Origin of the sequence: Carboxylicivirga litoralis (assembly GCF_025499605.1) — a bacterium.
Classification (GTDB): domain Bacteria; phylum Bacteroidota; class Bacteroidia; order Bacteroidales; family Marinilabiliaceae; genus Carboxylicivirga; species Carboxylicivirga litoralis.
In genome coordinates, this window is sequence record NZ_JAFMVC010000003.1 from 1 (window position 1) to 115,343 (window position 115,343).

The following is a 115,343-nucleotide window of genomic DNA, read 5'->3' on the forward strand; positions in this document are numbered from 1 at the left end:
AAATCTAACCGTTACAGTGCGTTGGATTATTTTTGAATTCTTGTTTCTGGAAGCCAACAAAAAGCTTACCGCTGAAAAAATATAGGGCACAACGGATTGGGCATATGAACCGTGCGGGGATTAAAATAGTACTTCCCTCTTTTCAACGCACTAAGCCCAATGGTTTTATAGGGACTAAATTTAACAATTAATAGTTTCTTTAAAAGCATTGGGCGGACTTAGTGAAATCACCGCAACTTCGCAAATCACAGCGCCCCGCATGGTTTATGATGCCGTGTTGGCAACTGCCCTTTATGCTCCGTCATCAATTAAATGCACAATCGGAATACATTTCTCTCCAAAAATCTGCATATGATTTTGAATATCTCCGAAAATTTCCTCAAATCTATCAAATGTTGATTCATAACCATAGCTTCCATCTCTTTTGTATGATTCTTTTAGTTTTACAACTCCAACTTTCTCAAATTTTTCTTTAAATCCATAAAATGCCTTGTGTGTAACCAAATGATATGATAATCCTAGAAATCGATTTGATGAGTTTGGTATTTTTTCCCATAGTTTATCAATATCAGTTTGCATTTCTATTATTTCATTTCTATAAAATCCACTACTTATCCATCTACCACAAACTGCATAATCTTCAATTACTTTTGAGTCTGGTTTAAATTCACCTTTATATGTTGTTCCCACTAAATCATATGTGCATAGCCCTCTTTGTTGAGTAATCTTTGTGCAAATTACGGCTCTATATTGTCCATCGTTTAATTTAAAAGTTAATAAGTCATCAGGCTGAAAATGAAAATTGGTAACCTTCCTTTTCTTTTTCGGTTTCCGAATCTTTACATTTTCAACACTAATCTTTTTAATTAAACGATTCAATGCTAGCTCACGCTGTCTTCCAGTTTTTTTATCGCACTCTTCAGTCCAAACTTTTACTCCAACACCTTTAGCAATTGTATTACTTACCTTTTTTAAAAGTGAATCATTCATTAATCCAATTTCCCAAAAAGCTAATGCTAATGAGGTTAAATAATTTTCATAATCAAAGTCATCATAATCTACATCGAAAGGAAATTCTTCTTTAATTTTTTCTAAGTCAACTTCATTATCGTACAAGTCCATAATTCCCCAATAGGTATCATGAGCAGTATCACCATCAATTATTTTTGGTCCATCAGTTGCCATTTTGCACTTCGTTTTTTGTAAGGGTTGTTGCCAACTAGTCGATATAATGCACCAATGCTCTATAATATGCTTATATGGTACAATATAAAGCACTAAAATAGCTTTTTAGTATAATTAATCCGCTTTATTGTTAATAGAAAAGTTGTTTACTATTCACATATTTTAATCCCGTTGTGCTTGGTAGTGCTCCCGTCGCATATGTTGGCCTTCCCGTCGTTAAAGTGTGGGTTCCCGTCGGTGATACCATGCCTTCCGTCGCTGTTATACCCTCTCCCGTCGCCAAAGTAAGGCTTCCCGTCGGTATTGTACCCCTTCCCGTCGCTCAAATGATAATAAAAAAGGGTGCCGAAGCACCCTTAATCATTTAGTGTCAAATTTAAATTTATTGTTCTTTTAACGAACGGCGATAAGCTCGGGACTGATCACGCTGATACTTGCTTGAATAGCCCTTAACATGCTCAGGGTTGTTGCGGAAAGCAAACTTACCATAATCACGTATCTCATCCACTACTTCTTTCAGCAATGTATAAGCTTTGTCGCGTATTAGCTTACGTTCGTCGTCGCGGTACATGTAACCATTGGCTGCCGACAGCATGCCACTCATCTCACTGGCCATTGTATTGGCCAGGTCAAATTTGGCCGCTTCGTAGTTAATGGCTTGCACTAATTCTAGATTTTGCGTTCCTAATACAGCCAGTCGAGCCAAGTCTTCAATGGCATCGGCATGCGAATCACCATCTTCAATATCGGCCAACTGCTCCATCAGGCGCTCATCTTTGCGAAAGGCAAAGCCCAGGTGCTCCATCAATTCGTTTCGTAAAGTATATAGCTCGGGCGATTTTTCTTTCCACAAGTCAAGCGCTTTTTGGCGGTCGCTTTTCTGTTCCTGCCAGTTTACTTCGGCAGTAAACAAGGCAGCCCGCAATTTGTCAAGGCGCTGTTGCAGTTCAGCCGGCATACCTAGTGCAAGAAGCTTGTCAATATCAAGGTTCACGCGTTCGTTTAAATTACCAGCCTCTTGAACTGCTACACTAATTGGGATATTACACGGTTTAATATCCTCCTTTTTTACATTATGAATTTCAGGAAGCATTTCCTGAAGTGCATTTTCTTCAGCCATATTATTAGCTTTTAAATATGAAACAATTACGCATCTGTTTTATGCGTGCATCTGTCCTTACTGAAGTTGTTTTTCCTGTGTGTGACACTAAATTGCTAATGAAGATAATAAATATAATTAAAAACAAAAATCACTCGTTATTGGCAGAAAGAAATTGATACTAAACTCCTAGGCTGCCGAAGGAGTCTTCTCCTGTGCTTTGTTGGTTAAAATTTCGCGCGAATGGATTTGTGTGATAGCGGGGGCTAATTTGCCAATGCGTTGCTTATGTCTGTATAGTGATACAAAACCCTTTATGATTTAGAGAAACACTAAGCGGTTTGAAGACTTTCTAAAAAAAATGCAGAGTCTTTTATGGTTTAAAAGCTCTGCATTTTGATGTTGTATGTTATCCTAGTAATTCAACGAAGCGCCTGTTATGGCCATAAAAATATCTAAATCGCGCAACTCGTCTTTTATATCAAGTAGTTGAGATAGTTTGATAAAGCCAATTTTATAGTTGTACTCAGGGCCTTTGTATTCTTCGGTAATGGATTCAAACTTAAATTTATCAAGCACCGCTTCGTCAGAATAACGCAAGTAGAGTTCTACCTGGTGCTCTTTCGAGTAGTTGAAATCATCGGCGTATTTCATTTTTTTATACTCGTAGGCATAGTTATGTGCCAGTGCCGTTATGTCCGACAATACCGCCGAACCGGTTGGGTGTGCCCCTGCCCCTTTTCCAAACATAAACTGTTTGTCGTAGGCTTTTCCTTTAATGACTACGCCGTTAAACTCATCCTCAACACTATAGATGTATTTATCTTTGCGCACAAAACGAGGTAGAACAAACAATGTGATGTTGTTACCCTCCAGTCGTTCAACCTGCCCTACCAGCTTTATTTTATAGCGTTTTTCGCGTGCATACTGTATATCAAAATCCGAGATATTGGAGATACCGTAGGTCAATACATCATCGGGGTTGATAACGGAGCCAAAGCTGTGTAAGGTTAAAATAATCAGTTTGTAAAGCGAGTCGAACCCTTCTACATCAAAGGTGGGATCGCTTTCGGCAAAACCTAAATCTTGTGCATCTTTCAATGCTGTTTCGTAGGATTGGTCGTGGTCGAAAATTTTAGACAAGATATAGTTAGATGATCCGTTTAGAATACCGGTCACCGATAGTAACAGGTCGTTATCGTAATACTCTTCAAGGTTACGAATAACCGGTATACTACCGCAGGCAGATGCTTCGTATAAGAGTGACACGTTGTTTTCTTTTTGCAGCTGAATCATCTCCGCCATATTTTCGGCCAGCATCTTTTTATTGGCCGAAACCACATGTTTACCCTTTTGTAAGGCTTTTTTAACGATGTGATAAGCTTCATCGGCATTATCAATTAGTTCAACTACCGTGTTGATATTTGGATCGTCTAAAATATCATCAGCATTGTAGCAAAAAAACTGTTCGGGAAGTGAACGTTCTTTTTTGTTCTTCACACAAATCTTCGAAATTTCAGAATCAAAGGCAGGACTGGTCTTTAATACATCGTATAAGCCCTGACCAACTACGCCGAAGCCAAAAAGACCGATGTTTAGTTTTTGTTTCATGGTTGTCTGTTTCTACAAACTTATTTAAGCTTGTTAGTGGTAATTTTGTTTTGCTCTACAAAAGTAAACGAAAATACTAACCATCCAATGAGTTAGCCTGGGGTTATTGCATTTAACTAGTTTAACCACCTCCCCACTTCATGGTACTCCTCCTTCAAAAGGAGGAGAATGGCGCAATCCCGTCCCCTCCTGAATTTTAGGAGGGGTGCCGACAGGCGGGGTGGTATATTTATCTTTAAAAGCAATTGCCCTGTGAGTGAGCTCATCAGATGGTTTTAAGTTGTATTAAAGTTTAGCAAATGCTCCTTCTAAATCGTTTTTAATGTCATCGATATGCTCAATACCTACCGATAAGCGAAGTAAGCCCGGCTCTACACCTGATGCTTTTTGCTCTTCTAAACTGAGTTGTTCGTGCGTGGTTGAGCTTGGGTGAATAATCAATGACTTGGCATCGCCAATATTGGCCAGGTGGCTAATGAGCGACAGATTATTAATGAATTGATCGGCCGCCTGTGCATCGCCTTTGATCTTAAAGCTCATCACCCCTCCAAAACCTCGTTTAAGATACTTTTTAGCCAACGAATGATACGGACTTGATGCTAAGCCCGGATACTTCACGTAGTCCACTTTAGGGTGGTTTTCGAGCCATTCTGCAATTTTTAAAGCATTCTCCACATGGCGATCAACGCGTAGTGATAAGGTTTCGAGTCCCTGAATCAGCAAAAAGGCATTAAACGGACTTAGGGCCGAACCGTAATCGCGCAATCCTTCCACGCGTGCACGAATGATAAAAGCAATATTACCAAACTGGCTGTCAGCTCCAAATACGTCCCAGTATTTCAAGCCGTGATAACCTTCCGAAGGTTCGGTAAATGACGGAAACTTACCATTTCCCCAGTTGAAATTACCGCCATCAACAATAACACCGCCAATGGATGTACCATGACCCCCAATCCATTTGGTGGCCGATTCAACCACAATATTGGCTCCATGCTCTATTGGGCGAAACAGGTAACCGCCAGCACCAAATGTATTATCAACTACTAAAGGAATGTCGTGTTTTTGAGCGATAGCTGCGATGGCTTCAAAATCAGGAATGTTAAACTGAGGATTACCAATGGTTTCGATGTAGATAGCTTTGGTATTTTCATCAATAGCTGTCTCAAAATCCTGCGGGTTGTCTCCTTCAACGAATTTAACATTAATGCCCAGGCGCTTAAACTGAACTTTAAACTGGTTATACGTTCCGCCGTACAAATACGATGTTGAAACAAAGTTATCGCCTGCCTCCAGGAAGTTTGTCAAGGCAATAAACTGGGCTGCCTGCCCCGATGAAACGGCTAAGGCCCCTACTCCACCTTCCAGCGCGGCTATGCGTTTTTCAAATACATCGGTGGTTGGGTTTTGAATGCGCGTATAAATATTTCCAAATTCCTTTAAGCCAAATAGGTTAGCGGCATGTTCAGAGTCTTTGAAAAGGTAAGAGCTGGTTTGGTAAATGGGTACTGCTCTCGAAAGTGTTGTTTCGTCTACATCGTGGCCTGCGTGTAATTGCAGTGTTTCAAAATGAAAATCAGACATAATTATTTAGTTTTTATGGTTAATGTTTCTTGTTTTAACCTCTACCCGTGCTCAACGCACCGGTCTGTACTAACTATTATTTGATTTTCAGATACGATGCGTTGTGACACTTAGCGTGTCATCATCATACACATCATCATATGAGAAGTGAAATTAATTGCCTTAGCAGCGATTAATTTGGTAGAAGTGATATGAAATAATTGCTTTTTCATTGCTTACAAATAAAGAGATTTTACTCTTAAATTCAAATGTTTTTTTAGTTAATTTTTTATTTTACCTATATAATAAATAGAAAATCAACGCGTTAATGGTAATAAGAAATATTGTATGAAATTTTTTTCTTGACTTACGCAACCTTATTTAATATGTTACGTCTAGAAAGAGGAATCGGGAGTTGTAATAGTAGTTAATAACCAATTTAGTTAATCCCAATTTACTATGATGACTCGAAAATTATTAACCGTTAAAGAATGGGTCAGAGGAATTGATATTCCTGTAAGGTTCCTGATTTTACAGATTTTTATATTATCTGTTATCGCCTTAAGCCTTGCCTTGTAAGGTTAAAAAAGCTGATTGAAGTATGGCAAAACATACTCCAATCAGTTTTTTGTTTTTTATGGATTTGATGGCGGAAAGGCCTCTTTTTCAGTCCATAATTCTAAATTCTCGGCATTCGTCATTTCAAACTCTAAGTGTCCTCCTTGCATAATCTCGTGGTGATAAATGTATGAGCGATTTAAAAGCTTACCGTTAAGTTTGACGCTTGCAATGTGTTTATTTGATTCCGATGCGTTATGCGCTGTTATTTCAAACAATTTTCCATCGTCAACTTTAATACTTGCCTTGTTCCAAAGTGGTGTTCCAATAACATAAATACCATCTGCCGGGTTAACCGGATAAAATCCCATTGAGCTGAAAATATACCACGATGACATCTGGCCGCAATCTTCATTGCCGCAATGACCGTTAGGTATTGGAGCGTATTGTGTTTCTAAAATTTCTCGTACTCGTTCTTGTGTTTTCCAGGGCTTACCAAGGTAGTTATATAAATAGGCGACATGGTGACTCGGTTCATTACCATGTGCATATTGGCCAATCATTCCGGTACTGAATATTGGTAATTCATCATCATCTTTTGGATGATAAGTGAACATGCTATCCAATTTCTCCTCAAAACGTTGATAGCCCCCTGTTTTATTAATTAAGCCTTCGATATTATGAGGAACAAACCAGAAATAGTGCCAGGCATTACTCTCGCAAAAATGGTCGGTATAATCCTTGGCAACAAAACCTTCTAAAAATTGTCCATCAGCTTTTTTAGGGCGTAAAAATGAGGACTCTGTATCGTAATGATTTTGCCAGTTATTGGCACGTTTCATAAAATAATTGTATTCATCTGTCTTATTTAAAGCTTTGGCCAATTGTGCAATACACCAATCGTCGTAGGCATATTCAACTGTTTTAGACACCGACCAGTTTTCGTGGTCGAATGAAACAGGTACATACCCTAATTCGCGGTATTCTTTAATGCCATGGGAATCATCCATAGCATTCGATTTACATGCTTCGTAAAGCAATTCAGCATCAAAATCGTTTAATAAACCTTTAAAATAGGCATCCACAATAACCGGTACCGCATGGTAGCCAATCATCATATCGGTTTCGTTACCTTGCATCGACCATACCGGTGATAAGCCAGTTTGCTCGTAATGACTAATCATACTGCTTACAAAGTCTTTTGCCCGCTCAGGATGCATGATTGTGTAAAGAGGATGAGCAGCTCTAAACGTATCCCACAACGAAAAAGTATCGTATTTGTCGTACCCTTTGGCTTGGTGATAGTCACCATCAGCACCTTTGTAATTGCTATCTGTATCGCTCAGTAAAGTTGGTGCCAGCATGGATTGATAAAGCGTTGTATAAAAGGTTTTTTTATGCGTGATATTATCTGTTTCAATCGTAATTTTTGATAATTCGTTTTCCCAGACATCAGAAGCATCTTGTCGGTATTTATTAAAGTCATTGTGCTTGGCTTCTGCCATTAAGCTGTTTTTCGAACTGTTATTAGAAGCTGACGAAAAACCAACTTTTACCAATACCTTTTCTTTATCCTTGGTAGAAAATTTAACAATGACCTTGGTGTTTTTATCCTTTACCGATGGCGCATTTACAGCTTCGTTATTAGCAAATAACTCAGTTGATTCAAATGGTTTTGAGAACTTGGCTGTAAAAAATACACGCTGGTCTTTGGCCCAGCCTGTTGAGAACCGATAGCCTTCGATGGTGGTGTTGTCAACTATTTTTAAATAAGTATCTACCGGAGCATCCCAGTTTAAAGCATATCCTAAATCAATTATAATTCCAGAGTTTTGATCTTCGGTAAATGTATACTGATGAATACCAGTTCGTTTTGTTGTGGTTAACTCCGCATTAATACCATAATCCTGTAAATATACCTGGTAATAGCCTGGTTCGGCTTGTTCATTATCGTGTGAAAATGTGCTGTATGGGCGGTTGCCGTTTTCTTTTAGGGTTTTGGTTGCCTTCGAATTAATAGGGCTTATGAGTATATCGTATAAATCGCCTGCTCCCGTTCCGGTCAGGTGCATATGACTAAAACCTGTAATGATGGTATCGGGATAAAAATAGCCGGCTATTCTGTCCCATCCGCCAATGCCATGATCGGGGCTCAGTTGTATCATACCAAAAGGCACAGTGGCGCCAGGATAAGTATTACCCGGACCATCGGTGCCCATAAATGGATTTACGAACGCCGTTAGTCTTTCTTTCGTTGGTTTTGTTTCATGCTTACATGAAAGCAAAAGGCTGACCAATATTGCCGTTAAAAGAATATTAATGTTTTTCATTTGAAGCGTATTTTCTGTTGTAATGCATTAATTTACAAAGAAAATACGCATAGTGCTTGAGTATGGTGGTCAGAGGTTCAAATTGGTATATTATTCCTTTTTTAGTGATTTATCACATGTTGAATATCGTCATGTTACTTAGACCGGTTCTAAAAAGCATCCTTTAAGGTTAAAAAAAGCTTAAATGAACATTAAATCAACATTAAGAGATGGAAAAAAATGACATCTTTGGGCTTTGATTAGAGATATTTGAATCGATTTATGTTTGGGAGGGTGTGAGCCTCTACTTTGGAATTAATTATGAATTATTCACTTTTTGATTTTCTGACCCTGATTGGTTCATTAGGGTTGTTTCTCTTCGGGATGAAGATGATGAGCGAAGCCTTACAAAAGGTTGCAGGTGGTCGCATGCGTAAGATTCTGTCGGCCATGACATCGAATCGTTTTTTAGGTGTATTAACCGGGTTTTTAGTAACAACCATTATTCAATCTTCATCGGCTACCACGGTAATGGTGGTAAGTTTTGTAAATGCCGGTTTAATGTCGTTGGTTGAGTCCATTGGTGTTATTATGGGAGCCAATATTGGTACAACCGTAACTGGTTGGATGATTACCTTACTTGGTTTTAAAGTAAAAATTAGTGCTTACGCGCTACCGATGATAGGTTTAGGCTTACCGCTTATTTTTTCAAAAAATTCATCGCGCCGCTCATGGGGTGAGTTTTTAGTGGGATTTGCTTTACTATTTCTCGGTCTTGAATACTTAAAAGGGTCAGTGCCAAATATTAAAGAAAGCCCTGAAGTGTTAAGCTTCTTGCAGCATTATACGAATCTTGGATTTGGCTCTACTCTAATTTTCTTATTTATAGGAGCTATATTAACGGTTGTTATTCAATCATCGAGTGCTACAATGGCACTTACTTTTGTTATGTGTAACCAGGGCTGGATTCCATTCCACCTGGCAGCCGCCATGGTTATGGGTGAAAACATAGGTACGACTATTACAGCAAACATTGCGGCCGCTGTTGGTAATGTTTCGGCGAAGCGAGCTGCTCGTGTTCACCTATTATTCAACCTGATGGGTGTTACCTGGATGTTAATGGTTTTCCCATGGTTTGTTGATGCCATAGATCATTTTGTATCGAAAAGCAATGGGGTTTCTCCAAGTGAATCTGTTGCTGCAATACCTACAGCTTTATCTATCTTCCATACTTCATTTAACGTTCTGAATGTTTTAATTTTCATTTGGTTTGTGCCGATATTCAAAAAGGTGGTGGTTAAAATGGTGCCTTCATCAGAGTTGGAGGAAGAAGAATTCCGATTGAAGTTTATTACAACCGGTATGTTATCCACATCTGAGCTGTCTATTTTACAGGCTCGTAAAGAAGTCCATTGGTTTGGCAAACACAGTCATAAGATGTTTGGTTTTATCCGCAAGTTGATGAACCAAAATAAGGATAGTAAGTTTAGCAAGCAGTTTGCCCGAATTGAAAAGTACGAAGGTATTTGTGATAACATAGAAGTTGAAATTGCCAATTACCTGGCACAGGTTAACCAGGGTAAACTTAGTGATGTTGGCCGACGACGCGTTCGTTCTATGCTTAAATTAGTGGATGATTTGGAAAGTATTGGTGACTGTAATTATAACCTGGCCAAAACCATTAATAGAATGCGCAATGCCAGCATTAAGTTCGATGAAACCATTCTAAAGAAATTGGAATTAATGTTTAACCTCGTGGATGAATCATTAGAAGTAATGATTACCAACCTGGATGATTCGAATGAAGATATTCATATTACTAAGGCTAAGCAATTAGAAGATGAAATCAATAATTACAGAAATCAGCTTAAAGTTGAGCACCTCGATAATCTGAAGAACGGTGTTTACACCTATGAAGCTGGTATTATCTTCAACGATTTATTCTCTGAATGTGAGAAATTAGCCGATTATGCCATTAATGTATCTGAGGCATTAGCCGAAGTGCATGCACAATAAATGAGCTGAAAATATATAAAAAAAAAAGACCGTGAAAACGGTCTTTTTTTTGTCTTATTTAAACCAAACATTATCTGGTGTGATGTTTAATTCTGGAGAATAGGCTTTTGCAATGTCAGCCCAATCGACCAACTTAAAATTTTGTGCTTTAGGCACACCGTTTTCTTCATTAAAGCCATCCTGAACGACCAATAATCCTTTTGGGAATTGATGGCCTAAGGCAATATTAGTCACTGCTAATCCATCAGTCTCCTCTGCCCCATCGATGGTTTCTGAAGCTTTGACAGTGAAATTACCCAAATATTTATTGTTACTTTCTTTCTCAAATACGGCATAGGAAAAATTACCTTGAACAGAGGCTAACAGATAACCTTTGCCATCACCGGCATAATAAATGTCTAAGCCTTCCAAATCGTAGGCAATGTTATGATTTAGGCTATCACTATCAGTTATCTTAAGCATTTCATTATCTGCATCTTCTTCTGCATTAAGTTTCCAAATGGCATTACCTTCTTCGGCGATATATAATGTGCCCGTTTCATCGTCGGCCACCATACCTTCGCACTGCGATGCTAATGAGATAGTTCTTACATGTTTAAGGCTGATTTTTTTGCCTTTCGTAATAAGTTTCCATTGTTGAACATGACCATTTTTGCCTCCAACAAATGTATAATACGCTTGTTTTTTGCGACTATAGTACATGCAGCATCCATAAGCATCATCAATAATGTTACTATCCAATAAAGTTGGTTGAGTGTGGATGCTTCGTAAACTGTCGGCATTGACTTCAAATAGTATGATGGCATTCTGATTGCGCTCTGATGCTGCTGCAACTGCAATACGCTTATTATTCAAAGGATAATTATAGCGCACATCGACGTTATTGACTCTTCCTGCAGAGGCAAAGTTGATTAATTGACCTTGCAGGTTATAAAGTGCCAATCCGGCCTGTTTATCGGTGCCAATTATGCGCGATTCCGATGGATTAAGCTCATTATACCAGATTGCAGGATCGTCCGCAGCATCGATTGAATGGTGCTGATCCACAGGTTTTGTTTGTGCTTTTGGTGTAACAACACGATTAAACTGCGATTGAAGCTGGAGAGCATTGGCTTTCTTGAGTGAATCTTCGATAGCTTCTGTACTCCCGTCTAGTTTGGTTATTGCTTTATCAGTCATTTGGTGAGTGCTAGTGTTGACCTTATGCCAACACCCCGTCATTACAACAACAAATAAAGCAAGTACTATTAGTATAGATTTCATAAGCATTAAAAGTTAAAACGAATACCTCCCTGCATGCGAATGCCACAGTATTCTTCTTGCATTGTGAATTTTGTATCGCCTTGATAGTAGCGTAATGGTTGATCGAATAAGTTATTAACTTCTGCGAAGAATTTCAGGTTTTTAGTGATATCGTACGACCCACTTAGATCAACATGTGTGGCTTTATCGTAGTAACGATCTTCATAAGCTTCTTCACCATATTCATCCACAAAATCGCCTGCATAATTCAATGAAGCGCGAAGCGTCAATTTCTTACTTTCATAGAACAAAGAAGCATTAACTGTGTGTTCTGGTGTACCTGTTAATTTAAGATCCTCCTCTTCTCTTCCTTCTAACTGGATATTTTTTACTTCGTTGTAGTTGTAACTATAGTTGGCATAAAAACCAATGTTTTTAAGAAACCCTGGTAGAAAATTAAACTGTCGTTGAAATGAGGCTTCAAAACCAAATAAATCGGCATCGCCGGCATTGATTGGCTGATAGACTTCCCACTCTGTACCATCCTTCATTATCGACGTATTTTGAGTGGCAATATAATCGCTTATGCTTTTGTAATAGACACCAGCAGAAATTAAACCAATTGATTTGAAATAGTGCTCCAGCATCAGGTCAAAGTTCATTGAGGTGGTAGCATCTAATTCAGGATTACCCAACTCCATCTCTTCGTCTTCCTGGTTAATGATTTGATAAGGAACCAAATCAAAGTACTTCGGACGTGCCATAGTATTTGTCCATGCAGCTTTCAATTTTGTGTCTTTCGATAAATCGTATTTAATCAATAGACTTGGCAAGACATTGCCATAATCGCTCGATTGTTTACCTGTTGGTTCGTAAATGTCATTGTCAGGATCAAATACATAACCTGAATACTCCAAATCAGTCATTTCGTAGCGAATACCAGCCACAGCTTTTAAACGAGCACCAAAATTTTGATCCCACCGGATAAAACCTGCTGTCACTGTTTCTTGAGCTTCAAAGTTGCCGGCTGTTTCTTCAGGATTTGGAATTGCATAACCAAAATCGCCACCGCCGCGCAGGTCAAGGTCACCAACATATTCTGGTTTTACGAAATGACCTGCTGTGTAATCACCAGCGCGGAAATTATCTTTTGTTTTGTCAGTTATGTTGGCTGCACTTGTTGCCGCAGCAACAAAGGCATCTTCATCAACCGGCTCATATTCGTAGAAATGATTGTCGCGTTCTTTTTCTTTCGCCTTGTATTTTAAACCAAATTTTAAGGTTGAATTCGCATTGATTGGAAGGTCAAAATTTACTTTGAAAGCTTTATCAATATCGTCGGTATATTGGAATTCTTCTGTAAGTTCTTTAAACCCCCAATTGCTGTTAAGATCAAGTGCATCCGCATCGTTAACAATCACATTTGGTGATTCTGTATTTAAATTATCAGGGGTGATGTTTGCATCCTTGTAGCGCATGTTTAAATAACGCTCATTGGGACGTTCTTCTTTAGCTTTTGAGTAAGAAGCCTTCCAGTCGGCTGTTAATTTGCCAAAATGGTGCTCACCACCCAGTGAAAAATTCATAGTTGCCTGATCTTCCAGTCGGGCATGCTTATTATCGCTGGTACTGGCTTTTGTTTCTCGACGAATTTCAGCAACCATATTGCCTTCATCATCTTCTTCGATGTCTTTATAACGTAAACGAAAACGATTTTCCCAGTCTTTACGGCGGTTATAGATACCTTTTAAATCAAAGGTGTGGTTCTCATTAATTTTGAAATCGAAGGAGGCGGAATAACTCTGTCGTTCGCGCTGTAGTTCATAAGTACGTACCTGAAAATCTTTCATAGTGGCGTCATCATCCCATTCGGCTTCAATATTATCAGAGCCTAAGTGGTGGTTGTAATAAGAACCTGAAACAACCATACCAATTTTGTTATTTAAAAAACGATCGGCATAGACAACTGAGCCTATCGCCATAGGTTTTTCAGCTAAAAAGTTATAACCACTTCCAATGGTTCCGGATATACGACGACCAGTAGGTTTTGAGCGTGTTACAAGGTTAACAGAACCGCCTATAGCATCGCCTTCCATATCGGCAGTTACTACTTTGTTAACTTCAATGGTTTGAACCATATCAGCAGGAATAAGGTCTAACTGAACCGAACGGGTTTCAGCCTCGGCCGAAGGGATACGTTCGCCGTTAATGGTGACCGAATTAAGATCGGGCGCGGTACCACGAATATTACCAAAGCGCGCTTCGCCCTGGTCATATTGTACATTGATGCCAGGAATACGCTTTAATGCATCGCCGATGTTTGAATCAGGGAAGCGTTCTACCTGGTCGGCAGCGATAATGTTGGTAACATTAATGCTATTTTTCTGCTGATTTAAAGCTTTGGTTTGACCCTGTAACTGACCATTGATTTTTATTTCTTGTAATTCGATACCTTCTTTTAGTGTGAAGTTGGCTTCTATTCCATTGTGATTTATTTCTACCGTTTGAGTAGCATCTTCGAAACCAATATAGTTGACTTCAATTGTATAACTGCCATCTGCAATGTTTTTAAGACGGTAAAAACCGTTAACATCCGTAATTGTTCCGGTTTCTATTAGCCCTTGTATATAGACCGCTGCACCTGGTAAAGGATAGTTTTCTGAATCGGTTACACGTCCGTGTATAAAGCCGCTTTGGGCAAAGCTTGTAAAACTCACTAATAGTAGAATCAGTGAGGTTATCAGCCAAGATGTTTTCATGATTAATTAAGTTTGTTAGAAAAATAAGTTTGATGCAAATGTAGAGGAGGCGTAATTGGCCCTTTTTAATTCAAACTTAATTTTACTTTATCATGAAATATCTTAAATGTTAAGATGTTAAATTAATGATATGAAATGGATTATAAAGCTATTGCTTACTTAATTATTGCTTTTGTATATAATTAACTATTACGATGATATTCAGTAGAAGAAGGTGGCAGTATAATAGTTACTTTAATGATTGTAAGATTATACTTAGCTCATAGTTTTTTGGAATACTTATATACGCAAAAAGGTCCGGCTTAACCGAACCTTTTTTCATCTGGATTTTATCTGATTTAAGGGAAAGGGCTTAACTTTCACGTGTTAAATATATATAAAAATGCAGTTGATCCTTCGTTTGCCTTCAAAAAAATATAGATGTAATTAACTCATTGCTAATAAATTGAACTTTTGCAATGTGTATTTTTATAAACAACCCCCTAATAATTAGATGTAAAAAATTGTTAAAATGAGTTTTTATAAAATCACCCCTATAAAATTAGGGATGTCATTAAAGAAAAGTTATAATTTTTATCAAGACCCCCTATTTAGTATTAAAAATAGTATTTGTTTTTTAGGTTGCTATTTATAGTCATTCAAAATAAGACTATTCAGCATAGGGGAATTTAATATCTTTAACCATGACTTGTAACGAGGTGATGCCATTATACACGTTTTCCTCCACCGTATAGCAGATATCGAATGGATCATTGGATTTGATGTTATCAATTATATGTCCCATCGAAAAAGCAATGCCTTGTTTAATGGCAGCTGAATGTTCTTCGATTATTTCCAGCTTAAGGTGGTCACGATCTTTACCAACACACTTACTTGTTCCATAGTCAAAAACGCGCTCCGATGAGAAAACAGGTTTCATATTACCTGGTCCAAATGGGCGAAATTGCTTTAATATGCGGTAGAACTTTGGGTTGATATCCTTCAGGTGAAGCTTCGAATCTATTTCTATTTGCGGAATCAGCTGATCGGGTGTGATATTATCTTCCACATATTGCTCAAAACGCCTTTGGAATTCCGGAATATGCTCAATTTTCAAAGTTAACCCGGCTGCATACATATGGCCACCAAAGTTTTCGAGCAGATCGCTGCACGATTCAATGGCTTTGTACAAATCAAAACCTTCAACCGAACGCGCGCTACCAGTTGCCAGCCCTTTTGATTCGGTTAAAATTACTGTAGGACGGTAAAATGACTCTGTCAGGCGCGATGCTACAATGCCAATCACCCCCTTATGCCAGTCTTTGTTATAAAGAACGGTTGACTTTTTATTGAGTAGTTCAGGGTTTGTTGCAATCAAATCATGCGCCTCAATGGTGATGCTTCTGTCTAAATCTTTACGGGTTTCGTTACACTCATCGATGTCTTTACTCATGATGCCTGCATTGCCTGAATCGCGGCTTACCAACAAATCCACCGCATCGCTACCGGCGTCAATTCGACCAGCTGCATTAATGCGAGGCCCAATTTTAAACACAATATCACTAATGGTGATTTCGCGACCTTCCATTCCGGCAATTTTAATAATGGAGCTTAGACCTATACCCGGATTAGAATTAAGTTTTTCTAAGCCATAATAAGCCATTATACGGTTTTCACCAACAATTGGAACGATATCGGAGGCAATACTTACAGCCACTAAATCAATTAAATCGTATAGCTGTGATTCTTTGTAATCTTTAAAGCGGCAGAATCCTTGCATTAGCTTAAAACCAACGCCACAACCCGATAAGTTTTTATCGGGATAATTACAATCGTGCCGTTTAGGATCAAGACAAGCTGCTGCATTGGGCAGTACATCGCCAGGAGTATGGTGATCGCAGATGATAAATTCGATGCCTTTTTCACGGGCGTAATCCATTTTTTCTACAGCCTTTATACCACAATCTAAAGCAATAACTAATGTTATGTCGTTATCGGCTGCGTAATCAATGCCTTTGTACGATATACCGTAGCCTTCTTCATATCGATTGGGTATGTAATAATCTATTTGATTATAATGCAGGCTGAGAAATGAGTAGACTAAGGCCACACTGGTGGTTCCATCAACGTCATAATCGCCGTAAATTAGAATCTTTTCGTTGTTGTCAAAAGCCTTAACAATGCGGTGAACGGCCTCTTCCATATCCTTCATCAGGAAAGGATTATGTAGATCGGTGAGCTTCGGGCGAAAGAATGCTTTTGCCTCATCGTAATTAGTAACTCCTCGTTGCACGAGCAAATTAGCCAATACACGATTGATATTTAAAACCTCGGATAAGTGAGCGATTATGTCTTCGTCACTTTCGGGTCGTATACTCCACCTTTTTTCCATCTCCTTACTTGCCCGTTTAAGAGCATAAATTTTTCGAAAAATTATCTTAAATCAAAAGCCGAAAGTGCAATTGTTAATAAAAATTAATTACTAATAAAGGATAAATAACGCTATATTGTTTATGCTCACTTGTTTAATTGCAATTCGAAGATGGCAGATAATTTTTGAAGTAAAACATCTTTCACTTCCTGCATATCAAGTTTTATACCAAGTTCCTTTTCCATCGAGGTTACGCCCTTATCCACAAATCCGCATGGATTGATATGGTTAAAATAATTGAGATTAGTATTAACATTCAATGCAAAACCATGCATAGATACATAACGGCTGGCTTTCACTCCTATTGCGCAAACCTTGCGGGATTTTCCGGGAACGGTGGTATCCAGCCATACACCGGTGGCTCCATCCAGTCGTTCGCTCTTAATATTGTATTCTGCTAAAGTCTGAATGATAGCTTCTTCCAACTTATGAATGTAGGTCTTAACGGTTAAGCCCAACTCTTCTAAATCCAGAATTGGATAACCAACAATCTGACCGGGGCCGTGATAAGTGATGTCTCCACCCCGGTTGATTTTATAGAATGTCGCATTTATCTGTTTCAGAAACTGCTCGTTGATTAACAAATTATTCTGAACACCACTTTTACCTAAGGTATAAACGTGTGGATGTTCCACAAACAGCAAGTGATTGATAATGGGCTTTAAATCATCTTTGTTATCACGGTTGTGCAATTTTACATCAACCACTTCAGCAAACAGTTGTTCCTGGTAATCCCAAACCTCTTTATAATCGCTACTACCAAGGTCTTCAAATACGGTGTATGTATTGCTCATTATTGGTTATTTAGTGCGTTAATGTGTTGATCAGCGTGGTACGATGATCGCACCATCGGTCCGCTTTCAACGTATTTAAAACCCTTTTCGAGGCCAACTTGTTTATATTTTTCAAATTGTTCGGGCGTCACATACTCCGAAACAGGCAAATGGTTTTTAGAGGGTTGAAGGTACTGGCCTATGGTCATAACTGTGACGCCAGCTGCCAATAAATCATCCATGGTTTCAAACACTTCTTCTTCCTTTTCGCCTAAACCAAGCATAATGCCCGACTTGGCTACCATGCCTCCATCTGCTATATACTTTAACACCTTCAGGCTTAAATCGTATTTAGCTTTCGTTCTGATTTGTGGTGTTAAACGACGAACCGTCTCCAGGTTATGCGAGATAACTTCAGGTTTGGCATCCATCACTTCCTGAATCAGGTGATGCAAGCCATTAAAATCTGGAATCAACACTTCCATGGTGGTATTCGGATTTAATTCCTTTGTTTTACGAATGGTGGCCGCCCAAATACCAGCACCGCCATCTTCCAGGTCATCGCGATCAACTGAGGTAATAACGGCATGTTTCAACTTCATTATCTCGATGGAGCGTGCAATTCGCAAGGGTTCTTTAATATCCACTGCGTCGGGTTTACCCGTTTTAACATTACAAAACTTACACGCCCTGGTACAGATATCTCCTAAAATCATAAAAGTAGCTGTGCCCGCTGCCCAGCACTCGGCTGCATTGGGGCATTTACCACTTGTACAAATGGTGTGTAGTTTATTATCGCGGATGGTGTTATGCATCCATTTATAATCACTCGTATTGGGGAGTTGTATTTTAAGCCAGTCAGGTTTTTGTCTTAGTCTTTTTTCTCTAATCTTCACCATCAAATCACTATTTAAGCCTTTATAATTCGGCAATATTACTTAAAAATGTTGGTCTAAAAAATGAGCAATATTGGTATTTAACTCAGCTGAATATCAACTTACCGTAACTAAACAGCCGATTTATGGCATTGTTCATGGCTAAATGAGTTAAACATTCTGCTATACGACATGTTTTGAAACTGTAATATGTCATGCTATCAATCAGTCATTTTTGCATATATTGCACCACTTTCAATGCGCAACCTATATTCAATTATATAATTAAAGAACAGATGAGACAATTTCTATTGCTTTCGTTGGCAATGGTATTCGCCTTTTCGGCTTGCCAGTCGCCACAAAAAAATGAACAAAGCGGTGATAACCCGTTTTTTAGTCAATACGACACACCTTTTAACGTGCCACCATTTGATAAGATAAAGGCTGAACATTACATGCCTGCCCTTGATAAAGCTATGGCAGAGCATAAGCAGGAGGTCGAAGCGATTATCAACAACAAAGAAGCAGCTACTTTTGAGAATACCATAGTGGCGTTAGACGATGCCGGAAAAATGTTATCTGAAGTAACATCGGTTTATTACGGTTTAAAATCGGCTCACGGAACCGAAGGTATTATGGCTATTGCACCTGAAGTAGGTAAAAAGATGAGTGCTCATGGTGATGATATTAGTTTAAATCCAGCCTTATTTGAGCGCGTAAAAGTTGTATATGAGCAAAAGGATGAGCTAGGCTTAAATGGCGAGCAAATGATGTTGTTGGACGATACCTACAAGGGTTTTGTGCGAAGTGGAGTTAATTTGCCAGAAGATAAAAAGGCTGAATTACGTCAGATTAACTCACGCCTTTCGGAGTTGTATAACGCCTTTTCGACCAATGTATTGAAAGAAACCAATGGTTTTAAATTGGTGATTGATAATGAAGCTGACTTAACCGGCTTACCACAATCAGCTATTTTAGGCGCTGCCGAAACAGCAAAAGAAATGGGCATGGAAGGTAAATGGGTGTTCACCACTCAAAAGCCAAGTATGTTGCCATTCTTATCGTATGCCGATAAACGCGAGTTGCGTGAGAAGCTTTATAAAGGTTACTACATGCGCGGTAATAATAACAATGAGTTAGACAACAAAAAGAATATCGAAGAGATTGTTAACCTGCGTATTAAGCGAGCTAATTTATTGGGTTACGAAACATACGCTGATTATGTGTTGGAAGAGCGCATGTCAAAGACATCTGATAAGGTATATGAGTTATTAGAGCAGCTTTGGGACCGTGCATTGCCGGTAGCGAAGAAAGAACGTGCGGCCATGCAGGCTATTATCGACCGTGAAAAAGGTGGATTTAAACTAGCTTCGTGGGACTGGTGGTATTATGCTGAGAAAGTACGTCAGGAGAAATACAACCTGGATGAAAGCGAAGTACGCCCTTATTTTGAGTTAAACAATGTGCGCGATGGTGCATTTGCTGTGGCTACAAAGCTTTGGGGTTTGCAGTTTGAAGAAATCACCACTGAATTCCCAAAACCACATGCCGATGCACAAGTATTTAAAGTAACCGAAGCTGACGGTTCACACAAAGGTATTTTATACATGGATTTCCACCCACGTGCTACTAAAAAACAAGGAGCCTGGTGTGGGGCTTTCCGTAAGCAAAGCCGCCGTGGTGGTGAAGAAATTCCTCCTGTGGTTACCATCGTTTGTAACTTCTCAAAGCCTGTTGGCGATATGCCTGCTTTATTAAGCTTTGATGAGGCTTCTACCCTATTTCACGAGTTTGGTCACGGCTTGCACCAGTTATTTAGTGACTGTACTTATCAGAGTTTATCTGGTACATCTGTACCACGCGACTTTGTTGAATTACCGTCGCAGGTAATGGAAAACTGGGCAGGCGATCCTGCTGTTATGAAGGAGTATGCACGTCATTACGAAACAGGTGAAGTGATTCCTGACGAGTTGGTTACTAAATTGAAGAACAGTGGTCAGTTCAACCAGGGATTTGCAACAACCGAATACCTGGCAGCTGCTTTATTAGATATGAACTATCACACGCAGAAAGAAGTGAAAGCCATTGATGTTAACCAGTTTGAAGAAGATTATTTAAAGAGCATTGGTTTGATTCCAGAGATTATTTCTCGTTACAAATCAACCTATTTCATGCACATTTTTGCCAGTAGCGGTTACACAGCTGGTTACTACAGCTACATCTGGTCGGGTGTGTTAGATGCCGATGCCTTTGAAGCCTTCAAAGAAACAAGCCTATACGATCAGGCGACAGCTCAATCGTTCCGCAAAAACATTCTTGAAAGAGGTGGAACGGTTGATGCAATGGAGATGTATAAGAATTTCCGTGGGCGCGAGCCAAAGATTGAAGCATTGCTTCGTCAGCGCGGATTAGAGTAATAACTCTCATATCCAATCAACAACAACTAAAAGCGGTTATCTTGTAATAAGGTAGCCGCTTTTTTAGTATGGAAAAGTACTGTTATGGATTGAATCATTAGTTACATATTACAAGTAAAAATGCAATCTTTTAATCTTTCAAAGATTACTTTACCTAATTCAATATCTTTGCACAATAGATTATACTTAGAAACATACTGATGAACGACCTTAAAACCACTAACACACTATTATTAATCATAGTCATTCCTTTTATTTTTTACTTGCTCAAAGTATTGTCTTTTATTTTTGTGCCCTTGGTTTTGGCTATGTTTATCTCGCTGTTATTCTTGCCTGTTATGCGCTGGCTCACAAAGAAAAAAGTGCCAAAGGCAGTGAGTATACTATTGGTCATCGTAATGATAACTGGTGTTTTTAAGGTAGGAGGTGAGCTAATTAAACTGTCGAGCCAGGAAATTCTCTCAGCTGATAGTCAGTTTTTTCAAATGGCAGAGAAAAAGTTGGTGGGTGTAGTTGTTTCTATTGAAGACTTCTTTGGCATCACCCGCCTGCAGGGCGAAACGGTTTTCAGTCATTACTTTAAAAGTAATAACATGCTGAATAATATTGGCATGACCATTGATTTTATTGGCAATGCTTTGTCATTAACTTTGACCACAGCGTTTTTTGTTGTGTTGCTGCTAACAGGTTCAATGAATTTTGAAAAGCTATTGAATTCAACTTTATTCAAAGTCAGGTATTCATCCGTTAAAGCCTTTCGTCAGGTCGAAAAGGACATCATTAAATTTGTGCAGGTTAAGTTTATTATCAGCTTATTAACTGGCGTAGGTTTTAGTCTGGCTTGCGTTTTCTTCGATGTTAGTTTTCCTATATTCTGGGGTTTATTTGCCTTTGCTATCAACTTTGTTCAGATGATAGGTTCCATCATTTCGGTAGTATTATTATCCTTATTTGCCTTAGTGGAATTAGACCCAAGTGGCACCTTATTGTTTTTTATATTAAGCATAACTGCAGTGCAGGCTGTTATGGGTGGTGTATTAGAGCCTGTTTTTATGGGCAAAACCTTCTCCGTTAATGTAATTATCATCTTAGTGATGTTAATGCTATGGGGGTATATATGGGGGATACCGGGATTGATTCTGTCCATTCCTTTAACCGTCTTTGCCAAAATATGCTTCGACCAGTTTCCGCGTTATAAAGCGGTTTCGAATATTATCAGCGGAAATAATTCATAAATTATTACAATTGAGTAAAGCGGTATACTAAGCTCAAGCAAACGTGTTTCATGATTTTGTGAATCTACCTTTGATAGATCGATATTCTGTTAAAAAGATGTAATAACGCAACTTTATAGCTTAATCCTCGTCTAATGATGTTTAATCATCAAATTGTGTTGATTAATCACATGAAAATCAATGTTCGTCACAAAAGCATATACGATACAAATATGAAAAATACAATTACTCTTTTTTGTTTATTAGCATTAGGATTGTGTTTAAAGGCGCAAACTAATGCCGAAACACTTCAATCATTTTTATGCGATGTTATTTCATTTGACGAAGTAACGCTTGATGCCAACCGCCCAATGACAAAGATTCGACAGCTGGCATCGGTACAAGCCGATACGCTTTATGTTTTAACTCCAGCCAACGCCGATGACGTATTCAAAAAGGCCGTTAATTACAAACATTGCATTGTTTTTGCGGGTAGTCATACCGTTGCAAGAGTAAGTGATTTTGATAAGCGTATTGCTTCGGGTGCCTGGCAAACGAATATGCCGTATGGAGAAGGTTATATTCAGCGCGGAGAGATGACAAAGAAAAGCGATTATATCAACAATATTATTGGCGTATCGAGTAACCAAAAAAGGGTTGTATTTCTTTTCAAATAAAGATATTCATAAATTTATTTCCATAAATGAGCCCAGATAGATTATTCTATTTGGGCTTTTTATTTCCATTAGTTTCTTTCTCATCAATCAAGTGAGCAACTATTTCCACATTATTTATTATAAATTCGTTGTTTAACTTGCAGTTTATCAGTGTGTATCAACTTTCTTTCAAAAAAGGTTATTTTTTGGGTAGGGTAAAATGTGATTGGTGCGGTAATCAGATGTAAGAGCACTTAAAACAAGGTTCAATGGAACTTTGAGAGCTCCAAAAACATGAAATTAACTAATTACATAAAAGATAGAATTATGAAAAAGGTATTATTATCATTAGCTGTTGTTGCTGCACTAGCATCGTGCGATAAGAATGACAACATTATTGACGACCTGCCAATGGCAGATGTTGATTTAAAATCGACGACAGAATCAGTGGTTACAACCGAGGCTTCATTAGACGATGTGGCCGAAGCAGCCGAATATGAAGTGGACCTTTTTACCGGAACCGATGATACAGTGGAGCAAATGGCTACTTTACAGGTAGGAACAAGTCTTAAGTCGGGTGGAGAAGGCGACCAAACCCAGAATCGTTATCGCAATCGTTACAAGTTGGGAAAATGCCCCGATATTCATATTGTGAAAGAAGAAGGCGGATGGCCACGTACGATTACTTTAAATTATGGTGAAGGAACAGAGTTGATGAATGGCCGAGTTATTGCTGGTATCATTGAGATTTATCAAACAGCCCCACGACGAGAGAACGGTATTCGCACCGTTACTTTTATCGATTTTAGTGTTGATGGTGTTGGCATAGCAGGCACAAGTGTTAAAACCTTTGATGCAACAGCATTAACCATCTCGGTTGTGCGCGATTTAACCTTCACTTTGGAAGATGGAACAACCATTGACCGCGATGCAGAACGTCTTATTACATGGGTTGAAGGAATGGACACTCCATTTGATCACACCGACGATGTTTTTGAAATTACAGGTTTTGTTAACTGTGTTGATTCTGACGATAATGTATACCGACGCGATATTACGGTGCCATTAATTAAAAAAGGTGACTGTCGCTGGATTGTTGCTGGTGAAATTTCACTAACGAAAAATGGTGTTGAGTTTGCAACCATCAATTATGGCGAAGGTGAATGCGATAACATTGCAGTGATGACAACAGCCGATGGCAGCGAAGAGTTTGAAATTGGCAAACGAGTAAGAGAAAAAAGAGAAGAGCGTAATGGTGAACAGAACCATAATCATAACGGACAATAACAACTTCCCGTTCACTTAAAACTAAGAGTTCCCGAAGAGGTAAACGTACTTCTTCGGGATTCACCGAAAATAATAATAGCAACAACAAAACATACAGGTTTACTTTTAAGGTAGTAACTTAGCTAACGGAAAGACAATCAATTATTACTATTTTGAAGCGGGAAGATTTTAAAAAATTGTTTGATGAGCATTTTGATCCACTGCGTAATTATATTTATTACCGCTGTGGAGATGCCGATCTGGCCACGGACATTGCGCAAGATGTGTTTATGAAACTGTGGGAAAAGCAACCCGATAAGCCACCCAATGAGTTAGTAGGATTGCTCTACAAAATGGCTAAAGATGCTTTTATCAGTAAATACCGACGAAGCAAAACAGAGCAGGAATTTATATCAAGGCCGCCCAACAATGGCGAAAGTCAGTCGCCCGATGAGGCACTCCACTATAAAGAACTCAAAAGTAAATATGAACGAGCGCTGAAGGAGATGCCAGACATTCAACGGGAAGTGTTCCTGATGAGTCGCAACGAAGAGCTCAAATACAGTGAAATAGCCGAACGACTGGAACTAAGCATCAAGGCAGTAGAAAAGCGAATGACAAACGCATTGCAATTTTTAAGACAAGCATTGGCAGTAACATGAAAAACGAAGAATTACATAACGAACAATGGACCAACGATGATGATTTGATGAAGTCATTACCGAAGGTGGAGCTGCCATACTCGCGTTCAAAAGAGGATGTTTGGGAGGAGATGGAGGCCTTATTGGCCGATGAAAGTCAGGAAAAGAAGTCATTTGAAGAGCCAAAAGAAGTTAAAGTCAGAATGCTGCGTCCACTATTGCTGTCAGTCGCTGCTCTTTTGATAGTGTTATTGGGTACAACAGCTTTTTTCCGCTTATATATTAAAACAGTCAACGCGCTGGCAGGTCAGCACCTCACTGCATTATTGCCCGATGGTTCGAGCATTGAATTAAATGCCGGATCGGTGATTAAATACAATCCTTTCTGGTGGCGTTTCAACCGCCAGGTGCAGTTCGAAGGCGAAGGCTTTTTCAAGGTTCAGAAGGGGAAATCGTTTGAAGTGGTTTCATCCATGGGCCGAACCATCGTGTTAGGAACCAGCTTTAACATTTATGCTCGAAAAACCGATTACAAAGTGACGTGTTACACAGGTAAGGTTCGCGTGGTGAGTGTGGTAAGTGGTGAGTCAACCGATATTACACCGAATATGCAGGCCACCATCAAAAACAATGGTCGTGTGTTGAGTACCGAAGAAATAAATATGTCGGAAACCATTTCGTGGGTCAATGAAATGTTTTACTTTACCGGTACACCAATCGAAGATGTGTTTGATGAGGTGGAGCGCCAGTATGGTATTACCATAAAATCGAGCGAGCACTTTGGTTATGTTTATACTGGTAATTTCTCCCGCGAACGATCAGTCGATGATGTGATGCACATGATTTGTCGCTCAATGGGACTAAATTTTGAGAAAACAAGTTATGGTTATAAAGTAAGCAAGTAATAAGATGTTGGGATGTGCGATTGATGATGTATGATATTTGTGATTTCAGGTTTCAATTCGACAGTTGCACAATTCGACACTCTGTAACCTCTAACCATTGCTTTTAATATACTTCGGACTCTGAGCAACGGACTCCGGACTTAATAAATTTAGGTGAAACGATTAATCGCACTTTTCATAGGTATATGGAGTTTATCCATCTCATCCGTTTATTCGCAAATGATTGAGGTGGATTACAAGTCTAAACCCCTCAACGTAATACTGATTGAGTGGCGCGACAAGTACGATCTGCAATTTTCGTTTAACGATGCGCAGCTGGCCGCTTATAACATCACCATCAAACAACGCTTTAAAACACCTGACGAAGCGCTCAAAACCCTCTTAAAAGGCTTGCCACTTGATTATGAGCAAAGCGATGAGGTTTACATCATCTTTCCGATTAAAAAAGAGAAGAAACCAAAGCATTATACTTTAGTTGGAAAAATCATTGAAAGGGGAACGGGCGAACCATTGCCCTTTTCGCATATAAAGGCCAATAGTCAGCAGTCGGTTACGGATGTAAAAGGCATGTTCAGCTTCAATTTTGTTGATGATAGCGTCTATCAAATTACAGCGTCACACTTGGGTTGTTTTATTTTGGATACAACTCTGGTAGCGGGTAATGACCATATTTTGGTTCTAAACCCATCTGCGGTTGGGATTAAAGAAGTAGTGGTCACCAATAATATTGTTGAGAAAGCCACACAGATTGGTGAAGAGCCGGGTTTAACCAGTTTGAACCATCACATTGCTTATTACCTGCCCGGTAATGGTGATAATTCGGTCTTTAACTTATTGCGGCTGCAACCCGGTATTCTGGCAGCTGGCGAACAACCCAATGATTTAATTATCTGGGGAAGTCCTGAAGGAACCAGTCGGGTGACTTTTGATGGTTACACCATTTGGGGCTTGAAGAATTTTAATGATAACATCAGTGCCGTTAACCCTTACCTGGCCAAAAACATTGAAATTAAAAAAGGTGGTTACGATGCCACCAATGAAGATGTGGTGGGTGGTATTGTTGACATCGCCGGAAAAAACGGAAGTACACAACAGCCCGGTCTTAATCTTTTTATCAATAATCAAACGGTGAATGGTATGGTCGAATTGCCGCTTAATCAAAAATCAGCGGTGATGATCGCATTCAGGCAAACGTATTACAATCTGTTTGGTAAGGAAGATCTAGAAAATATTGAGACGCTGAATGAAAACCTTGAAAACAAAATCAATGCTGTTCCCGATTATCAGTTTCGAGATTTTAACCTGAAATATTCTCTTCAGGGCGATAATGGCGACCTGTTTTACATTAGCCTGTTGCACGGAACCGATAATTATCAAATTGAGGCCAACCAGGAATTCACAAGGAGACGTTTAGAGTTTAAAACAGAGGAAGATAATACGCAAATGGGTGGCACCGTCTTCTATGGTAAAACATGGGCGAATGGGGCTTCATCACATATGAAGGTAAGTTATTCGGGTCTTGAATCAACGTATAAAAGTAAACAGGATCGGGTTTTTACTGGTTCGCAGGGAAGGCAGTTTAGTTTTACTGCTAAAGATGTGGTTTCGCAAAATGACGTATCAGAACTTTCGGTTGAGTGGCATAACAAACTGCTTGCCGGCGAAAAGCAAAGTATCGATTGGGGCGCTGAATTGGTTCAAAACAACCTGATCTTAACCGAGGATACCTTTGATTATCGCTACATCGATTTATCAGAGCGGGCCAGCCGTTTATCCATGTTTGTGCAAGATAGGCTGCAGCTTGGTAGCAAAGTGCAAGTAACAGCTGGCTTACGTTATAACCACTCGTTTTTTATTGATAAACTTTATTTTGATCCTCGGCTGAGTCTGTCTGTGAGGGCATCGGGCAATATCAGGTTAAATGCCTCCTGGGGGCAATATCATCAGTTTTTGGTGAAGAGTTCGGTGGTAGATGAATATGGAAACTTTCGTTATAGCTGGACCATTGCCGATGATTCGGAGGTGCCTGTTATGGAATCGACGCATTATGTTGTTGGAGGGGCTTATACGCTGCCCAATTTTCTGTTTAGCATAGATGGGTTTTATAAAGAAAATTCAGGCATATCACGCTTTATCCGTTATCGGCAACAAAATTATATTATCCATGGAGACTCACGTTCTTATGGAGTTGATTTCTATGGCAAAAAGGACTTTAAAGGTCATTCTATCTGGGCTTCCTATTCATTAAGTAAAACCGAAGAGTATTTTCCTTTTTATGTCGATGATAAATACCGTAGGGCCTTACAAGATCAGCGCCACGAAGTGAAAGTCGCCGGACTTTTTAATGTGGGTTCCTTTCATTTGTCGCTCAGCTATGTCTATGGTTCGGGCTTTCCGCTTTATACCAACTACCGCGATGAAATATATACCGAACCAGATTATAACCGGATGGATGCCGCTTTGATTTACCGCCTGTCGTCGCCTCATTTTACTGGCGAAGTTGGGCTATCGGTACTGAATGTGACCAATGCTGACAACATTAAATTCAACCAGTTTGAACGCATTCCTCTTGAGCAACTAACCACCGCTTATCTTAATTCAGAAGCAGTACCATTTACACCCTTACTCTATTTAAAACTTCATTTTTAAAGGTAGATAGGGGCATTTATTGTACCATTCATAGTAATCGGTTGAGCCTTTTTTATGCTGATTGCAACAGAATTGATAAAATAGTCATACTATTGTAACCCTGTAGTAATTATGACGTAAAGAAATAAGCTATCTTAAACAAGTGTTTTATTTAAACATTCACATACATTTTATTAACTCAAACTATTTTAAAAATGAAAAAAATTCTATTAATGTTAGCCGTAGCCGCTTTTGTTGTATCATCATGTGGTATGAAAACAAACGCTCAAGGTGAAGAGTCAAAAGAAAAAGCTGCTGTTGAAGCTTCTGTTGATGCTGAAAAAGCATGTTGCGATAAAGAGGCTAAAAAAGAAGGCTGTTGTGAAAAAGATAGTACAGAATGTACCGATGCTGAGAAAAAAGCATGTTGTGAAAAAGATAGCACAGCAACTGAAGTAGCAAAAACAGAATGCGAAAAAGCGTGTAGCGAAAAATGCGAGAAAGAGTGTGAGAAGAGTGAAGAAGCATAATGCTTATCAGGAAATCGTCTCATGAATATATGAGAATAAAGGCTGTCCAAACTGGACAGCCTTTATTGTTTTTATTCAAAAGCCCATTCGATAGAAATTGATTTTTGAATTTGTTGTTCTTTAGGATTAAGATCAACGCCGGCAAAATGTTTATCAACGCCTTTGATCGGCGGTGCGTCAAATACACCTTCCGATACAATGTCCATTGGGCCGTAAAAAGGCGAGGAGCCATAGTTAATCGTTGAAATACCAATAAGCTTCAGTTTAGCTGCCTGAGCAATGGTTTCTGCTTTTTCGGTAGCATCCGCCACTGCCAGCTCAATTACTTTCTTTCTGAGCTTTGTTTTTTGTTCCTCACTAAAACCAAAAGCAATCTGGTAGTTGATATTGAGGTTTTTCTGGTCGAGGCTTTTTAAAAGCGATTCGGAAAATTTTTGGGTAAACGCTCCTTTGACTTCTATGGAAATATGGGATATATATCCTGTTTTATGCCTTTTGTTCTGTTGCCATTCGTAATTTTCATTAACAGCAATGGCTTTTGATTTAATTAGTTTAGGATCGATGCCGTTGTTTTTAAATACTTTCTTTAAGGCATTTAGTGATGCCATAGATTTGTTAAAACAATCCTGGTAAAGACTGTCTTTAATCGTTAAATCAACTGAGACAATAATTTCTTCGGGCACTTCGCTAATGCGTGCGATGCCTTCTACTTTAATTGTTTTATTGCTTTGTGCAGCTACACTCAAGCTGAAAAATGCGAATAAAAGGCTAACGTAGGTTGTTCGTTTCATAATAATAAATTTTAATGAATGATGTGTTTTGTTGCCATAGGATGCGTCAATACCATCTATTCCATAAAATAAATGCGAAAAATTATTTCATAGCCTGCTTTTTTCGGGCATAAAAAATAAAAACTATTCCAATAACGATGTATGGTATGCTTAGTATCTGTCCCATATTCAATAGGATATCATTTTCAAAAGCCACCTGGTGTTCCTTAATAAACTCCAGGAAGAAACGAGCCGTGAAAATTAGTGTCAGTGCCAAACCAAAAGCTCCACCGTGCTTAAGCAAGGCTCTTTGGGTGTGATATAAGACTAACATCAGAGCAAAAATACTGAAGTAACAAAGTGCTTCGTACAATTGGGTAGGATGACGAGGCAACATGTCAACCTGTTTAAAAATAAAGGCCCAGGGCACATTAGTTGGTTGGCCAATAATCTCTGAATTCATCAGGTTGGCCAGACGAATAAAACCAGCACCCAAGCCGGCTACTATGGCTAATAAATCCAATGCATCTGATAAATGGTGTTTGGTTTTGCGTGAATAAATGATCAAAGCAATTATCAATCCCAAGGCGCCTCCGTGACTGGCTAGGCCACGATAACCGGTGACTTCAATACCACCAGATTCCAGTATTTTAATGGGCAGTAGCATTTCCAGAGGGTTAGATAAATAATAGGCCGGCTCGTAAAACAAGCAGTGACCTAAACGGGCGCCTACAATAATACCTATTAAACCAAACGAGGTCAATTTATCTAAATACGATTTCGGAAGTCCTTCTTGCTTGTAAAGATATTGCAACATGCTTATGCTTAAGATTAAGCCCAAAACAAACAGTAGTCCGTAAAAACGGATAGAGACGCCAAATAGATTAACAATCTCGGGATTGGGGTTCCAGTTGATATAATGTTGCAGCATCATTCAGATTTCTGATTTTAGCTAATTTACCAAATTATATTTAGTTCATTAGTTGTTTAATCTGCTAATAATTAATTGATGATAAGAAAAATGGGTTCAATGATAGAAAATCTGTTCAGCATTTTTGAGACGTATGACTAAAAATGAAATGTATAATTAAACCACTTTCAGTTACTGGCCTCTTTCTAAGAAAAGTGGATTAAATCCTACATCTTTTTCGCTACAATAATATCGCGCTTAATCGACTTATCCACCATGTGCTCAAAACCATCGTAGGGTGTTCTGTTTAGAACTTTCATGCCATGATTTTTAAACAACTCTGCTAACTTTTGCTTAGGTGCTACAAAACTGTTCCAGGCCAAAACGATGGTACCGCCTTTTTTCAATACGGCTTTCCAGGCTGGCAGGCATTGTTCAATTAATTCGGACGGATTACGCGTGCCTGTTGAACTTTTATTGGCGCCAGTATTGCCGTGAGCGATGCCGTATGGCAAATCACCTACAATTAGGTTAAAACTGTTCTTTTTAAAGTATTTATCGGCCTCTTGCGAGTTGCCACATATCAGTCCCAGTTGTTTGCGTTCCGCTTTGTTTTTAAAGGCATCTTTACTGTTGGCATATTCAAATTCATGCATATAAATGGCATCCTTCTTACTTTTGCCATATACCATGCGTTTATCCGCAGTGAATTTATAACGCTCGTTCTGAAGGTACTTTTTAAAGAAGATTTGATTTTCATGTACCGATTTATTCTCTATTTCGATACCAAAAGCATTAAAACCATATACGGTAGCTTCGTTGAGTGTGGTGCCTCGTCCGGCTACAGGATCGAGCAAACTGATGTCGTCCTCGTATGTAAAATCACTCGCCAGCAGGGCTACGTTCACCATCATTTTGGTAAATAGCTCATTGGTTTTGCCAGCATATTTTTGAATAGTACTGATTTTGCTGTCAATGTATTGAAAGTTAGCCATCGGTATTGGTGCCAAACCATCATCGGCATGCAGGCCAAACTGGTTGAAAATGGCAAAGACAAAAGATAAGCGCGATAAAATAGCAATGTCTTCGGTGCTTAATTCATCATTTAAAGTGATGGTGATATAGCGCACACCACACACATCTTCAAAGTCGATTTTCTGGCAACCAACACTTAAACGTTTGGCAGCAATACTTAACTCAGAAACCGCCAGCTGTGCGGCTTCATTATAATACACGCGGTTATGTCCCGGGTATTGCAAAATCAAATACTTCATCATGATACAAAGATAGGGATAAATAGTCAGTAGAGTGTAGTAACAAGTTAGCGCAGATTTGTAATCTGTGAAGGATACGATTTACAAATTCGCTTCAGCCCTAATGATTAATGCAAAGGATAAACAAACCCGCTAAGCGCATACATTCACCTAGCGGGTCTCACCTTTTAAAAACGGCTCCCGTTGGAGCTCCTATCTATAAATAATCTTTTGGACTTAACTCGACTAATACACCGAGCTTAAAGCATCCACGGTTTCACCTTCTCGAAACTCTTGTAAAACATAGTTTTCGTATGCAAATTGATTCTTTAATCTATTGATGATATATGGCGAATGATGATCTGGTAAAATAGTTGTGCGGAACTGGAATGGAATACCTGATTGACGAATGATTTCGATGGATTGCTTAATCTGAATCATCAAATCGGCATTATTAACACCTGTTACCTGGTAATAGCACTTTCGATTAATAAGCGTTTTAATGTCCATGGCAATGTAATCGACGAGTTGATTCCTAATCAGATCTTCTATTATGGCCGGGCGCGATCCATTGGTGTCAATCTTAACCGGATAACCCATTTCTTTGATGCTCTGTATTAATTCAGGCAGGTCGGGCTGAAGTGTTGGTTCACCGCCACTGATAACCACACCGTCCAGCCAGCCTTTGCGATCGTTCAAAAATTGCAGTACTTCTTCCTGTGCTATATTTGTCTGACCTTTGTAATAAGATGGCAGCACCAAACTGGGATTATGACAATAGCCACACCGAAAGTTACAACCACGGGTAAAGATGACAGCACAGGTTTTACCAGGCCAGTCAATAAAACTTTGCCTGATGTAGGATGCTATTTTCATTTGTTTGAAATTATATGGGCGAATAGAAAGTTTGTTGAGCTCCCTGAGTATAGTCAAAGAGGAAGATAAAGTGATTATCAAAAGATAGCGATCAACTTACATCGACTCTACTCAGGGAAGCATCGTTCAAACGTTACATTACTAGCCAAATGGAGGTATGGTATTATTCATTTATTAATGCTTCTTTAAGGCATTCGTTCGACTCAACCTTGGCTTCTTCGAACTTAGTGCGGTCAAATAGCTTTCTGTCCTTAAACTCCTCTTGCTTACCTTTGTTCCATTGCTTAACCGGGCGCATGTAACCGACAATACGACTGTATACTTCGGTTTCGGCATCACAATTGGGGCATTGGAAATGTTCGCCTTGCAGATAGCCATGTGTTGGACAAATACTAAAGGTGGGCGATAAAGTGACATAGGGCAGATGGAATGAGTTGGTGATTTTACGAATCAGGTTTTTGGCCGATGCAGCCGGCATATCTTTTTCGCCCGTAAACAGGTGCAATACTGTTCCCCCAGTGTATAAAGTTTGTAGTTCATCTTGCATGCGAAGCACATCAAACACATCATCGGAATAACCTACCGGCAAATGTGTTGAGTTAGTGTAATAGGGCTCTGAGCCATTGCGATAGGCATCGTGGTTAGCCACTATTATATCCGGATGCTGCATGGTGTCAATCTTGGCAAAGCGATAGGCTGTACTTTCGGCAGGTGTAGCTTCGAGGTTGTAAATATTACCTGTTTCTTCCTGGAATTCGCTCATCACATCGCGCATAAAATTCATAATACGAATGGCCAGTGCTTTACCCTCTTCGCTGGCAATGCCTTGCCCCAGGAAGTTGAGGCACAATTCATTCATCCCGTTAATGCCGATGGTTGAAAAGTGGTTTTTCCAGTAACAGTTATGGCGTTCGTAAATGTGTCGCAGATAGAATTTAGAATAAGGATACAAGCCTTTCTGCGTATAGTCCTCAATGATTTTTCTTTTAATCTCGAGGCTGTTTTTAGCCAGTATCATCAGGTTGCGCAAGCGTTGATAAAGATTCTCTTCGGAGCTGACTTCAAAGCCAAGTTTTGGCAGGTTAATGGTTACAACACCCACCGAACCAGTTAACGGGTTAGAGGCAAACAGTCCACCTCCACGCTTGTTTAGTTCACGTTTATCAAGGCGAAGACGGCAACACATACTGCGCACATCATCGGGTTTCATATCGGAGTTTACAAAGTTGGAGAAGTATGGAATACCGTATTTAGCAGTCATCTCCCAAATGACTTCATATTCAGACTTATTCCAGTCAAAATCAGGTGTGATGTTATAAGTTGGAATCGGGAAAGAGAAGAGGCTTCCATTGGCATCGCCCTGAATCATGACCTCGGCAAATGCTTTATTCAACATGGTCATCTCTTCCTGGTAATCTTTGTAGGTATCCAGCTGAATTTCGCCTCCCCACACCACCGGCTCATCCTTCATAAAATCAGGCACTGTCAAGTCCATGGTGATGTTGGTAAACGGTGTTTGAAAGCCTACACGAGTAGGAATATTAATGTTGAATAAAAATTCCTGCAGGCATTGTTTCACTTGCTGATAGTTCAAATTATCGCGACGAATATAGGGAGCCAGGTAGGTGTCGAAATTAGAAAAGGCCTGTGCTCCTGCAGCCTCGCCCTGCATGGTATAGAAAAAGTTGACTATTTGTCCCAATGCCGTTCGCAGGTGTTTGGCCGGGTTGCTTTCGGCTTTACCCAATACACCTCTGAAACCGTGCATCAGCAGGTCTCTCAAGTCCCAACCAACACAATAAACGCTGAGAAAACCCAGATCGTGGATGTGCAGATAGCCCTTTTTATGTGCTTCTGATATGTTTTCAGGATATAATTTGTTAAGCCAGTATTGCGAGGTAATAATGGTGGAAATATGTTGGTTCAGTCCTTGTAACGAATAAGCCGAATTGGCACTTTCCTTCACGCGCCAGTCATCAAGCGATAAATAGTCGTCCATGGCATCGATGTTTGAAAAGAGTTCTTTGGTATTACGCGACTCTTCACGTTTTCGACGATACAGCATATAGGCTTTAGCCAGTTGATAACCTTCCAGTTCAAACAAGGTTTTTTCAACAAAATCCTGCACTTGTTCTACTGATGGAATATCGGTTGTTAATTCTTTATCAGCATTGCTAATAATGGTTTCAACCAGGCGACGGGCACGACTTCGATTTGGTCGACCTATGGCGCGCATAGCCTTAAAAATGGCATGTTCAATTTTATTGGCTTCGAAGTTAACGACTTCGCCATTGCGCTTGATAATTTGCTGGAAACGAGATGCACCATTCATGTTAATCAGTTTTAAAAAATGAATAAATGGTAACTCGCGGGATAAGTGTAAGAACAGTTGTTGGCCAAGCCGCACACAACGCAGTTCATTGCTTTTCACCCGAAAGCTACGAAAACTAGTGTATCCGGCAGGTCTTCTGACTTATTCCTGTTTTAATCGCCTTCCCATCCGTTTGAGACGAATAGTGACCTATGATTAAAAACCTTGTGGAACTTACAGCTACGGGGATAGTTCCCGATTTTCACGGGATTCCCTTTTAATCTTTAGTAAAGAACCGATTACAGAACAAAGCAAAGAAGAAAAAATGAGAAATGTTTAATGATTTGTGCAGTATTTATAAACAAAGTTGTTAACAATGAATGTTTATCCGCTGTTTTAAAAGGATCACATTTTTATTGAATGGAGCAAAGTAGTTGGACGAAGAGTTGCTTAGTTTGTACTAGCGACGATTTGTACTCACAGCTACTCCTTAAACCGCAGCTCAAAGTCCGTATTGCGATAAGCCGGAAAATTACTCATCACGCTATTTTTAATTGTTTCAATGGCTTTTAAATCTATTTCGGCTATGCAATAATTGGATTTCATGCCTGTGCTTCGTGCCAGAACTTTTCCGCGAGGCGAGAGAATTAAGGCTACACCGGCATAATTTTTACCACTGGGAGTGAGGCCGGTTTGGTTGCAGGCCATTACAAAACAGGCGTTATCGTAGGCTCGCGCCTGTAACAGCATCTTAAATCGCTCTAGTTTTTCCTCAGGTGTTTCGCGGGGCGAGGCAAAAGCAAAACAAAGCAGTTCGGCCTGTTGCTGGCTCATGGACAGGCTTAGCTCTGGATAATGGCTTTCGAGGCACAATTGCAGGCCAGTTTTAATACCATTCTGCTCAAAAATCTGAAGTTGGTTGCCTGGACTAAACACCTCTTTCTCGTGCACCGATAAATGGGTTTTATAATGAAGCGCAACTTGCTGTCCTCCATATAAGGTGAGATGGGCAATACCCCAATGATTGTTTATTGGCATTGGTAATCCAACCGAAAAGGTGATGGAATTATGCTCTGACAGGTTTATGAGTTGCTTCAAGATTTCATCATATTGCTGCACGTAAACATATAAATCTTGTTTATTGTTGATGTAGCCCGACACTCCTAATTCCGGGAATAAGGCGTAGTTAACACCTTGATGACCAAGCTCGTTTAAATGATGCTCAATCCCATTTATGTTTTTGTCAATAGCTAAAGGTTCGCTCCAACTATTAATGGCAGCTACTTTAATCATAAGGCATCAAATTAGATGTTGTATTGACATACGTTTGGATGACCTCTAGAATCATCTTGGTTGTTGCTTCCACGGATGAGTTCTCAAAGCTACAAATATCATCAACCATCAATTTATAAACAGATGCTTCATTTTTATTGATGGAGATATAAACGGAATCTGTGTGATTTGCTTTGACTGGTTTTATGCCTTTGCGCATCAAAGCGCGACGCAACAATACATATTCGAAGCCATGGCCTTTAACGGCTATCGTCTGATTGTGATGATAACGCACAGTGAATAAACCTGTTTTATTATCAAATTCAATGCCCTTGCCCCTAAACATTGATTGAAAAGCGTTGTTGAGCAGGAGATCTTCGGGACTACCCGAGGTCACACCATCGCGATTGAGCAGCCACAGCTTATCGGCCATTTGCAGGGCCAAATCTAAGTCATGAGTCGACATCAGAATGGATTTTCCTGCCGAAGCCAATTGCCGAAGCAACTGCATGATTTCTACTCTTGCCGGTAAGTCCAGAAAGGCTGTTGGTTCATCCAGTATAATGATGTCAGTATCCTGAGCTAACGCTTTGGCAATGGTGGCTTTTTGTCGTTCGCCATCACTCAGAGCCGATAGTGGGCTGTGTATTTTATGGCTGATGCCACATTGTTCAATGGCTGTTTTAACAATGGTTTTATCCCTATCGCTCAAGCGACCCATCAATCCGGTAAAAGGGCTTCGTCCATAGGCCACGAGTTCAAAAACTGTGGCGTTCGGAATACTTATTTTATCAGTCAGTACAACGGCAATGGCTTTGGCCAATTCCTTTTCAGACATAAGAGCTGTGCTTTTACCATTTAGCAAGATGTCTCCATGCATAGATTTCAAAAAGCCACAAATGGTTTTCATCAGCGTGCTTTTACCTTTGCCGTTGGCACCCAGAAGACAAGTCATTTCGCCTTCGTTTAGGTGTGCATTAAGGCTTTGAGCAACCACTTTATGCTGTTTCGAGTTGGTGTAGCCAATGGTCAGATTGTTGATGTCAATGAGAGCTGCCATAATTATTCTGCAAATTGTTCTTTTCTACGCTTCCAAATAACGGATATAACTACCGGTGCCCCAATAAAAGCTGTTACTGAGTTGATGGGTAATGCACTATCTAAGCCAGGCATTCGCGCTATAACATTGCAAAGCAAGGCAGTAGCAGCTCCTAATAAGCCGGCGTGTAATATAAGGGTAAAATGATTGGAGGTGCGTGCCACCAACTTAGCCATATGGGGCACCGCCATGCCTATAAATACGATAGGACCGCAGAATGCAGTGACTAAGGCCGTCAAGACACCAGACATTAAGATAACAACCATGCGGGCGCGATGAATTTTTAGTCCCAGGTTCTGGGCATAATTCTCACCAAGAGACAGTAGGTTAAGCCACTTGGAAATAAAGAGGCAGGCCACAGCCGGTATTGTTATCAGTACCAAAAACAGTTGGGCTCGTGCCAGTGACAGGCGCGAAAAACTACCCAAACCCCATATAACATAGGTGTGAACATCTTCTTCGAGGCTATAAAATTTCATAATGCCTACCACCGAATTACTGAGGTAACCAATCATTACGCCAATTATCAAAACCGCTAAGGTGCCGCCTATTCGTCGGGAAACAAATAGTATGACCAACAAAATGCATAGCGAACCAGCCAAGGCCGCCACCAGTAAAGATAAATCGCCAAATAAACCCAACGAGGAAAAGCTAAAGCCAAAGAATTGACCTGCTACCAATATCACGAAACCAACGCCCAGGCTGGCTCCCGATGAAATACCCAATACAGAAGGGCCGGCTAAGGGATTTCGAAACAAAGTTTGCATAAGCAAGCCAGCGATGCCTAAGCCCATTCCTGCTCCCAGGGCAACTATAGCCTGAGGTAAGCGCGATCGGGTGATGATGTTTTCCCAGATGATATTGGATGTTTCCTGGCCGCTAATAATCTGGAATACGGCTTTTATGGGTATATGCACCGAACCCAATATCATATTGAGTAGAAGCAAGGCTAATACCAGCAGAATGAGGGTGGCATACTTTGTTTTATTGTTGACTATGTGCATCATGTCAATCAGTCTTATGTCTTGAATCTTTTATCTTCTTATTCTTCAATCTTCTTCCAATAGCGTGGCTGATAATCTGGCAGTAACTTCGGATGGAAGTGGTAAATGTAATCGGCCAACAGAATATTGGGCTTGATGGCTGATTCCTCTCTGTAGGGCACTTGTCGAAGGTTACATACCAACACATTACCTGTTTTATAGGCTTTGAAATCGGCATATCGTTCGTCCTCTTCTTTCAGCATCTGCTTTCCAAACCCATTAGGCGAACTGGTCAGCAATCGCCAGTAATCTGCTTTCGCTGCCAGGCTGTAAATGGATTCATAATCCATGGGCATTGAGGCGGTCAGCTGGTTTTTAATTATGTAATCGGCGCCCGCATCGCGAAAATAATGGGCAAAAAAACTATCTCCTCCGGCTGCATACCAGGTACCGCCTTTCATTTTACCACTAAATACACTAGGGCGATGCTCAACTGTTTGCGTCAGCTTTTTAAGGCGCAAGTAGTCTGCCTCTATAGCGGTATAGATGGAGTCTGCGGCCGCTTCTTTATCGGCAAAAAGAGCCAACATTTTTATCCATTCGGCTCGCCCCAGTGGTGTTTGTTCGGCAAAGGCTGCCATGGGCACAAGCGGAACACCCAGGTTTTTAATGGCATCGTAACCGCCCGTTTTAAAAGGTGAAACAAATATCACATCCGGTGAAAGGCTCACAATTGTTTCTATATTGAATATGCCTTCTTTACCTACTTTTTGAATCGCATTAGCTTTTACTTTGTCGTTGATATTTTGGTTAAACAGGTGACGACTACTGTTGATACCAACGATGTTATCCAAGGCATCTAACTCAATCAGGTAAGCCAACTGAGTAGAACTTAAGCAGATGATGCGTCTACATGGTACTTTAATTTCATTTTCTTTTAGCGCCTGGTTATAATCGGCAGGCATCAAGGTAAATGACTGAAGCAGTTTAGATGTGTCTTTGGGTGAGTAGATATCGAGAATGGTTTTATGACCGTCTTTCGAAATACTAAAGCCTTTGGCATAGCTAAGTTGTTGCTTTGTCAGCGGTTTGGTGTTTTGCTTTTGACTGGTTTTACCTTGACAAGATGTCATTAAAATCACCAGACATCCTAGAATGAGATTATATGTGATCTTCATGTTTAATTTTCTTTTTTCTATTGGTCCTTTTAATTTGCCTCTTCAACCATCTCCAACTCAAAACCACACTTGTTATACACATGAAAGTACATGGCAGAAGAACGATGATTAGCAAAAGCTTTCGCAGCCAATCGTGGTTAACTAAAAATGGAAAGTCAAACTTATGTAATGCTTTGGTTAACCAACGACGAGTTTTTTTATTGTTATCAATATATGTCAGTGCCTTACCCGTATTACTATCGATGAAAAGCTGAGTGTTGTATGCGTCATTAACTTGTATTTTATACACTGGCAGAGGATGATTAAACATGCCCGACTGACGGTAGTAATCGTCATAGGTAGTTTGTAAACTGAGCTCAAATGTATGTTGCTTAAACACTGTTTGTGCATAGCTAATGAGTTCGTTTTCAGTGAAGGAAAAAGGAACTATTGAATCCCGGTTGATGACGAGAAACGATTGGGGGTTTTGGTAATCATCGTAATATGCATTTATCACCTGTTTATTCATTGATGATGATGGTGCTATTTTTCGCAGACCTGATTTGATAGGTAATTGCTTCCAAAAGGCAGATGGAGAAATCGTGTTGTTAGCAGCATGTGCTTTGTTCCATTTCGACAAGTAGGAACGGCCTTCGGGTTTGGCACTTATCCAAGCAGGAATATCTGTGGTATAGAAAACACCGCTAAGGGTAAAAGTGCTTAAGAATAAAACGAGAAACCAACCTAATAAATGATGCCATTTATAATCCCACTTTTTGTAAATGGTAAGTTTAATTATTTCATTGTTAGCATCTTTTTTTACACGATAAAAAGCTACCCAAAAGCCTGATAAGCACGCCAGCAAACCGATGATGCCAAGGATAACAATGATGGTTTTCCAAAGCTCATCATTACTTTTTAATTGTTTGAAATAAATCCAGTGTGGAATGGCACCTATACGTGCCATCCAGCGTGATTTTCGGTTGGTTTCCTGAATGATTGCACCACTACTTGAGGAGACATAGAGTACAGTATGTGCTTCATCATCAATGTAGCATTTATAAAAAGGAAGCAGTGGTTTATAGTAGCTCCATGGAATCCAGGAATCTAATGTTTCAAGGCGTTCTATTTTTGTTACCGGATGCTTTCTATAACTTTCAGAGATGGCTTTTGCCTCATCTTGTGAGAAAGATTCAATTTTTTTAAGTGTTCTGGCATCATAAACGCTTTGGCCACGGCGGCCTGAATATAAACGATAAACAGGTCTGTCATAGTATTTCTCAAGCTCAACCTTGCCTTTGTGTTTTGGAAAAGCTTGTATGTTTTCAACGTCGGATGGGTTAAAAGGTCTCAAATGCTCAAAGCGCTCTTGTCGCGACGCATGTGGAAAACCGGCAAAAATTAGCACAAAACCCGTTAGAAACCACATCAGAAACAGCAGGCTAATGAAAGAGCCGCTTATTTTGTGGAGCTGAATTAGTGCTGTTTTTAGTTTTTTCATGGCGATACTAAGGTGATTTATTAAAGTAACGGCTCAATTAGCAGAGTCGAGATGAATAGTAGATCATTCATTTCGACTCTGCTAATTGAGCTATTAAGTGGTTTTAATTAGCAAAATTGATATTCACACCAACAAAATAGGTGCGTCCAGGATTGATGGTACCACGATTCTCACCGTAAGGAACATCATCCACGTAATCGAAAACATTATCAATACCAGCTGTTAGCTTCAGGTTCACTTTGTTTGAATGAAGCAACTGGTGTGTCGTTGTTAGCTTCCATAGGTCATAGCCCTTTGCATTCGGTTCCTCATGATAGTATTTATCATCTTGTAGGCGACCCAATAGCTGAACATTCAGATGGTAGTTATTCCAATGATGGAAATAGCCAACACGCACATTTCCATAGTGACGGGCCACGTAATCCAGACGAATATCTTCAGTCAGGTTCATGGCATCTACATAGCTATAGCCACCTCCAAACGAGAAACCAAGAGGTAGCTTAACATCTACCATTACGTCAAAGCCACGCGTACGTGCTTCTTCAATGTTGAAATGTTGGCGACGTTTTTTGATACCATTATCTGCATCTCCAGGCAATAATTCGGTGTTTTCATAGGCTATTAGGCCATCCACATCGTTTTGATAAACGCTCATGTTGGTTGATAACCATTTGTTGTTATAGTCCACACCTGCGCTGTAATAGTTCGATTTTTGTGGATCCAGATCGGTATTACCTAAATATAAAGTACCTCGCTTTTCGTAGTAATAGTACTGCTCTTTCAAGGTTGGTGCTTTAAAGCCACGCGAGTAAGTACCGCGCAGATTGAAGTGACCCAGTTGATATAAAGCCGATAGTTTTGGAGTTGCAATGGTTCCAAAGTTATCGTGTTTAACTACGCGCAAGCCTGCAGTTAACATCAAGTCATCAAATAAACTGATTTCGTCTTGAAGGTAAAAAGACAAAGTATTAACACTTTCCTCATCGTGCTGCAGACGCCCTTCTGAGCGGTAAAATTCTTGTACTAATTCCGAACCAAGTGTTATGGTTTGATGCTTTCCTAATTTGCTTATCCATCGCAAGTTGTAATCATCGCGTCGCTGGTCGCTGTTGAGCTGATAATCGCCAGCTTCGTATTTGCCCTCTTTGGTCTGATTGTATTTGTAATAGTACTTATAGGTGTCAGATGTATAGTCGAAAGTGATGTTTGAAGACTTTGACAGAAGATATTTAGCCCCTGCGTTGTAGCTGAAATCTTCGAAAAACAAACCATAATCTTTGACCGATAATGCGCGTTTGTTATCGTTCATGTAGTACGAGCCACCTCCGTATATGCTTAATTTATCGCTTATACGAAACTCTAAATCTTGTCGAACATTGCGACGCAGATAGGCGTTTTGAGTCATTTCGTCGGTTTCAACTAACTCATCACCATCAACTTCATAAGGACTGTTTTGCCAGCCGTCTGTTTTGCTTTGAGAAAAAGTGGTATGGCCTGATACGATTTTTGAGTTAAAATCAATATTGGTGGTTGATTGATAGGTGTTGTAAGTGCCATATTGTGTATTGTGATTGGCCGAGATGCTACGCTTCGATTTTTTGGTGATGATGTTAATCACACCGGCAATGGCATCGGAGCCATATAAGGCTGATGAAGCACCTTTTACCACTTCAACACGCTCGATGTTGTTGGGATTAATGCGGCCTAAGTCGTTCATACCACCCATATCGCCATATACACGTCGGCCATCAATGAGGATGACAATAAAATCGTTGCCCAAACCATTTAATTGCATAAATGAACCCATTGTATTTGGGCTAAAGTCAAAAGACGGACTAACGGAACCCATCAAGTTAATAAAGTCTGGAGCTGCTGCTGATTCTATCATTTGTGAGTTCAACAGCTCAGTCGGAACAGGAGCGGTTTTAAGGTGATGCGGTGTACCTGTACCTGTTACTACCACTTCGCCTAAGGTACCAGTGCTTTCCTCCATGCTCATTTCTAAGTTTTGGATGGAAGCATTTAGTTCAATATTTTCTCTGTAACGTTTGAAGCCAGAGAAAGAGGCACATATCTGGTAGTTGCCTGCTGTTATATTTTTTAAAGTAAATTCACCCTTGGCATTAGTGGCTGTTCCAATGGTTGTACCATTGATGTAAACATTGGCGCCGGTTAGTGCTTCGCCAGTGTTATCAGTTACTTTTCCTGAAATGCTGTGTTTCTGCTGTGCTTGTGCTAACCCACAACTTAGTACAAGAATTAATAATAGCGTAAAAAATCTTTCCATGTGTTTGATGTTTATCCCTTCTATTGAAGGTCCAGATGTGTTTATTAGAATTAGAAAGAAGCTGTTGCAGACTTCAATGACCAATGGTGTCTTTACAGCCTCTTTCTTATTACCGTCCTATTTAATTGCTTTTAGATGATTCATCCAAATGGCATTGATTTCCTCGTAGTCACCCAATCCTTTCATAATATCAGTAACCTCGTAGCCCTCAGCTTCAAGGCGCTCTCTCCACGACTGTTCAATTGGATCTGTTTTACCGGTTATACCATTCATATCGTTATTAGCATGGTCTCCAGCTATTGACATTAATGGAGTGATGGTTACTTTAGTTGGTTTTGGAGTAATAGCATTAACTTTCGCAACTAAACTACCAATGGCCAATGGCCCCTTGCCTTCGTTTTCTTCTTTGCCAAAACCAATACCTTCAACCGTTCCAACAAAGAAGTTTGGATTCAATGCGGTTAGTTCTGCCTGAAGTTTAGTGTATTGACCATCTGCTTGGTGTGGCGTACCGTGACCCATAAATAAAACCGGACCTTCGGCTACCTGTGTTGCAAATTTGTCAGCTAATACTTTAGCAACAGCTTTGATGTCTGCATCGCTTGTTAATAATGGAGTACCAACCTTTACTTTGACACCTTCATACTTGTGTTCAAATGCTTCAATGGCTTCATTTAGTTCTTCAAATTCTTCTCCAGGAATAACATGTAGTGATTGCACATAGAAAGTAGAATAACCCTCTTTAACCATTACCTCTAAGGCTTCCTGAGGTGTATCATTGTCGATTACAGTACCATTTAATGAGCCTTCTCCGTTACCCTGACGAAGTTTATTAAGAATTAGATCTGATGTATAACCCCAACGGATTTCTTCATTCTTAAATTCTTTTTTAGCTGTTTCATCAATTTTCTGAAACGTCAATTGAGGTTCTGGAAATGACGAACCAAAAGTTACCAAAAGGTTACCTTCCTTGTCACCTAGTTTAAACTCGCTGTTGTCGTCGTCATCGCTACAGGCGGTAAACATTACTGTTGTGGCCATTAATGCCCAGGCTGCTTTCTTAAATAAGTTCATTTGTTTCATTTTTAAGTTAAGTATTAAAATTCCAGTTACTGGTTCATTGCGGTTTGTAAATGCTGAATCCAAAGGGCAAGCACTTCAGGGTAGTCACCCAATCCGGTCATATCGCATTGTACTTGGTAGTTTTCTGCTTCAAAGCGTTCGCGCCACGATTGTTTGGCTGGCTCACTTTCACCACTTGTGCCGTTCATGTCGTTACTGGCATGGTCGCCCACAACCGACATTAAAGGACTCAATGTTACTTGCATTGGTTTTTCATTTATTGCACCAATGGTATTTAAAAGTCCATCAACCGATGTTATTCCGTTGTCGAAGGCAGTACCTTCAACTGTTCCCACAAAAAAGTTGGGATTAATGCGTTTTAGTTCGGTATCAAGAGTGGTATACATGGTATCTGCCTTGTGGGGAGTGCCATGACCCATAAAACATACAGGTCCTTGCTTCGCTTGCTGTGCAAATTTTGCCGATAGCATTTGGGCGATGTATCGAATATCATTAGCGTCGTTTAAGAGCGGCGCACCAATATTGATTTTAACTTTAGGGTGTTTGCTTGTAAAGGCACAAATGGTTTCAACTAAGTCATCATATTCTTCGCCCGGAATAATATGTAGAGACTGAACATTAATTTGTGTATAGCCTTTTTTAGCCAACAGCCGCAATGCTTCTTCAGGCGTGTAATTGATTATTTTCTGACCTTTCAGGCTACCTCCACCTCTGCCTTCGCGTAGCTTTTTTATTATAAAGCTTGAGGTGTAGGCCCAACTAACATCAAGTTCTGGATAGTGGTTTTTAAAGGCAGCATCAATTGTTTTAAAGGTTTGTTGTGGCGCTTCGTATGAGGAGCCAAATGTAACCAATAAAATAGCCTCGTTGTTATGGTTTTCACAGCCTGTAAAAACAGTCATAAGGGCTAGCATTAATATGATGATTCTATTCATAATGATGGTTTTTGTGAGTTTAGGTTTTATTACTTTTCGAAAACTTCAGGTTGACACCGGCGAAAATGGTGCGTCCTGGATTGAGTGTGCCATAATGTGAGCCATAAGGACTATCATCAACATAATCGAGGATATTATCGACCCCAATGATGCCGGTGATGTTGCACGATTTGATGTATTTAAGCGTATGACTCGACGTTAGTTTCCAGAGTTGATAGGGTTTAGCTGTTGTGCGCTCTAAATCTTCTTCGAGATAAAAGCGGTCTGATTTATATACCCCAGCAAGCGTCAGGTTAAGGTGATAGGATTTCCAGCGTTTGGTCCAGGCGGCTTTGGCCGTTGCACTATGCTTCGAAACACCATTCAGGCGGATATTTTGTGTGAGGTTGCGGGCATCAACATAGCTATAGCCGGTTTGAACCTGCAGCTGCTTAAAGAATGTAAAAGCAGCGTGCCAGTCAATACCGATTGTTTGGGCTTCATCAATGTTGTAACGCATTTTGGTTTCTTCAATGCCGCGTCGTCTATGGTCGTAGGAAGTTGGTATAATAGCGTAATCAATTTTATCATTCACACGGTTGATATACAAGTTAATGCTCGTTCGTAATGCTTTGATTTTGACTTCCGTTGAATAGGAGATGTAGTGCGATCGCTGAGGTTTTAAATCTTTGTTGCCAAGGTATAAGCGATACATACCCATGCGGTCACTTTCGTAATAGTAGTAGAGCTCTTTTAGTGTTGGACTTTTAAAACCATTAGAGTAGGTTAAGCGATGAATCAAGTTAGAATGCTTATACATCAACGTTAACTTTGGTGTCAGTGAGAAACCTGCCTGGTTATGATAGATAGCGCGCAAGCCGGTTACCAAATCCAGTTTGTCGGTTAACTTGGTTTCGTTTTGTGCATAAACAGCATAGGTATGTGCTTCAACATCCGGTTTTGTTAATCGGTATTGAGCCTCTAGATATTCACTGAGTAACTCCGCTCCAACACTCAACCTGTTTTTTTTATTTAAGTTAAATACACCTTTGAACTGTGTGTTGATGGTTTGTGTTTCCGAGTTCTTAAAGCGGTCGCCAGAGTAAATGGTTTGGTTCAGTACCTCCGTGTTTGTGATAAATGTTTCGTTGAACTTGTAGGGGTATTCGGTATAATACAGGTAATTATTGTAGCTAAGACTTAGCTCGATGAAATTCTTGTTTTTTAGTTTGTATTTGGCACCTGCTGCAGCTGTCCTGTCGTTGTAATAATAGTCGTGCATCTGCGCTTTAAATGGAAAAAATAAACGTTTTTCGTACCACGATAAATCCGTATTGATGCTTAACTTGTTATTGATATCATAAGCAAAATGCTGACTGATGGTGTAGGCTCTGCTTTTATTTACCGGTTTGTAGTATGTAGGCACCAGGTAAGGCAAATCATGGTTACTTTCCCACTTATTATTAAAGCGCATGTTGTTAATCTGGTAACCATCCTTTTGCTTGTAATTAAAGGTGGTTTTGCTGCTTAATTTGCCTTTGCTATAGTTTACTGAATTTAGCTGTTTTAATTCACCATAAGCACCTAATCGCGTGTTATTAGTAATTGAAAGATTTTGTTTAGGTTTTTTTGTGATAATATTGATAACACCAGCAATGGCATCAGAACCATACAATGTTGATGAAGCGCCTTTTACTATTTCAATTTGGGCAATGTCTTCGGAATTAATACGAGTTAAATCCACATACGAACCAACACCACCAGTGAGACGCTTTCCATTTAGCAGGATAAGCACGTAATCGCTACCCAATCCATTAATTTTGATATTGGTGCCCATGGAACTATTGGTATAATCAATAGATGAAGAAATGGACGAGATGATTTCTTCCACATTTCTACCTGATAATTCAGCGATATCTTTTTGTGTGATGATTTCGGTTTGAACGGGAACATTATCTATACGATGATGCGTACCAGTACCTGTTACTACAATTGGTGATAATGTTTCTGACTTTGGATTAAGTGCTATATCGATGGTATTAAGGCCTTCTTGTAACTCAACTTTTTGTTGATGAATCTCATATCCTAAGTGCGAAACACACAGTGTATAATGACCAGGTTTTAACTTGTTGAGTTGATAATGGCCGTAAGCATTGCTGGCAGTAGCTGTTGAGTATAAGCTGTCGATATAAACATTAGCAAATCCAATGCTTTCAAGGCTTTCTTTATTATAAATATTCCCCTTTAAGGTGGCACTCTGACTGTAAGTTGGCAGGCTTAAAGTTATCAGAAGCGCTGCAACCACTACAAACTTATGCATAGTAAACACACATTACTAATGCATCCATGGAACCCTTCTAATGACTCATATTCTGGAATAATCCGAACAGCATTAACTTCTTTTCCCGGAAGCAATAAATTATTACTAGCTGTTGGCAGGTTTCCTGACTTTCCCGATTCTCAACTCCTTCCCATCAACCTGATGTCGACAGTGGATTCTGACTGTTGAGAACACATTAATATCATAGATATTAACGGGATTACAGTAGCGGGTACTGTTCCGGATTTTCACCGGATTCCCTTTTCAATCAAACTATTGCGAATAGTTCAATCACCAAAAGCGCTGCAAAGATATAAACTTGTTTAGGGAATGCAATATTTCGATTAACAAAAAAGCAGATTCATTTGAGGGGTGAATCTGCTAGTTGTATAAGGTGTAGAAATATAGTTAGTTATATAAATCCGCTTCCTTGTTGAGTTGGAAATAGCCTAGTACATTTTTAAGTTTTGATGATTGCTCATTCAGTTCATTAACTGTGTGGGTCATGCGTTCAGAAGCTGCTGCATTTTGTTGCGTTATGTGGTTGATCTCCTGAAGGGTTGTAGTAACCTGGTTGATGCCATTGGATTGCTCGTTGCTGGCCATGGCAATTTCTTCAATCAATGTCGAATTTTGTTTTACTGTAGGAATCAGTTTAAACAGGCTGTCGGTTGTTAAGGTGGAAACTTCAAGGCTTTCGTGTGCCATTGCAACAATCTCCTGTGCTGCATCACGAGTTTTCTCTGCCAGTTTTTTCACCTCCTGTGCCACCACTGCAAATCCTCTTCCTTGCGCTCCTGCACGCGATGCTTCCACAGCTGCATTAAGAGCCAGTATATTGGTTTGATTGGCAATTTCAGTAATGACACGAACTTTATCGCTAATGATTTTTACTGTTTCGTATGAATCACCGGCTTTATTTTTCACTTTTTCAAGTTCCAGGCTAGCTTTATTGGACGATTTAAAGGTGTTTTGTGAATTAAAAGAGTTTTGTTGTGCATTGGAATTAATTTCTTCCATTGATGTAGCAATTTCTTCAAAAGATGAGGCTTGTGTCAAAGCGCCCTGGGCCATCTCGCCTGATGTGATACCCAATGCATAACTTGTTTTATTGAGCTGTGAAACGACCTCTGAAATTTCCTTCATTAGTGATTGTAAGGTATCTACCATAATCACAAACGTGTGTAACACGCCCTTGGCATTATTTCGTATATCGTTGTCAATTTCTAAATCGCCGTTTGCCACCTGCCTGGCAATTTCTGCCACCTGGTATGGTTCTGCTCCCAGCATTTGTCTAACACCGCGTAGAATATAAATACTAAAAATGATGACCAGTGTAGCGCCCACGGTGATGAAAAAGATAATCCACCAGGTAATAGCACGAGTATTACTCGCCAGCGCCTCAACCAGTATTGTTTTCGACCGTGCAATGATAGGTTCTACTTTATGTACTTCATCTCTGAGATGACCTAAAAGACCACTTTTTTCATCTAAGCCTAAATCCGTTTGTTTACTAACAACATTTAAAAACGTTGTTTCGTAATTATCGAGCAAGGCAATCATCTCCTCTTTTGCTTTGTGCTTCGACTGCTTTATAGCTATTCTGAATGTTTCAGCATTATCTAAAAACTTACTTTGATACTTCAGGTCATGACGCAATAAAAAATCTTTCTCATGTCTACGACTCATCAACATATAAACCATCAGGTGGTCATCGTTGCACTGTTTGAGTGTTGATTCAATTTCATGAATAGCCTGTCGCATTTCTCCAACCATGCCATAATCTTTAAAGCCTTTCTGAAGGACGTTAGTCTTGATTTGCTGAAATAGCCTATGATAATTTGATAAAGATTGGTTGATGGAGTCAACCATCAGTGTCATGTTATTATTGGTAATAAATTGGTTGTTTGATAGCTCAGTGCAGATGTGTTTCGCCGCCTTCATGTTAGCGTTTAATTGGCTGGCATATTTACTTTGTTGCGATGTGTAAAATTTGGGGTCGCTAACTGCCCGTGCCAGAAAGTCTTTTTCATTTCTTCGCATTTGAAGCATCAACGACTCCAGTTCGTAAATGTTGTTTTCAATGGTGTTATTGCTCTTTATGTTTTTAAGAGCAAAGTGTGTGTAAAAGCCAATTCCACTAAACGTTGTAATGAGAAGAACAGTTAGTAAGGTAAAGCGAAAACGCATTGTTCCTTGTTGCATGATGTAAAGTTATTTATTTTGATTCCCCAACAGTTGGTAACAAAGATAGGATCATGCTATAGGGCTAATGTAAAGGCAATGTTAACTATAAGCTAACAAAAGGATAATAATAAAAAAGAGGTAACCTTCCGATTACCTCTTCCTTCTGTTGTGTATTGTAATGAATAACCTCGATGTGTTTATCCTCTGTAGATGATGTCCGCACCGATTGTGCCTTCAAGATCTTTCAAATATGCTTCCGACGAAGCGTAAGCCAATAATTCTTTAGCTCTTGCCAATCGTCCTTCAATATCTAAGTCAACCTTAATTTCAGCATTCTCAGCCTTCGAAACGAAGTTTTCAAGATAAGCGATTTGTTCGTTATGGAACTTCACATCTTTTTCTTGCTTCAATGCCAGGCGTGCTTTGTACCAATCGCTATTGATAACATAATCGCGGTCAAAATATTGACGCAATTCTGGGTGGCTGATGTCTTTACCTTCGTATTCACCATACGCCATAATGTGCAATAAGATCTTCAATGGAGGAATGGCTCCGTCAATACTTCCTTCTTCGAAGTAACGTTTAGCCACTTTCTGCTGTGCTTCAACAATGTTGTTAATGCCGTCCACAAAGTCTTCCATTCCCTGAAGTTCCGGCTTCAGCATTTGCTCGTTAAATACGGCCAATGGCTCGTCAAATAAGCGGTTCATACAGCGGAAAGCAAAGTTTTCGGTAATGCGATAACCTAAGCGGCTCGCCAATACTTTTTGTCCTTCGTACTCAAAATCCTCAAGCTTTTCTAATGAACCATTTTCGATTAGCAACTTAGGATCGCGATCTTCAGGAACCAAACGCGCCCATATCTCAGGAATTAAGATTGAGATATCGTGGTCGAAACGGCTTTGTCCAACATAACCGGCAGCTGAACTGAATCCTTGGTACTCGGTTAAGATATATGATAACAAGGCGTTGTTTAAATCCGTTGTAGGAACCAACATGTTGAAAGGTCCTTTTGTTAATGCACCTTCAGTACCTGCACCTGTTGTTGATGGCGACTTACCTGTTAAACTACAGATGAAATCCATGAACAGCTCAGGCAATTCCTGGTAGTGAATTGGATTGTAAACAGCCAATGGACGAATACCATTTACTTTGTCAACCGGGTTGTTACGGCGACCAGGTAAAACGGCGTTTACTACGTCAACTACTGGCTCTTCCGACTTGATTTTACGGAATAGACGAACACCAAGTTCACTTAAATAATTGTCGATGATGTCATCTTTAAAGATGTTACGCTCAAGGTAGCGTGGGTTTTTGGTTGGACCATCCTCAACAATACGTGGATGTGATGGCACAACAAAATAATCATCTTTGTCACTGTTAATTACTTTTTGAACAAAGTCTTTAACCGGTTGTGTGTATTTGTCAAAGTTGATAGCATCTTCGTATAGCTCAACTGCATCCTCTTTTGAAAGTGGAGCGTAGTTAGTTAAGAAAGTGTTATCGCTTACGATGTCTGCTTCAGCTTCTTTATCGTATCCGCGAATAATGGCTTCATCAGGACGCTGGAACAAGTGATTTTCGCAGTTGATAACTACTTTGTAACTCTTGTTTTTGTATTCAGGATTCAAATTGTTTAACTGGCTGGCAGGTAAAACAATGGTTGCTGAGATGTCATCTTCCATCTGAATTTTCTGGCTGGGAACAAAGTCAGAACGTAACTTGTGAAGTAACCAGTTGCCGTCTTCGTTAAATCCGATACGAACGTAACTTGCCGTCACCTTGTTGTTCTTGTATTGAAGTGTTGTTCCCTGGCGACCATTGATAAATTCAACAGACATGTAGTCTTTCCAGTTTCCTTTTTCGCTTTCGTTGCGGTATAGGCGCTTAATAAAAAGCACCAATGAACGAATGTGAGAAGGAATGCTGTTTAAGAATGCATTGTACTCGTCGCTATATTGATCAGAAGGCGTTAACAACTTAACAGCCGAACCCAGTGCGCGCTTAGGACTCAAGAAAGGACGTGAGGGCTCTGCATCCGGACGAATATCTTTCCAACGGTTTGAGAAATCGTAGTTAATGATGTCGTCAGCTGCTTTAAAGTCTTCTTCTAAATTAACAATTTGGAAAGTACCATACTGAATAGCGTTCTGCATCGATTTAGAAATCTCTGACTTACCACCACCAGAAACTGTACATGGCTTGTGACAGAAAACACCCTCAGGCTGTGTATTTACAATACGCCACATTGGTTGCGTTGGGTGTTTTGCCAACTGGAATTTGTGACCTGATGGGTGAATGTAAATCTTCTCAGGATCAAGTTTTAGCGATTGCTCTTTACCGTTTGCATTCCATTTAACAACGCTGTTGTCAATGTCTATATCAGCATGCTCCTGAATATAAATGATGTTGGAGAATTTCTTGTCAATCGCATACCCTTCAGGTTGAACGTCAACTCTGTCTCCTAATAAATCCATTGCTTCGGCGAACACATATGAGTCTTTCAGTTTAGCTGAGAAAATCTCGCCATAAACACTGTCACTCATGATTCCGCGTGGGTAGGCAATTGCACCACCGGCGTGTTCCTCTTCTACCAAGCCATACATGTTGGCTGAGTAGCTAATCTGAGTTTTAATTTCTTTTTTAGAGTAACCGTAATAGTTATCGGCAATTAAAGTAACAACTACACCGCGGTCGTCACGACATGTTATTTTGAAAGCACCACCGTCGTTGTATAATTCGTTTTCGTCTTTCCAGCACATACCATCGTTACGCTGACGCTCAGTGGCATTGTCGTAGTGAGGAAGACCAATATCTTTTTTCTTAAGGTGAATTAGCTGAGGAGCAAGAATGATACATCCTGTTGTTCCTGTCCAGTGTTCAACATCAAGAGCAGCATCGTTTTCAGCCAGGTTGTGGTCGCCAGCGTTGCCAAAGATATTCTCAACGAAATCAAGGTTACTAACCAATGTACCTGGGGCAAAGAAGCGTACTTCCATGCTTTTCTCTGCAATGACACCTGGTACTTCAGGGCAAACAATTGGGCGAAGCAATAACGACACCATTGTTTTAGCCTTTTCTTTTTGTGTTGAAGTAAATGGTAAAATGTTTAAGTCATCCGATGGATTAACAGCTGCTTTCAGCATATTGGCAAAAGCAATCTTTGGCACTTCCTTTTTATCCAAAGGCACTGGTAGGCCACCTTCTACAATGTGAAAAGTTCCTTTTGTTGTGCGCTTATCGTGTACGGGGTTGTTCAAAATTCCCTGACGAAGACGATGCGAACTAATTAATTCACTTTTAAACTCGTTTGAATCTGGTGGAAGACTTACTTCACGCGCTAATCCTTTTTGGTTTAAAACGAATGTTTTATTTGGTAAGCGATATTCTGAATTATCAAAATCAACATCACTTAGGTAAGAGTTCAAAAAGTTTTGAATACGCGTATCAGCAGGTGATAAATGATCTGATAATAAACGTGATTTCTCTTTGAAACTATTAATTAATCCCTCTGTTAATGAAAGGAATTTAGAATTAGAGTATTTGGTATCGGCGTCACAGGCATCATAGTACAAAGGCTGACCAATTGAGGCTAGTTGCAAGTTGATGTATTGAATCATATCCTTGCGGTCCTTCTTACTAGGTTTTAGCTTCTTTTGCATATCATCTTTCATTTTGGTACGCGTTTTAAGTTATGAATGAGCGACAAATTTAAATAATTCAATGATGTTTTAATAACATTTTATCAGGTTTTGAATGTTAATAATTCTAAATTATTTCAATAAATAATTACAATTAAACATAAAAAACAAATAGAATAGTAATACTAGTATGGGTGGTTAGGGTAGTTTTAGTTGTCTTGAAAGAGTTGATATTGTTGAGGTTATGTTGTGTGATAGAAAGGGTGGATGAGGTTTGTAAGTTAATGTTTGACTTCTAATTAGATTTTTCAACTGGTAATCTTTTAATATAGATGATAATTATCAGGTACTTGCTTGTGGAAAGTTATAAATTATAGAAAATTACCCTTGTAAAATAATGATTTGACAAACAAATAATAAAAGAAAAGGAGTCGCAATGGACTCCTTGGTTGATTTTATTATTAGTTTCCGACTTCAGAAATAAACTTGATTCGGACTATTCTCACATCTTCTTCGGAGTATTGATCCTCTCCTAGCTCTTCTAAAGCTGCTTGTATATCATCAGTTTCGGCATCTTCTTTAAAATAATAGAAAATGTCGTCGCGATGATCTTCATCCATCACCTGGTCGATGTAGTAATCGATGTTAACACGAGTACCTGAATAGACGATTGATTCCAATTCTTTAATTAATTCGTCCATTTCCAAACCTTTTGAAGCTGCAATGTCGTCTAAAGGCATTTGTCTGTCAATGCTTTGGATGATGGCGATTTTGTTTTTCGATTTGTTAGCAACTGACTTTACCACCATGTCCATTGGGCGGTCAATTTCATTTTCGTCAACATGTCTCGCAATCAGTTTAACAAACTCTTTACCAAAGCGGGATGCTTTACCTGTACCAACGCCAGGAATGTTCTGTAGCTCTTCAGTGGATATTGGGTAATAGGTTGACATAGCTTCCAACGAGGGATCTTGAAAGATGACAAAAGGAGGCAGATTTAATTTTTTTGATAAATCTTTCCTTAGGTCTTTTAACATGTTGAAAAGTGTAGTGTCAACTGCAGCTGTGCCTCCCGTGCTAGTTTCTTCTTCAACCACGTCAAAGTCATGGTCTTTGGTCATCATGGTCGATTCAGGCTTCTTTAAAAAATCATGACCGCTTTTACTTACACGAAGTAAACCATACGATTCGATGTCTTTTATAATATAGCCTCTTACCAGTGATTGTCGAACAACGGCATTCCAGTGTTTTTCATCATGATCGTCGCCCGAGCCAAATTCCTTAAGTTCGTTGTGTTTATATGATTTGATGGCTGTATTAACATTTCCAGTCAATACATGGATGATATGATCCGACTTAAAGCGCTCTTTCAATAAAACAATCATGTTGAGCAATTTGACGATGTCGTTCTTGGCTTCAAACTCTTCTTTTGGATTAACGCAATTGTCGCATGTTTCGCAGTCTTTAACCGTGTATTTTTCTCCGAAATAATGCAAGAGTGTTTTGCGTCGACAAACGGATGACTCTGCATAAGCTACCGTTTCCAGCAACAATTGCTTGCCAATTTCTTGCTCGGCCAAAGGTTTGCCTTGCATAAATTTCTCAAGCTTCTGAATGTCTTTGTAACTGTAAAAAGCAATGCATCGCCCTTCGCCGCCATCACGACCAGCGCGTCCTGTCTCTTGGTAATAACCTTCCAGGCTTTTAGGTATATCATAGTGCATCACCAGGCGTACATCGGGCTTATCGATGCCCATTCCAAACGCTATTGTGGCTACAATTACATCGGTTTCTTCCATTAGGAACTGATCCTGGTTCTTAGCCCGAGTTGAAGCGTCCATTCCCGCGTGGTAGGGTAATGCTTTAATGCCATTTACAACCAATGTCTCTGCTAGTTCTTCAACTTTTTTTCGACTAAGGCAATAAATAATGGATGATTTGCCCGTGTAGTTCTTAAGTATTTTAATAATCTCTTTTGAAGCACTGTTTTTAGGTCGTACCTCGTAATACAGGTTTGGTCTGTTAAACGACGATTTGAACACCATGGCATCTAGCATGCCCAGGTTTTTCTGGATATCGTGCTGCACTTTAGGTGTTGCTGTTGCTGTTAATGCGATAACCGGTGAATCGCCAATTTCACTGATTATTGGCCGGATACGTCTGTATTCGGGTCTGAAATCATGTCCCCATTCTGAAATACAGTGGGCCTCATCAACTGCGTAGAAAGAAATTTTAACCTGTTTTAAAAACTCAATGTTTTCTTCTTTGGTTAAAGATTCTGGAGCTACGTACAGAAGTTTGGTCTTGCCGGCTAATATGTCTTCTTTAACTTTTGCAATGGCCGTTTTGGTCAGTGAAGAGTTTAGAAAATGCGCAATGCCATCGTCTGCACTGAAGTTGCGCATGGCATCCACCTGATTTTTCATTAAGGCGATTAACGGTGATATAATAATAGCCGTTCCCTCAAGTATTAAAGCCGGAAGCTGATAACACAATGATTTGCCGCCACCTGTAGGCATTAAAACAAATGTGTCGTTCCCTTTTAAAACATTGTTGATGACCTCCTCTTGATTCCCCTTGAAGGTATCAAACCCAAAATGCTTTTTTAAACTAGCATTTAGATCAACCTGCTTTGCCATAACAAATTCCCTATTTTCGTATTACACCCTTAAATGCAAATACTATTTATCCTCGATTATAATAGATTGCAACAAAAATAAAATAACCTTTTAATTTATTATCAAATATACCTGTCAATGTCACTCTAAATAAGTGTTTGTCGAGTTACATTTGTCAATTGGATGTGTTGCAATGTTCAATGAAGTTAGATAATATCTTTGGTATAACCAAAAAGTTTGTGTTTAGCCTTAGGTGTGTTATCTTCGCATACAGCTTATTGCTACTATTTAGTAGATGTTGGTTTATGTTTTTTTAACTTTTTGTTAAAGGCTGATACTCTACTTTTGTTTACCGGAAATTATTTATTAAGCCGCAATTCATGTCTGAAGACACCAATAAAGAAATGTCCTTTTTAGAACACCTGGAGGTTCTCAGGTGGCACCTGGTTAGAGCCTTTGCTAGTGTATTGGTTTTTGCCATTGCAGCTTTCATTTTTAAGGGTTTCGTATTTGATACGATTATTCTGGCGCCATCGAGTCCTGGGTTTTTTACGAATCGGATGTTATGCAGCCTGGCCGGAATAATGGAAATGCCTCTATTGTGTATTAATCAGATTCCGCTTAGTTTTCAAAATATTAATATGTCGGGGCAGTTCACTACACATATTTGGGTGTCGTTTGTAGCTGGCATTGTTGCTGCTTTCCCATATATTTTCTGGGAGTTTTGGCGTTTCGTCAAGCCGGCTCTCTATCAAAATGAAATTAATAATTCGCGAGGAGCTATCTTTTTTGCTTCGACTTTATTTTCAATTGGGATACTATTCGCTTATTATATAATATGTCCTTTGTCGGTGCATTTTTTAGGAACTTATCAGGTGAGTGATAAGGTTGAGAATATTGTTAATCTGGGTTCTTATATAAGTACAATTACTTCGATTGTATTAGCTGGAGGCATCATATTTGAATTACCCATATTCATATATTTTCTGGCTAAAGTGGGATTAGTGACTTCCGGATTCTTAATTAAATATCGCAAACATTCAATTGTAGTGGCCTTATTATTGGCTGCTGTTATTACGCCTCCTGACGTAATTAGTCAATTGCTGGTTTGCTTTCCTTTAATTATATTGTATGAATCGGGTATAATGATCGCCAAAAGACTGGAGAAGAAAAATCAGGTGGACGTGCCTGCTAATGTTTAGAAAGATGGAAGAACAACCGTTAAAATTACATACCGACACACTGATTAAGAAATACAAGAGCAGAACTGTTGTAAAAGGCGTTTCTGTTAATGTGAAACAGGGTGAAATTGTTGGGTTACTAGGTCCTAATGGAGCTGGTAAAACCACATCGTTTTACATGATGGTAGGTTTGATACAACCCAATAGTGGTAAAATATTTCTGAATGATGAAGAGATAACCGATGCGCCTGTTTATAAGCGTGCTCAAAAAGGTATCGGATATCTGGCACAGGAAGCAAGTGTGTTTCGACAGTTGAGTGTTGAGGATAATATTAAAGCTGTGTTACAGATGACTGATTTTTCAAAAGATTATCAGAAGCAGCGCCTGGAAGAGTTGTTGGAAGAATTTAGTTTAAACCACATTCGTAAAAGTTTAGGTATTCAGTTATCGGGAGGTGAGCGACGACGTACGGAGATAGCTCGTGCATTAGCCATCAATCCTAAATTTATTTTACTGGATGAACCGTTTGCCGGTGTTGACCCGATTGCGGTAAGAGATATTCAGGAGATTGTAGCCAAATTAAAATTTAAAAATATTGGCATCTTAATAACTGACCACAACGTGCATGAAACACTGGCAATATGCGATAGAGCCTACTTGCTTTTTGAAGGTAAGATACTGAAAGCCGGCACGGCAGAAGAATTAGCAGCTGATGAAGATGTGAAGCGATTATACCTGGGTGATGACTTTGAATTACGTCGTCGTGAGTTTGAGCCAGAGAAATAATTTTAAAAAATATTACTGAAAAATTTGGAGGCAAAGAAAAAGGATATATCTTTGCACCGCGAAACTAAGAAATGCGGATGTGGCGTAATTGGTAGCCGCGCTAGACTTAGGATCTAGTGCCTTCGGGCGTGGGGGTTCGAGTCCCTTCATCCGCACAAAAACCGCCTCACTTTCGATTCAATTCGGTGGAGAGGCGGTTTTCTAATTTGGTACAAATTGTGAAGTTAAAATAGATGCCATCCTCAAAAGGTTTCGAGAAAACTAACGAGGAGCGGTTCACTTTAAATCTTTAAGAAATGAATATTTCAAAGGAAAACATTGATGCATTGAACGCGGTTATTAAATTAACTGTTGAGAAAGAGGACTATGCAGACCGAGTTGATAATGTGCTTAAAGACTATCGTAAGCGTGTTAATATGCCAGGTTTCCGTGCTGGAAAAGTGCCAATGGGTGTTGTTAAGAAGATGTACGGAAAAGCAGTTATTGCTGATGAAGTGAACAAGCTGGTTTCTGAAAAAATTCACAACTTCATCGTAGAAGAAAAATTGGATCTTTTGGGAGAGCCTCTTCCATCAGAAACACAAGAGTTAATCGACTTCGATAACTCTGATAAATTCGATTTTGTATTTGATGTAGCTATTGCGCCTGAGGTTGAGTTAAGCCTGAGTAAGCGTCTTAAGTTACCTTACTACAATGTTGAAATCTCGGAAGAGATGTTTAAGCAGCAGAAAGATTCAGTAACTGGCCGTTTTGGTAAGTCTGAAGTTGTTGAAGCTGTTTCGGAGAAAGCCTTGGTAAAAGGTAATTTCGCTCAGTTAGAGAACGGCGAAGTTAAAGAAGATGGTATTGCTCCTGAAGATGTAGTATTGTCAATGGCTATCGTTAAAGATGAAGACGAGAAAGCTAAATTGATGGGTGCTAAAGCAGGTGATGTTATCGTTTTCGATCCTAAGAAAGCATTCCCGAATGATACAGAGATTTCACACATGTTGAAGATTACAAAGGAAGAAGCGGAAGCTTTAACTGGTGATTTCCAATATACCATCACTGAAGTAACTGAATTTGTTGAGGCTGAGTTAAACCAGGAATTGTTTGACAAAGCATTTGGCGAAGGAACAGTAAATTCTGAAGAGGAATTCAACGCTCGTATCAACGAAGATATCGCTAAGAACCTTGAGATGGAAACCGAATACCGTTTCTCATTAGACGTGAAAGAGAAATTGATGGGTAAAGTTAAAGTTGACTTCCCAGAGGCATTTTTGAAGCGTTGGTTATTAGCGACTAACCGTGACAATGATAAGTTAGATGCTGAAACAATTGATGCTGAAATGCCACGTTTCTTAGAAGATTTGAAATGGCAGTTAATTCGTAATAACATCATCAAAACCAACGAAATTAAAGTTGAAGAAGCTGATGTTATCGAATTTGCTAAGAAATCGGCTAAGATGCAGTTTATGCAGTATGGTTTAGCCAGCGTGCCGGATGAGCACTTGGAGAACTATGCGCAGGAGATGATTAAGCAGGAAGAGCAGCGTCGTCAGATGGCGGAAGGTGCGATGCAGGACAAAGTGATTGCTTTCATCAAAGAAGCGGTTAAAATTGAAGAGAAAGAGATTTCTCGCGATGACTTCAATAAATTGTTTGAAACAAAGTAAGCAACACAGGTTTTGCCTGAGTTTTACTTTCAATGATATAGTAGCCCCGATTTATTCGGGGCTATTTTTTTATAATACTGATTGGAGATAATCTTCTACAAGGTAGTTGGGGAATTATTCTCGTTTCTAAAAACCTTCATTATACAATAAGTGTTAAGAATAGCGCATATCTGCATAGTTTGTAAGATAGTTCGCCGTAAATTGTTAAATTAGCACATTCAAACAAAAACTTTTGAAAATGATTGATCCAAAAGATTTTAAAAAATACGCAACAAAGCATTTGGGCATCAATAGCCTGGCTTTAGATCAATATACATCAGTAACAAACAGTTACATTTCACCAACTATTATCGAAGAGCGTCAGTTAAACGTGGCCAGCATGGACGTTTTCTCGCGTTTGATGATGGATCGAATTATCTTCTTAGGCTTGCCTATTGATGATTATGTAGCAAATGTTATTCAAGCCCAGTTACTTTATTTAGAGTCAGCTGATCCTTCGAAAGATATTTCAATTTATTTTAATACTCCTGGAGGTTCGGTTTATGCGGGCTTAGGTATTTACGATACCATGCAATACATTTCATCGGATATAGCGACTATTTGTACAGGTATGGCAGCTTCAATGGGAGCGGTGCTATTAACCGCCGGGACAAAAGGTAAGCGAACTGCTTTAAAGCACTCGCGTATTATGATTCACCAACCAATGGGTGGGGCTCAGGGACAGGCTTCAGATATCGAGATTACAGCTCGCGAAATTGGTAAGTTGAAGAAAGAATTATATACCATTATCGCCGATCACTCAGGCAATACCTTTAAGAAGGTGGAGAAAGATTCTGATCGCGATTACTGGATGACAGCCGAAGAGGCTAAAGAATACGGAATGATTGATGAAGTTCTGGTTCGAAATTCGGGTAAATAAGCAAATTTAAAATTATAAGCGATGCAGAATCAGCTATTTAGTTGACTCTGCATTCGTATTTTTTACTAGGGAAAGAAATATGGATAAATGTTCATTTTGCGGTAGAGAGAGAAAAGACACTAACTTATTGATAGCTGGTGTTTCTGGACATATCTGCGATAGCTGTATTGAACAGGCGCATTCCATCTTAGATGAAGAAGTTAAGAAGAAGAATTCGTTTGACGTTGATGAGATAACGCTTTTAAAACCGTTAGAAATCAAAAATTTTCTGGATCAATATGTGATTGGCCAGGAAGCAGCTAAAAAATACTTGTCGGTAGCTGTTTATAACCACTACAAGCGTTTGATGCAGAAAAGCAGTTCGGACGAGGTTGAGATTGAGAAATCGAATATTATTCTGGTGGGAGAAACCGGAACGGGTAAAACATTGTTGGCGCGTACAATCGCAAAAATGCTGCATGTGCCGTTTACCATTGTTGATGCCACTGTATTGACTGAAGCTGGTTATGTGGGTGAGGATATTGAAAGTATCCTGACGCGTTTATTACAAGCTGCCGACTACAATGTAGAAGCAGCCGAAAAGGGCATTGTATTTATTGATGAGATTGATAAAATTGCCCGCAAAAGCGACAACCCATCCATCACGCGTGATGTGTCTGGAGAAGGTGTTCAGCAAGGTTTATTGAAGCTATTAGAAGGATCTGTGGTTAACGTGCCGCCACAAGGTGGGCGTAAGCACCCTGAGCAAAAAATGATTCCAGTCAATACCAAAAACATCTTGTTTGTTTGTGGTGGTGCTTTTGATGGCATTGAACGCAAGATTGCTCAGCGCTTAAATACAAAAGTGGTGGGTTACATGGCCAGTAAATCAATTGAAAAGATTGACGCGCAGAATCTGTTACAATACATCGCTCCGCAAGATTTGAAATCATTTGGATTGATTCCTGAAATCATCGGACGTCTGCCGGTATTAACGTATTTGCAACCGTTAAATCGCGAGATCTTACGTCGTATTTTGACAGAACCAAAGAATTCTATCATCAAACAATATGAAAAACTGTTTGAAATTGATGGCATCAAACTAAAGTTTGAAGATGAGGTGTTGGAATATGTGGTAGATACAGCTGTTGAATTTAAGTTGGGTGCACGTGGCTTGCGCTCTATCTGTGAAACCATTATGATGGATGCGATGTTTAATGCGCCATCCGAGGATGTGAAGGAGTTGGTTATTTCGCTTGATTTTGCCAAAAAGAAAATGGAACATGCTAACATGGCTCGGCTAAAAGCCAGCTGATAATTAGTAGAGAATATAATGAAAAAGCAGCCTTCTGGCTGCTTTTTTTTGTTGTGGGCTATGCAATTACTTCATTAATCGTGCTCGGGTTATTAATGTGCTGCGATTGATTGTTTTTAAGGGGTAAACTAAAATAGAAGGTACAACCTTCGCCGGGTTCCGAAACAAGCCAAATTTGCCCATCGAGCGTAGTTGTTAATGCTTTGCAAAGTGCGAGTCCAATACCGGTTCCCTGGTAAGAGCGGGCCAGGCTTTCATCAATTTGTCTGAATGGTTCGAATATAACCTGTTGTTCATCGTTTGAAATGCCAACACCTGTATCTTTCACAAAAAAGATGAGTTGATGCTCACTAACGTATGCTCCAATATCAATTTGACCTTCATTAGTGAATTTAAAAGCATTTTGAATCAGATGTCTGAAGATAGTATTTATATGGCGTTGATCACTCTTAATTGTTTTGTTAGTAGGTAGCTTAAGGAAGTTAACCTTTAATTGGGGTTTGTTAATAGTGGCCTGAATATTTGAAATCAGACTTTGCTGGCTAGCTAAAACTTCGTTTACTTCAATTTCGTTATGGTTAATTTTAAACTGATCAGTTTTAATCAATGAGAAGTCCATTATATCATCAAATAAATGAAGTAACCGGTTGCCATTGGCAATGATTTGTTTGATAAATCCTTCATCATCAAAGTTATTCGGAAGACGGTCGCTCAGTAAATGGCTATAGCCCAGTACGGCATTTAATGGCGTTCTAACTTCATGTGACACATTCGCTATAAAAGCTGATTTTAGTTTGTCTGCGGCCAATGCTTTTTTGCGCTCTGCTTTAAGTATTTTAAGGTAGCGATAGCGGTCTGAAATATCTATGATAACTCCCCGCATACCTTTTATTTCGCCATCGAGAATGATTTCATCGGTATAAAGAAGTGCAGGAAACCAGCTGCCATCTTTGCGTTTAGCTACTACCTCGTTAATGCGTGCCTGCTCTTTGCTATGCTTCTTCTTAATAATGATCTTAGCAAGGGTAATCTGACTACCGAGTTCTGACTCTTTATAGCCAAAGGACTTTTTCCAATGGGTGTTGGTGTACTTAAAATGTCCCTTTGTATTGGTTTCAAAGATACTTTGTGGAAGTCTGTCGGCCATGTTCCGGTATTTCTCTTCACTTGATAAAAGTTTATTTATCAATACATTTCGCTCGTTTTCATGAATGGATAGTTGACTTAGTAAACGATTGTAGGCCTGGTATAAAATCTTTATTTCATAGGAGTATTGTTTCACTTCCAGTTCAGGTAATTGATTGTAATTACCTTGTTTCATCGATTTCAGGTGTTGAACAAAGTCAGTAAGTGGTTTTGAAATTTTTCGAGACAGTAAGGCGCTGATAAATAGGCAAAAAACAAACAGTATTATGGAACTAAGAAAATAGAAGAGCTTTAGTTTACAGACAGCTTCATCGGCATCTTTAGCAATCATTAATTGCAATGTTTCAAATTTTTCCTGGGCTTCAAACTGCGAGGCGTCAAGTTGGGTTTTTAAACCGGTGTTGTTGTATATTCCTAGTTCGGTATCTAATTTAATAAGTGTATGAAAACAGTAGGAGTATTTTAAGAGGACTTCAAGGTAATTGTTTTGCCTAGTTGAATCAATAATATTAGAACGTACTTTGGAGCGGATTTGGGTCATTATTGAATCAAAATTGGTAATATATTGCTGCTCGTGTCGGATAATGTAATCTTTTTCGCGTCTGCGAAGGTTTAACAGTAACTCTTTATCAAGTTGTGGGAATGTTTCCAGACTATGCGCATGACGACGCATTTGTCCCACTAGTCCAAAATCTTTATAACCACGTTCCCAAACCTTATGAACCAGTTTGGTGAAAATCAGCTCCTGTTTATTCATGTTGGCCTCCAGTTCTGCAATTGCATGGATTCTGACAGGGTTATTATTATACTCGTCCTTCAAATAATTGAAGGTTGAATAAATTAAAGAGTCCTGTTCATATTTTCGCTTTATAAAAGGACTTGAACCTGAACGAAAGAATTGTGGATTGACTGATTCGATGGACAGAAAGTTACTAATAACAACACTGCTATTAAGAAATCTAAGTTTTAAATCAGTGATATGCTCCTTATTGTCGTTAATTCTTCGTGTTTCTCTGATGTACTTATTGGCCATTAAGACGGTAAGTAGTATTGCTGTTGCTAATACAAGGGAAATCCACAAAAATAGTTGCTTACTTAATCTCACAGTTTCGAATGCTCATGGTGAACAACAAAAATACCCAATGTCAATAGGAGACTGTTAAAGTGTGAATGAAGGATTTGTTAATTGAAAATTAGCTAAATAGGCCGATATTAAGACAAAATTAAATGTGCCGCGATTTCCATTTTATCGTTGTAAAGACAGGAAAAAGGAGGACAGCAAAGACATAAAAAGGATAGAGTAACTGTATGAAAAGTACTTTAAAAAGTGTTATGCTGAAATTGAAATCTCTACTACCTGCTTTAAGCAGCATATAATCGGCAATACTTTTAACCAATAAAGAAACACCAAAGACTTTCAATAGAAGTGGAAACCATAATCCAGTTAACAGGCTTATTAGAATTACCATATTTAACGCACTCACAATAAGTCCTGTGGCAATAATATGTTTGTCTTTGTAGCGAGGGGCTTTTGCTGCCCAGCGCGCTCGTTGTTGCAAAAAATCATTGATTGTTTCAGTTGGCTCAGTTTCAACTAATGCGTGTTTTGTTTTAATAAAACGAATGGTTTTTGATTGAGCTTTTATCCATTCGAGTAAGAACATATCATCGCCCGAGGCAATGTGATCTTGTAGTTGCGACTGGAGGTATAATTCTTTAGTACACATTAGGTTGGCGCCATTGCACATGATGGCTTTTTGTTGGAGAGCAGCCGCAGCGCCGCTCAATTGAAGGGCTGCAAAATCAACTTGTTGAAATCGATTTAATAAGCCCTTGGTGCGTTTGATAGATACGAGTGCAATGGCTAAATCAACTTGCTGCGAAGTGTAAAATGAGCTTAGGGTTGTCAACCAATTGGCATGGAAAGTGCAGTCAGCATCGGTGGTAACAATAACTGGATATCTGGCCAATTGCGCTCCCTGATGTAAGGCTGCTTTTTTTCCATTTTTTTTAGCATCAATGATGTAAGTATCAATAGAGCTGTTGTCTATTAGTTTTTTAGCGATACTTACTCCATCGTCAGTTGAGTGGTCATTAACCAGGATGAGTTCCCACTGATTAAATGTTTGTGCCTTTAATGAGTCAATTAATTGGGGCAAATTATTGGCTTCATCTTTAAACGGAATGATAACGGAAAGACTTGTTGTTGCATTACTATCACTTTTATATTCATCTTCTTTAATCCATATTATATACCAGTTAAAAACTTTTATAGTATACAAAAACAGGGGAATAAGTAATATGAAAATTAGTAAGTGCATATAAAAAATAAAGCCGGAAACAATGTCCGGCTCTTTATCTTAGTTCCTTTTGGTAATTATCCAGCTTTCCATTCGCTCGCTATTGAGAATCTCTTCTTGTCGGGCTTGCGCCTGGTATACTTTATCAAATGATTCGAGACTAACCAGGTAGCGATTGTTGTGCATAAACCAGAAGCATTGGTCATAGCCCTTAGCTTTTAGCTTTTGAATCATTTTATCAGCATTTATTTCGTTGCTAAAACTTCCCACAATCAATTGATGAGGCTTATTAACTACTGGTTCAACAACTGGTTGTGGCTCTTCTATGGCAGCAACTTTTTCTATTTGTTGAGAAGCGGTATCAGGGCCGGCTTCAATGGTGCCTGCAGCAGGTTTTAAATCAACGGTCTCAGGTTGTTTAATTTCGGCAATTTGCTCTTTTGTATCAGATGGTTTATTATCCTTAATTAAAAAGAAATAGATGGAGAATCCAATAAGGGGAAGAAGGATAAACAGGGATAGAAAAACAACTATTGAACGATTTCGCTTCGAATTATCTTCTTCTAAATACTTATTGGCAATGGCTACCGGATCTTGTTCTTCTTTACTATTTTCTTTTGTTTCACTTGTCGGTTCAAATACCTTAGCCCCAACTGTTGATTCCTGAACAGTCTCCTTTCCCACTTCTGTTTCTTCTTCAAACTCAGCAATTGGAGTCGTGTCATTGAGGTGGCTGGCTGTTAATGGAGTTTCGGCTGGCTCAACTATTTCTTCTTTTTCCGAATTGGTATTGTCTATATCTAATAAATCGTCCGATTTTTTTTCTTCAACGGCAGGTTCGGGAATTGAGCTTTCTTCAGTTAATTCACTGCTTTGCTCAAACCGGAGAATACCTGTTGCATCTTTGGTAAATGTTCCAAGACCCGGGATTGTATAGGAGCCATTATCATCGAGATCCTGTTTTAGTTTCTTTACATATTCATCAACCTTCTTCTCTGCATCTTCTCTGGAGATGTCTTCCTTTTCAACAATATAATCGACCAAAAGACCATCGTTGAAGCTCAAAAAATTATTAAAAAGGACAGAAAAACCATTTTCCTTGGCAACTATAAAAGCCCCAAAATTTGGTACGATAACACGATTATTCTCTTTAATTAATGAAAGAATGTAGTTTTCCATTACGGTTTGTTCAGGTTAACAAATACTATGAAGCAACTAAGATAATCAGAATTCTAAAAAAATGAGAAGGTCTTATGTTTCTTTTTCTATAACTCGCTGTTTTATCAGCTTTTGTCTAATTAATATAAAGGAACCAATTATTGTTGGGATGATAACATTACTACTCCATAAGCAAAATATGGCTGCCAAAACTAAAGGTGAATTTTCGAAAAGTGTCGAGAACACTATAAGAGCAACACTGCCCCTGATGCCTATATCTGCCAATATGTGCGATGGAATGATGGTAATTAGAAAAAAGTAAAATGCTGCCAAGGAAACATAGGCAAAAAATGGCGTTGATAGTCCCCAAAGGTCTAGCCAAATATAGAGTTGAATTATAAATGTGAAATAACGTAATGTAGTCCAGGTGACTGATTTTAAAATTGTTCTTCTGTTGGTTTTTCGAAGCAGGGACAGATAGTATTTGAATTTATTTGGGAAAACAAAGCGTAATGCGAGAACTATCAAAATGACTGCCACCACTGAAACAATGGTTACACCAAATAGATTTAGCGGTAATTTAAATTGCTCCCCCACCTTTGGAACCATCAGTAGTATGGTGATTCCGCCAATGAAAATGACGGCGCTTTGGATAATGCCACCCAGGCTTGTCATTACTGCGGCATTCATGCGTTGTTGTTTAGGAAATAGAGCCATGCGTCCACCCATTTCTGCAATACGCGCGGGAGAACCAACAGCAGTCGTCGTTCCGGCCATTACCTGTCTCCAGGCATCTTTAAAATTAATATGGCTGAATGGTCGCATCAGTGCTTGCCATTTTTTTGTTTCACAAGAAAGGTTGATAAACCATAAAAAACCAAGGAGAGCAAGTAGTTTTACTGTTTTTATGGATAATGTAAACGAAGAAACTAAAGTGTCCCAATGCTCAAAACCGGCCAGCTTCTGGAAAATGAACCCGTAAGCTAAACCGGCACATATAATAAGCAGTGCTTTAGCTATTAGTGGCCAATGTTTCTTTTCCATTTTTTGTGCCATTGATGATTGGCAATGCGCCAAAAGCCAGTAGGCCTGCGCCAATTATCATTAAGTTTTGTGCTGCATGTACAAGCAACGCGAAAACACCACCTTCATCACTTGGTATGCCATAGAGCTTAAGCGTGGCAATCACCATAAAATGCCAGGCCCCAATACCGCCCTGAACAGGAGCAATCATCCCTAAACTGCCAGTGAGTAGAATTGTTATTCCAGCATCAATGCCCAATGACGACGTGGCCGGCATGCTGTAGAAACACACGTAAATCATAAGGAAGTACATGGTCCAGATAAACAAGGTGTGGAATATGAAAAGGGGTTTATTTTCAATCTTCCGGATTGAACTGACGCCTTCGGTAAATTTTGCCATCAGGTTTTTTAGGAACATCAAAGCGCGATACTGCTTGGCATATCGTTTAACCAAAAAGATTGATACGCCAACTAAGGTGATCAGCCCATAAAATAATGGAGATAAGAAAATTTCACCTACAGAATCCAGTTTTAATGTTTTAAGTAAGAAGCCACCTAGAAAATCAAATTGCAAGGTTAATACTGCAATCATGATTAAAATGAGCATAAATAGGTCCGTCAAACGCTCAGCAACTACGGTGCCCACTACCCGGGTAAACGATAAACGCTCATATTTACTTAATACGCCACAGCGCGATACTTCGCCCATACGCGGAAAAACAAGGTTGGCCAGATAACCTGTCATCACGGCGCAAAAGGTATTCACTAGTCCCGGCTTTTTTTCAATTGGTTCGATCAGCATTTGCCACCGCAAGGCACGGCTCACATGACTTAATAAACCTAAGGCAATTGATAAAGCAATCCATTTGTAATCAACATCGTTACGAAGAGCTTCAGCTATTTCAGCAGCATTTTGGTCTTTATAAAGTTGATAGATGATGAATAATCCAATGGCTGGAAAAAGAATGAATTGTATGACTTTGGATATGGATTTCTTCACAGATTGAACGAATTTAAAAAATTAGCTACCTTCATAACGGCTTTCAGGCACGTTTTTTTACCTTTGCGCGCTAAATGAGCGCCGAAAGATACTAATTTGTAAGCCTTATACAAAAACGGTATTCTCAGCCGGATATTTCACTTAATAAAACAAGATTGGGTTATGGTAAAAGCAAAAAAGCACTTAGGTCAACATTTTCTGACTGATTTAGAGATAGCCCAACGTATTGTTGACAGCTTATCATTAGATCAGGACAAGGTAATGGAGATTGGTCCGGGTACGGGCGTTTTAACCCAATACCTGGTGCAACGTCCCAATGTTGATTTGAACCTTATTGAGCTTGATAAAGAGTCGGTTGAATATTTGACAGCTCATTATCCGGAATTAAGCGGGCGCATCTTTTTTAAGGATTTCTTAAAGTTAGACTTAAAAGAGATTTTTGAAACACCATTCGCTTTGATTGGAAATTTCCCCTACAATATTTCAGGCCCAATCTTTTTCAAGGTGTTCGAATACCGTAACCAGATACCAGAGGTAGTAGGAATGTTACAAAAGGAAGTGGCCGAACGATTGGCAGCAGGACCAGGAACAAAGGTGTATGGAGTGTTGAGTGTGTTGTTACAGGCTTTTTATAAAATCGATTATTTGTTTACGGTAGGTGCGCATGTGTTTAATCCTCCACCAAAAGTGCAGTCAGGTGTTATTCGTCTGACCAGAAATAATGTAAAAGAACTACCATGTGACGAGAAGTTGTTTGTTAAAGTGGTGAAAGCTATCTTTAACCAGCGACGCAAAGCCATACGAAATTCGCTGAAAGCCATTCCGTTTAATAAAGAAGCAATAGCCGATCATGATTATTTGACCCGCCGTCCTGAGCAGATGAGTGTGAATGACTTTATCGAGTTAACCTGTATGATCGAAAAGAATCCATTGAAGTAAAATTATCTAATTCTCAGTATTATGGTGAATTTTGAACTAACGAGGGAGTATATAGACCAACTGAAAGAACTGATTGAAGCCAAAAACGAAACGGCCATTTCAGAACTATTGGAAGAGTTGCACCCCGCCGATATTGCTGAGATTTATGAAGAGCTAAGCATTGACGAAGCCAAGTTCGTTTACTTTTTAATGGACGATGATACGGCTGCCGATGTGTTGACTGAGCTTGAAGAAGACGATCGTAAGAAGTTTCTGGAAAGCCTGCCAAGTGATGTGATAGCCAAGCGCTTTATCGACAACATGGATTCGGACGATGCAGCCGATATACTTGGAGAGCTGGATGATGAACGGCAACAGGAAGTATTATCTCACATCGATGATGTGTCTACTGCCGGCGATATTGCCGACCTTCTGGCTTACGATGAGGATACTGCCGGTGGTTTGATGGCTAAAGAGCTGATTAAAGTAAAAGAGAACTGGGGCGTTCCAACCTGTTTGCGGAGTATGCGCCGTCAAGCCGAAGAAATAGATGAGGTGTACTATGTATACGTGGTTGATAATGATGGAATTCTCAAGGGGACTCTTTCTCTGAAGCGCATGTTGTTAAGTCCGGCCGATGTGTTGGTAAAAGATATTTATAATTCAGATGTTATCTCGGTGAAGGTGGATGTTGATGCCGAAGATGTTAGTAATATCATGGATAAGTATGATCTGGTAGCTTTACCTGTAACTGATTCCGTAGGACGATTGGTGGGGCGCATTACCATTGATGATGTGGTAGATGTGATGCGTGAAGAGGCAGAAAAAGATTACCAGTTGGCATCGGGTATTACCGAAGATGTAGAAGCCTCAGATAGTGTGTGGCAACACACCAGGGCTCGTATTCCCTGGCTATTGATTGGGTTGGCTGGTGGTATTTTGGCCTCGTGGGTGGCATTTGGCCATGTTGATTTAATTGATACTTATCCTGGAGTTGCCATGTTTATGCCCCTGATTGCGGCGATGGGCGGTAATGTAGGAATGCAATCATCTGCCATTGTAGTACAATCTTTAGCTTCCGGTTCTGTTGGCTTGGAAACAAATTGGTTGAAACTATTAAAGGAATTGGGCATAGCATTGTTAAATGCCAGTATTTTATCCACATTGATTTTTGCCTACAGTTTTATTTTTAAAGATAGCATGGCCCTAACCTTTACACTTGGTTCTGCCATGTTTTCAGTGGTTTTCTTCGCAAGTTTATTCGGTACATTTGTACCATTACTATTAAATAAGATGAAGATTGATCCGGCCGTTGCAACCGGCCCCTTTATCACTACTATGAATGATATCATTGGCATGTTCCTATATCTGTCAATAGGTAATGTGGTATTTGAGATGCTGGCCTAATGATTTTCTAAGTTTTTTTGACTTTTCATAAGCTTATTGGTTACTTGTTGGCGTGAATTAATAGCGTTATTCTATGAAAGGTTTCAAACTATTCTTTAAATGGCTAGGGATTATCCTTGCTGTAACCCTTATTACAAGCGGCTTTATTCTTTATCCACTGTTACGTGGCGCCACCGGTTATACAGCCAAAATGCTGTGTTCGGGTGTTTTTGTAGAAGGCTTGTCTCAACAACAAGTTGAACTAAGGGAGTTAACAGCCTTTCCATTTAATAAAGTGGTCAGTAGGGTTGATATTGAAACCAAATCTGTTAAAAGTGCCATATTCGGGTTGGTTTCGCAGAAGGCTGTTTTCGAAGATGAAATAGGTGCAACCTTATACCCGGATGGTTATAAAAGTATTGAAGGGCGAATAGCTTTGCCTCGTCCAAATAATGATACATTACTATGGCCACAGGGAAGTATGCTTACTGATACTTTGCCTCAGGGTGTCGATGTCGAAGGTCTGAGTCGTTTTGTAGATGAACAGTTTATTGCAACTTCAAGGGCTGTAGTGATTGTGAAAGATGGACAGCTGATACTCGAGAAATATGCTGAAGGTATTAGTGAATTTACCCCATTGCTAGGTTGGAGCATGACAAAAACCATCACCGCTGCTTTAACCGGAATACTCGTTAAAGATGGCAAACTGGATATTGAAAAAAGTGCACTGCTCGAGAAATGGAAAGATGACGAACGTCGTGACATAACACTTAATAACCTATTACAGATGAGCAGCGGATTAGAATGGAACGAAGACTATTCAAAAACCAGTCTCACCGACGTGTCGAAGATGCTCTATGTTGAAAGTGATATGTTTGATTTTGCATCATCGCCTAAATTGGCTTCAAGCCCCGATGCCGTTTGGCAATACTCATCCGGTACTACCAACATCATTTCCGGCATTTTGCATTCTTGCTTCGATGACTATCAAAGTTATTATCAGTTTCCACAAAAGGCTTTGTTTAACAAGTTGGGGATGATGCATAGTTATATCGAAACGGATGCCACCGGAACATTCGTGGGCTCATCCTACGGCTATTGCTCGGCTCGTGATTGGGCAAGGTTAGGTATGTTATATCTATACGATGGAAATTGGTTTGGTGAACAGATTTTACCTGAGTGGTGGGTTGAATATAGTACAACTCCAGCCATTAGTTCCAACGGAAAATATGGGGTGCAGATATGGCTTAATGCCTCTCAAATTCACATGCCCCATATGCCTGCTGATGTCTATTTTCTAAATGGTTATCGTGGGCAACGTGTTGCTATTATCCCTTCCAAAAATATGGTAGTTGCTTGCTTAAACTCATCGCCTCATGGTGTGGATTATAACTTCTATTTAAGTGAAATGATGAAATTTATATCCGAATAGAGCTTTTAACCACTTCTAAAAAAAGCTACTAGTTACCAGCTTTTAGCTAATGCTCTAAGGCGCTCCCTGAGCGGAGTCGAAGGGAGTTTAATTGTTAGATTATTGGATATTGCGCATGGGATACTTGGTATAACTTTTTCGCAACTCATCGTCCTTATTCCGCAATTCGCCGAATTTGTGTTTTAAGTGATTGGTTCTAGCCTTACTTTAGCATCATATTTAGTAAAAACTTAAAATAATATAGTGATGAATAAGGTAAGAAATCATAACAAGCGAGGATTTTTAGGCGCGTTTTTAATTATTATGGGAGCTATTTTATTGTTGGGCAATCTTGGTTATTTGCCGTATCAAATAACCGATGTCATTTTCAGATGGCCAATGATTTTAATAGCAATAGGGGTGTTTAACCTGATTCGGAAACAATATTCAGCAGCTATTGTAACATTAGCCATAGGGGGTGTTTTTTTGGCACCGCATATTGTCGAAGGGCTAAGTTTCAGAGATATCTTTAAATTTTGGCCGGCCTTTCTCATTTTGGCTGGAGTAACGTTTTATTTTAAACGTAAAGAGGTTATGCCGATGCATCGGACTGCAACTAACTCAGATGAAGTTATAGATGAAGTGGATATTTTTGGAGGTGGCACAACCCAGGTTGAATCCAATAACTTTAAGGGAGGTAAGATAACTGCAATTTTTGGAGGTGGCGAGATTTATATGGATCGCTGTAAATTATCACCCGAAGGCGCTGTTTTGGACATTGCCATGGTGTTTGGCGGTTCTAAAATTATTGTTCCGCGCGATTGGAATGTAAAAACTGAGGTTGTTTCTATTTTCGGTGGTTTTGCCGATAAGCGGAATTTCTTCTCCGAAACACCCAATGATCCATCTAAAACACTTATTATTAAAGGAGTTGCTATTTTTGGAGGTGGTGAAATCAGAAGCATTTAATAAGGGTTAATGTCAATTAATCATTAACCATTACTCATTAACCATTAAAACCATGAACCATCCCATTGTTTCCGAATTTCGCATATTCAAACTTTATGCGCTCATATGGCTGATTGTTTGCACCGTTCATGCTACTATAAATGTCATTATTTATGAATTGCCCATTGAGTTGGCCATTATCGACAGCTTAACCTTCAATGTGTTGATGTTTTTTTTGGGCTTGAGCATTTGGTTTCCTATCGTTTATAGCGATCGTACAAAAGGACAACTTAATGTTGTCATGCAGATAGTGCTCGTAGGGATCATCATTGTTTTTATTTGGCTGTTTTTAGGATATCAGTTTCTGGAGCTCATTTTTTCAGAAGACATCATCAACCAGCTTTTCGATAGAAACGGACTGATAATACGAGCTACAGTTGGTGGGCTTATCTTCATGATTTTTGTGATGATTTATTACATGTTCAATTTTTATAATGAGTTGGAGGAGAAAAATCGTCAGCATGAAAGCATGAACCGTTTGCTGCGAGAAACGGAACTGAATGCATTAAAATCACAACTGAATCCGCATTTTCTTTTTAATAGTCTAAATAGTGTGAGTTCGCTGACTATTAGCGAGCCCGATGCAGCGCGAACGATGATTAATAAGCTATCGGAGTTTATGCGTTACTCGCTGAGGAAAAACGAGGACGCCTTGTTGTCACTTCGTGAAGAATTAAAGAACATAGCCCGTTATTTAGAGATTGAGAAAGTGCGTTTTGGTGATCGTCTGTTGTGTGAGCTGGATATTCCTGATGAATGCAAAGATATGAAGGTGCCAGTCTTGATCCTTCAGCCTATTTTTGAGAATGCTATCAAGCACGGTGTTTACGAAAGTATTGAACCGGTTAAAATACGCACCTTTTGCCGAATGGTTGATAATAGCTTGGAGATAAGTATTATTAATAATTTTGAGGAAGGTGCTGCTCAGCAAAAAGGAGCAGGTGTTGGTTTGGCTAATGTACGTAATCGCCTGCAATTGATTTATAACCGCAACGATTTGTTGACAATTAATCAAGAGAATCACTATTTTGAAGTGATTATACGCTTGCCACAGTTAAGCAACTGAACGTGATATTTCTGCCCTTAAACAGACTACTTTCAATGAAATACAAAGCACTAATCATCGACGATGAACCACCGGCAAGAAGCATTATTCGAGCCTATCTGAAGAAGCATGAAACAATTGAAGTTGTTGAAGAATGCGCCAATGGATTCGAAGCTATAAAAGCCATCAAAGAACATCGGCCACAAATTCTTTTTCTTGATATTCAGATGCCCAAGGTAACCGGTCTGGAACTGCTGGAAGTGATTGATGAGCCTTTACAGGTAGTGTTTACAACCGCCTATGACCAATATGCCTTAAAAGCTTTTGAACTCAATGCAATTGATTATTTGTTGAAGCCATTCGATGAAAAGCGCTTCGATAGCGCAGTTCAAAAAGTATTAGATAAGTTACAATCGGGAGATTATTCAAATCAGATTCAGATTGAGCAAATGCAGCAAAGTAAGCAGGAGAAGCTGGATCGAATTGTGGTTAAAAAAGGGACTATACTGACTGTGGTCGATTTACAGAACTTGCTTTACCTTGAAGCACAAGACGATTATGTAATGCTTTATACTGAAACGGGCAATTACCTTAAGTCGAAAACGATGAAATACTTCGAGGAGCACCTGCCGTCGGAGCAGTTTATTCGCATTCATCGCAGTTATATTGTGAATGCATCAAAAATTAAAGGGTTGGAACCATACGACAAAGATACATATAAGGCTATACTTAATCCGGACTGTAAGCTCAAAGTAAGCCGCACTGGCTATAAGAAGCTTAAGGAGCATATGGATTTTTAATACCCTGGACATTGGATGCACAAAAAAGAACAAAGACAAAAAAGTGTTTAGTACGATGACCATCTTCCTGTTTTTTCGTGAGAATAAGGGGAAGTGCCGCCCCAAAGGTGCGTGGATGGGTTAATAAATCTTAAGTCTTTTGTCTTGACTCTTGCATCTTAAATGGTATTTTTGCGAAAAATAATTTCTGTGAAAGTACATTCCGATTTTTCCACATTTAAAGCCCATAAGCCCGTTATCACCATAGGCATGTTCGATGGCGTTCATTCAGGTCATCGTGTGTTATTGGGGCAATTAACCGATAAAGCTGAAGCGGTTGGTGGCGAATCGGTGGTTATCACGTTCTGGCCGCACCCACGAATGGTGTTAAAACAAGATGCTGATAAACTGCGTTTCCTGACTTCGCCTGAAGAGCGGACTAAATTGTTTGGACAGCTGGGCATCGATCACCTCGTCCTAATCCCTTTTTCTTTGGAGTTGGCTAACCTGACAGCCGAAGAGTTTATTCAGCAGATATTGATTGACAAACTCAATATCCATCATTTGATGGTGGGCTACAATCATCGATTTGGCAAAGGTCGCCAGCACAGTTATGAAGAGTATCAGGCTTTTGCACAACAATACAATTTTTCCATCTCAATGGTGGAAGCGGTGCTGACAGATGGCATGCAAACCAGCTCAACTGATATACGCAACCATTTGTTGGCTGGCGAAATGAAAGCGGCCAACCGAATATTGGGTTATGAATATACTGTTACGGGTCGTGTGGTTGGTGGTCAGCAGTTGGGACGACGTATTGGCTACCCTACAGCCAATGTTGAGGTGGAAGAGCCTCATAAACTGATACCACCCGATGGTGTTTATGCGGTTAAAGTTCGTGTGGAAGGTAAGCGCTATGGCGGCATGCTTAATATCGGTTTTCGCCCAACAGTTAGTCACAATGTGGATCATCGTTCGTTAGAAGTGCATATATTTGACTTTAACAAAGATATTTACTCCGAAGAAATTGAATTGGAGTTTATCCAACGTGTACGCGATGAGCAAAAGTTTGCCAATGTGGATGAATTGAAGGCTCAGCTAAAAAAGGATGAAGAAACCATTCGGGCTATTGTTGCATAAGGCTTTTTGTAAAAGGCTACTAGCTACAAGCTATCAGCTGTTGGCTTTCAAACATTTTTACTACTTTTGTAGTCCTTTTTTACATGAAAAACATTTAAAATAAAATAACAGTTATGGCTGATTATAAAGTAGCTGATCTGAGTCTGGCAGATTACGGAAGGAAAGAGATTTTAATTGCAGAAAAAGAAATGCCAGGTTTGATGGCACTTCGCGCAAAATATGGGGAAGAGAAACCTTTAAAAGGAGCTCGCATCATGGGTTCGTTACACATGACCATTCAAACGGCTGTGTTGATTGAAACATTGGTTGAGTTGGGTGCTGATGTGCGTTGGTGTAGTTGTAATATTTACAGTACACAGGATCATGCAGCTGCAGCTATTGCACAGGCTGGTGTACCTGTTTTTGCCTGGAAAGGTGAGACTCTAGAGGAATACTGGTGGTGTACCGAAAAGGCTTTAAACTTCGGTAATGGCCTTGGCCCTGAAATGATTGTTGATGATGGTGGTGATGCTACTTTAATGATTCACAAAGGAGTTGAAGCATTAAGCAAACCTGAAATATTAGACGCAGATTATAGCGGCGAAGGTGAGGATTTCCGCGAGTTGATGGCTTTGGTGAAACGCACATTTAATGAAGATCCTCAGCGTTGGAAAAACGTGGCTGATGGCATCAAAGGAGTTAGTGAAGAAACAACAACTGGTGTTCACCGTTTGTACCAGATGATGGAACGCGGTGAGTTATTATTCCCGGCTATTAACGTAAACGACTCGGTAACAAAGTCGAAGTTTGATAACCTATATGGATGTCGTGAAAGTTTAGCCGACGGTATCAAGCGTGGTACTGACGTGATGGTAGCCGGTAAAACGGTTGTGGTTTGCGGTTATGGTGACGTTGGTAAAGGCTGTGCGCAAAGTATGCGTGGTTTCGGTGCTCGTGTTATCGTTACTGAAATTGACCCAATCTGTGCTTTACAAGCTGCTATGGAAGGTTACGAAGTATCGACTGTTGAAGATGCCTTAGCTGAAGCAAACATTGTGGTAACAACAACTGGTAACAAGGATGTGATTACTATTGAGCACATGGCGGCTATGAAGGATCAGACTATTGTTTGTAACATTGGTCACTTCGATAATGAGATTCAGGTTGAGAAGTTGGAAAATTATCCGGGCATTAAGGAAATCAACATTAAGCCACAGGTAGACCAGTTTGAGTTCCCTGATGGACACAGCATCATCTTATTATCTCGCGGTCGCTTGGTTAACCTTGGTAATGCAACTGGTCACCCAAGTTTCGTGATGAGTAACTCATTTACTAACCAAACTTTAGCGCAAATCGAGATTTGGAAAAACGATTACGAAGTTGGTGTATACACGCTTCCAAAACACTTAGATGAGGAAGTAGCACGTTTGCATCTTGAGCAATTGGGTGTGAAATTGACTCGTTTAACAGACGAACAGGCAGAATATATTGGCATTAGTCCAGATGGGCCATATAAGCCAGAACATTACAGATACTAGAAAGTAGTTGTAGATATATACTTATAGGCCTTAAGGTTTTTAAAAACCTTAAGGCCTTTCTTATTATCGCTTTATAATCGTAAAACTAAATTTCTAATTCTTCTTCTTCGCTTTCTTCAAAACCTGCTTTAATAAAGGCTTCGGCCAGCACCAAATCAAAAGGTGTGGTAATCTTTATATTTTCGCGATTCCCTGCAACAAGATGAATGGTTTTTCCATAAGCCTCCACCACTGACGCATCATCAGTAAAAAGTGAAGTGTACTTCTGGTTATATGCCGGTAATAAGATATCGGAATGAAATACTTGTGGGGTTTGTACCAGCTTAATAGTTGAACGGTCAAGCGCTTTACTACATTCATCATCAACCTGGCGAATGGATTCAAAGGCATCAAGCACTGGGATAGCATTACCCAGTGCTTTGGCATGATGATAACAACGCTTTAAAGTGTCAGGCGAAACAAAAGGTCGCACCCCATCGTGAACACCTATAAGGGCGGGTTCTTTAATGAGTGAAAGGCCATTTTTTACACTCTCGAAGCGCGTTGAACCGCCTTTAGCTATTTGGTGATTAACTTGGAATTGATACTCTTTGCAAAGCTGCTGCCAATAGTCAATCTGACTCTCGGGTAAAACCAGTATGAGCTTTATATGAGCATCAAAATTGTGAAAGGTGTTCATCGTATGCATCAAGACAGGCAAGTCATTGATGTGTAGGAATTGCTTGGGAATAGAGCTTCCCATACGTGTGCCGCTACCGCCGGCTACAATCACTGCATAGTTTGTCATTCGTTCATGGGTCAACGTTTTTAATTTTTTCCCTGCATCAAATTTAAGGTGCTTCCACTAATATCACAAGCATTTGGTTTTAGATTTCGTCTTTTGTCTTAAGTCTTGAATCTTGATACTTTATCCATCTTATTTTGTATTTTGCATGAACATCACTTAACGCTTATAGTATGATTAACCCAATAGTTTTTGATTTTCTAAGTCAATTGAAAGCGAATAATAATCGCGATTGGTTTCACGAGAATAAAGCCTTTTATAATGAAGCTAAAGCATCTTTCGAAGCATCAATGCAGCAGTTTATTGATATCGTTCACGAGGCTGATCCAACAGTGGGCGAATTAACGCCCAAAGAATGTGTGTTCCGCATTTATCGCGATACTCGTTTTGCAAAAGATAAGACACCTTATAAAACCAATATGGGTGGATTTGTTGCCAAAGGAGGTCGCAAAAGTTTGCTGGCCGGCTATTATTTGCACGTGGAGCCAGGTGATTGCATGGTGGCTGGCGGCAGTTATTGTCCTCCATCGGATGTCTTAAAAGCCATTCGTCGTGAGATTTATAATTTTGCGGATGAGTATAAGGCCATCATTTATGATAAGGCATTTACACAGGTGTTTCCTGAAATGTACGAAGATAAATTAAAGATGGCACCCAAAGGATTTCCGAAGGATTTTGAAGACATTGAGCTACTTAAATACAAATCTTTTGCTCCCGTTCATGCAGCTACTGATGAAGAAATGATGGGGGGCAAAGCCGTGAATCATATTCGCCATATTATTCATACACTGGAGCCCCACAATACCTTTATCAACCGTGGCATCACGGCCGAGGAAGATGAAATAATATTATAGGTCAGAAGGTGTTGAGGTCGTTAGGTCATTAGAATGCATGAGTATTATTTCTAACCTCTAAAGATAAAACAAGTCATCGGCTTACAGCTGATAGCTAATAGCTTTTAAATTATGAAACTATATATTGATCCAACAGGCGGTATAGCAGGTGATATGTTTGCTGCTGCTTTAATTTCGGCTGGTGCTGATGAAAGCCAAATGCTCAACGCCATGACTTTGGCCGCTGAAAAAATTGGTAATGCGCGAATTAGTACTTCAGTAACTCACGATAAGGCCCTGCGTTTGCACATCGCTATTGAGCATCACCATGGGCATCTATCAGGGCATAAAGCCTATCATTTATTGGAAGCAATTTTTGAAGAATTAGGGATTAAAAAAGAGTATCAGGATTTCGGATTCAAGGCTTTGCAAGTGCTGGTTGAAGCCGAGATAAAGGCTCATAAAGAAAATACGTTTTTGACCGACCATATTCATGCGCATCACCATCACCACCATGATGATACAGACCATCATCATGAGCATAAAGAAGATGCCTATTTGCACGAGGCGCAAGATATCCTGATTGACATCACCGGTGCAGTTATGGGATTACAATTGTTAGGAGCTCCAACAAAAGCTAACCTGCTTGCTCCGGTTAGTTTTGGGGGCGGTCATATTACGTTTTCACATGGTCACTTACCAGTGCCGGCACCAGCAACTAAAATCATATTCGATAAACATTCTTTACCTGGTCAAATGGGGCCAATTGATAAGGAGCTGAGTACGCCTACAGGTTCAGCTATTTTAGCGGCTTTATCAGGTGAAATAGTAAGCGAACACGGTTTAGAAGTAAAGAAGGAAGGAACCTCACGAGGTGGAAAGGATTTTCCTATTCCTCCACTAAAGATACAGTTAGTATAAAAGGCAAAAATGCCTGAGCTCATCTGAACTCAGGCATTTTTTATGTCTTAACTTAATTTTTGCTTCTCGATTAAATATACACGTTACCAATTTTAATCAGCTTAGGTATATTAATCAGTTTAATTTTGCGGCCATTCAACTCAATCAATTTATCTGACTTAAACTCCGAAAGCAAGCGAATAACCGATTCTGTTGCTGTTCCTACCATGTTGGCTAACTCTTCGCGGGTAAGTGAAATCTGCAGCGTGCTGTCTTCATCCAAATCGAAGGTATCCATCAACAATAAAAGCACTTCAGCCAGGCGTTCACGAACAGTTTTCTGTGCAATATCTGTTAGGAATTTATTTGATTCTCCTAATTCCCTGCATGTTAGCTTCATTAGCGACATGGCAAATTCAGGGTTGACTTTTATTAAGCTGGTCAACACTTCAGATGGCAGATAGCACAAAACGGCATCATTGACAACTTTTGACGTGGTACAAGCTAACTCGTCACTTACAACTGATCTAAAGCCAATTAAATCACCGTCTTTGGCAAATCGGATAATTTGTTCTTTGCCATCAAAGCCGGTCTTATAAATCTTCAATATCCCTTTAATCACAACATATGCGCCATTAATACGGCTACCTTCATGGTAAAGTATATTACCACGTTTGTGAAGGGTGCAGCTCATGGACTGCGTCAAAGAGTCGAGTTCCTCTTCGGTCAAACCGCTGAAAATTTCGTACGACAGTAAATCTACCTCGTCGCTGAAAGGGACACTTTGAATATTTTTCATAACTTGACTAACAACTGAATGAATAAAAAAGTGATAAATGTCATAATTTTGGAACAAAGATATAAAAAGGTAACATATTTACATTGTGTCAAATATCTAAATATATTAATACATGAAAACATCAACAAAAATTCAATGGACAGGTAACATGTCCTGGGAGACCGAATTGTTCGGACACAAATTAGTTTTAGATGCTGGTAAGGAAAATGGCGGGGAAGATAAAGGGCCACGTCCAAAGGTACTTATGTTAACGGCCTTGGCTGGTTGTACTGGTATGGATGTCGTCTCCATTTTAAAAAAGATGCGTGTGGAAGTAGAAGATATACAGATAATTGTAGAGGGTGATATGACAGAGGAACATCCTAAGTATTACGAAAAGATGCACGTGATTTATCAATTTAAGGGAAAAGATTTACCAATGGATAAATTGGAAAAAGCAGTGAACTTGTCAGAGGAAAAATACTGCGGTGTTTCGGCTCTATACAAAAAAGCTATACCCGTTACAACTGAAATACAAGTTATCGAATAGTTTAAAAAATGTTATTAAACATCAAAACTATTGGTATTAAACTATCATTAACAAAGAAAACCCTGCTCATTGTGAACAGGGTTTTCTGATATATGTCATGTTGTTTACTACTATTGACCGGCCGACTTAAATTGGTCGAGGAATCGCTTATCGTTTTCAAAGAACAGGCGAATATCTTTTATCTGGTATTTTAACATGGTGATACGCTCAATACCCATGCCAAAAGCAAAACCAGTGTATTCGTTGCTATCGATGTTGCTGGCTTCAAGTACTGCCGGATCGACCATACCACAACCCAAAATCTCTACCCAGCCTGTGTATTTACACACGTTACATCCTTTTCCACCACAAAGTGAGCACGAGATATCCATCTCTGCCGATGGCTCGGTAAATGGGAAATAAGACGGACGCAAACGAATCTTGGTATCGGCACCAAATAACTCTTTTGAGAAATATAATAAAGTCTGCTTTAAGTCAGCAAATGATACATTTTTATCGATGTATAATCCTTCAACCTGGTGGAAGATACAGTGTGCACGAGCTGAAATAGCTTCGTTACGGAACACACGACCAGGGAAAATTGAACGGATTGGAGGTTGTTGCTTTTCCATTACACGCACTTGCACCGATGAGGTGTGTGTGCGTAACAATACATCCGGATTAGTGGCAATAAAGAACGTATCCTGCATATCGCGAGCAGGGTGCTCTGGCGGGAAGTTCAATGCTTCAAACACGTGGTGGTCATCTTCAATCTCCGGTCCGTCAGATACCGTAAAGCCAAGGCGTGAAAATATCTCAACAATCTCGTTCTTGACAATCGATAATGGGTGGCGGCTTCCTAATTCAAATGAGGTACCTGGTAAGGTTAAATCAGCTCCAACTTCACCTTGCCCATTGGAAGCAAACCCTTCTTTTAGCTCGTTGATTTTGTCTAGTGCCTGTGTTTTCAGCACATTCAACACTTTACCAACTTCACGCTTTTGCTCGTTAGGAATTGTTTTAAACTCATCAAATAGCTGAGAAACCAAACCCTTTTTGCTCAAATACTTAATTCTCAATTGCTCAGCCTCTTCAGCCGATGAAGCTGCCAGGCTTTTTATCTCTTCAACTAGTTGATTAATTCTATCTAACATGATTGTTTAATTACTTTAATATAGCGACTTGCAAAATTAATAAAACGATTGGTATGACAGATGATTATTGAGATTCTTTTTAAAATTCAACCGATGGCGATTAGATTATTTTGTTAGTCATCAGTTGAATAGGCTATTTCTTAATTATCTCAATGGTGTGAATGCGTATGTCATCCACCGGACGATCAACCGAATAGGTTTTAACAGCTGCCATGCGGTCCACTACATCCATGCCTTTGGTTACCCAGCCAAACACTGTGTAATCGCCATCGAGATAGGGTGCACCACCAATCGTTGTGTAGGCTTTGCGTTGTGCGGCTGTGTATTTAATACCTTTTTCAGTTTCCAAATCGTTTAATTCGGTATTGTTGAAGATACGACCGGCAACAATATAGAATTGGGAGCCATCGCTGCGGTTGTGTCGGTTGCGATCTTCAGGTAGTTTGGAGGCAGCTATCATCCCACGTTTGTGAAAGAGGTCGGGTTGAATGTTCATTTTCAATGTGTAACCCGGACCTTGCCAACCAACAACGTCATCTTTTTTGGCGTATTTAGTATCGGCCGCCCCTGTTTGAACCAGAAAATCTTTTATCACACGATGTACCAAAAGGCTATCGTAAAAGTGGTCGCTCACCAGCTTGATAAAGTTATCACGGTACTTAGGTGTTTTGTCAGAAAGGGCTATTTCGATATTGCCCATCGTAGTTTTAATACGAAAGCCTGCGACTTTAGTGTGCGAGATATACACCTTGTTGCTTTTGTTTCGCAAGTCGTAAATTGATTTCGGTGTTTTCTCCTGCTGAATTAGCAATTGCTTAATCCATTTTGATTCCAAAATGCGTTTTTGGCCGTCTTGTTCCTGCACCAACCCTGCCAGACGATGACTGTTAGCGAACACAGGTTTACCCGGTTTGAAATCGCCTTCATAATTTTTAAACGATAAGCTGTCATTATAACTTAACTCAGCGCAAACATCATTGTAAACGTATAGCTTTCTGTTTTTACGATAGAGCTGATAAACGGAGTCGGCTTTGAAAGTCGCCTCGTCTAAACGCAGGTAATTTAAATTGCGTCGGGCGACTTTAAGTAAGACCAAATCCAGATTAATATCATAAGCTACAAAGCCTTGTACCAGTGAGAAGTCTTCTAAATCCATTGGAGAAGCTTTGACCTTAGCGGCACCTTGTATAAAACTCAGATTGGTTACAACTAGGTTCGGAGCCACATAAAAGCCGTAGCTATCTTCGAGGCGACGGGTGTAATGGTCAAACGTTCGGAGGCTGACGATGCTTTTAACATTGTCCTTATAAGAGCCTTTAAAGGTATCAACCGTTTGTTTGTTTTGGCTCGATTTGTTATGGCAGCTTATCAGCACAAATATGATTGTAATGTAGAAAAGCGTTTTTGGCATCATGCAAATATCTTGTGTCTTAAATCTTGAGTTTTGATATTATTGAGTTACTATACTCACTTTAATCTTCACATCGGTGCGTGGACGGTTGTGCTTATCAACAGGCAAAGCGGCAATTTTATTGATGACGCTCAGGCCTTCCACAACTTCGCCAAATACAGTGTAATCGCCATCTAACTCAGGTGTGCCACCAATAGTCGAATAAACCTGACGTTGTTGCTCGGTAAATTCTACTTTATCAGAGATGCTGTAGTGAAAGTTAATCTTGTCTTTTATTTCGCGCAAGAGTTTATTAAATGCTTTAGGGTCTTCTTTTTTTAAACGGGCCAGTTCTTCTTTATGGGGCAGATAATATTGTTTCTTCAGTTCAATTTTGATGGGGTTATTTGTGGCTTTCTCTATCATATCCAGTTCTTCGTTGGAGTACTTTCGTCCCTGTACCACATAAAACTGCGAAATATCCGACATCTTAAAGTGGTTAACCTCTTCGGGCTGGCGCGGTGCGCATATAGCTCCTTTCTTATGGTAACAGTTGTCGTGGTACTCGGCGTCAATGTTGATGGCTTTACCATATCCAATGGCCCGACCCGGTGCTGCATTACGCGAATCGGAAGAACCTCCCTGAATCACAAAGCCTTTAACAACCCTGTAAAACAAGGTGCCATCAAAGTGCTTTTCCTCAACCAATTTTAAAAAGTTATCACGGTGATTGGGTGTTTCGTTGTAAAGCTTCACCTTCATCGTGCCCATGTTTGTTGAAATGTTGACATAGTAAACTGGTTCTTGCGCCATCGCCGTCGAACCAATAAGAAGACTTAAAAGGAGGAATACTACTTTTTGCATTGGTAAAATTGTTTTTGGAATTGCAAGATAGTTAATAGTTAGTGAGTTTCCTGAAGGAGAGGCTTTGAAACAAAAAATCCGGTAGTGACTATGTTACTACCGGATATATTTTAGATGTTTTCTAAATCTAATTCAGCACCTTTACTTTGATGATATACACATCTTCGCGTGGGCGATCGGCTTGTCCCGTTTCAACACCGGCAATCGCATCAATCACTTCCAATCCTTCCACAACTTCGCCAAATACAGTGTAGTTATCGTCTAAGTGTGGTACACCGCCAATAGTGCTGTACACTTCTTTTAGCTCTTCAGGAATGGTCTGTTTTGGCTCATTGGCTAGTTTTTTCTCTACTTCTTCTTCAATCAGCACGCGCATGTCCATAAAGGTCTTTTGGTCACCAGTCTGCTGAATTGCTTGTAAAGTATCTTTATATTCTTCCAGTGTTTTATAGAAAAGTTGCTGACGTTTCATGTCTTCGTAACGCTTTTCAATCGAGGCAAAACCTTCATCGTTATAGGTTTTACCTTGCACGATGTAGAATTGCGAACCCGATGACTTTCGTTCGGGGTTAACGTTGTCGCCTGTACGAGCTGCTGCTAATGCTCCTTTTTTATGGAAAAGTGTTGGGTAGTTAATCTCGGCAGGGATTTGATAACCCGGGCCTCCATTGCCAAGCATTTTTGCAGGTTCAGCACCCCTCGATTCGGGGTCGCCTCCCTGAATCATAAATTCATTAATCACCCGGTGAAACAACAATGAATCGTAGAAACCTTGTTCGGCCAGCTTCACAAAGTTATCACGGTGTTGAGGTGTTTCATCATATAATTTAATTTTCATGTCACCTTTTGATGTTTCCATCAATAATAGGATGCCTTCTTTGGGTTGGGTACTACAAGCCGAAAGCAAAACAAGGGCCACGGCCATGGATAATAAATACTTCATCGTTTTATTTATTAGTTGTCATTATGCGAATTCAACGGTTTTAAAATAGTCAATCAACCCTTTTTTAATGAGTTGATTCTGAAATGAGGGCATCATGGATTTTAGTTTGCGTGATGCTTCAAAGATGGGAAAGCCTTCGGCATCAATGCCAGTTTCTTTAATATAACCTTGTCGAACCAGAATGCGACATCGTGCTACATTAATTAAATCCATCTTTTCGGTCTTTGAAAATTCTCTTAATCCCCAGCCCATTTCCTGTATGCCTGTTACAAACAGGATAAATTCGTATTCTGCACTGACTTTAAAGTGTTTGCTCACTTTCAGTACCAGTTTATCCCATTCTTGTTCAAACTCTTCTGCTGTCATTTCTGCCATGTTTCAAAATTAATCAATCACTTGTAATGCACAAGTTGTTTGGTAAGCAAACAGCGTAATTAATAAATGGTTGATTTTTTTACTATTATGTGTAACTTCTTAAAGAATTTGAGCGTCCTATTTTTCAGAGGCTGTTAAAGCCCTATTAAAAGATTGTTATACCCAAAAATATGCTATGATGAAATTTAAAAAAATGAGTTCATTAATTGTGATGTCGACTTTGGTGTTGTTGTCATGTGTTCAGGCCCAGGATGTTATTGATAAGGTTGATGAGACCTATAATAATGTGACAGCGGTTGAAGTTGAAGGCTCTTTTTGTTCGGTAAATATTGTTGGAGGAAACGGCAATGACGTTCATTTTACCGGCGAAGTAATTGGTTCAAATAAATACGATATTAAAATACGCCATAATATGAGCGGTGGTACTTTGCGTGTTTGGATTGATCGTCCTAATAGTTTGCGAAATGTAAAAGGTAAATTGGAATTTAGTGTGCCAAGCAATACGAATATTGATGTTGATAACTCGAGTGGTAGTGTTAGCGTGAGCGATATTGGTCAGGTGGTGGTGAAGCTGGAAGCTTCGAGCGGAAGCGTCCGTGCCATGAATATTGATTCAAATATTACGGCCCAGGCCTCATCAGGCAGTATTTCATTAAGTGATATTTCAGGAGACGCTCGCGCAACGACTTCATCGGGAAGTCAGCGCCACGAAGGCATTGGTGGTAGCCTGAAAGCTAAAGCTTCATCGGGTAGTATAAAAGTAAATGAGGTGAAAGGTGAAGCGGAAGTAACCACCTCTTCAGGAAGCCAATCCATCCATACTATTGGTTCTAATTTGTATGCACAGGCTTCATCCGGTAGTATTAAAATTAATGATGTAAGAGGTGATGTGCGTGGTGCAACATCATCAGGTGGTATGAGTTTAAACGGTGTAACAGGTGCACTTAACTTGTCGACAACAAGTGGTAGTCAACGTGGTACTAATATCAAGTTAACTGGTAATTCAAACTTTAAATCCTCATCGGGCAGTGTGTCAATGGATTTGACGAACGATACCGAAGAGTTGAGCTTTGCATTAAAAGCGTCTTCAGGAAGTTTGAATGCTAAAGGTAGTAGCGGACGCAAAAATCTGGTTATTGATCGTGGTCCTATTAAAATTACCGGTAACAGTAGTTCAGGTAGTCAGTCGTACAGATAAAGAAACGGTTCTTTCACCGGGTGGAGTTTCTTGGGAAGGTTTGTCCGGTGATTTTTAAAATAAAAACCGCTTAGCGATTCGTTCACTAAGCGGTTATTTTTTATCTGAATATTCTATTTATAGAATGCTATCAATGGCTTCAACAGGCCGGCCAATAACAGCTTTATCGCCATTAATAACTACCGGACGTTCAATCAAGCGCGGATTCTCCACCATGGCCAAAATCCATTCCTCATCCGATAATTCTTTATCAGCTAATTCCTCTTTGTAATCCGCTTCGTTTTTACGAACAAGTTCTAAAGGGCGGATACCCAGCTTTTCAATAACGGTTGTTAGTTCATCTGGTGTTAACGGGTCGTCAAGGTATTTGATAATTTCAAACTCTACGCCTTTTTCTTCAAGCAAAGTGACACCTGCTCTACTTTTTGAGCATCTTGGATTATGTAATATTTTAATCATATTATTTAGTTTTTAGCTGTTAGAGACCAGAAGCTAGTCTATTATTACTTTCATTGCAAATTACATCGTTTTTTACAAACATCGTAATTTATTATTCCCCCATCGCCTAACGGCACAGCCCCAAGGGGAAGCTGTGGTTCGGTTGCAATAGTTCTCCCCTTGGGGAGATACCCGAAGGGAGAGGGGGATGTATTAAAAAACTTCCTGACCCCCAAATTCCATCAGGTAAGCTTTGATAAAGCCATCGATGTCGCCATCCATCACCGCCTGTACATTGGATGTTTCGTGATTGGTGCGCACGTCTTTAACCAATTTGTATGGCTGCATCACATACGAACGAATTTGCGAGCCCCATTCAATCTTCTTTTTCTGCGACTCCACTTTATTCTGCTCTTCCAGCTTTTTGCGCAGCTCAATCTCATATAATTGTGATTTAAGCAGGCGCATGGCATTTTCCTTGTTGCCCAGCTGCGAGCGCGACTCAGTGTTTTCAATCACAATGCCCGACGGGGCATGTCGTAAGCGAACACCCGTTTCTACCTTGTTCACATTCTGACCACCGGCACCGCCCGATCGGAATGTCTCCCAGGTGATATCACTGGGGTTGATGTCGATGTCGATGGAATCATCAATCAAAGGGATAACAAAAACAGAGGTGAAGGACGTCATTCGCTTGTTGGCTGCATTAAACGGCGATAGTCGCACCAAACGGTGCACACCATTCTCACTCTTCAGGTAGCCATAGGCAAAGTCACCTTCGAACTGAAGGCTAACGGTTTTGATACCGGCATCGTCGCCCGGCTGATAGTTAACCTCTTTCATCTTGTAACCATGCGACTCGCCCCAACGGATGTACATGCGCATCAACATCTCTGCCCAGTCCTGACTCTCGGTTCCACCAGCACCGGCATTAATTTTGAGCACAGCTCCCATCTTATCTTCCTCGCGACGCAACATGTTCTTAAGCTCCAGGCTTTCAATAAGCTCTGAGGTTAAGCGATGCTGTTCATCCACATCTTCGGCATCGGCTTCACCGGCTTTGTGGAAATCAAACAGAACCTGCAAATCTTCAACGGCTGAAGCCACTTCTTCGTAGTCATTCACCCAGCTTTTAAGCTCGCGCAGCTTTTTCATTTGTTGCTCGGCTTTTTTGGCATCGTCCCAGAAGTCGGGAGCCTGCGAGCGCATTTCTTCTTCTTCTATCTCAACCTTTTTTCGGTCGATGTCAAAGATACCTCCTTAACGCTAACTCGCGTCCTGCTAAATCCTTAAGTATTTCTTGTGTAATCATTGTCTATAATTAAGGACGTAAAGGTAGTAATAGTTTGCCAAATTGAGGACGGAAGACGGAGGACGGAAGTTGATTGTGGAATGGTAGAACTGAGAAATTGAAGAACTGTTGAATTGAAAACCGAAAAGCACAAAAACCTAAACCTCTTACCGTCCATACACATTACGCTTCACATTTTTGCAATAGCGCGAGATGTATTTAAAGGCATCGTAGTTACCCAGCTTACCTGCTCTTTCCCAGTCGTAGCATGCTTTTTGGTGGAGGCCTAAATTGTAGTGAGCAACACCGCGGTTAAACCAGGCGTGTACATCTTTTATGTCTTTTTCGATGGCCCGGTCGTAGTCCTGAATAGCGGGAAGGTAATCCTGGTTGGAGAAATAGATGGTGCCTCGTATGGAGTATATCCCTGATTGGTCAGGATCGAGATAAATGGTTTTATTAATATCGTCTAAAGTAGCTTCCTCGTCCGATGAATGTTGCATTCGTAAACGTGCCCGTTCGTAGTAGGCAACGGCCAGTAAGGAATCGGCATCGATGGCACTCGAATACCAGTTGAAAGCTGTTTTGACATCTTTGTCCTTTTCAAAGTTCAATAAAGCCAATTGACAGATTGCCGGTGCAAAATCAACCTTTTTATCCAAACACAGGTTTAAATTAATGCGGGCCTCCTCATTCTTAGCCTGGCTCATGTTGAAGAGTGCCTTGAAATAATATTGCAGAAACCCATCGGGGTTTAGGTCGTAACAAATATTCATGTCTTCACGACTGCCTACCATATTTTGGTAATGAAAACGTGCGTAGCCTCTCAGGCAATGAGCGACATCATCTTCCGGGTGCTTTTTAATGTATTTACTTAAATTTTTAGCCGCCTCAATGTATTGCAGACTTATAATATTAAGAATCGACTGGCTGAGGTAGGAGTCCAGGTATTCGCGCTTATTCTGATAATGGCTTATTTCCTTAACCGGAATATTAATATTTACCCAATTGGAGTCGTTAAGCAGATAAGTATTATACAGAACTTTATGCATGCCGTTGCGCGAAACATTGATGATGCCACACAGCTGACCGCTGCGGTTGATGGCCGGTGCGCCTGCTGAATTAATAAAATAGCTGCCATCAACCAATCCGGTGCGCGACAGATAGGGGAAGTAACTTAAATCGTTAACCGGGCCAATGGTCATGCCATCGTCCGACTCGATGGGGTGGGTAAAAAACAGTAATTCTTCATTTTGTTTGAACGACTGTTTGGCCGGCAATAAAAAGCTAAAGGTTTTTTGTCGGTTTTGTTCCACCTTAATCAATGCCAGATTGCTTTGCGGATGGATAGAAACGATTCGCTGCACCTCAAATGTTTTACCGTTGCGCGTGGTGATAACAGCCGAATCGGCTTTCTCAAAAATATGACCCATGGTAATGCCGAGTCCATCACTACTCAAAAAGAAGCCCGAAGCCCTGCCTGTCATCAGGTCGGCACTGTTGTAGGTGCGGGTTTCAAACACAGCCTTTTCTGTTGAATTAATGATTTCAACAATGGATTGCCCTTGCGCCATCAAGGGCAAAGCAATTATGAACAGGACTGATATGAGTTTGGCAATTGTCATAGGCTTACGGTTACAATAGCTCAAAAATAACAAAATTAGGGGGTAATGGTTGTGTATTATTGAATGGGAATAGATTAAATACGATTATAAATTGATGAATGGCCGAGCATAAGGATGTAAAGAACAGGGAAATCGCTTTTTAGCCATTTTAACCACCTCCCCACTTCGTGGTACTCCTCCTTCAAAAGGAGGAGAGTGATGCAATCTCGTCCCCTTCCTGACAAAGTCGGGACAAGCTCTGAATTTAAGGAGGGGTGCCGACAGGCGGGGTGGTATATTTGTTTTTAAAAGCGATTCCCCTGATGTTAAGAAACATAATCATTGTATTTTCAAATATTAAAATTAAATTAGTGTCTTGTTTAACTAAAAAACAAGTAATATGATCAAATCGATTGCCCTAACTCGCCTGCAATTAGGCGAAACCCACAACCTTGGAGCTCGCATAATGCAGCTTATTGACAACAATGCCCTAACAACGCCCGGCTTCGAACAGGTAAGTACTCCCTTTACCCCCCCCCGCTCCCGCGCGAATCCTTTCGCGTGGTAAACGATAAATAATAAACAAGGCTGCATTAAAAAGTGCAGCTTTGTTTATATTTGGTTCTATGAGCCGTAACTATAAGTTCCATAATCCAGAAGGTGTCTATTTTGTTAGCTTTGCAGTGGTAGAGTGGTTAGATGTATTTACTCGAAATGAATACAAAAATATACTGCTTGATAGTTTGGAGTTTTGTCAGAGAAACAAAGGAATGGAACTATTTGCCTGGTGCATAATGACCAATCATGTTCATTTGATATTTAGAAGTATTAATGGTCAGAAACCGGAGTTGTTGTTAGGCGATTTTAAACGTTTTACCAGCAATGAGATTATTAAAGCGATAAAAATTAATCCAAGAGAAAGCCGTAAAGAATGGTTGGTAGAACAATTTGCGAAAGCAGCATTAAAATCATCAAATGTTAATCATTATCAGTTTTGGCGGCATGATAATAAGCCAATTGAATTGTGGAGCAATAAAGTAATAAATGAGAAAATAAGTTATATCCATAATAATCCAGTTGAAGAAGGTTTAGTTTTCCGTCCTGAGGATTATGTATACAGTAGTGCACTGGATTATAGCGGAGAAAAAGGCTTGTTGGATGTGATTGTTAGTAAATAATGGCACCACGCGAAAGGATTCGCGCGGCAGCATGGGGGATTAGGACTTAGCTTTTATCAAGAAATGTGTAAATTATTAAAGTATGACAGAAGGAACACTATTCTTGGCCTTAGGGGTTTTTATTATCACGAGTTATTTTATAAAGTTTATATTAAAAGAACATGGACAGGATATTAGTTTGTTTAATGACCACCACAAAGACCCGGTTGCTTTTTTAAGGTTATTAGGAACTGGTATATCTTGGAAGAGAAGAATTATGTATATATCAATTTTATGTGTGTATATAGTCTCTTTTATTGCGTTCTTAGTAGGTGTTCTGAATAGAATTTCTAGTCAGTAATTACAAAAAGAAGCCCCCGCTAGCGCAGATTTGTAATCTGTGCTAAGTATATAAATTAATAGGCACGGATTGTAAATTCGCGCAAGCATATGGGATTCGCGCGGCAGCATAGGGAAAGTTGAATTATATGAACCAGGAAATATATAATATGCGATTTAAAAGGACTTTTATTATATTATCATTAAATGTTTTCATGAGTGTAGGGATTCATTGTCAAAATAAGACTAGTGTAAATGAAGACATTATTAGGAATTTTTATAAGAAATATTGTATAGCGTTTGACCAAGAATATAATCAAATTGATAGTTTAAGGAAATCAATTTGTACTGAGAATCTTTATAACACTTTTGATAGTTTAGAATATGATCCGTTCCTTAATTCTCAAGATATAACTAACTCTATGATTAACTCACTGCAAGTAGAGCAAAGTGAGAATAATGTTAATCAAATTATTGTGAGTTATAATACTCCGTATAGAGTAAAACCTGTAAAGATATATCTTCATGTTAGCTACTTTAATGGAGTGCTGAAGGTAGTATCGATAAAATACGAGGTTTAAATAGTCACCCGCTAGCGCAGATTTGTAATCTGTGCTAAGTATATAAATAATCTAACAGGCACTAATTGGAATTAGACATAGAATCTTAGTGGTAAAACGATTGATTTTTCCAATTTCACTCGCACGTGCCATACTTCATAATGCTAGAATGCCTAATTGCTAAAAAATATCGTAATTTTGGTGATTCAGCACTTAACCATTAATGAAAACGATTGTTAGGTAGTTGAAAACCACCTTTACTGCTCAATTGAGTTGAAGTAAAACAAAACCATAAAAAAGTAACCACATTTTCAATTGATTTAATATCATGACGCAAACGGAATTGTTGTATAAAGTCATTAAGGAGCGTGTACTGTTGCTCGACGGTGCTATGGGTAGCCTTATTCAGACCTATAAATTGGAGGAAGAAGATTACAGGGGTGAGCGCTTTAAAGATTATCATATGCCCATTAAGGGGAATAACGATATCCTGTCGATAACGCAGCCACACATTATTAAAGAGATTCACGCCAAGTACCTGGAGGCTGGTTCCGACATTATCGAGACCAATACTTTTAACGCCACCTCTATCTCGCAGGCCGATTACGATATGCAGGCCGCTGTTTGGGACATCAATTTTGAGTCGGCTAAGATTGCCAAAGAAGTAGCGCAGGAATATACAGCTCTTACACCTGATAAACCCCGCTTTGTTTGTGGTTCCATCGGGCCCTTGAATAAAGCACTGTCTTTATCGCCCGATGTCAATAACCCGGGTTACCGTGCCACTACTTTCGATGAGGTGAAGGAAGCATATAAAGAGCAGGTTACCGCCTTGATTAAAGGAGGTGCTGATTTGCTGATGATCGAAACAGTGTTTGATACCTTGAATGCTAAGGCAGCTTTGATGGCCATTGATGAGGTACTAAACGAGCTGGGTGTTAAAATGCCGATTATGGTGTCAGGTACCATTACCGATGCCAGTGGTCGTACCCTGTCGGGACAAACGCTGCAGGCTTTTATCGATTCCATCTCACACATGGACATTTTGAGTATTGGTCTCAACTGCTCGTTGGGCGCCAAAGAGCTGGAGCCTTATGTAACCGAGTTATCAAAGAATGCGCCATTCTATATCAGTACACACCCCAACGCCGGTTTACCTAACCAGTTTGGAGAGTACGACCAAACACCCGACGAGATGTCGAAGCTGGTGGGCGAATGGATGGCCGATGGTAAAGTGAATATTATTGGTGGTTGCTGTGGAACCACACCCGAGCATATTGCAGCTATGGCTAAAGTGGCGCAAAGCTACAACGGTCATATAAAAACTCAGCCTTCCGACATCACCCATTTAAGTGGATTGGAGTCCTTACAAATGCGAAAGGACGCCAATTTTGTGAATATAGGCGAGCGTTGTAACGTGGCTGGCTCACGCAAGTTCTTGCGGTTAATCAAAGAAAAGAAATACGAAGAGGCGGTCGATATTGCCCGTCACCAGGTAGAGAATGGTGCCCAGATAGTGGATGTCAACATGGATGATGCCATGTTAGATGCCAAAGAGGAGATGGTGACCTTCCTTAATATGTTGATGTCCGACCCGGATGTGTCAAAAGTTCCGGTTATGGTCGATTCATCAAAGTTTGACGTCATCGAAGCCGGGTTAAAATGTCTGCAAGGTAAGTCGGTGGTGAACAGTATCAGCCTGAAAGAAGGCGAGGATCTGTTCTTAGAGCATGCCCGCACTTTGAAGAAATATGGGGCAGCTGTTGTAGTGATGGCTTTCGACGAAAAAGGACAAGCCGATAGCTTTGAGCGTCGTAAAGAAATTTGCGGACGTGCCTATAAGCTACTGACCGAAAAAGTGAACTTCCCGCCACAGGACATTATTTTCGACCCTAACGTGTTGGCCATTGCCACAGGTATTGAAGAGCACAACAACTATGCGGTCGATTTTATCAATACCTGTACCTGGATAAAAGCCAATTTGCCACATGCGCACATTAGTGGTGGTATCAGTAACCTGTCATTCTCGTTCCGTGGTAATAATGTGGTGCGCGAGGCCATTCATTCGGTGTTCTTGTACTATGCCATTCAGCAAGGGCTGGACATGGGTATTGTTAACCCTGCTATGCTGCAGGTGTACGATGATATACCTAAAGAATTGCTGACTTATGTTGAAGATGTGGTACTCAACAAACGTGACGATGCCACAGACCGATTGGTGGAATATGCCGAGACCATAAAAAACACACAGCAAGAAGAGGTAGAAGCTCAGGTAGCCGCCTGGCGCGAAGGAACACTGGAAGAGCGCTTGAGCCATTGCTTAGTTAAGGGTATCAGCGATTACTTGGATGTGGATTTAGCCGAAGCGCTTGAGAAATATCCTACTGCCCTCGAAATTATTGAACAGCCACTGATGAGCGGCATGAACGTAGTTGGGGAGCTATTTGGAAGCGGAAAAATGTTTTTGCCACAGGTGGTTAAAACAGCGCGTGTAATGAAAAAGGCGGTGGCTATCCTGCAACCAATCATCGAGAAAGAAAAAGCCGAAGGTGGAGGCTCAGGTAGTAATGGTAAAATACTAATGGCTACCGTAAAAGGTGATGTGCACGATATTGGTAAAAACATTGTGAGCGTTATCCTGGGCTGTAACAACTATCAGGTGATTGACCTGGGTGTGATGGTGCCCACCGAAGAAATCTTGAAAAAGGCCATAGAGCACGGTGTCGATATCATCGGGCTTAGTGGATTGATTACTCCATCACTCGAAGAAATGGTGACCGTGGCCAAAGAGATGAAGCGCAGTGGTTTTAATATTCCGCTGATGATTGGTGGGGCTACGACATCAAAGATTCATACAGCTGTTAAGATAGAGCCTGAGTACGATAATCCGGTGGTGCATGTGAAGGATGCTTCAAAAAGTGCACAGGTGGTGAGTGCCTTGCTATCAGCAAAAGAGAAAGCTAATTTTGTAAGCGGTTTAAAAGCTGAATACGAAGGCTTGCGTGAGCGTAACTCTGCTAAGAAGACGATTACTCTTTTGCCTATCGAAGAGGCGCGTGCTAAAAAGCACCAGATTGACTGGAGCAATACAATTCTGCCCTTGCCTGCCGAAGTTGGTGTGCGCGTATTAGAAGATTACCCAATTAGTGAAATTCGTAAGTTTATCGACTGGACCTTCTTCTACCAGGCTTGGAAACTGACAGGTAACTACAACGATATGGAGTCGGTAGTTGATGAAGCTTCAAAGGCTAAATGGTTAGAGCGTTTCCGCACTGAAGAAGCGAAAGCAAAAGCCGAAGAAGCATTGAAACTGTACAAAGATTCAATGGCTATGCTCGATCGTATTGAGAAGGAACACATGCTGCAAGCCAATGCGGTGTTTGGTATTTTCCCGGCTCATAGTGTGGGCGACGATATTGAAGTCTATACCGATGAATCGCGTGAGCATCTTTTAGCAACTTTCCATCATTTGCGTGAGCAGCAAGACAAGCCGGGTAAGGAAACCTTCCATTGCCTGAGCGATTACGTGGCACCGAAAGAAAGCGGACGATTTGATCATGTGGGTGGTTTTGCTGTTACAGCTGGTATCGGTATCGAAAAGTGGATTGAGCAATTTGAAGCCGACCACGATGATTATAGCAGCATTCTGCTAAAGTCACTGGCCGACCGCTTGGCTGAGGCTTTTGCCGAGTTGCTGCATTACCGCATTCGAACCGAGTTTTGGGGCTATGCACCAGATGAGGAAATCAATCATGATAATCTGATTCGCGAGCGTTATCGTGGTATCCGACCAGCATTAGGTTATCCCGCATGTCCCGACCATAGTGAGAAACGCACTTTGTTTGACCTGTTGTCGGCTGAAGATAATGCCGGCATCACGCTAACAGAGCATTTTAGCATGTATCCGAATGCGTCGGTGAGTGGTATTTACCTGGCGCATCCTGATGCGATTTACTTTGGATTGGGTAAGATTGGTGAAGACCAGGTGAAAGATGTAGCCAAACGTAAAGGCACAAGCGTGGAAGATGTGGAGAAATGGATTCCACTTAACCTGAATTATAAGTAAAAAAATGTTGATTTGTTTATTTGCGGAGTTGCTAAATTGAAATGGGCATTTCACAAATAAGCAAATCAACACACTAACAAATTGACAATAAAATGACCGTTGCTGAGTTAATCAAATCCTCCTCAAAAACCGGGTTCTCCTTTGAGTTGTTACCGCCTTTAAAAGGTAATAGCATCGATAAAGTGTTTAATACCATTGAGCAGCTCAAAGAGTTTAATCCGCTCTATATCAATATTACTTCGCATCGTGATGAGATGCAATACAAAGACACGGCCAATGGCTTGTATGAGCGAAAAGTCATTCGTAAGCGTCCGGGTACGGTGGCTGTCGCTGCGTCTATTCAGCATAGTTATGGTATCAAGGTTGTACCACACATTATTTGTAGTGGTTTTACCAAGAGTGAAACAGAATATGCTTTGATTGATCTTAATTTCTTAGGTATACACGATGTATTATTGTTGCGAGGCGATAATGCTAATAAATCACGTTTTGCTTCTGTCACTGACGAAGGCAACCAGTATGCTTTGGATTTGGTTCATCAGGTGAATGAGCTTAATACCGGACAGTTTTTGGATGGTACTTTGCTCGATGCTTTCGATACACCTTTTAGCTATGGTGTTGCTGGTTATCCAGAGAAGCATGAGGAGGCACCAAATATGGATTCGGATTTACATTGGTTAAAACAGAAGGTTGATGCCGGAGCCGAATATGTGGTGACTCAGATGTTTTTTGATAATGCCAAATACTTTGATTTTGTAAAAAGAGCACGGGATCTGGGCATTAATGTGCCAATAGTGCCGGGTTTAAAGCCTATTACCTTGATGAATCAACTGACGGTGCTGCCTAAGATATTTCATGTGGATATTCCTGAAGATTTTGCAAAAGAAATCAGGAAGTGTAAGAATAATGATGAGGTGAAGCAGGTTGGGGTTGAATGGTGCATTCAGCAAGCCAAAGACCTGATGACACATAATGTACCGATCCTTCATTTTTATACCATGATGGCCACTAATAGTACACGCAAAGTGGCTGAGGCTATTTATTAAGACATTGTGCAAAGTGCACCGCGCATAACGCACTTTGCACTTTCTTTAATTCCAAATCCACCATTCCATTTTAAAACCAAAATAGTGACCAAATCGCCGGTTTCCAACAACTTGAAGATACGGGGAGTATAAGGCCTCACTGGCAAAATCATTATAATAGGCAAAAGACGCTACAAAGCGTAATTCAGGACGTGCCCAAAAACCTTTTTCACCTGTTGGGCAGATGGTTGGCGCTAAACTTAGCTTAGTAACACTTGCCCATGGATTGTCACCGTCTTTACGTTGAGAATAGTGCAAATCGGTGAGCAACTTAAAGTAATTACTAAACGCATATGAATTACGCGCTCCAATGGCAAAATCAACTTTTTTGTTGAATGGCACTGTTTTACCATAATAGCTGGGTGCTTCACCATTTGTATCTGCAGCACCTTTGCTATTTGTATAAATCAAGTAAGCACTGGTGCTAGTATTTTCATTGTGTTTTATAAATAAATCATTGACAATGGAAACAGAATAGGCCTTACGGAAGTTTTTATTCTCCAGATTAGGTGCGCCAAAGGTTAAGTGTGTGTTCGACAGACCGCCATCGCCACCATTCGCTATTCCTTTGCCCAGTCGGGCTGCAAATTGGTTGGTAACACCACCAAACAGGTCAATGTCCGACTTTAGACGCCCTCCAATGACATAGCCATAGTCTCTCGGATAATCTATTTCATCCGGTAATTCTTCTGCATCCTCTTCATCTTGAGCCGCACTCATAAAGTGGATCTCGGATAACGCGGTTAAGGTATTTTGCTCATTCAGATGAAAATCATATTCAAAAAAGACTTTAACCCGCTGTCGAAGTTCTGCCGAAGCAGTTCCGGTAGCAATATTGATGTAGAAATATGGTGGGTATGTAGTAGTTGTATCTGTTGAGGCGATAAATAGCCCTCCGAAGCGCATTTTTTTATACTCGAAACCAACACCTTGACCAGAATGGTCATTAAAGTAAAAGTGATCGGCAATGTGTATGTCGGTGCCACGATATAGACGAGCGCCTATCCAGATTGTCCATCCAGAACCTCCAATATTTTCCGCTTCTGCAAATAGCTCTGGCATCACTAAAGTTAAATTTGAGGCTGTGGAAGTATAAGCAATATGTGTTAAGTCCTTTGAGAATGCTGATAAACGCATTTGGACATGTATGTTGGTTGGGTTATTGTCGCCAACAGGTTTAAAATGAAAAGCGGGAACGAGCTCCATATAATCCTGTTCTTCCATGCGTCCTCCTATGGAGCCCATGTTATTAAGGTTGAGTCGCCGACCTATAGAACCACTGTTTTCTGCAGACCAGTCAACGCCTGCTCGACCATAAGAACCTAATGAGAAGCTTTTGTTTGTAATGCGTTCGTAGGCTATTTGTGCTGAGGAAGTAAAAGATAATAAGCACAGTACAAAAACTGAAATGGATTTTATTTTCATGGAATTAGGTTTTTGGTTGATAAATATAATTAAAACTAAATTGAATATAAATAGTGTTTTTTTAATAGTTAAAAAACGATGAATGGTTGACACGCGTCTTTCTACGACCTTATATTGGTTTCTTAAACCTTAAAAAAAATGAAAGTATTTGTCTTGGTTATTCTTTATTACCTGGCTTCTTGTGGAACTCATTCGCAGCAATATATAGCCAATTACCAGGTTGCTAAAGAAACTGTTATTCGAAGTATTCCTGTTCAGTATATTGATAAAGCCCGACAAGATTTTGTGATTGCTTACCAGCACACATCGCACGGAACGCATGTGACATATGGGCTTTTTGGCCTTCAGGATTATAAGATTGGCGACCGGCAATTGTTTGCTGTAAGCCGAAATAGCGAAGAAACCAATATGTTGGCTTTATATGATTATGCCATTGAAGCCTATGCTGCTCCCGGTGACGACGCTACTGACTTAAGCAGTAAGCAAGAAACGGCCTTTGTGCAGGCTACACGTAATTTTTTAGATGATCCGGTTAACGCTAGTGTTAATGTAGTGATGTGGAGTTGGTGTAATATTGAAGATCATGATGTGTCAGGTAATTATTTGCCAGGCATGCAAACGCTTATTAATGAATATGGATCTGGAGGAACTAAAATTGGTAGCGGGGAAGGGCAACGATCAAAGTCGGTACACTTTATTTTTATGACGGGTCATGCCAACCTTGATAATAACATTGGTGACGGTAAACCTAAAAATCAAGCTGATTTGATTACTAATTATTGCCAGTTGAAGGGTTATTATTGTCTTGATTATTATAGTATTGACAGCTATTGCATGAAGGATATTTATTACGAAGATGCTGGTGATGATGGTGATTCGAGACTTTATGGCGGAAATTACTACCATGATTTTGAGAATGCTTCCATATTAGGACAAGATTATTATGAGAATAAATTAATACCGGATGGTGAAGTTGAGTATGGTTCACATACAACCCAGCATATTACTTCTAATCGAAAGGCTTATGCCATGTGGTGGATTTTGGCGCGTTTGGCAGGTTGGGATGGTATAACAACCGCTGTTGGTGACGAAACAAAACAAATTGAACTCGAGTTTGATGTAACCCATCAGCGATTAATGCTAGATGAATCCTTAACAGGACGCTCACAGTTATTTATTTATAATTTAACAGGTCAATGCATTTCTCAGCAGCTTGTGTCTGATTCTCATATGTCAGTTCGTTATTTACCCAATGGATTATATATTGTTTCTCTGGCAGTTGACGGAAAGACCTTTGTGAAAAAAATAGTTGTTCAGAATTAAGTAATACCAAATTAATAAACGGTATAAGATTACTTCTTCTTTGTGTATACCAGATTTATATGCGGCCAATTGTGTACATTCGCTTTAAACTTAAAACTCAGGTATGAAATTAATTAAGAAGAGTAGACTATTGGTAATTATACTGCTAATAGGTTTTGGATGTCAATCGCCCACAAAACAGTCACAATCTGAAAATACGGTCACGCCGGAAAGTGCCGAGCAGGCAATTGCCAAGCCAGCTATCAATATGGCTGAGTATTTCGAGGCAGCATTAAACGGAAATATTGATTTGGTACAAAAGGCTATTGATAGTGGTGTTGATATTGAAGCCCGAAACGAAAATGGGTACACTGCCCTAATGTTGTCCGGTTATAATGGTCATCATCATATTATCAAATTGCTATTGGAACATAAACCAAATATTGACGCTGTTGATGGCTTAAATCGTACTGCTCTGATGTTTGCATCTACCGGACCATTTGAAGCGGCTGTTGAAGTGTTAATTAAGGCAGGTGCCAATGTAAATGCCATCGATAGCCATGAAAACTGGACACCAGTTATGTTTGCCGCTGGTGAGGGGCAGCTTGGAGTGATAAAGCTCTTAGTGGCTAACGGAGCAGATTTAAACAAGGTGGATATTGATGGTGAATCAGCTCTTGATTTTGCTCAAACAAACGGGCATACTGAGGCGGCCAAATACATTCAATCGCAATTAAAGTAATGGACTAAATTCGAATGGGTTTCTGGTTTTTTCATTTCAACGATTCACCAGTTTACCAGTCTATTGAATCAGCAACCATACGAGGGGTGATGTCCATCAGGCATTTCCTCTCTTCTTTTATCTTGCATTTGGTACTGCCATCTTTGGTGCAGGGACGGCAAGGTAAATCTACTTCCATAATCTTCATCTTTGGATTCGATGGATAACCAAATGCTGTTGGACCAATAATGGCCTGACCTGGTTTTTGGAACAAATCAGCGGCGTGTAAAAAGCCTGTATCGCCACTGATGACATAGGGCGCATGCCACACGGTGCAAAAGCTTTCCATTAACGATGTTTTGCCGGCCAGGTTAATAACCCTTTCGGGGGCTACTGAACGAATCTCTTCACAGAAATCATCACCAGGACCACCTAATACAACAAAGTGCAAGTCTTGTCTTAATTCAACCAATTTTTGCCAGTATTTTACAGGCCAGCGTTTTAACTCCCAGGCAGCCGACGGAACTAAGGCTACCCATTTTTGGCCTTCAGGTAGATTGGCTAAAACGAGTTCTTCAATTTTTTGCTCTGTTTCACGTGGAAAAGCCCAATTTTCAAAAGGGGTATTAAACGCTTTTACATTCCATTTTGCCAATGGTGTTTGAAATGAAGCCAATGCTCTAAATGGCTTAGGAAGCTTGTTAATGCCAAAGTTGAAAAGCAAAAAACGTTTAAAACGATCTTTATGACGTGTTACCAGCTTATTCTTATTCATGAGGTTACAGATGCCAAAGGGACAAAGTACCAGCTTTAATATGTTGGAACGAATGTTACTGTGTGCATCGTATATTAAGTCAAACTTTTCCTTCTTTAGCTCTGCGCCGAGCTTAAATACACCTCCAAATCCTTCCTTACGATCAAAAGCCCAGGCTTTATCAATGCGCGGATCAATTTTGACCAATGATTGCATATCGGAACGCACCACCCAATGTATTTGGGCGTTGGGAAATGTATTCTTCAATCCGGTCACAACCGACATGCACTGAATAATATCTCCGATGGAGCTGAGTCGTATAATAAGGATTTTCATTGCTCGTACTTTTGTAGGGCAAAAATAAAAAAATCCCGACGCAATGCCGGGATTTAAGTTCGTTTATATCATATAGCGACTATGCGCCTTTATGTATCAAAATAGTCACTTTATTGTTTTCGCACTCCAATACACCACTTTTGCAGTCGTAATACTCTTCACGACCAGTTTTACTGATGACGCGTATTTTTCCTTCTTTTAAAACGGAAATGATTGGAGCATGGTTCTTCAATAAGGTAAACTGACCCTTTTCCCCTGGCACTGTTACCAAACCAACTGTTTCGCCATAAATGACTTTATCAGGCGTCACTATTTCGCAATACAGATCTTCCATTAGGCCGATTTAGCTTGTTTCAACATTTCTTCACCTTTGGCAATAGCATCTTCAATGGTTCCAACCAGGTTAAAGGCAGCTTCAGGGTATTTGTCCACTTCGCCATTTAAAATCATCTTAAAACCTTTGATAGTATCTTCAATGGAAACGAATACTCCTTTCAGGCCAGTAAATTGCTCAGCTACGTGGAATGGTTGCGATAGGAAGCGCTGAACACGACGAGCGCGGTGTACAACTAATTTATCTTCTTCCGATAATTCTTCCATACCAAGGATAGCAATAATATCCTGAAGCTCTTTGTAGCGTTGCAATATTTCAATAACGGCCTGAGCGGTGTTGTAATGATCATTACCAACAATTTCAGGGCTTAACATTCGTGAAGTAGAATCTAATGGATCCACAGCCGGATAAATGCCTAACTCAGCAATTTTACGACTCAATACTGTTTTGGCATCCAGGTGTGCAAAGGTTGTTGCAGGTGCTGGGTCAGTTAAGTCATCGGCTGGTACATAAACGGCCTGAACCGATGTAATAGAACCGTGCTTAGTGGATGCAATTCGCTCTTGCAGCGCACCCATCTCTGATGAAAGTGTAGGCTGATAACCTACCGCTGATGGCATACGTCCTAACAGGGCTGACACCTCAGAACCAGCCTGGGTAAATCGGAAAATATTATCAACAAAGAGCAGAACGTCACGTCCCGAACCTGTTCCGTCACCATCGCGGAAACTTTCGGCAATGGTTAGCCCCGATAAAGCCACACGAGCACGAGCTCCAGGTGGTTCATTCATCTGACCAAACACCATGGTTACCTGAGATGTATCCAAGGCGTCTTTATCAACCTTAGATAGGTCCCAGCCACCATTTTCCATGTCTTCTTTGAAGGCATCGCCATAGTTAACAATACCCGACTCTATCATCTCGCGCAGCAAGTCGTTACCCTCACGCGTGCGTTCGCCAACACCGGCAAATACCGAAAGACCATCGTGTCCTTTGGCAATGTTATTAATTAACTCTTGAATCAACACGGTTTTTCCAACACCGGCACCACCGAATAATCCAATTTTACCACCTTTGGCATAGGGCTCAATCAAGTCAACAACCTTAATTCCCGTATAGAGAATCTCTGCTTGGGTTGATAATTCTTCAAAAGATGGAGGGGCTTTATGGATAGGGCTTCCGCCTTCTTTGGTGACGTTACCAATGCCATCAATAGCATTACCCACAACGTTTAACAGGCGACCTTTTACTTTTTCGCCAGCCGGCATCGTAATGGGGCTTCCCAAATGACTGACTTCCATCCCTCGTGTTAAACCATCGGTTGAGTCCATGGCAATGCAACGGATGGTATTTTCACCAATATGTTGCTGGCACTCAATGATGATTGAAGGATGCCCTTCGCGCTTAATTTCTAATGCATCTAAGATGTTTGGAAGCTCTTGATCATTTAAGTCAAAGCTAACGTCTATAACAGGACCAACTATCTGAATGATGGTACCAACCAATTTTTCCATAGTATGCGTATTAATCTCGCGTTGTTAAAGTTCCTTATCGGGAACGTTCAATAAGCTTAATGGCAAATTGACGTAACTCTTCTTTCATACTGTCGCGACCATTTACCTGATTGAGTGCTGAGATAGCTTTTTCAAAATAGAAATTCATCTTCTCTTTTGCTAACTCATCAACTTTAAGCGAGTTATAGATATTCCGAACGCTTTCTATCTTTTCTGTAGTATCAAACTCTTTGGCATTAACCCAGGTTAACAGATCTTGTTGCAACGAACCCGACGCCAATTGTAACGCATTAAGTAATAAAAATGTTTTCTTATTGGCAACAATATCTCCACCAATGGCTTTACCAAACGTTTCAATGTTACCGTAAACATCTAAAAAGTCATCTTGTAGCTGGAAAGCCAGGCCAATATTTTCGCCAAACTGGTACAATAAATCGGCATCTTTATCACTTGCTCCACCAATGATAGCGCCTGTTTTTAAACTGGCTGCCAAAAGCACAGCTGTCTTTAAACGAATCATAGTCAGGTAATCCTCTACCTTCACATCATCGCGCGTTTCAAACTCCATGTCGTATTGCTGACCTTCGCATACTTCAATAGCTGTTTGACTGAATAGATCCAGTACTTTCTTTAAGTACTGACCGTCAATTTTTGTAGCATACTGGTAGGCTTTAATCAGCATGGCATCGCCCGACAAAATACCCGTGTTTTCATCCCACTTCTTATGAACGGTTGGTTGGTTACGACGAACATCAGCATTATCCATAATGTCATCGTGCAATAAGGTGAAGTTGTGGAATATCTCCAATGAAAGACTAGGTTTAACGGCTTGTTCTATTTCATCTGTAAACAAATAGCAACCTGCCAGGCATAATGTAGGGCGAATACGCTTGCCGCCCATACCCATCACATATTCAATGGGTTCATATAAACCTTTGGGTTCAACTACAAATTGCTGTTTGGTAAGCTCTTTCTCAACAATTTTTTGAAGGTCAGATATTTTGTACATAGATATTGATAAGTTATTCTGTTTTTTTGTCTTGTTTGTTTTCAATTCTCAATTCCTCCAGCTCAATGTCTTCATCCTCGTCATAGATATGTAACAATGGTTCTTTAAACGATTGATTGGTAATTGATTTTTCCAATGTTAATAATAACGCTGGAAGTAGAATGAGGTTCGAAAACAAGGCTATTAAGAGTGTGACAGCCACTAAAACACCTAAGGCCACCGTTCCGCCAAATTGCGATACGCTAAAAATACCAAAGCCAAAGAACAAGATAATAGATGTGTAGATCATGCTAACGCCGGTTTCTTTTAAAGCTAGTACAACGGCTGCACGAATACTCCAGTTGGTTTCAGATAGCTCTTGTCGATATTTAGCAAGGTAGTGAATGGTGTCATCCACACTAATACCAAAAGCAATACTGAAGACCAAAATGGTAGATGGCTTAATAGGGATGTGGAAGAAACCCATTAAAGCTGCTGTCATGATCAGTGGAAAGATATTAGGTATTAGCGATACCAGCACCATACGTTTCGATGAGAACATCCAGGCCATAAATGAGGCGATTAGTACTACAGCTAACATTAAACTGGTAAACAGGTTGCGCACCAGGTAATCGGTTCCTTTAAAAAAGACGACGCTAGCCCCGGTTAAGGAAGTATAATATTTATCGCCAGGAAACACTTTCGAGATGGTTTCACGGATTTTTTGATCCAAAACCGCCATCTCTGTTGTGCCAATATCCTTCATTCGGAAACTTAAACGAGCGCGTTGTTTAGTTGAGTCAATAAAAGTAGTGACCAAGCCATTGCTGGCTGCCTCGCTATTGCTGCGATTAACATAAGAAAGTATAAAATTACGTTCCTGGCTGCTCGGTACTTTAAAGTGTCTTTCTTTGCCATTGTAAAAAGCCTGACGGGCAAACTTAACCACTTCCACCATTGAAAGCGGATGCGAAATAGCTTCAAATTCTTTCAGTTCTTCCTGCAGTTTATCCATTCGTCGCAGGTTGCTGCCCGATATAGCTCCATTGGGTTTCTTGGTGTCAATCATCAACTCCAAAGGCATCAGACCGTTAAAGTTTTCTTCAAAAAACTTAAGGTCGACATATAGCGGGTCGTCGTGCGGAATATCATCCAGCATGTAGCCCGTTGTTTTAATTTTTAAGATGCCGATGATGCCCAAAAACAACATAATGCCAGCTACCCAATAAACCTTGGAGCGGTGGTTTAAGGATATTTTAACCAAGCCATTCACCGCGTTGCCAATGATTTGGTTATCCAAATGGTTGAGATGGCGCTCTTTGGGGCCATCAAGAAAGCTGAAGATGATCGGTATTAGAAAAATGGATAGCACAAACACCACCATAATATTGATGGCAGCAATCACACCAAATTCGACTAATATTTTACTACTGGTAAAAATAAAGGTGGCAAAACCAGAGGCTGTTGTTAAATTAGTTAAGAAAGTGGCATTACCAATTTTACGGATGACACGCTGCAATGCTTTTATTTTATTTTTGTGCTTGCGGTATTCCTGGTGATACTTATTGAGCAAGAATACCGAGTTGGGAATACCAATTACAATAATCAGAGGCGGAATCATCCCGGTTAAAATGGTGATTTTATAACCAAACAAGGCCTGAATGCCTAACGCCCAGATTACAGCCACAGCTACCACCAACATAGAGAACATGACCACTTTAAATGAGCGGAAGAATAAGAAGATGATTAATGCGGTGATGCCCAGTGCCAAAAAGATGAACATATTCAATTCTTTCTTAATCATCTCTGCTGTTACAACACGGATGTATGGCAGGCCTGAGTAATGTATCTCACGTTTGCTTTTTTCAACAAAAGCTTTCCCTTTTTCCTGAATATCACTGATAAGTTTGACGCGTTCTTTACTGTGTAAAATGTCGGCATCCAGTGAAATGGCTAGTAAATAGGCATCATTACTTTTGTTATACAACAGCTCCTTGTAAAAAGGCAAGTTGTAAAATACCTCTTTAAGTGAGTCGAGTTCACTTTGGTATTTGACACGCTCTGGGAAAATAGGCTCAATTTCGAAGCGTTTTTGTTTGCTGTTCTTTTTCAGGTTGTATGACTGTCCTACTGAGAAAACAGATGTGACACCCTCGACTTCAAGTAATGATTCAGAAAAATCCTGCCAGACATTGAAGTCGTTTAGTTCAAAAAAATCTTCATTTTGAATACCCACAATGACCATGTTGCCTTCGTTGCCATAAATGCTCAGGAAATCCTGGTATTCAACATAGGTTGGATCATCCTCAGGTAACAAAGGAGCATATTGGTACGACATCTCAATGCGTCGAGACATGATACCCATAAAAACAGTTACCAAAAACAAGGCAACTAAAATCGCAATTCGATTACGTAGTATAAAGCGTGCTATATTAATCCACATCAGCTATTCTTTCCTTTCTTATAAGTTGTGCGAAAATAGGTAAAAAGGGTAGTATTGGCAATGATTAATTTTAACAAATAACGGAGGATATAACCTCAATATCCACTTTTAAATCAGTTGATTGTAATGGCGAATGGAATAAAACCAATTTGTTGGTTTTAATCGTATCCGATATGATAGCTTCGATACCGTCAAGGTTATTTTTGTCAGAAATGGTTACCTTAATCTCATCTATCATGTCATCAATTTCTTTACCACAATTGTCAATAGTTGTTTTAACAGTATTCAAAGCCGACTTTAATTGTAGTTCACAGCTTGTTTTTTCGTGGTTTACTTGGGGTTTGATCAGCAATTTTTTAAGACCAGGGATGAAGCAATTTTGCGTTTGTTCAGCTTGGGTGTTTAAATTGTACTGTGCTGTTGGGAAGCCATCTTTTGATGACGCCATAAAATCGATAATAAAACCACTTGTACTAATATGGCTGTTGTGTTGCAAGGGGTAACCGTGCCTAAACAAATTAGGATCGAAATAAAGAGCACGGATTTCATCAATGGTTTGGGCCTTAGTCCAGCCTGTTGTGGCATCTTTTTTAGTACTTTGAATATCGTTGATGAAATTAGCCTGATAAGCAACATGACCAAAATGCATCTCTTCATGGTCGAGCAATTGCTCCATAAAATCAAAGGTGCTTTGAACTAATCGTAGTGTGTCAATAGTTGAATCAAATGAAATACCACCACTAATCAAAATGTTTTCTTCATTGCGACTAACCAAACAATACGGATGTTTTTGAAATTCTTTGTATTCGATCGAATACTCTTTATCGTCGCAAATACTGAATTTAAATAATGCTTTTTGTGCATCATCGGCCAAAGACTGTGCAATAAATAATTTGGCAGGTTTTTGTTTGTTAAAAACGCTTGTTAAAACAGTATTGAAAGCATCCAGGCATGTGGTGTATTCATCCTGATTGTTAACCGAAGCATAACATTCAACCTTAACAATTGTATTTGTTGCGATGCTTAAATCAGATAAAAACGATTGAATCTCTTTTGTTAGTTCATCGGTTTTGTCCATAAAAAGCAATTGCGCGTCTAATCTTAAGGAAGTGTATTTCATTATATTTGATTGATTTTGCTCGTCAGTGTTAATTTTACAGCAGGTCAGGAAATGGTAAAATCGGGGCAAAGTTAAGCGAATTGAATCATAAAAAATGATCATTTCGGTTAGTTTATACCTAAAAATCAAAAATATTGGGCTAAAAAGAAACTTAATATCTTCTGGTGCGTACCAAAGCGCATTAAGATGTTGAATTTCGTAGGACAGATTTTATTATGAAGAAGATTATTTTCTTTTTGGCATTACTAATGTTACCATTAGCAGGACAAGCACAGGTAGCAAAGTTTAAGTCAGTTTTTACTTTAAGTTTTATCAGGCACATAGGTTGGACAGAATCAGCTAAACAAGGTGATTTTGTGATTGGAGTTGTGCGCGACAGAGAAATTGCTGATTGGTTAGGAAAGTTGTCGGCCGGCAAAAAATTCGGCTTCCAAAATGTTGTGATTAAAGAGTTTAAATCACCTGAGGAAGTAGTAGATTGCCAGGTTGTTTACGTTTCATCTAACGTTAATTTCAATAAGCATGCTTCAACAATTGTTGATAAAGTTAAAGGTGGTAGTACCTTGATTATTACCGAATCAGAAGGAGCGTGTAACTCTGGGGCAATGATTAACTTTGTTGTTAGAGATGATAAACTTAAATTTGAGGTCCACAAAGCCAACGCAGCTAAATTTGGTTTGCAAATTAGCTCGAAGCTTGAAGGGATGTCAAATGCAATTAGCTTATAAGAAGTAAAGTATGAAAAACATCAAACTGAATATTGCCCAAAAATTGCTGGCTGGGTTTGGATTAATCCTGTTATTAATCATTGTGCAAGGTGTTTGGACCTTCTCAACACTAACAGGTAGTAAGAGTAAGAACAAATTATTAACAGAGGTTTACACACCATCTTTAGAGAAATTAAGTAACCTGAGCGATCTGGTAATCGACAGTAAGATGTTAATTCGTAGTTGGGTATTTATCGATATTCAAACCGATACACCGGATAAGCTTCGTTTGAAAGACCTCCATGAAAAGAGTTTTCCTCAGTTAAAGGAAAGTTTACTGACGCTTAGTAAGGAATGGGAAGATAAGGGTGATGTTGATGAGTTGAACCATATCTTTCACGATGTTGATACACTTTTTCAAATTCAGCAGTATGTCATGAGTAGCTTGAATTCATTTGAAGCTTATGAAGACGTAATGATCAAGTTTGAAACAGAAGATAAAGTACAGGATGGAGGCGAGATCATTATGCTTACTGCAGAGGTAGATGAGCAGATTAAAGAATTGGTGACCAAATACGAAGAAGCCACTAACGAGGCATTAACTGATAGTAATGGTAGTTTTACAGTTTTACAAATTGTTATCATCATTATGAGTTTATTGGTTATTGCTGGTGCACTTATCACAGCTTACTTGTTGTATAACTCAATTGTGGCACCGCTTAACAAAGGTGTTACATTTGCGCAGGCTATTGGAGAAGGTGATTTAACGGCAACAGTTGATGTAGATCAGAATGATGAAATTGGTGATTTAGCTAAGGCTTTGGTTAACATGGCTGAAAACCTTAAACGTACGGTTAATACTATTAAGTCAAATGCCGACGACCTGGTAACCTCAAGTACTCAGCTAAAGTCGAGTTCTTTGCAGTTGTCTAAAGGTTCTGCCGACCAGGCAGCTTCTGCCGAAGAAGTTTCTACTTCAATTGAAGAAATGGTGGCTAATATCGACCAGAATACAGATAACTCTATTCAAACCGAAAAGATTACTGTTGAAACAGCTAAAGATGTTAGTGTAGCTGATGAGTTGTCATCACAGGCCGCTAAAGTCATGAAAGATGTATCAGAAAAGATAACAATCATTAGTGATATCGCTTTCCAGACGAATATATTGGCGTTGAATGCTGCTGTTGAGGCAGCCCGTGCAGGTGAACATGGACGTGGTTTCTCTGTGGTAGCTGCCGAAGTTCGTAAGTTAGCTGAGCGCAGTAAATCGGCCGCTGATGAGATTGTTTCGTTGGTGTCAACAGGCTTAAAAGTGTCAACTGAGGCGGGTGAGAAATCGAAAGCGCTTGTTCCTGATATTGAAAAGACAACGCAACTGATTAAAGAGATTTCTGCGGCCAGTATGGAGCAGAAAACAGGTGCAGAGCAAATTAACTTAGCGATGCAGCAGTTGAATATGATTACTCAGGAAAACGCTTCTTCATCGGATGAATTAACGCAGAGTTCTGATCAATTGGCTAATCTGGCAGATAACTTAAACGAAGTAGTTAGCTATTTTAAGTTAGATGCTACCAGCAAAAAGGCAACAACTAAAAAAGTCGCTGAAAAGGTTGCTCAACCTAAGACTGAAGTAAAGCCTAAAGGTTCAGCTCCTAAAAAAGAGGTGAAGAAGCCTGAAGCTAAGCCGGTTGATAAAACAAAGCAATCAGAGAATCCTTTCTCTAACTTTGATAAGGACTTTGATTTAGATAATTACGAGAAATTCTAAGACGTAGATAATGGATAAATTACCATATACAGTCATTCATGATGAGTTACCTGAGCAAACGATTCTTCGTTTCTCAGGACAACTTATTATCAATCATATTGAAAAGATTGCTGAGGCGGTAAAAAGCAGGCTTAAAACCGATAAAGATCTTCAAATCGAAATTGATAATCCGGAAAGTGTGGATGTTACTTTTATACAACTGGTGTTGTCATTGAAGGCCACTTTAAAGGCTAATGGTAAAACAACAACCATTATTTCGGAGTTGAAACCAGAGCTTCAAACTTTGGTTAAAAACTCAGGATTCCAATACGTGCTTAATTAACCTAAAATATTATAACTAGAAAAATACATTATGGCTAAGACAGTTCTCATCGTTGATGATTCAGAAAGTATCCGCGAAGTAGTCAACTTTACCCTTCAGAACGAAGGTTACGAAGTATTAGTTGGTGTTGATGGCGAAGATGCACAAAAGTTCCTGGATGGCAGAACGATTGATATTGTTATCACCGACCTTCACATGCCTAACCTTGATGGTTTAGGATTAATTAGAAAAATCAGGGAGATTGATGCTTATAAGCATATTCCAATCTTATTTTTAACAACTGAATCGCAAGCTTCGAAGAAAATGGAAGCAAAGCAGGCCGGCGCAACCGGATGGATTATTAAACCTTTCGTACCAGCTAAGTTGTTGAGCGCAATTTCTCGTGTCTTAAGATAAGATGAGAGTTAAGAATATTTTTATCAAAGAAACGTCTGATAACCTTGCTGAGTTGGAGCAAGAATTGGCACAACCAACACGCCTGTCTCACGATGCTGTGGAAATGGTGGTTCGCACCATGCACAATATCAAAGGAACAGCACCAATGGTAGGTTTCAAAGAGATGCCGGTCATTGCGACTCCTATTGAGCAAGCCTATAAGGAAGTGCTAAACAATAAGCTGGATGTAAATGGGTGCATGCTGGAGAAAACTAAATCGGCTGTGTCGGTTTTACAGCAATTATTGACTAATGAAGAAGCTCATACACCACAAACTGAGGAGGAAAAGCACGTTTTGATAGACTATTTTAACACCATCACCGGTTAAAAGCACAAACAAATGATTGATAAGTTTAAGGCAAAATTTGTAGAAGAGTCAAACGATAATGTTCATGACTTAGAGGAAGCGCTGTTGCTTCTGGAGAAAGATACCTCAAATAATGAGATTATTGAGCGTATTTTCCGAGCAATGCACACGCTAAAGGGCGGAGGAGCAATGTTTGGCTTTAACCAGTTGAGTGAATTTACCCATCACCTCGAAACGGTTTTCGACTTGGTTAGAAATAATAAACTAAGCGTTACCGATGATATTATTTCACTCACATTCGAATCCATCGACCACATTAAAAACATGTTGGAAATGGGTGATGTTGATGATGCTGATGAACTAGCTAACCAGGCTGCTTTTATTCAACGCGTCCAACAGTTTTCGAATAGCGATGCACCTGCCGCAGCTCCCGTTGCATCAGCAAGCAGTGCAAGTACAGTAAAAGACGATGGTTCAAAAACATTTTTGATCACTATAAAGCCCAATGAAGAAATCCTTAGGAATGGTACGAATCCATTTTATTTGTTAGACGATCTTCATGCAATGGGCGAAGCTAAAGTGGTGGCTTTTTACGAAAAGGTGCCTGTTCTTAGCAATTTCAACCCTGTTAATAGTTACTGTCACTGGCAGGTTGTTCTTAACACCGAAGAGTCGGTGAACGATATTAAAGATGTATTCATTTTCGTTGAAGACGAATGCGAAATAAGCATTGAAGAGATTGGTTCGGGTAACTTGTTGACGGCAGAAGCTATTTCAAGTACTATTGAAGAAGCTTCCAAGCTGCAAAAGAGCCTGACGAAAGAAGACCTAATCGCCAAAGCAGCCGCATCAATCCCTGGTCAGGATAAGAAAGAGACTAAAAAGAAAGTTCAGCTTAAGGAGCATAAAATTTCAAGTATCCGTGTTAATTCAACTAAAATTGATGAGTTGGTTAACCTGGTAAGTGAGTTAGTAACCATTCAGGCGCAGCTTAACCTGTTTGCCGAAAACGATGGTAACCCTGCTGTTTTAGCGTTGGCAGAAAATATTCAAAAGCTGAGCCGCCAGTTGCGCGACAACGCCTTCTCTATAAGTCTGATCCCATTGCAGAGCGAGTTGATGCGTTTTCAACGTTTGGTTCGCGACTTATCGAAGGAATTGGATAAAGATATCGATTTTGTCATTGAAGGAGGAGATATCGAATTAGATAAAAACATCATTGAGCATTTAACCGACCCATTGTTACATATTATTCGTAATGCTGTTGACCATGGAATTGAAATGCCCGATGAACGTATTAAAAATGGTAAAGCACCAAAAGGAACCATTCTTTTCAAAGCCTATTACTCCGGTGCCAGTGTAATGGTTGAAGTGATGGACGATGGTAAAGGTATCGATCCGGAATTTATCCGCAACAAAGCCATCAATAAAGGGTTGATTGATGCCAATACCGAATTGAGCCGTAAAGAAATTTTTGAATTGGTGTTCTTAAGTGGATTCTCTACCAAAGAAGAAGTAACCGATGTATCTGGCCGTGGTGTTGGAATGGATGTGGTGAAGAAGAAGATTGGCGAGATTCGTGGTGAAGTATCGTTAGATTCTGAAATTGGGAAAGGCACAACATTAACACTTGAGCTGCCAATGACCTTATCTATCATTGATGGTTTATTGGTGAAAGTATTTAAAAATCAATATGTTATTCCAATTGCCAATATTGAGAAGATTCATGCTCTTGATACCGTTTCATTTGGTAAGACATTCAACCATGTGGTGAATATCGATGACGAGCAATACCCGTTCATCGATTTACGCGAGAGTTTTGAAACAGAAGTGGTCAATAAAGGAACTGAACAGTTAATTCTGGTGAAGTATGAAGACCGAAAAGTGGGCTTATTGGTTGACCAGGTTATTGGAGAGTATCAAACCGTGGTGAAACCATTGGGACGATTCCTTAAAAAGCAGGAAAATATCTCGGGAGCCTCAATCATGGGGGATGGAACAATTGCCTTGGTTATTGACACTAACCGCTTGATTCATAATAACGCAGTTAAGAAATATCGAACTAAGAACTAATCACATGAAGGAACAAATGACATCCATTATATCGTTTTTGATCAATAAAGAAGTGTTTGCGTTCGATACTCTTAAGGTTCGTAATATTCTTGAATTCGATAAAGTGACCTGGGTACCCAATACCAAAGACTATTTGATTGGGGTGATTAACCTGCACGGTAACATTATTCCAATTGCCGATTTGCGTATGATGATGGGAGTGGAAAATGTTGAAAACGGACAAGATACAGCAGTTATTGTTGTGTCTGAGGATGATAAGACAGATTCGTTACTTGGCTTTGTAGTTGATGGCGTTAAGGAAGTATTTGACCTTGATGAGTCGGAACTGAAAGAATCTGTGATTAATGGAAATACCGGATTAGTTCATTCTTTTACCGGAAGTCTCCATAAAAATGATGAGTTTATTCACATCATTGAGTTAAGTGAAGTAGTACAAGAAATTGAAAAATAAGCACCAGCATGAGTCAGGAAGTGAATGCATATCTTACATTTTCAATTGGTGAAAACATTTTTGGTGTTCACGTTGAGAAGGTAGTTGAAATAAAAGAGTACGTCGAGCCTAAAGCAGTGCCCGAAAGTATGGCTTATGTGAAGGGTGTGGTTGATCATCGCGATAAAATCATTCCTATTATCGATGCTGCTGCCAAATTTAATTTGGGGAGTGTTCAGATAACGCCGCAGTCGTGTTTTGTGGTGTTAGATATTAATAAGGCTGATGGTAATATCATGAGCGTTGGAGTATTGGTAGATGCTGTTTCAGACGTTTTTGAAGCTGATGAAGCTAATATTAAAGATATCGAAACAGATTATAAGCCTGGCTATATTCTGGCATCGTATCAAAACAACGACGACTTAGTAATGATTTTAAATGCTGATAAAATATTTAGTGAAACAGATATTATCAGCCTGGGTGAAGTGATTGACGCTGTTAATTAGTAGTGAGTAATGTTTGCAGCTAATAATACAGGAAAGGACAAAGAGCTGGATGCTTTCAAAGCTGAAT

General features: G+C 39.8%; 89 protein-coding genes, 1 tRNA gene and 2 riboswitches (1 of these 92 running past the window's edge). Of the genes, 41 read left to right on the plus strand and 49 right to left on the minus strand.

Annotation, left to right across the window (positions count from 1 at the left end; all coding sequences use genetic code 11):
• Positions 1-291: 291 nt before the first annotated feature.
• The 5 genes from J1N10_RS03830 to J1N10_RS03850 form a co-directional block, all read right to left on the minus strand.
• Positions 292-1,185: a hypothetical protein gene (locus J1N10_RS03830; RefSeq protein WP_262325351.1), complete on the minus strand. Its 894-nt coding sequence runs from the start codon at positions 1,183-1,185 to the stop codon at positions 292-294.
• A gap of 382 nt (positions 1,186-1,567) precedes the next feature.
• Entirely contained in the window at positions 1,568-2,305 is a 738-nt protein-coding gene (locus J1N10_RS03835; RefSeq protein WP_262325352.1) for a hypothetical protein, read from the minus strand.
• Between the two features lie 393 nt (positions 2,306-2,698).
• Complete coding sequence (locus J1N10_RS03840) at positions 2,699-3,895, minus strand: homoserine dehydrogenase (RefSeq protein WP_262325353.1); 1,197 nt, start codon at positions 3,893-3,895, stop codon at positions 2,699-2,701.
• Positions 3,896-4,180: 285 nt separating this feature from the next.
• A complete protein-coding gene (locus tag J1N10_RS03845; protein WP_262325354.1) occupies positions 4,181-5,476 on the minus strand; it encodes an O-acetylhomoserine aminocarboxypropyltransferase/cysteine synthase family protein in 1,296 nt (431 codons plus the stop codon).
• A gap of 614 nt (positions 5,477-6,090) precedes the next feature.
• Positions 6,091-8,343: a GH92 family glycosyl hydrolase gene (locus J1N10_RS03850; protein WP_262325355.1), complete on the minus strand. Its 2,253-nt coding sequence runs from the start codon at positions 8,341-8,343 to the stop codon at positions 6,091-6,093.
• Between the two features lie 300 nt (positions 8,344-8,643).
• Here J1N10_RS03850 and J1N10_RS03855 point away from each other — a divergent pair, with 300 nt between their 5' ends.
• Positions 8,644-10,338 (plus strand): Na/Pi cotransporter family protein, encoded by a 1,695-nt coding sequence (locus J1N10_RS03855; RefSeq protein WP_262325356.1) that lies wholly within the window; start codon positions 8,644-8,646, stop codon positions 10,336-10,338.
• Positions 10,339-10,392: 54 nt separating this feature from the next.
• Here J1N10_RS03855 and J1N10_RS03860 read toward each other — a convergent pair whose 3' ends face one another.
• From J1N10_RS03860 to lipA, 5 genes are all read right to left on the minus strand, one after another.
• Positions 10,393-11,517: a phytase gene (locus J1N10_RS03860; RefSeq protein ID WP_262325357.1), complete on the minus strand. Its 1,125-nt coding sequence runs from the start codon at positions 11,515-11,517 to the stop codon at positions 10,393-10,395.
• An 89-nt stretch (positions 11,518-11,606) separates the two neighbouring features.
• Positions 11,607-14,339 carry a TonB-dependent receptor gene (locus tag J1N10_RS03865; protein ID WP_262325358.1) on the minus strand — a complete coding sequence of 911 codons (2,733 nt, stop codon included), beginning with the start codon at positions 14,337-14,339 and terminating at the stop codon, positions 11,607-11,609.
• A gap of 649 nt (positions 14,340-14,988) precedes the next feature.
• Positions 14,989-16,710: a single-stranded-DNA-specific exonuclease RecJ gene (gene recJ / locus J1N10_RS03870; protein ID WP_262325359.1), complete on the minus strand. Its 1,722-nt coding sequence runs from the start codon at positions 16,708-16,710 to the stop codon at positions 14,989-14,991.
• A gap of 125 nt (positions 16,711-16,835) precedes the next feature.
• The gene (gene lipB / locus J1N10_RS03875; protein ID WP_262325360.1) at positions 16,836-17,543 is read right to left on the minus strand and encodes a lipoyl(octanoyl) transferase LipB; all 708 of its coding nucleotides are present in this window, start codon (positions 17,541-17,543) and stop codon (positions 16,836-16,838) included.
• Positions 17,543-18,421, minus strand: a complete 879-nt coding sequence (gene lipA / locus J1N10_RS03880) for a lipoyl synthase (protein ID WP_262325361.1) — start codon at positions 18,419-18,421, stop codon at positions 17,543-17,545. Before lipA ends, lipB begins: the two co-directional genes overlap by 1 nt.
• Before the next feature lie 272 nt (positions 18,422-18,693).
• Here lipA and J1N10_RS03885 point away from each other — a divergent pair, with 272 nt between their 5' ends.
• The 8 genes from J1N10_RS03885 to J1N10_RS03920 all read left to right on the plus strand — a co-directional run bounded on the left by J1N10_RS03885 (position 18,694) and on the right by J1N10_RS03920 (position 28,654).
• Positions 18,694-20,814, plus strand: coding sequence for a M3 family metallopeptidase (locus J1N10_RS03885; RefSeq protein ID WP_262325362.1), 2,121 nt, complete (start codon positions 18,694-18,696; stop codon positions 20,812-20,814).
• 200 nt (positions 20,815-21,014) lie between these two features.
• The gene (locus tag J1N10_RS03890) at positions 21,015-22,049 is read left to right on the plus strand and encodes an AI-2E family transporter (protein WP_262325363.1); all 1,035 of its coding nucleotides are present in this window, start codon (positions 21,015-21,017) and stop codon (positions 22,047-22,049) included.
• 134 nt (positions 22,050-22,183) lie between these two features.
• Positions 22,184-22,705 (plus strand): hypothetical protein, encoded by a 522-nt coding sequence (locus tag J1N10_RS03895; protein ID WP_262325364.1) that lies wholly within the window; start codon positions 22,184-22,186, stop codon positions 22,703-22,705.
• Between the two features lie 306 nt (positions 22,706-23,011).
• A complete protein-coding gene (locus J1N10_RS03900) occupies positions 23,012-23,971 on the plus strand; it encodes a hypothetical protein (RefSeq protein ID WP_262325365.1) in 960 nt (319 codons plus the stop codon).
• A 152-nt stretch (positions 23,972-24,123) separates the two neighbouring features.
• Positions 24,124-24,612 carry an RNA polymerase sigma factor gene (locus J1N10_RS03905; RefSeq protein ID WP_262325366.1) on the plus strand — a complete coding sequence of 163 codons (489 nt, stop codon included), beginning with the start codon at positions 24,124-24,126 and terminating at the stop codon, positions 24,610-24,612.
• On the plus strand, positions 24,609-25,496 hold the full coding sequence (locus tag J1N10_RS03910) for a FecR family protein (RefSeq protein ID WP_262325367.1): 888 nt from the start codon (positions 24,609-24,611) through the stop codon (positions 25,494-25,496). Before J1N10_RS03905 ends, J1N10_RS03910 begins: the two co-directional genes overlap by 4 nt.
• A gap of 153 nt (positions 25,497-25,649) precedes the next feature.
• The gene (locus J1N10_RS03915) at positions 25,650-28,145 is read left to right on the plus strand and encodes a TonB-dependent receptor (RefSeq protein ID WP_262325368.1); all 2,496 of its coding nucleotides are present in this window, start codon (positions 25,650-25,652) and stop codon (positions 28,143-28,145) included.
• Positions 28,146-28,339: 194 nt separating this feature from the next.
• A complete protein-coding gene (locus J1N10_RS03920) occupies positions 28,340-28,654 on the plus strand; it encodes a hypothetical protein (RefSeq protein WP_262325369.1) in 315 nt (104 codons plus the stop codon).
• A 71-nt stretch (positions 28,655-28,725) separates the two neighbouring features.
• On the opposite strand, the gene J1N10_RS03925 is transcribed toward J1N10_RS03920, so the two are convergent.
• The 17 genes from J1N10_RS03925 to recQ all read right to left on the minus strand — a co-directional run bounded on the left by J1N10_RS03925 (position 28,726) and on the right by recQ (position 55,857).
• Entirely contained in the window at positions 28,726-29,445 is a 720-nt protein-coding gene (locus J1N10_RS03925) for an SIMPL domain-containing protein (protein WP_262325370.1), read from the minus strand.
• An 82-nt stretch (positions 29,446-29,527) separates the two neighbouring features.
• Entirely contained in the window at positions 29,528-30,358 is an 831-nt protein-coding gene (gene lgt / locus J1N10_RS03930) for a prolipoprotein diacylglyceryl transferase (protein WP_262325371.1), read from the minus strand.
• A 203-nt stretch (positions 30,359-30,561) separates the two neighbouring features.
• Positions 30,562-31,611: a TRM11 family SAM-dependent methyltransferase gene (locus J1N10_RS03935; RefSeq protein WP_262325372.1), complete on the minus strand. Its 1,050-nt coding sequence runs from the start codon at positions 31,609-31,611 to the stop codon at positions 30,562-30,564.
• Positions 31,612-31,833: 222 nt separating this feature from the next.
• Positions 31,834-32,463 carry an anaerobic ribonucleoside-triphosphate reductase activating protein gene (locus J1N10_RS03940; protein WP_262325373.1) on the minus strand — a complete coding sequence of 210 codons (630 nt, stop codon included), beginning with the start codon at positions 32,461-32,463 and terminating at the stop codon, positions 31,834-31,836.
• A gap of 163 nt (positions 32,464-32,626) precedes the next feature.
• Complete coding sequence (locus tag J1N10_RS03945; protein ID WP_262325374.1) at positions 32,627-34,795, minus strand: ribonucleoside triphosphate reductase; 2,169 nt, start codon at positions 34,793-34,795, stop codon at positions 32,627-32,629.
• 109 nt (positions 34,796-34,904) lie between these two features.
• A riboswitch (cobalamin riboswitch) is annotated at positions 34,905-35,089 on the minus strand.
• A 168-nt stretch (positions 35,090-35,257) separates the two neighbouring features.
• The gene (locus J1N10_RS03950) at positions 35,258-36,067 is read right to left on the minus strand and encodes a nitrilase-related carbon-nitrogen hydrolase (protein WP_262325375.1); all 810 of its coding nucleotides are present in this window, start codon (positions 36,065-36,067) and stop codon (positions 35,258-35,260) included.
• Positions 36,060-37,106 (minus strand): ABC transporter ATP-binding protein, encoded by a 1,047-nt coding sequence (locus J1N10_RS03955; RefSeq protein ID WP_262325376.1) that lies wholly within the window; start codon positions 37,104-37,106, stop codon positions 36,060-36,062. The genes J1N10_RS03950 and J1N10_RS03955 overlap by 8 nt, the downstream gene beginning before the upstream one ends.
• 2 nt (positions 37,107-37,108) lie before the next feature.
• Positions 37,109-38,152, minus strand: coding sequence for a FecCD family ABC transporter permease (locus tag J1N10_RS03960; protein ID WP_262325377.1), 1,044 nt, complete (start codon positions 38,150-38,152; stop codon positions 37,109-37,111).
• Positions 38,153-38,187: 35 nt separating this feature from the next.
• Entirely contained in the window at positions 38,188-39,306 is a 1,119-nt protein-coding gene (locus J1N10_RS03965; protein WP_262325378.1) for an ABC transporter substrate-binding protein, read from the minus strand.
• Positions 39,290-40,786 carry a PepSY domain-containing protein gene (locus J1N10_RS03970; RefSeq protein ID WP_262325379.1) on the minus strand — a complete coding sequence of 499 codons (1,497 nt, stop codon included), beginning with the start codon at positions 40,784-40,786 and terminating at the stop codon, positions 39,290-39,292. The genes J1N10_RS03965 and J1N10_RS03970 overlap by 17 nt, the downstream gene beginning before the upstream one ends.
• A 103-nt stretch (positions 40,787-40,889) precedes the next feature.
• Entirely contained in the window at positions 40,890-43,073 is a 2,184-nt protein-coding gene (locus J1N10_RS03975) for a TonB-dependent receptor (protein WP_262325380.1), read from the minus strand.
• A gap of 117 nt (positions 43,074-43,190) precedes the next feature.
• Positions 43,191-44,147 (minus strand): sirohydrochlorin cobaltochelatase, encoded by a 957-nt coding sequence (locus J1N10_RS03980; protein WP_262325381.1) that lies wholly within the window; start codon positions 44,145-44,147, stop codon positions 43,191-43,193.
• Between the two features lie 35 nt (positions 44,148-44,182).
• Positions 44,183-45,091, minus strand: coding sequence for a sirohydrochlorin cobaltochelatase (locus J1N10_RS03985; protein WP_262325382.1), 909 nt, complete (start codon positions 45,089-45,091; stop codon positions 44,183-44,185).
• A 19-nt stretch (positions 45,092-45,110) separates the two neighbouring features.
• Entirely contained in the window at positions 45,111-47,390 is a 2,280-nt protein-coding gene (locus tag J1N10_RS03990; protein ID WP_262325383.1) for a TonB-dependent receptor, read from the minus strand.
• Positions 47,391-47,487: 97 nt separating this feature from the next.
• A riboswitch (cobalamin riboswitch) is annotated at positions 47,488-47,704 on the minus strand.
• Between the two features lie 94 nt (positions 47,705-47,798).
• Positions 47,799-49,595, minus strand: a complete 1,797-nt coding sequence (locus J1N10_RS03995) for a methyl-accepting chemotaxis protein (protein WP_262325384.1) — start codon at positions 49,593-49,595, stop codon at positions 47,799-47,801.
• A 179-nt stretch (positions 49,596-49,774) separates the two neighbouring features.
• A complete protein-coding gene (locus J1N10_RS04000; RefSeq protein ID WP_262325385.1) occupies positions 49,775-53,251 on the minus strand; it encodes a hypothetical protein in 3,477 nt (1,158 codons plus the stop codon).
• A gap of 428 nt (positions 53,252-53,679) precedes the next feature.
• Positions 53,680-55,857 (minus strand): DNA helicase RecQ, encoded by a 2,178-nt coding sequence (gene recQ / locus J1N10_RS04005; RefSeq protein ID WP_262325386.1) that lies wholly within the window; start codon positions 55,855-55,857, stop codon positions 53,680-53,682.
• A gap of 359 nt (positions 55,858-56,216) precedes the next feature.
• On the opposite strand from recQ, the gene tatC reads away from it, so the two are divergent.
• The 6 genes from tatC to clpX all read left to right on the plus strand — a co-directional run bounded on the left by tatC (position 56,217) and on the right by clpX (position 61,672).
• On the plus strand, positions 56,217-57,038 hold the full coding sequence (gene tatC, locus J1N10_RS04010; RefSeq protein ID WP_262325387.1) for a twin-arginine translocase subunit TatC: 822 nt from the start codon (positions 56,217-56,219) through the stop codon (positions 57,036-57,038).
• Positions 57,039-57,042: 4 nt separating this feature from the next.
• Positions 57,043-57,804 (plus strand): LPS export ABC transporter ATP-binding protein, encoded by a 762-nt coding sequence (gene lptB, locus J1N10_RS04015; RefSeq protein WP_262325388.1) that lies wholly within the window; start codon positions 57,043-57,045, stop codon positions 57,802-57,804.
• A 73-nt stretch (positions 57,805-57,877) separates the two neighbouring features.
• Positions 57,878-57,959, plus strand: a tRNA-Leu gene (locus J1N10_RS04020).
• A gap of 141 nt (positions 57,960-58,100) precedes the next feature.
• On the plus strand, positions 58,101-59,459 hold the full coding sequence (gene tig, locus J1N10_RS04025; protein WP_262325389.1) for a trigger factor: 1,359 nt from the start codon (positions 58,101-58,103) through the stop codon (positions 59,457-59,459).
• A gap of 238 nt (positions 59,460-59,697) precedes the next feature.
• Entirely contained in the window at positions 59,698-60,378 is a 681-nt protein-coding gene (gene clpP / locus J1N10_RS04030; RefSeq protein ID WP_262325390.1) for an ATP-dependent Clp endopeptidase proteolytic subunit ClpP, read from the plus strand.
• Positions 60,379-60,457: 79 nt separating this feature from the next.
• A complete protein-coding gene (gene clpX, locus J1N10_RS04035) occupies positions 60,458-61,672 on the plus strand; it encodes an ATP-dependent Clp protease ATP-binding subunit ClpX (protein ID WP_262325391.1) in 1,215 nt (404 codons plus the stop codon).
• A 58-nt stretch (positions 61,673-61,730) separates the two neighbouring features.
• On the opposite strand, the gene J1N10_RS04040 is transcribed toward clpX, so the two are convergent.
• The 5 genes from J1N10_RS04040 to J1N10_RS04060 all read right to left on the minus strand — a co-directional run bounded on the left by J1N10_RS04040 (position 61,731) and on the right by J1N10_RS04060 (position 68,299).
• Positions 61,731-63,851, minus strand: coding sequence for a sensor histidine kinase (locus tag J1N10_RS04040; RefSeq protein WP_262325392.1), 2,121 nt, complete (start codon positions 63,849-63,851; stop codon positions 61,731-61,733).
• 190 nt (positions 63,852-64,041) lie between these two features.
• Positions 64,042-65,100, minus strand: a complete 1,059-nt coding sequence (locus tag J1N10_RS04045) for a glycosyltransferase (RefSeq protein ID WP_262325393.1) — start codon at positions 65,098-65,100, stop codon at positions 64,042-64,044.
• Between the two features lie 78 nt (positions 65,101-65,178).
• Positions 65,179-66,297 (minus strand): HU family DNA-binding protein, encoded by a 1,119-nt coding sequence (locus tag J1N10_RS04050; protein ID WP_262325394.1) that lies wholly within the window; start codon positions 66,295-66,297, stop codon positions 65,179-65,181.
• Between the two features lie 72 nt (positions 66,298-66,369).
• On the minus strand, positions 66,370-67,320 hold the full coding sequence (locus J1N10_RS04055) for a hypothetical protein (protein WP_262325395.1): 951 nt from the start codon (positions 67,318-67,320) through the stop codon (positions 66,370-66,372).
• A complete protein-coding gene (locus tag J1N10_RS04060) occupies positions 67,289-68,299 on the minus strand; it encodes a lysylphosphatidylglycerol synthase transmembrane domain-containing protein (protein ID WP_262325396.1) in 1,011 nt (336 codons plus the stop codon). The genes J1N10_RS04055 and J1N10_RS04060 overlap by 32 nt, the downstream gene beginning before the upstream one ends.
• Before the next feature lie 162 nt (positions 68,300-68,461).
• On the opposite strand from J1N10_RS04060, the gene rsmA reads away from it, so the two are divergent.
• From rsmA to ahcY, 8 genes are all read left to right on the plus strand, one after another.
• Positions 68,462-69,238 (plus strand): 16S rRNA (adenine(1518)-N(6)/adenine(1519)-N(6))-dimethyltransferase RsmA, encoded by a 777-nt coding sequence (gene rsmA / locus J1N10_RS04065; RefSeq protein WP_262325397.1) that lies wholly within the window; start codon positions 68,462-68,464, stop codon positions 69,236-69,238.
• 21 nt (positions 69,239-69,259) lie between these two features.
• Positions 69,260-70,624 (plus strand): magnesium transporter, encoded by a 1,365-nt coding sequence (gene mgtE / locus J1N10_RS04070; protein WP_262325398.1) that lies wholly within the window; start codon positions 69,260-69,262, stop codon positions 70,622-70,624.
• A gap of 73 nt (positions 70,625-70,697) precedes the next feature.
• Entirely contained in the window at positions 70,698-72,035 is a 1,338-nt protein-coding gene (locus J1N10_RS04075) for a serine hydrolase domain-containing protein (protein WP_262325399.1), read from the plus strand.
• A 246-nt stretch (positions 72,036-72,281) separates the two neighbouring features.
• On the plus strand, positions 72,282-72,983 hold the full coding sequence (locus J1N10_RS04080) for a cell wall-active antibiotics response protein (RefSeq protein WP_262325400.1): 702 nt from the start codon (positions 72,282-72,284) through the stop codon (positions 72,981-72,983).
• Between the two features lie 52 nt (positions 72,984-73,035).
• A complete protein-coding gene (locus J1N10_RS04085; RefSeq protein ID WP_262325401.1) occupies positions 73,036-74,088 on the plus strand; it encodes a sensor histidine kinase in 1,053 nt (350 codons plus the stop codon).
• Between the two features lie 35 nt (positions 74,089-74,123).
• Positions 74,124-74,867, plus strand: a complete 744-nt coding sequence (locus J1N10_RS04090) for a LytR/AlgR family response regulator transcription factor (protein WP_262325402.1) — start codon at positions 74,124-74,126, stop codon at positions 74,865-74,867.
• A 189-nt stretch (positions 74,868-75,056) separates the two neighbouring features.
• Positions 75,057-75,986 carry a bifunctional riboflavin kinase/FAD synthetase gene (locus J1N10_RS04095; protein WP_262325403.1) on the plus strand — a complete coding sequence of 310 codons (930 nt, stop codon included), beginning with the start codon at positions 75,057-75,059 and terminating at the stop codon, positions 75,984-75,986.
• A 113-nt stretch (positions 75,987-76,099) separates the two neighbouring features.
• Entirely contained in the window at positions 76,100-77,503 is a 1,404-nt protein-coding gene (gene ahcY, locus J1N10_RS04100; protein ID WP_262325404.1) for an adenosylhomocysteinase, read from the plus strand.
• An 85-nt stretch (positions 77,504-77,588) separates the two neighbouring features.
• Here the strand turns inward: ahcY and J1N10_RS04105 are convergent, their stop codons facing one another.
• Complete coding sequence (locus J1N10_RS04105) at positions 77,589-78,290, minus strand: 2-C-methyl-D-erythritol 4-phosphate cytidylyltransferase (protein ID WP_262325405.1); 702 nt, start codon at positions 78,288-78,290, stop codon at positions 77,589-77,591.
• A gap of 170 nt (positions 78,291-78,460) precedes the next feature.
• Between J1N10_RS04105 and J1N10_RS04110 the strand changes: the two genes are divergently transcribed.
• Together J1N10_RS04110 and J1N10_RS04115 are read left to right on the plus strand one after the other, a co-directional pair.
• A complete protein-coding gene (locus J1N10_RS04110; protein WP_262325406.1) occupies positions 78,461-79,141 on the plus strand; it encodes a DUF2461 domain-containing protein in 681 nt (226 codons plus the stop codon).
• 111 nt (positions 79,142-79,252) lie between these two features.
• A complete protein-coding gene (locus J1N10_RS04115) occupies positions 79,253-80,041 on the plus strand; it encodes a LarC family nickel insertion protein (RefSeq protein WP_262325407.1) in 789 nt (262 codons plus the stop codon).
• 70 nt (positions 80,042-80,111) lie between these two features.
• On the opposite strand, the gene J1N10_RS04120 is transcribed toward J1N10_RS04115, so the two are convergent.
• Positions 80,112-80,819 (minus strand): Crp/Fnr family transcriptional regulator, encoded by a 708-nt coding sequence (locus J1N10_RS04120; protein ID WP_212192049.1) that lies wholly within the window; start codon positions 80,817-80,819, stop codon positions 80,112-80,114.
• Positions 80,820-80,931: 112 nt separating this feature from the next.
• Between J1N10_RS04120 and J1N10_RS04125 the strand changes: the two genes are divergently transcribed.
• On the plus strand, positions 80,932-81,348 hold the full coding sequence (locus tag J1N10_RS04125; RefSeq protein WP_262325408.1) for an OsmC family protein: 417 nt from the start codon (positions 80,932-80,934) through the stop codon (positions 81,346-81,348).
• Between the two features lie 110 nt (positions 81,349-81,458).
• Here the strand turns inward: J1N10_RS04125 and pheS are convergent, their stop codons facing one another.
• The 5 genes from pheS to J1N10_RS04150 all read right to left on the minus strand — a co-directional run bounded on the left by pheS (position 81,459) and on the right by J1N10_RS04150 (position 86,053).
• On the minus strand, positions 81,459-82,481 hold the full coding sequence (pheS, locus tag J1N10_RS04130; RefSeq protein WP_262325409.1) for a phenylalanine--tRNA ligase subunit alpha: 1,023 nt from the start codon (positions 82,479-82,481) through the stop codon (positions 81,459-81,461).
• Positions 82,482-82,614: 133 nt separating this feature from the next.
• A complete protein-coding gene (locus J1N10_RS04135) occupies positions 82,615-83,895 on the minus strand; it encodes a peptidylprolyl isomerase (protein ID WP_262325410.1) in 1,281 nt (426 codons plus the stop codon).
• A 36-nt stretch (positions 83,896-83,931) separates the two neighbouring features.
• Positions 83,932-84,735: a peptidylprolyl isomerase gene (locus tag J1N10_RS04140; RefSeq protein ID WP_262325411.1), complete on the minus strand. Its 804-nt coding sequence runs from the start codon at positions 84,733-84,735 to the stop codon at positions 83,932-83,934.
• Between the two features lie 127 nt (positions 84,736-84,862).
• Positions 84,863-85,678: a peptidylprolyl isomerase gene (locus J1N10_RS04145; RefSeq protein WP_262325412.1), complete on the minus strand. Its 816-nt coding sequence runs from the start codon at positions 85,676-85,678 to the stop codon at positions 84,863-84,865.
• A 21-nt stretch (positions 85,679-85,699) separates the two neighbouring features.
• Positions 85,700-86,053, minus strand: a complete 354-nt coding sequence (locus tag J1N10_RS04150; protein WP_262325413.1) for a hypothetical protein — start codon at positions 86,051-86,053, stop codon at positions 85,700-85,702.
• 193 nt (positions 86,054-86,246) lie between these two features.
• Here J1N10_RS04150 and J1N10_RS04155 point away from each other — a divergent pair, with 193 nt between their 5' ends.
• Positions 86,247-87,251, plus strand: coding sequence for a DUF4097 domain-containing protein (locus tag J1N10_RS04155; RefSeq protein WP_262325414.1), 1,005 nt, complete (start codon positions 86,247-86,249; stop codon positions 87,249-87,251).
• A gap of 117 nt (positions 87,252-87,368) precedes the next feature.
• Here the strand turns inward: J1N10_RS04155 and arsC are convergent, their stop codons facing one another.
• The 3 genes from arsC to J1N10_RS04170 form a co-directional block, all read right to left on the minus strand.
• Positions 87,369-87,710 (minus strand): arsenate reductase (glutaredoxin), encoded by a 342-nt coding sequence (gene arsC / locus J1N10_RS04160; protein ID WP_262325415.1) that lies wholly within the window; start codon positions 87,708-87,710, stop codon positions 87,369-87,371.
• A 192-nt stretch (positions 87,711-87,902) separates the two neighbouring features.
• Positions 87,903-89,001 (minus strand): peptide chain release factor 2 gene (gene prfB / locus J1N10_RS04165; RefSeq protein ID WP_262325416.1). Its coding sequence is split into 2 segments (ribosomal slippage): positions 87,903-88,937 and positions 88,939-89,001, totalling 1,098 coding nucleotides; the frame shifts between segments, so codons are not numbered across the junction.
• A 146-nt stretch (positions 89,002-89,147) separates the two neighbouring features.
• Positions 89,148-90,605 carry a trypsin-like peptidase domain-containing protein gene (locus J1N10_RS04170; RefSeq protein ID WP_262325417.1) on the minus strand — a complete coding sequence of 486 codons (1,458 nt, stop codon included), beginning with the start codon at positions 90,603-90,605 and terminating at the stop codon, positions 89,148-89,150.
• A gap of 605 nt (positions 90,606-91,210) precedes the next feature.
• On the opposite strand from J1N10_RS04170, the gene J1N10_RS04175 reads away from it, so the two are divergent.
• The 3 genes from J1N10_RS04175 to metF all read left to right on the plus strand — a co-directional run bounded on the left by J1N10_RS04175 (position 91,211) and on the right by metF (position 97,752).
• Positions 91,211-91,762, plus strand: a complete 552-nt coding sequence (locus J1N10_RS04175; protein WP_262325418.1) for an REP-associated tyrosine transposase — start codon at positions 91,211-91,213, stop codon at positions 91,760-91,762.
• Positions 91,763-92,968: 1,206 nt separating this feature from the next.
• Entirely contained in the window at positions 92,969-96,706 is a 3,738-nt protein-coding gene (metH, locus tag J1N10_RS04180; protein ID WP_262325419.1) for a methionine synthase, read from the plus strand.
• A 92-nt stretch (positions 96,707-96,798) separates the two neighbouring features.
• A complete protein-coding gene (gene metF, locus J1N10_RS04185; RefSeq protein ID WP_262325420.1) occupies positions 96,799-97,752 on the plus strand; it encodes a methylenetetrahydrofolate reductase [NAD(P)H] in 954 nt (317 codons plus the stop codon).
• 45 nt (positions 97,753-97,797) lie between these two features.
• Here the strand turns inward: metF and J1N10_RS04190 are convergent, their stop codons facing one another.
• Positions 97,798-99,216, minus strand: coding sequence for a carbohydrate porin (locus J1N10_RS04190; RefSeq protein ID WP_262325421.1), 1,419 nt, complete (start codon positions 99,214-99,216; stop codon positions 97,798-97,800).
• A gap of 138 nt (positions 99,217-99,354) precedes the next feature.
• Here J1N10_RS04190 and J1N10_RS04195 point away from each other — a divergent pair, with 138 nt between their 5' ends.
• Both J1N10_RS04195 and J1N10_RS04200 read left to right on the plus strand, forming a co-directional pair.
• Positions 99,355-100,539, plus strand: a complete 1,185-nt coding sequence (locus J1N10_RS04195; protein WP_262325422.1) for a T9SS type A sorting domain-containing protein — start codon at positions 99,355-99,357, stop codon at positions 100,537-100,539.
• Positions 100,540-100,642: 103 nt separating this feature from the next.
• Entirely contained in the window at positions 100,643-101,260 is a 618-nt protein-coding gene (locus J1N10_RS04200) for an ankyrin repeat domain-containing protein (protein WP_262325423.1), read from the plus strand.
• A gap of 52 nt (positions 101,261-101,312) precedes the next feature.
• Here J1N10_RS04200 and J1N10_RS04205 read toward each other — a convergent pair whose 3' ends face one another.
• The 6 genes from J1N10_RS04205 to J1N10_RS04230 form a co-directional block, all read right to left on the minus strand.
• On the minus strand, positions 101,313-102,329 hold the full coding sequence (locus J1N10_RS04205) for a glycosyltransferase family 9 protein (protein WP_262325424.1): 1,017 nt from the start codon (positions 102,327-102,329) through the stop codon (positions 101,313-101,315).
• Positions 102,330-102,408: 79 nt separating this feature from the next.
• Complete coding sequence (gene atpC / locus J1N10_RS04210; RefSeq protein WP_262325425.1) at positions 102,409-102,663, minus strand: ATP synthase F1 subunit epsilon; 255 nt, start codon at positions 102,661-102,663, stop codon at positions 102,409-102,411.
• Positions 102,663-104,177: a F0F1 ATP synthase subunit beta gene (atpD, locus tag J1N10_RS04215; RefSeq protein ID WP_262325426.1), complete on the minus strand. Its 1,515-nt coding sequence runs from the start codon at positions 104,175-104,177 to the stop codon at positions 102,663-102,665. Before atpD ends, atpC begins: the two co-directional genes overlap by 1 nt.
• Positions 104,178-104,211: 34 nt before the next feature.
• Positions 104,212-105,186, minus strand: a complete 975-nt coding sequence (locus J1N10_RS04220; protein WP_262325427.1) for a polyprenyl synthetase family protein — start codon at positions 105,184-105,186, stop codon at positions 104,212-104,214.
• 13 nt (positions 105,187-105,199) lie between these two features.
• On the minus strand, positions 105,200-107,608 hold the full coding sequence (locus J1N10_RS04225; RefSeq protein WP_262325428.1) for an efflux RND transporter permease subunit: 2,409 nt from the start codon (positions 107,606-107,608) through the stop codon (positions 105,200-105,202).
• Positions 107,609-107,678: 70 nt separating this feature from the next.
• Entirely contained in the window at positions 107,679-108,728 is a 1,050-nt protein-coding gene (locus J1N10_RS04230) for a hypothetical protein (protein ID WP_262325429.1), read from the minus strand.
• Between the two features lie 215 nt (positions 108,729-108,943).
• Between J1N10_RS04230 and J1N10_RS04235 the strand changes: the two genes are divergently transcribed.
• The 9 genes in view from J1N10_RS04235 to J1N10_RS04275 are tightly spaced (at most 30 nt apart) and all read left to right on the plus strand, a layout consistent with a single transcriptional unit that may run on beyond the window.
• Positions 108,944-109,456: a YfiR family protein gene (locus J1N10_RS04235; protein WP_262325430.1), complete on the plus strand. Its 513-nt coding sequence runs from the start codon at positions 108,944-108,946 to the stop codon at positions 109,454-109,456.
• Between the two features lie 10 nt (positions 109,457-109,466).
• Positions 109,467-111,203: a methyl-accepting chemotaxis protein gene (locus J1N10_RS04240; RefSeq protein WP_262325431.1), complete on the plus strand. Its 1,737-nt coding sequence runs from the start codon at positions 109,467-109,469 to the stop codon at positions 111,201-111,203.
• 10 nt (positions 111,204-111,213) lie between these two features.
• Complete coding sequence (locus J1N10_RS04245; protein WP_262325432.1) at positions 111,214-111,525, plus strand: STAS domain-containing protein; 312 nt, start codon at positions 111,214-111,216, stop codon at positions 111,523-111,525.
• A gap of 30 nt (positions 111,526-111,555) precedes the next feature.
• Complete coding sequence (locus tag J1N10_RS04250) at positions 111,556-111,921, plus strand: response regulator (protein ID WP_262325433.1); 366 nt, start codon at positions 111,556-111,558, stop codon at positions 111,919-111,921.
• Position 111,922: 1 nt separating this feature from the next.
• On the plus strand, positions 111,923-112,288 hold the full coding sequence (locus tag J1N10_RS04255; RefSeq protein ID WP_262325434.1) for an Hpt domain-containing protein: 366 nt from the start codon (positions 111,923-111,925) through the stop codon (positions 112,286-112,288).
• 12 nt (positions 112,289-112,300) lie between these two features.
• The gene (locus J1N10_RS04260; RefSeq protein ID WP_262325435.1) at positions 112,301-114,340 is read left to right on the plus strand and encodes a chemotaxis protein CheA; all 2,040 of its coding nucleotides are present in this window, start codon (positions 112,301-112,303) and stop codon (positions 114,338-114,340) included.
• A gap of 4 nt (positions 114,341-114,344) precedes the next feature.
• Complete coding sequence (locus J1N10_RS04265) at positions 114,345-114,791, plus strand: chemotaxis protein CheW (protein ID WP_262325436.1); 447 nt, start codon at positions 114,345-114,347, stop codon at positions 114,789-114,791.
• 8 nt (positions 114,792-114,799) lie between these two features.
• A complete protein-coding gene (locus tag J1N10_RS04270) occupies positions 114,800-115,276 on the plus strand; it encodes a chemotaxis protein CheW (protein WP_262325437.1) in 477 nt (158 codons plus the stop codon).
• 9 nt (positions 115,277-115,285) lie between these two features.
• On the plus strand, positions 115,286-115,343 hold the 5' portion of the coding sequence (locus J1N10_RS04275; RefSeq protein WP_262325438.1) for a CheR family methyltransferase. It continues 806 nt past the right edge of the window; the window shows 58 of its 864 coding nt (coding positions 1-58); it begins with the start codon at positions 115,286-115,288; its stop codon lies off the right edge, out of view.

What these genes read in the sequence shown, in the direction of transcription:
- J1N10_RS03830 (WP_262325351.1), bottom strand. Translation starts at nt 1,185, where the DNA reads ATGGCAACTGATGGACCAAAAATAATTGATGGTGATACTGCTCATGAT.
- J1N10_RS03835 (WP_262325352.1), bottom strand. Translation starts at nt 2,305, where the DNA reads ATGGCTGAAGAAAATGCACTTCAGGAAATGCTTCCTGAAATTCATAAT.
- J1N10_RS03840 (WP_262325353.1), bottom strand. Translation starts at nt 3,895, where the DNA reads ATGAAACAAAAACTAAACATCGGTCTTTTTGGCTTCGGCGTAGTTGGT.
- J1N10_RS03845 (WP_262325354.1), bottom strand. Translation starts at nt 5,476, where the DNA reads ATGTCTGATTTTCATTTTGAAACACTGCAATTACACGCAGGCCACGAT.
- J1N10_RS03850 (WP_262325355.1), bottom strand. Translation starts at nt 8,343, where the DNA reads ATGAAAAACATTAATATTCTTTTAACGGCAATATTGGTCAGCCTTTTG.
- J1N10_RS03855 (WP_262325356.1), top strand. Translation starts at nt 8,644, where the DNA reads ATGAATTATTCACTTTTTGATTTTCTGACCCTGATTGGTTCATTAGGG.
- J1N10_RS03860 (WP_262325357.1), bottom strand. Translation starts at nt 11,517, where the DNA reads ATGACTGATAAAGCAATAACCAAACTAGACGGGAGTACAGAAGCTATC.
- J1N10_RS03865 (WP_262325358.1), bottom strand. Translation starts at nt 14,339, where the DNA reads ATGAAAACATCTTGGCTGATAACCTCACTGATTCTACTATTAGTGAGT.
- recJ (WP_262325359.1), bottom strand. Translation starts at nt 16,710, where the DNA reads ATGGAAAAAAGGTGGAGTATACGACCCGAAAGTGACGAAGACATAATC.
- lipB (WP_262325360.1), bottom strand. Translation starts at nt 17,543, where the DNA reads ATGAGCAATACATACACCGTATTTGAAGACCTTGGTAGTAGCGATTAT.
- lipA (WP_262325361.1), bottom strand. Translation starts at nt 18,421, where the DNA reads ATGGTGAAGATTAGAGAAAAAAGACTAAGACAAAAACCTGACTGGCTT.
- J1N10_RS03885 (WP_262325362.1), top strand. Translation starts at nt 18,694, where the DNA reads ATGAGACAATTTCTATTGCTTTCGTTGGCAATGGTATTCGCCTTTTCG.
- J1N10_RS03890 (WP_262325363.1), top strand. Translation starts at nt 21,015, where the DNA reads ATGAACGACCTTAAAACCACTAACACACTATTATTAATCATAGTCATT.
- J1N10_RS03895 (WP_262325364.1), top strand. Translation starts at nt 22,184, where the DNA reads ATGATGTTTAATCATCAAATTGTGTTGATTAATCACATGAAAATCAAT.
- J1N10_RS03900 (WP_262325365.1), top strand. Translation starts at nt 23,012, where the DNA reads ATGAAAAAGGTATTATTATCATTAGCTGTTGTTGCTGCACTAGCATCG.
- J1N10_RS03910 (WP_262325367.1), top strand. Translation starts at nt 24,609, where the DNA reads ATGAAAAACGAAGAATTACATAACGAACAATGGACCAACGATGATGAT.
- J1N10_RS03920 (WP_262325369.1), top strand. Translation starts at nt 28,340, where the DNA reads ATGAAAAAAATTCTATTAATGTTAGCCGTAGCCGCTTTTGTTGTATCA.
- J1N10_RS03925 (WP_262325370.1), bottom strand. Translation starts at nt 29,445, where the DNA reads ATGAAACGAACAACCTACGTTAGCCTTTTATTCGCATTTTTCAGCTTG.
- lgt (WP_262325371.1), bottom strand. Translation starts at nt 30,358, where the DNA reads ATGATGCTGCAACATTATATCAACTGGAACCCCAATCCCGAGATTGTT.
- J1N10_RS03935 (WP_262325372.1), bottom strand. Translation starts at nt 31,611, where the DNA reads ATGATGAAGTATTTGATTTTGCAATACCCGGGACATAACCGCGTGTAT.
- J1N10_RS03940 (WP_262325373.1), bottom strand. Translation starts at nt 32,463, where the DNA reads ATGAAAATAGCATCCTACATCAGGCAAAGTTTTATTGACTGGCCTGGT.
- J1N10_RS03945 (WP_262325374.1), bottom strand. Translation starts at nt 34,795, where the DNA reads ATGAATGGTGCATCTCGTTTCCAGCAAATTATCAAGCGCAATGGCGAA.
- J1N10_RS03950 (WP_262325375.1), bottom strand. Translation starts at nt 36,067, where the DNA reads ATGATTAAAGTAGCTGCCATTAATAGTTGGAGCGAACCTTTAGCTATT.
- J1N10_RS03955 (WP_262325376.1), bottom strand. Translation starts at nt 37,106, where the DNA reads ATGGCAGCTCTCATTGACATCAACAATCTGACCATTGGCTACACCAAC.
- J1N10_RS03960 (WP_262325377.1), bottom strand. Translation starts at nt 38,152, where the DNA reads ATGATGCACATAGTCAACAATAAAACAAAGTATGCCACCCTCATTCTG.
- J1N10_RS03965 (WP_262325378.1), bottom strand. Translation starts at nt 39,306, where the DNA reads ATGAAGATCACATATAATCTCATTCTAGGATGTCTGGTGATTTTAATG.
- J1N10_RS03970 (WP_262325379.1), bottom strand. Translation starts at nt 40,786, where the DNA reads ATGAAAAAACTAAAAACAGCACTAATTCAGCTCCACAAAATAAGCGGC.
- J1N10_RS03975 (WP_262325380.1), bottom strand. Translation starts at nt 43,073, where the DNA reads ATGGAAAGATTTTTTACGCTATTATTAATTCTTGTACTAAGTTGTGGG.
- J1N10_RS03980 (WP_262325381.1), bottom strand. Translation starts at nt 44,147, where the DNA reads ATGAACTTATTTAAGAAAGCAGCCTGGGCATTAATGGCCACAACAGTA.
- J1N10_RS03985 (WP_262325382.1), bottom strand. Translation starts at nt 45,091, where the DNA reads ATGAATAGAATCATCATATTAATGCTAGCCCTTATGACTGTTTTTACA.
- J1N10_RS03990 (WP_262325383.1), bottom strand. Translation starts at nt 47,390, where the DNA reads ATGCATAAGTTTGTAGTGGTTGCAGCGCTTCTGATAACTTTAAGCCTG.
- J1N10_RS03995 (WP_262325384.1), bottom strand. Translation starts at nt 49,595, where the DNA reads ATGCAACAAGGAACAATGCGTTTTCGCTTTACCTTACTAACTGTTCTT.
- J1N10_RS04000 (WP_262325385.1), bottom strand. Translation starts at nt 53,251, where the DNA reads ATGAAAGATGATATGCAAAAGAAGCTAAAACCTAGTAAGAAGGACCGC.
- recQ (WP_262325386.1), bottom strand. Translation starts at nt 55,857, where the DNA reads ATGGCAAAGCAGGTTGATCTAAATGCTAGTTTAAAAAAGCATTTTGGG.
- tatC (WP_262325387.1), top strand. Translation starts at nt 56,217, where the DNA reads ATGTCTGAAGACACCAATAAAGAAATGTCCTTTTTAGAACACCTGGAG.
- lptB (WP_262325388.1), top strand. Translation starts at nt 57,043, where the DNA reads ATGGAAGAACAACCGTTAAAATTACATACCGACACACTGATTAAGAAA.
- tig (WP_262325389.1), top strand. Translation starts at nt 58,101, where the DNA reads ATGAATATTTCAAAGGAAAACATTGATGCATTGAACGCGGTTATTAAA.
- clpP (WP_262325390.1), top strand. Translation starts at nt 59,698, where the DNA reads ATGATTGATCCAAAAGATTTTAAAAAATACGCAACAAAGCATTTGGGC.
- clpX (WP_262325391.1), top strand. Translation starts at nt 60,458, where the DNA reads ATGGATAAATGTTCATTTTGCGGTAGAGAGAGAAAAGACACTAACTTA.
- J1N10_RS04040 (WP_262325392.1), bottom strand. Translation starts at nt 63,851, where the DNA reads ATGGCCAATAAGTACATCAGAGAAACACGAAGAATTAACGACAATAAG.
- J1N10_RS04050 (WP_262325394.1), bottom strand. Translation starts at nt 66,297, where the DNA reads ATGGAAAACTACATTCTTTCATTAATTAAAGAGAATAATCGTGTTATC.
- J1N10_RS04055 (WP_262325395.1), bottom strand. Translation starts at nt 67,320, where the DNA reads ATGGAAAAGAAACATTGGCCACTAATAGCTAAAGCACTGCTTATTATA.
- rsmA (WP_262325397.1), top strand. Translation starts at nt 68,462, where the DNA reads ATGGTAAAAGCAAAAAAGCACTTAGGTCAACATTTTCTGACTGATTTA.
- mgtE (WP_262325398.1), top strand. Translation starts at nt 69,260, where the DNA reads ATGGTGAATTTTGAACTAACGAGGGAGTATATAGACCAACTGAAAGAA.
- J1N10_RS04075 (WP_262325399.1), top strand. Translation starts at nt 70,698, where the DNA reads ATGAAAGGTTTCAAACTATTCTTTAAATGGCTAGGGATTATCCTTGCT.
- J1N10_RS04080 (WP_262325400.1), top strand. Translation starts at nt 72,282, where the DNA reads ATGAATAAGGTAAGAAATCATAACAAGCGAGGATTTTTAGGCGCGTTT.
- J1N10_RS04085 (WP_262325401.1), top strand. Translation starts at nt 73,036, where the DNA reads ATGAACCATCCCATTGTTTCCGAATTTCGCATATTCAAACTTTATGCG.
- J1N10_RS04090 (WP_262325402.1), top strand. Translation starts at nt 74,124, where the DNA reads ATGAAATACAAAGCACTAATCATCGACGATGAACCACCGGCAAGAAGC.
- ahcY (WP_262325404.1), top strand. Translation starts at nt 76,100, where the DNA reads ATGGCTGATTATAAAGTAGCTGATCTGAGTCTGGCAGATTACGGAAGG.
- J1N10_RS04105 (WP_262325405.1), bottom strand. Translation starts at nt 78,290, where the DNA reads ATGACAAACTATGCAGTGATTGTAGCCGGCGGTAGCGGCACACGTATG.
- J1N10_RS04110 (WP_262325406.1), top strand. Translation starts at nt 78,461, where the DNA reads ATGATTAACCCAATAGTTTTTGATTTTCTAAGTCAATTGAAAGCGAAT.
- J1N10_RS04115 (WP_262325407.1), top strand. Translation starts at nt 79,253, where the DNA reads ATGAAACTATATATTGATCCAACAGGCGGTATAGCAGGTGATATGTTT.
- J1N10_RS04120 (WP_212192049.1), bottom strand. Translation starts at nt 80,819, where the DNA reads ATGAAAAATATTCAAAGTGTCCCTTTCAGCGACGAGGTAGATTTACTG.
- J1N10_RS04125 (WP_262325408.1), top strand. Translation starts at nt 80,932, where the DNA reads ATGAAAACATCAACAAAAATTCAATGGACAGGTAACATGTCCTGGGAG.
- pheS (WP_262325409.1), bottom strand. Translation starts at nt 82,481, where the DNA reads ATGTTAGATAGAATTAATCAACTAGTTGAAGAGATAAAAAGCCTGGCA.
- J1N10_RS04135 (WP_262325410.1), bottom strand. Translation starts at nt 83,895, where the DNA reads ATGATGCCAAAAACGCTTTTCTACATTACAATCATATTTGTGCTGATA.
- J1N10_RS04140 (WP_262325411.1), bottom strand. Translation starts at nt 84,735, where the DNA reads ATGCAAAAAGTAGTATTCCTCCTTTTAAGTCTTCTTATTGGTTCGACG.
- J1N10_RS04145 (WP_262325412.1), bottom strand. Translation starts at nt 85,678, where the DNA reads ATGAAGTATTTATTATCCATGGCCGTGGCCCTTGTTTTGCTTTCGGCT.
- J1N10_RS04150 (WP_262325413.1), bottom strand. Translation starts at nt 86,053, where the DNA reads ATGGCAGAAATGACAGCAGAAGAGTTTGAACAAGAATGGGATAAACTG.
- J1N10_RS04155 (WP_262325414.1), top strand. Translation starts at nt 86,247, where the DNA reads ATGAGTTCATTAATTGTGATGTCGACTTTGGTGTTGTTGTCATGTGTT.
- arsC (WP_262325415.1), bottom strand. Translation starts at nt 87,710, where the DNA reads ATGATTAAAATATTACATAATCCAAGATGCTCAAAAAGTAGAGCAGGT.
- J1N10_RS04170 (WP_262325417.1), bottom strand. Translation starts at nt 90,605, where the DNA reads ATGACAATTGCCAAACTCATATCAGTCCTGTTCATAATTGCTTTGCCC.
- J1N10_RS04175 (WP_262325418.1), top strand. Translation starts at nt 91,211, where the DNA reads ATGAGCCGTAACTATAAGTTCCATAATCCAGAAGGTGTCTATTTTGTT.
- metH (WP_262325419.1), top strand. Translation starts at nt 92,969, where the DNA reads ATGACGCAAACGGAATTGTTGTATAAAGTCATTAAGGAGCGTGTACTG.
- metF (WP_262325420.1), top strand. Translation starts at nt 96,799, where the DNA reads ATGACCGTTGCTGAGTTAATCAAATCCTCCTCAAAAACCGGGTTCTCC.
- J1N10_RS04190 (WP_262325421.1), bottom strand. Translation starts at nt 99,216, where the DNA reads ATGAAAATAAAATCCATTTCAGTTTTTGTACTGTGCTTATTATCTTTT.
- J1N10_RS04195 (WP_262325422.1), top strand. Translation starts at nt 99,355, where the DNA reads ATGAAAGTATTTGTCTTGGTTATTCTTTATTACCTGGCTTCTTGTGGA.
- J1N10_RS04200 (WP_262325423.1), top strand. Translation starts at nt 100,643, where the DNA reads ATGAAATTAATTAAGAAGAGTAGACTATTGGTAATTATACTGCTAATA.
- J1N10_RS04205 (WP_262325424.1), bottom strand. Translation starts at nt 102,329, where the DNA reads ATGAAAATCCTTATTATACGACTCAGCTCCATCGGAGATATTATTCAG.
- atpC (WP_262325425.1), bottom strand. Translation starts at nt 102,663, where the DNA reads ATGGAAGATCTGTATTGCGAAATAGTGACGCCTGATAAAGTCATTTAT.
- atpD (WP_262325426.1), bottom strand. Translation starts at nt 104,177, where the DNA reads ATGGAAAAATTGGTTGGTACCATCATTCAGATAGTTGGTCCTGTTATA.
- J1N10_RS04220 (WP_262325427.1), bottom strand. Translation starts at nt 105,186, where the DNA reads ATGTACAAAATATCTGACCTTCAAAAAATTGTTGAGAAAGAGCTTACC.
- J1N10_RS04225 (WP_262325428.1), bottom strand. Translation starts at nt 107,608, where the DNA reads ATGTGGATTAATATAGCACGCTTTATACTACGTAATCGAATTGCGATT.
- J1N10_RS04230 (WP_262325429.1), bottom strand. Translation starts at nt 108,728, where the DNA reads ATGAAATACACTTCCTTAAGATTAGACGCGCAATTGCTTTTTATGGAC.
- J1N10_RS04235 (WP_262325430.1), top strand. Translation starts at nt 108,944, where the DNA reads ATGAAGAAGATTATTTTCTTTTTGGCATTACTAATGTTACCATTAGCA.
- J1N10_RS04240 (WP_262325431.1), top strand. Translation starts at nt 109,467, where the DNA reads ATGAAAAACATCAAACTGAATATTGCCCAAAAATTGCTGGCTGGGTTT.
- J1N10_RS04245 (WP_262325432.1), top strand. Translation starts at nt 111,214, where the DNA reads ATGGATAAATTACCATATACAGTCATTCATGATGAGTTACCTGAGCAA.
- J1N10_RS04250 (WP_262325433.1), top strand. Translation starts at nt 111,556, where the DNA reads ATGGCTAAGACAGTTCTCATCGTTGATGATTCAGAAAGTATCCGCGAA.
- J1N10_RS04255 (WP_262325434.1), top strand. Translation starts at nt 111,923, where the DNA reads ATGAGAGTTAAGAATATTTTTATCAAAGAAACGTCTGATAACCTTGCT.
- J1N10_RS04260 (WP_262325435.1), top strand. Translation starts at nt 112,301, where the DNA reads ATGATTGATAAGTTTAAGGCAAAATTTGTAGAAGAGTCAAACGATAAT.
- J1N10_RS04265 (WP_262325436.1), top strand. Translation starts at nt 114,345, where the DNA reads ATGAAGGAACAAATGACATCCATTATATCGTTTTTGATCAATAAAGAA.
- J1N10_RS04270 (WP_262325437.1), top strand. Translation starts at nt 114,800, where the DNA reads ATGAGTCAGGAAGTGAATGCATATCTTACATTTTCAATTGGTGAAAAC.